This window comes from Acidimicrobiales bacterium, from assembly GCA_035536915.1.
In the GTDB taxonomy this organism is placed as follows: Bacteria; Actinomycetota; Acidimicrobiia; order Acidimicrobiales; family JAHWLA01; genus JAHWLA01.
Window position 1 is genome coordinate 1 of the sequence record DATLNE010000032.1, and the last position, 113417, is coordinate 113417.

The following is a 113417-nucleotide window of genomic DNA, read 5'->3' on the forward strand; positions in this document are numbered from 1 at the left end:
GACGCCTTCTGGCGCGGCAAACGACGGGGGCGCAGCGGGACAGTGGGGCATGCGCATCATCGGCGCTGAGGCCGCGTGGACCGTCGGCTTGGGGGCGAACTCCACGATTGCCATCGTCGACAGTGGCGTCGACCCCAACCACGAGGACCTGCGGGGCAAGGTCCTTCCCGGGCGGAACTTCGTGGATCCCAGCAAGCCGCCGCACGACGACAACGGGCACGGCACCCACGTAGCCGGTATCGCTGCCGCGCTCACCGACAACGGCCTCGGGGTGACGGGTGTGGCGCCCGAGGCAAGCATCCTGCCGGTGAAGGTGCTTGCCGCGAACGGCACCGGCACCGGTCGCCATGTTGTCGACGGCATTCGGTGGGCAGCAGAAAACGGGGCGACGGTCATAAACGTGTCGCTCGGTGCGGGCTACGAGATCGACAACGCCTACATATCGACCACGGCAACCGACCTGCGAACCGCGGTGAACTACGCCTGGAACAAAGGGGCTGTCGTCGTTGTGGCAGCCGGCAACGACCCCTCTGCTGTGAACGTGTTCGCGGAACAGCCCGTGATCGTCGTGACCGCCACTGACGACGGCGATCAGAAATCGCCTTACGCCACCGGCGTCGGCATATCCCGGTGGGGCCTGGCCGCGCCCGGCGGCACGGGCAAGGGCCCTGCTACTCGGAACATCCTCTCGACGTACTGGGTTGCCGGCGCTTCCGACAGGTACGCCTGGGCGGCGGGAACCTCGATGGCCGCACCCCACGTGGCCGGCGCCGCGGCCATCCTGCGCGAGCGCGGGCTCGACAAGGAACAAACCGTGGCCCGGCTGCGGGGCACGGCCAAGGACTTGGGCGACCCCGGGCGCGACAACGTGTATGGCGACGGACGCCTCGATGTGGCCAGGGCGGTGCAAGGCCTCCGACCCGCGGCCCGCACAATTCGTGCCGCCGGGCCCACCAACACGCCGACCACCACGCGGCGTGGCGGTTCGAACGGGACCACGGTCACGACCACAAAGCCTGCCGCTCCCGCCCCGCCTGAAGGCCCCCTCGTTGGCGCCACCCCCGGGCTCAACGTGGAGCCGTTTGATGCCAACGGCCCGGCGCCGGGAGGCACACTCGACCCGGTCGACGACACCGAGGAGGCGGCACGCAAGGGTGGCGGCGAGGGTGGTCGCCAAAGCGACGACGAGCGCCCATGGGCACCGGCGGCGCTCGGGGCCGGGCTCCTGGCCGCCGCTGCCGCGGGTATCGTCCGCGCCGGGCGCGCCTGACCAGGCGGCCGCACGAGGAGGACATATGCCGGTACGTTCCGCGGACGCCCGTTGGGAAGGCTCGCTGCAAGCGGGCAAGGGCAGCATGCGCTTGGCAGGCGGTGCCTACGAAGGCCCCTACTCCTTCAGCTCCCGCTTCGAGGACGGCACGGGCACCAACCCCGAGGAGCTCATCGCCGCCGCCCACGCCGGCTGCTTCTCCATGGCGTTGTCGGGCGGCCTGGGCCGGGCGGGCCACGAGCCGGTGAGCGTGCAGACCACAGCCAAGGTCCACTTGGAGAAGGGCGAGGCGGGCTTCGGCATCCCCCGCATCGAGCTCGTCACCGAGGCCGAGGTTCCCGGCATCAGCGAGGAAGAGTTCCAGCAGGCGGCAGAGACGGCCAAGCAGAACTGCCCCGTCTCCAAGCTCCTGGCCGCCGCCGAGATCACCTTGGAGGCCAAGCTCATCGGCTGAGCCGGAGCTACGCGCCGTCGGCCAGCACTCCCTGCAACACGGCGAAGGCGGCGTCGAGCTCCCGGCGCTCGACCCGCTCGTCGGCGGTGTGCGCCAGCGTGGGGTCGCCCGGCCCGAAGTTGGTGGCGGGCATCCCACGTCCGGCGAAGAACGACACGTCGGTCCACCCCAGCTTGGCCCGCGGCGCGGCGTCGCTGCGGGCCAGCACGGCCGCCAGCAGCGGGTGGTCCAGCGACGGCGCGGCGCCCGCGGCGGCATCGAGCACCTCGAGGGTGTCGCCGTCGACCACCTCCACCGAGTCGCCCAGCACCTCGTACACATGGGCCACGGCCTCGTCTATCGAGCGGTCGGGGGCGAACCGGTGGTTCAGCTGCAGCACCACCCGGTCGGGCACCACGTTGCCCGCTACGCCGCCCTCGACCCGCACCGCCTGCAGCGCTTCGCGGTACTCACACCCGTCGAGCAGCGGCCGCCGCTCGACATATCCGGCCACCCGCTCCAGCACCGGCACCAGCCGGTGGACGGCATTGCGGCCCATCCACGGCCGAGCCGTGTGCGCCCGCTCCCCCGCCAGCGTCACCTCGATGCGCACCGTCCCCTGGCACCCCGCCTCGACCACGGCGCCGGTGGGCTCGCCCAACACAGCAGCGTCGGCCACCAACAGGTCGGGCCGGACAGCCCCCAGATGGTGCAGCCCGTTGTGGCGCTGGGCCACCTCCTCGCACACGTAGAACACATACGTCACGTCGACGGCGGGCTCGTCGACGGTGCGGGCCAGCTCCAGAAACACCGCCAGGCCGCCCTTCATGTCGGCCGCTCCCAACCCCCACAACACGTCACCCTCGATCCGGGCCCGTTCGTTCCCGTTGGGCGGCACGGTGTCGAGGTGCCCGGCCAGCAGCAACCGCTGCGCCCGCCCCAGCGACGTGCGGGCCACCACGTTGTCGCCCACCCGGTCGACCGTCAGCCACGGCACGTCGCGCAGCCGGGCCTCGACCACGTCGGCCAAGGGCCCCTCGGCGTGGCTCACCGACGGGATGTCGACAAGCTCGGCGCAGGCGTGCAGCAGGTCGGTCACGTCGTGGCGCCGTGCTCGCGCAGGATCGACTCCAGCTTCAGCTTGTCGTGCTCCTCGCCTTCGCCGAGCCGCCGGATGACCAACACGCACGGCATGCCGAACTCCCCACCCGCAAACCGCTTCGTGCGGGTGCCGGCGATGGCGATGGCCCGCTCGGGCACGTCGCCCCGGCTGATCTCCTCGCCCGTCTCCACGTCGATGACCGGGATCGACGACGACAGGATCACCCCGGCGCCCAGCTTGGCCCCCCGCCGTACCCGTGCCCCCTCGACCACGATGCAGCGCGACCCGATGAACGCATCGTCTTCCACCACCACCGGCGCCGCCTGCGGGGGCTCCAGCACGCCCCCGATGCCGACCCCGCCCGACAGGTGCACGTTGGCCCCGATCTGGGCGCACGACCCCACCGTCGCCCACGTGTCGACCATGGTGTTGGCCCCCACCCGCGCACCGATGTTCACGTAGCTCGGCATCATCGTCACGCCCCGCTCCAGGAACGACCCCCACCGCGCCGACGCACCCGGCACCACCCGCACGCCTGCGGCTGCATACCCACGCTTCAGCGGGATCTTGTCGGCGTACTCGAACGGCCCCAACTCGGTCGTCTCCATGGCCGACAACCGGAACAGCAGCAGCACCGCCTGCTTGAGCCACTGGTGGACGACCACCTCACCCGAAGCGGCGTCGACCTCGGCGATGCGGGCCTCGCCGGTGTCGAGCAGGGTGATCGCCTGGTGGACGATCGCCGTCGCCTCACCGTCGTCGGCGGCCAGCTCGGCGCGGCGGTCCCAAAGTTCTTCGATCTGCGATTGGAGGTCGGCCATGGACGGCGAGGCTACGTCAGACGCCGAGGCGTGACGCCACCAGTTCGAGCCGTTCCAGAGGCTGAACCAGCGCCACCCGCACGTGCCCCCGGCCCGCCTCGCCGTAGAACTCGCCGGGGCTGACCAGGCACCCGCCCTCGCTCGCCAAGCGCTGGGCGAAGCCCCACTCGTCGCCGTCGGGCACCGGCGCCCACAGGTAGAAGCCCCCCGCAGGCAACGGCGCGTAGGCGCCGAACTTGGCCAGCACGGCGGCGAAGAACTCCAGCCGTTCGAGGTACCGCGCCCGCTGCGCCTCGACGTGGGCGTCGTCGGCCCACGCCGCCACCGCGGCCGCCTGCACCGGCCCGGGCACCATGAGCCCGACGTGCTTGCGGACCTCCGACAAGTACGTCACCAACTCGGCGTCGCCCGCGTAGAACCCCGCCCGCGCCCCGGCCAAGTTCGACCGCTTCGACAGCGAGTGCACCGCCACCACCCCGTCGAACCCCGACGACAGGATCGTGCGGGGCGGCCCTGCCCACGTGAACTCCACGTAGCACTCGTCACTGAACACCGGCACGTCGTGCGCCCGGCCCCACGATGCCGCCGCCGCCAGGTCGTCGACCTGGCCTGCCGGGTTGCCCGGCGTGTTCACCCACAAGCACAGCGCCCGGGCCGCGTCGTCCTCGGAGATCGACGACAGGTCGAGCCGCCACACGTCGTCGACCGCCACCGGCACCGCCCGGCAGCCCGCCAGCACCGCGCCCATCTCGTAGGTCGGGTACGCCACAGCCGGGTACAGCACCGTGTCGCGGGCGGGCGTGCGCAGACGCAGCCACTGCGGCAGCGTGGCCACGAACTCCTTGGTGCCCACACAGGCGGCCACCGCCGACGCCGGAACACTCACACCCAGCCGCCGTTCCATCCAGCCCGCGGCGGCCTCACGGTAGGCGGCCGTGCCCACCGAGGGCGGGTAGCCCCGCTCCGCCCCCGACCCGCCCAGCGCCGCCACCACCGCCGGCGGCGGCGCGTCGTTGGGCGTGCCCACCGACAGGTCGACGACGCCGCCTTCATGCCCTTCGGCCGCCGCCTTGGCCGACGCCAGCCGGTCGTACGGGTACGGCGGCGGCTGGAAGCCGGGCTCGCTCATGACGGGACGAGGAACTCCTTGAACCGGGCGCTGCCCGCGGCGTCGAGCCGAGCCCGCAGCCGGGTGCCGCCTTCTTCGTGCTGCTCGGTGAGCACCTCGCCCTCCCGGTGCAGGGCGGCCACTACGTCGCCCCGTTCGAACGGCACCACCAGTTCGATGACGTTGCCCAGCGCCCGCAGCCGGTCGCCGATGGCCGACAGCAACCCGTCGATGCCGTCGCCGGTCACGGCCGAGACGACCACGGAGCCCGGATGGCTCTCGGCCAGGCGCTTGGCCTCCACCGACATGTCGGCCTTGTTGAAGGCCAGCAACTCCAGCACGTCACGGGCGCCGATCTCGGTGAGCACGGCGTGCACCGCTTCGATCTGGGCTTCGGGGTCGGGGGCGGCGGAGTCGACCACGTGCACCAGCAGGTCGGACTCGGCCACCACCTCCAAGGTCGACTTGAAGGCCTCCACCAACCCGTGCGGCAGCTTCTTGATGAAGCCCACGGTGTCGGACAGCAGCACCGACTCGCCGCCCGGCAACTGCAGGCGACGGGTGCGGGGGTCCAAGGTGGCGAACAGCCGGTCTTCCACCAGCACGCCCGCGTCGGTCAGCCGGTTGAGCAGCGTCGACTTGCCTGCGTTGGTGTAGCCCACCAGCGACACCGTCTGCAGTCGGCCCCGAGCCCGGGCCTTGCGCTGCGTGCGCCGGGTGGCGGTGAGCTCGCGCAGGTTCTGCTCCAGCCGCTGCACCCGCCGCAACAGGCGCCGGCGGTCGACTTCCAGCTTGGTCTCACCGCCACCCATCCGGGTGCCCACGCCACCGCCCTGGCGGCTGAGCGCCGTGCCTCGGCCCCGCAGGCGGGGCAGGCGGTAGCGGATCATGGCCAGCTCGACCTGGTCCTTGCCCTCTTGGGTGCGGGCGTTCTGGGCGAAGATGTCGAGGATCACCGCGGTGCGGTCGATGGCCGTGCGCCCCAGGATCTTCTCGAGGTTGCGCTGCTGGGCGGGCGACAGTTCGTCGTCGAACACGACGGTGTCGGAGTCGACGGCCTCGGAGATCTCGTGCAGCTCCTGGGCCTTGCCCTTGCCCACGTAGGTGGCGGGGTCGGGCGCGTCGCGACGCTGCACCACCCGGGCGGCCACGTCGGCGCCTGCGGTGTCGACCAACAACGCCAACTCGTCGAGGGATGCCTCCACCTCCTCGAGCGTGGCGGGAGGGATGACGACGCCGACGAGCACGATGCGCTCTCGAAACGACCGTTCGATAAGGGTCACAGCTCGACCTCGATCCGGGCGACCCGTTCGGTCGGCCCGCTCAGCACCACGCCGTCGGGCCGGAGCTCGACCTCAGCATCGCCACCGGGCTGGTGCACGACAACCCGTTCCCCCACCAACCCCCACGCATGGGCCGCAGCCGCCGCCGCGCACGCGCCCGTGCCGCACGCCTGGGTCTCGCCCACGCCCCGCTCCCACACCCGCATGGTCACAGCGTCGGGCTCCGGCCCCACCATCACGAACTCCACGTTCATGCCGCCCGCGAACCCGGACTCGATGCGGGGGCCGAGGCCGGGCACGTCGATCGACGCCGGGTCGGGGCCCACGAGCACCAGGTGGGGGTTGCCCATGTCGACGGTGCGGGCCTTGCGGTCGGGGAAGTCCTGGGGCTGGTCGGCACCGACCTCGGCCTTGCCCATCTCCACGCTCACCCACGCCGTTCGCGGCCCGGTCGGGCGAACCACCAACTGCCGCACCCCGGCCAGGGTGGCCACCGACACCGCAGGGCCGGGCACGACGCCTGCGTCGACTACCGCTTGGCCCAGGCACCGCAGCCCGTTGCCGCTGAGCTCGGCCACGCTGCCGTCGGCGTTGCGCAGGTCCATGCGCACGTCGGCCGCCGTGTCGCGCACGACCCGGATGACTCCATCGGCGCCCACGCCCCGGTGCCGGTCGCACAGGGCGCGTGCCGTCGCCGCATCGACTGGCGATGCGTCGTCGAGGTCGAGCAGGACGAGGAAGTCGTTGCCCAGGCCGTGGTGCTTGGTGAGGGAGAGGACAGGCATGTCAGGCCCATTCTCTCAACAGGGCGGGGAGCACAGCGAACGGGTTCTCGGCGGCGCCGTACCAGGTGATGCGGGGGTCGCGGCGGAACCACATGCGCTGGCGCCGGGCGAAGTCGCGGGTGCGCGCCACCGCCTCGGCCAGGCAGTCGGCCAGCGGCACGCCGTGCTCGACATGGGCCAGCACCTCGCGGTAGCCGAGCGCTTGGCGGGCGGTGCGCGACAGCCCGTCGGGCCGGGCCGACAGCGCCCGCACCTCGTCGACCAGCCCGGCGCCGATCATGGCGTCGATGCGCTGGGCGATGCGCGCCGCGTTGGCCTTGCGCGGCAGCCACAGCCCGACCATGTCGAAGCGGGCGGGCGGGTGGGCGTCGAGCCCCGGGCCGAACGACGAGAAGGGCCGCCCGCTGCCCATCGTCACCTCCAAGGCCCGCACCACCCGGCGGCGGTTGGTGGGTTCCATGCGGGCCGCCGCCACCGGGTCGAGCTCGCTCAGCCGCCGGTAGAGGGCGTCGGTGTCGGGCTCGGCCTCCAGCTCGTCGCGCACCTCCGGGAACTGTCCTGGCACCTCGAAGGCGTCGATGACGGCCCGCAGGTACAGCCCCGTCCCCCCGACCAACAGCGCTCGGCGTCCCCGGCCTTCGATGTCGGCCAGCACGCGAGCCGCCGCCTCTTGGAAGCGGGCCACGGAGAAGTCCTCCGACGGCTCGGCCAGGTCGACCAGGTGATGGGGCACCTCGGCCCGCTCGGCGGCCGACGGCTTGGCCGTGCCGATGTCCATGCCCCGGTACACCTGCATGGAGTCGACGCTGACCAGCTCGATGTCGGGCACCCGGCGGGCCACTTCCAAGGCCAAGGCCGACTTGCCCGACGCCGTGGTGCCCACCAGGGCCACATGGCGGACGGTCACAACGACACCCCCCACCGCCCGGCCAACGACACCAAGGCGGCGGCCACCCCGTCGGGGTCGACCACCGGAGAGAGGTGGGAGCCGGGCAGCGAGGCCACCGCCCAGCCCTGGCGGGCGGCTTCGGCTTCCTCGCCGTCGTAGGCCCGGCTCAGGCGGAGGAAGCCGCAGGGGGCATCGGGCCAGCCCGCCACTTCCGGCAGGGGCTCGCGCAGCAGGTCGGCCGGCACAGGGTCGAGCTCGGCCCGGAAGCGGGTGCGCAGTTCCTCGTCGGGCAGCAGGGCGTCGAGGGCGTGGGGGTCGAACCACTCGCTCCACGGCGGCAGGAACTCCCCGTCGAGTAACTCGGCCAGCCGGGCCTGGAACGAGGGGTGGACCGACGCCAGGCGGCTTCGCCCAGGGTGCGGGAGGGCAGCGTCGACGAACAGATAGGCAGCGCAGCGGCCGACCCGCCGGCCCGCCGCCGGCAGCAGCGGCCCCGCCCCGCTGTGGCCCACCAGGACGACATCGTCGTCACCCGACGCCCGCGCCGCGGCGGCCACCGCCTCGGCCATGGGCTCGGCGTAGGGCGGCCCGTCGGCGGCCAGTTGCCGCAACGAGGGCACGGCGACCGACGCACCCCGCTGCCGGAGTCGGTCCGCCACCGCCTCCCACGTCATCGGCCCCACGAAGGGGCTGTGGACGAGGACGACCCCGGTCAGACGACCGCCACCGGGATGCGGGTGCGGTGCCGGGGACGGGCCGTGACCTCGACCAACTCTCCGGCCAGGTAGTGCGGCGCCGCCCGCGTCACCCGAACCTGGGCGAAGGAACCGCCAGGCAGCGGCTGCGGCGACGGGAAGTGCACGAGCTTGTTCTGGCGGCTGCGCCCGGTGAGCACGGCCGGATCGCGTTTGCTCGGCCCTTCGACCAGCACTTCTTCGACCCGCCCCACCCGGGCTTCGTGCTTGGCCAGGGCCGAGCGCTCCACCACGACCTTGAGCCGCTCGAAGCGCTCGGCGACGACCTCGGCGGGCACGAACCGATCGACCAGCTCGGCCGCCTCGGTGCCGGGGCGGGGCGAGAAGATGAAGGTGTAGGCGCTGTCGTACTCGGCGGCGGCCACCACCTCCAGCGTGCGTTCGAAGTCGTCGTCGGTCTCGCCCGGGAAGCCCACGATCAAGTCGGTGGTCACGGCCAGGTCGGGCACCGCCGCCCGGGCCGCCGCCAGCTTCTCCAGGTAGCGCTCGGCCCGGTAGCCGCGGTGCATGGCGGCCAGCACCCGGTCGCTGCCCGACTGCAGGGGCAGGTGCAGGTGCTCGCACACCGCAGGCACCGAAGCCATCGCTTCGATGGTCTCGGGGCGCAGGTCCTTGGGGTGGGGGCTGGTGTAGCGGACCCGGCGGATGCCGTCGACGGCGCCCACGGCGGCCAGCAGCTCGGCGAACAGCGGCCGGCGTTTGGTCAGGTCGCGGCCGTAGGAGTTGACGTTCTGGCCCAGCAGGGTGACCTCGACCACGCCTGCGTCGGCCAACGCCGAAGCCTCGGCCACGATCTCGCCGAACGGGCGGCTGATCTCGACACCCCGCACCGACGGCACGATGCAGAAGGCGCAGGCGTTGTCGCAGCCGATCTGGATGGTCAGCCACGCCGCATAACCCACGTCTCGCCGGGCAGGCAGGGCGGACGGGAAGGCCTCGGACTCCTCGAGGATCTCCATGATCGGGCCCTCGACGGCGGCCCGGCGCAGCAAGTCGGCGGCCGAGGCCACGTTGTGGGTGCCGAACACCACGTCGGTGTGCGGTGCCTTCTGCTGGATGAGGTCGCGGTCTTTCTGGGCCAGGCAGCCCGCCACGGCGATCTGGAGCCCGGGGCGACGGTCCTTCAGCGCCTTGAGGTGGCCGAGGTTGCCGTACAGCTTGTTGTCGGCATTCTCCCGGATGCAGCACGTGTTGAGCACGACGACGTCGGCCTGCTCCAGGTCGTCGGTCGCCTCCATGCCGTCGGACTCCAGCAAGCCCGCGATGCGCTCAGAGTCGTGTTCGTTCATCTGGCACCCGAAGGTGCGGATGACAAACCGACGGGGCGCCTCGCTCATGCCTGCCAGCGTACGCGGCGCACGCCGGTCACTCCGGCGGGCGACTAGAGGACAGCGGCGCCGTCGACGGCCGCGGCAGCAGCCATCGGCACGGCCAACGGCATCGGCACGCTCTCACGCATGTCGAGTGTCGTCGGCATGCGGCGCTCTCGGTCCTCGATGAGCAGGCGGATGGCCGTACGGCTCTCACCGTCGATCTCGATGTCCTTGAACGCAGGCACGCAGATCAAGTCGACGCCCGAGGGCGCCAAGTAGCCGCGGGCGATGGCGATCGCCTTCACAGCCTGGTTCAGCGCGCCCGCGCCGACCACCTGCACCTCGACGGCGCCCGTCTGCCGAATCACTCCGGCCATCGCCCCGGCACACGAGTTCGGGTTGGACTTGCTCGACACCTTGAGAACTTCCATGGACTGCCCCCCAACTCCAGAATGCCGCGCGACTACTGGTCGATTGCACAGTTCGACGGGAGCGGACAATCCTCCTTTATTTCCCTCAAGGTGATTTCCGCTCCCGCCGAATGATGTGCTAGAGGCCGCGCGCCTTGGTTCGACGCGCTTCCCCGAAGTGCTACTTCCTTACTTCAAAAGGATCGGCTCGTCGTCGCTTTCGCCCTCGCCCAAGGGGACATCGTCGCCCCCGACGAGCCCGACCTGCTTGCGGATGCGCTCGTTGATCTCGACCATCACCTCGGGGTTGTCGGTGAGGAACTGCTTGGCGTTCTCACGACCCTGGCCGAGCTGCTCGCCCTCGTAGGTGTACCAGGCACCGGACTTCTTCACGAGGCCCAAGTCGACGCCCACGTCGATGAGCGAGCCCTCGCGGCTGATGCCCCGCCCGTACATGATGTCGAACTCGGCCTGCTTGAACGGCGGGGCCACCTTGTTCTTGACGACCTTGACACGGGTGCGGTTGCCCACCACCTCGACGCCGTCCTTGATCGACTCGATGCGTCGGATGTCCAATCGAACCGACGAATAGAACTTCAATGCACGACCACCCGGAGTGGTTTCCGGGCTCCCGAACATAACGCCGATCTTTTCCCGCAATTGGTTGATGAACAGCGCAATGGTGTCGGTCTTGTTGAGCGTGCCGGTCAGCTTGCGCAGGGCCTGCGACATGAGCCGGGCCTGGAGGCCGACGTGGCTGTCGCCCATCTCGCCCTCGATCTCGGCCCGGGGCGTCAGCGCCGCCACCGAGTCGATGACCACGACGTCGAGGGCACCGGAGCGGATCAGGGTGTCGGCGATCTCCAACGCCTGCTCCCCCGTGTCGGGCTGGGAGATGAGCAGCTCGTCGATGTCGACGCCGATGGCCGAGGCGTAGACCGGGTCCATGGCGTGCTCGGCGTCGATGTAGGCGCAGATGCCCCCGTTGCGCTGCGCTTCGGCGACCACGTGCATGGCGAGGGTGGACTTACCGGACGATTCAGGCCCGTAGACCTCCACCACCCGGCCCCGGGGCAGGCCGCCCACGCCTAACGCCAGGTCGAGCGACATCGCGCCGGTCGAGATGGACTCGATGCCCATGTGGGTGGTCTCGCCCATCCGCATGATCGAGCCCTTGCCGTGCGTCTTCTCGATCTGGCCGAGCGCCATCTCTAGTGCCTTGTCTTTTTCCACCGCTGGTCCCCTCTGCTCGTAGGTCAGGTACGAGTTCCACCCTACGGAGAGGGTGAGACAGTTAATCCGGCCTGTGTACTTCCCGCAGTGTAATTACGAACGGGTGTTCGGTTCAAGCACCCACCGTTCCACGACCTCGCAACGGGCGCCGCCGCCGTGCAGCAGGCGGGGCAGCGAGCGCACGCGGTCGACGACCGAGGTGGGCGGCCGCAAAGCGACGAAGAGGCGCACGGTCGACCAGAATGCCCCGGTGCCGAGCATCGTGGACCGCATCGATCCTTCGACCCTGCCGCCCTCCGTCCGGCGCATCGGCAAACGGGGCCTGCGCCTCGGCCGGTCCGCCCGGCAGCGGGCCAAGCTCCTGCGCCAGGTCGTGAGCCCCGCCGCCGGCGTCGGCTTCGACGACCTGCCCACCCCCATGGCCATCCGCATGGCCTACGAGACCGTGCTCGACCGCTCGCCCGAGCCCCAGGACTACGTCCACTACACGGCCGAGCTGGAGACGACCACCCGCGCCCGGATGCTGGAGATCATGCGGGGCTCGGAAGAGGCCTACATGAACGTGCGGGTCACAGACCTGCTGAACTCGCTCCACCTCAGCCGGTGCGACTTCGTGCGCAGCCTCCCCCGGGCCCGGCGCATCCTCGACCTCGGCGGCAGCCACCAGTCGAACCGCGAGGGCGCCTTCGTGCACCTCGGCTACCCCTACCCGTTCGAGCGGCTGATCCTGGTCGACCTGCCCATCGACGAGCGCCACGAGATCTACCAGCTCAGCGAGAAGGCCGAGGTGGTCGAGACCGCCCTGGGGCCGGTGGAGTACGCCTACCACTCGATGGCCGACCTCTCCCGTTACGACGACGAGTCGTTCGACCTGGTCTACAGCGGCCAGACCATCGAGCACGTCACCCCCGAGGAGTGCGACGACACCCTGGCCGAGACGTTCCGGGTGCTGCAGCCGGGCGGCTACTTCGCCGTCGACACGCCCAACGACACGGTGTGCCGGCTGCAGCGCCCCGACTTCATCAACGACGACCACAAGGTCGAGTACAGCCACGAGGAGTTCACGGCCAAGCTGCGCAAGGCGGGCTTCGAGATCGTCGACGCCAAGGGCCTCAACTACCTGGGGCACCCGGCCTCGGAGGGCGGCTTCGACGAGATCGAGGTGGCCCGCAACAACGGCCTCTACGGCGAGCCGCAGGACTGCTACCTGCTGGCCTACATCTGCCGGAAGCCCGGGTAGTTGCGTAGGGATCGCGCTGCAAAACGGCGCGATCCCTACGCAACTTCGGAAGGGGGGGCGGCGGAGCTAGGCCCGGTCGAGCAACCGCCGGCGCAGCATGTCGAGCAGCGAGATGGCGGCGAACTGACGGATGCGGTCGCGGTCGCCGGGCAGCCGCACGTGCACGACTTGGGTGTCGTCGTCGAGGGCCATGCCGAAGAACGCCGTGCCCACCGGTTGGTCGTCCTGGCGGGCCGGGCCTGCCACCCCGGTGACCGACAGGCCCACGTCGGCGCCCAGCACCTTGCGGGCGCCTTCGGCCATGGCCCGGGCCGACTCCTCCGACACCACCGGTCCTTCGGGCACGCCGAGCAGGTCGAACTTCACCTCCGAGGCGTACGACACCACGCAGCCGCGGAACCAGGCGCTCGAGCCCTCGACGTTCACCAACCGCGACGCCACCAGGCCGCCGGTCATCGACTCGGCCAACCCCAGCGACAGCCCCTGCTCCTCCAGCAGCACGCCGACGGCGGTCTCCATGGTGTCGTCGTCGACCCCGAACACGTAGGTGCCGAGCAGCGCCCGCAGTTCGGCGTCTTCGGCTTCGACCAAGGCCATGGCGGCGTCGTGGTCGTCGGCCTTGGCCGTGATGCGCAGCTTGATGCCTTCGATGCCACTGGCCAGGAAGGCGATGGTGGGGTTGCCGCCCGCGGCGTCGAGGGCGTCGAGCCGGGGGGCGACGATCTCGGCCAGCGTCGACTCGGCCAAGCCCCACGTCCGCACCACCCGCGACACGATGGTGGAACGGGTGCCGGCCCGGGCCTGGAGGTCGGGCAGCACGGCGCGCTCCAACATGTCCTGCATCTCGTGGGGCACGCCGGGCACGGCGTACACGACCTTCTTGCCCACCGGGCAGATGAGGCCCGGGGCCGTGCCTCGCGTCTGCGGGATGACGACTGCGCCCCGGGGCACGTCGGCTTGGCGGGCGTTGTTCTCGGCCATGGTGCGGCCCCGCGACTCGAACATGCGCCGGATGAGGTCGACCACCGCTTCGTCGCGCTCCAACCCGACGTTCATCACCTCGGCGATGGCCTCGCGGGTGATGTCGTCCTGGGTGGGGCCGAGGCCGCCGCAGACGATCACCGCCTCGCTGCGAGACAGGGCGATGCGCAACGCCTGCACGATGCGGTCGAGGTTGTCGCCCACCTTGACCTGGTAGTGCGAGTCGATGCCCGCCAGCGCCAGTTGCTCGCCGATCCACGAGGAGTTGGTGTCGACGATCTGGCCCAGCAACAGCTCGGTGCCGACGGCCACCACCTCACACCGCATCGCGCAGCCTCCGGCCGTCGAGCAGGTACTGCGCACCGGTCACCAGGGCCAGCACCACGCCGGCCCACAGCACCACGTTGGCGGGCGTGGGGTTGTCCTCGGTGAGGGGCAGCAGGGCGAAGCCGACGGCCACCTCCTGCACCACCGTCTTCACCTTGGCCCACCACCGCGCCGGCACCGAGATGCCGCGGCGGCTGACCCACGTGCGGTACAGGCTGATGCCGATCTCGCGCACGGCGATGAGGGCGACGGGCAACCACCAGAAGACGTCCTTGGCCACCAGCGCGGCCATGGCCCCGAGCACCAGGAACTTGTCGGCCAGCGGGTCGAGGAACGCACCCGAGCGGGTGGTGCCGTGGCGGCGGGCCAGGTAGCCGTCGACGCCGTCGGTGCCCGCCAGCACGATCCAGAAGGCGAGGGCGGGCCAGGTGGCGCCGTCGCGCACGATGATGGCCAGCAGCACCGGCGTGATGAACAGGCGCGCCAGGGTGATGGCGTTGGCCGGCGTGGCCAACGCCGACGGCCCGAACGTCCCGCTGCGCACGGCCATCGCCGCTACGCGCTCTCGGCTTCGAGGTCGGGACCGGTGGCGCCGGTGACGACCACCTTGGCGAACTGGCCGACCGGCAGCGTGTCGGGAACGTGGACGATGCCGTCGATCTCCGGCGCTTCACGGTGGGTGCGGCCCACGCCCGGAGCGTCGACGAGCACTTCGACGGTCTCGCCGAGAAGGGCTTGGCGGCGGCGGGCGGTGATGGCGTCTTGCAGCATGGAGAGCTCGACCAGCCGTTCGGCCATCAAGTGGGCGGACACCTCGCCGTCCAAGTCCGCCGCGTACGTGCCGCCCTCCTTGGAGTAGGAGAAGAACCCGCACCAGTCGAGCTGCGCCGCTTCCACGAAGGCCAGCAACTGGTCGTGGTCGGCCTCGGTCTCGCCCGGGTAGCCGACGATGAAGTTGGAACGGAAGGCGGCGTCGGGGCAGCGCTGCCGAATGGCGTCGATGCGGGCCAGGAAGCGCCCGCCGTCGCCCCATCGGCGCATGCGGCGCAGCAGCGGCTTCGATACGTGCTGCAACGACAAGTCGAAGTACGGCACCCCGGTGGCCACCACGGCGTCGATGAGCGCGTCGCTCAGGTCGGACGGATAGAGGTAGAGCAGTCGGGTGCGTGCGACTCGGGCGGCCACCTGCTCGACCAGGTCGACGATGGCACCCGCGTGGCCGAGGTCGCGGCCGTACGACGCCAGGTCCTGGGCCACCAGCACGATCTCTTGGGCTTCGAGCGCGTCGACCTCGCCGAGGATGGCGTCGAGCGATCGCGACCGCTGCTTGCCGCGGAACGACGGGATGGCGCAGAACCCGCACGAGCGGTCGCAGCCCTCGGCGATCTTCACGTAGGCCCACGGCGCCGACGACTTGGGGCGGGGCAGGTTCAGCAGGTCGAGGGCAGGCACGTCGGGCTTGCGGCCCAGGGTGACGGGCACGCCGAAGCCCGCTACCAGGTCGGCTTCCGGCAACGCGTCGGCCAGCTCGTCGCCGTAGCGCTCGGCCATGCAGCCGGTGACGACGATGCGGGCGCCGTCCCGTTTGGCGTCGGCCAGGGCCAAGACGGTCTCGACCGACTCCTGTCGGGCCGATTCGATGAAGGCGCACGTGTTGACCACCACCAGGTCGGCTTCGTCGGCCGAGCCCGCGCGCGTCATCCCGTCGGCTTCGAGGGTGCCGACGAGCTTGTCGGAGTCGACCTGGTTCTTCGGACAGCCCAAGGTCTCGACCCAATACGACGGCTGCGCCACAACGCTCAACGCTACAGGGCGAGGTCCTCGTAGAGCGCAGTGAGGACCGGCTGCGTGCGGCGGTGGTTGCCCTTCTCGCCGGGCATGCCGTTGGTGAGCAGCACCACCACCAAGCCGTGCTCGGGGTCGACGAAGCCGATGGACGACTGGCTGCCGCCGTGGCCGAAGGCGCGGGGCGAGGCCCGGTCGCCGTAGCCGTAGGGCGTGGGCCGTTGCTGGTACTGCCACGAGTTCACCATCAGCCCCAGGCCCCAGTCGATGACCGGGCCGAAGGTTTCGTCGCGCAGGCCGACGCGGTGGCGCGCCGTCATGGCCTCCACCGCCTGGGGCGACAACACGGGGCGCCCCCCGCGGCACAAGGCCTCCCAGAAGCGCAGCAGGTCGGAGGCGGGGCCGACGCCGCTGCTGCTGGGGCGCACGTCGGGCGGCGGTCCGCCCAGGGCCCGGGGCGACTCCCCCGACGTGTCGTAAACGACGCCCGATTCCGTCGCCCGCAACGACGACCGCTCCATGTCCAAGGGCCGGAACACCTCGTCGCGCACGTACTCGTCGAAGGAGCGCCCGTCGATCAGCCGCACGATCTCGCCGAGCAACTGGAAGGCGCCTTTGGGGTTGTAGCCCGCCCGGCGCCCGGGCACCCAGTCGTCGTGCACGCCCGCTTCGCAGGCCCGTTGCACGGATGCGTCCCAGTCGGCGCCGTCGGTCTCGGTGGCGGCCAGTTCGGCATTACGCAGGCCCGCCGTGTGCGTCAACAGGTGGCGCACGGTGATGTGTTCTTTGGCGAACTCCGGGATGTGGGCGGCCACCGGGTCGTCGAGGGCGACCTCGCCCCGTTCCCACTGCTGGGCCAAGGCCACTGCCGTCAAGGCCTTGGTCTGGGAGAACCACGGGAACGGCGTGTCGACGTCGACGTTGCCCACGGCCAGGTCGGCGCTGTCTCCCCTGTGCGACACCGACAGTTGGGCACCGAGGTGGAACCCGTCGGTGATGCCTTGTTCGAGGAGGGCCACGGCGGACGGCAACGAGAGCACGGAGACCGAGCCTAGAGTCGCCTGCCATGGCCACCGCAGACCCGCAGCCGTCCCCCAATCCCAACGCCTTGCGCTTCCAGCTCGACATCGAGTTGCCCGCGGCCATGAACTTCAACAGCGCCGAGGAGGCCGCCGGCCACCCCTTTGGCGAGGCGGTGTTCGCGGCCGAGGGCGTGGCGTCGATCTTCGGGGTCAACGACTTCGTGACGGTGACCCGCCGGCCCGGCGCCGAGTGGGAGCCGATCGTGGCGACGGTCCAAGCCGCCGCGGCCGAGCACCTGTCCAGCTAGTACTTCAACCGCAGCCCGGGCCGGGGCCAGCGGCACGCCATCACCCGGCCGGTGGCCGACAACGTGATGTAGGCGGTGCGCATGTCGTCGCCACCGAAGGCGATGTTGGTCGGCACCGGGTCGTAGAACTCGCCGGGCAACGGCATGTGCTCGACCTCGCCCGCAGGGCTGACGACGGTGATGCCCACGTTGTAGATGGTGGCGATGCAGACGTTGCCGCCCGCTTCGACGGCGAGCGAGTCGAAGAACTGGTGCCCGTCGAGCCCCGCCACTAACGAGCCGCCGTGCGGGTGGGGCAGGGCCGTCTCGACCTCACCGGGGCCGGTCACCGTCCAGCGCCACAGCCTGCCGGTCGGCGTCTCGGCCACGTACAACGTGGCGCCGTCGGGCGACAACGCTATGCCGTTGGGCCGCACCAGCGGGGCGACGACGCGCCGTAGCTCGGCGCCGTCGGGGCGGCCGTAACAGACGACCCCGCGGTCCTCGTCGGTCTCGCGCTGCTTGCCGTAGTCGGTGAACCAAAAGCCGCCGTCGGCGTCGAACACGATGTCGTTGGGGCTGCGCAGGCCGTCGTAGATCGTCTCCACCGCGCCGGTGGCGAGGTCGACGCGTTGGATGGAACCGCCGATGTAGCGGTCGTCCTGGTTGACGTCGGCGGGCACGAGCAGGGAGCCGTAGTCGTGCATGGGCCAGCCGCCGTTGTTGCAGACGTAGACCGCCCCGTCAGGTCCCACCGCCGCGCCGTTGGGGCCGCCGCCGACCTCGATGCGCTCGATGCCGCCCTGGGGGTCGATGACGGCGAGGCGGCCTGTCGCCATCTCGCAGACGAGCAGGGAGCCATCAGCCAGCACGATCGGGCCTTCGGGGAACCGCAACCCCTCGACGACGACTCGCGCGTCGATCACGGCGCGCTCGCCTCGACCACGGTGTGAATGCCGCCGCGCACCAACCAGTCGGTGCGCACCGTCATGCGGCGCGGCGACACGGCCGCGACCAAATCGTCGAGGATGCGGTTGGTGACGTCCTCGTGGAACGCGCCCTCCTGCCGAAAGCTCCAGAGGTAGAGCTTCAGCGACTTGAGCTCCACGATCGACTCGCCCGGCACGTAACTGATGGTGACGGTGGCGAAGTCGGGCTGCCCGGTCATCGGGCAGACGCAGGTGAACTCAGGCGTCTCGCAACGGACTTCGTAGTCGCGGCCGGGGTGCGGGTTGGGGATCGCGACGAGGTCGCGGGAGGGGCTGCTCGGCACCCTCCGAACCTAGCCCGGCCGGCGCGTCAAGCGTCCTTGCCGAGCATCCGGTTCATCTTGGTGCCGCACGTGGGGCAGGTGCCCTGCGCAGCGCGACGGCCGTTAGCCATTTCCTTGACCTCGCCATCGAACTCGCGCTTCTCGCGGCACTTGACGCAGTAACCCTCGTAGGTTGCCATGGGCTCGACGGTAGTCGCGCTTCGACGCCTAGCCGGGGATGGTCAGCCCGTCGGTGTCGGGCGACAGCAGGACGGCGGTGCCGGGCACCCCCGCTTCGGCCAACAGCTCGTCGCCTGCGGCCCGCACCTGGGCGGCCGTGGCGCGGTGGCAGACGGCCAACAGGCTGGGGCCCGCACCCGACCAGCACGTGGCCAGGGCGCCGGCGTCGACCAGCTCGGCCAGCAAGTGGCCGGCCTCGGGGAACAGCGACGCCCGGGCGCTCTGGTGAAGCTTGTCTTCCGTGGCTTCGTGCACGAGCAGGCGGTGGTCGGCCAGGCCTGCAAGGAGGAGGCCCATGCGGCCGAGGTTGAACGACGCGTCGGTGTGCGGGACCTGCGCGGGCAGGGCGGCACGAGCCCGCTTGGTCGCCAAGGAGCGGGACGGCACGAGCACCACGAACGCCAACTGTTCGTCGAGCGGCATGCGGGCGGCCACGGGCCGGTCGTTGACGGTGGTGGCGGTGACGAGGCCGCCGAGCACCGAGGCCGCGGCGTTCTCGGGGTGGCCGTCGACTTCGGCGGCGACGGCGAGGGGGTCGTCGGCGCCCGCCGCGGCTGCGGCGGCGACAGCCAGCGCGGCCGAGGAGCCGAGGCCCCGTCCGACGGGGATCTCGGAGCGCACGGTGATGTGTACGTTGTCGTGGCCGAGCACGCGGCGGGCGACCTGGGCGGCCAGGTGGGTGTCGTCGCCGGGCAGCTCGGAGCCCTCGCCCTCGGCGTGGATGGTGAGGAGGTCGGCGGGCTCGATGTCGACCTCGACGTAGACCGACAAGGCGACGGCCAACGTGTCGAAGCCGGGGCCGAGGTTGGCCGACGATCCGGGAGCCCGTGCGCGCACGGCCGCACACCCTAGAAGGTTGTTACCAATGGGACTGGTGTGCGGTCCGATCTGTTGACGGGCCACCCACGACCGGCCCCGTCAGGAGGCAGAGACCATGTACCACTTCGCAGCCATCGCACTTCTGGCACTTGCGCTGTTCAAGGTGGTCGACGTGCTCGAAGACTTGGCCCCGGGGCTTACCAAGTGGCACACCCTGGCGACCATCGTCCTCGGCATCGGCGGCGCCTTCGCCCTCGACTACCGGGCGTTCGACGGTTACGGCATCGCATTCCGTGAGGAGTGGATGGGCACCGTGGCCACCGGCCTGGTGATCGCAGGCTTCACCAGCGTGTGGCGTGCGGCCTTCCACTGGCTCGGCTCGTCCGAGGGCGAAGAGCCCGAGGTGCGCCACCCCATGCACGGCCCCCGCAGCATGGCGGCCTAGCAACCAGAACGGCGACAGCAAGAAGGGGCGCTCACAGCGTGGTGAGCGCCCCTTCTTCGCGTCTGTGGCCGTCTTCGCGTCTGTGGCGGCGCCCCTCAGGGGACTCTCAAAGGAACGTCGCTTTGAACTGGCGCGATCCGCCGATGCACGGGTCGCCGGCGGCAGGCTTCAGCAGGATCTGCCTCCCTCCGACTGTTGCGGTGGTGCAGTCGCCTGTCAGGACACCTGACGCGACACACCATCCTTTGATGGTCGGCACGAAGTACGCCGTGAAATTGGCAGTCGTCCGAGTGGGCGGAGGATACAAATCGGTCGAGGTTGTCAGGTCCGCCTCGCCCCTGCATAAGCCAGGTTCTTCTGCAGCCTCACCGGCTCCTGGCATGAGCACGACCGACAACAACGCAACCGCCGCTATTCCTGCACGTCGCTTCATAATCCCCCCTACTTGTCGCTCGAGTGGCCCACGGTACAGCAATCACGACGATGATGAAGAACACGGAGAGCGAACCGCGAAGTTCGCCTCAGACCTTGGTCGACTGGTGGGCTTCGAGCTCTTCGACGGTCATGAGGACGGCTCGGGCCTTTGAGCCCTCGGACGGGCCAACCACCCCGCGCTGCTCCAACAGGTCCATGATGCGGCCGGCGCGGGCGAAGCCGACGCGGAGTTTGCGCTGGAGCATGGAGGTCGAGCCCAGCTGCGAGCGCACGATCAGCTCCATGGCTGCTTCGAGCATGTCGTCGTCATCGTCGCCGCTCCCGCCGCCCGACCCGCTGGGCGAGCCGGAGAAGCCGGTGAGCGAGTCGTCAGACCCTTCAACGCCGTCGACGTATTCGGGCTGGGCCTGGCGGCGCCAGTGGGCGACGACCTTGCGCACCTCTTCCTCCGACACCCACGGCCCCTGGATGCGGCGGGGCACGTTCGAGGACGCGGTGAGCAGCAGCATGTCGCCCTTGCCCACCAACTTCTCGGCGCCGGGCTGGTCGAGGATGACCCGGCTGTCGGCCAACGACGACACCGCGAAGGCCAGTCGCGACGGCACGTTGGCCTTGATGACACCGGTGATGACGTCGACCGACGGCCGCTGGGTGGCGATGACCAGGTGGATGCCGAAAGCCCGGCCCATCTGGGCGATGCGGCAGATCGACTCCTCGACGTCGCGGGCCGCCACCATCATCAAGTCGTTGAGCTCGTCGACCACCACGAGGATGTACGACAGCCGCTGGTAGTCCTTGCCCGTGGCCGGGTCGGCAGCCAGGTCGCCCCGGTCGAACGCGGCGTTGTAGCCGCCGATGTCGCGCACGCCGACCTCGGCCAGCAGGTCGGTGCGCCGCTCCATCTCGTGCACCGCCCACGCCAGCGCGTTGGCCGCCTTCTTGGGGTTGACCACCACCTGGGTGAGCAGGTGGGGCAGGCCGTTGTACTGGCCCAGCTCGACCCGCTTGGGGTCGACCAGGATCATGCGCACCTGGTCGGGCGTGGCCCGCAGCAGGATCGACGTGAGCAACGAGTTGATGCACGACGACTTGCCCGCGCCGGTGGCGCCCGCGATGAGCACGTGGGGCATGGCCGCCAACGACTCCATGACCGGCCGCCCGGCGATGTCCTTGCCCATGCCCACCTCGAGCGGGTGGGTGGCCCGCCGGGCCTCCTCGGAGCAGAGGATGTCGCCCAGCGCCACCAACTGCCGGGTTACGTTGGGCACTTCTACGCCGATGGCCGAGCGCCCGGGGATGGGGGCCAGCAGCCGGATGTCGGGCGCCGCCATGGCGTAGGCGATGTCCTTCTGCAGGCTGGTGACGCGGGCCACCTTCACGCCCGGGCCGAGCTCCAACTCGAAGCGGGTCACGGTCGGCCCCGGCGTCATGCCCACCAAGCGGGTCTCCACGCCGTGGGCGGCCAGCGCCTCTTCCAGGCGGCGGCCCCGCAGCTCGAGTGTGCGCTTGTCGACCTCTTGGGCCTTCGACCGCTTGAGCAACGACAAGGGCGGCAGCTTCCAGTTGCCCGGCTCGGCGGCGGGGCCGAGGTCGATGGCCAGTTGGTCGCCCGCGGGCACCGGCTCGTCGGGCACGTGGACCTTGATCTCCACGGGCTCGGCCTCGTCGGCGACGGCGACCACCGGCTCGGCCTCGGCCTTCGCTTTCTTGGCCTTGGGCACCTTGGGCGCCTCGTCGGCGCCGGCCTCGGCCTCGTCGGACGACGACAGCGAGCCCAGCCACCGCACGCCCGTTCGCACCCCAGATGAGATGAGGTCGACGGCGGCGCGCACCGAGGTCTTGGTCAGCACCAGCACGGCGATCACCAACAGCGTCACCAGGACGATCGCTGCGCCCCACGTGGCCAGGATCGACGTCAGCGGGCCGGCGATGCCTGCACCCACAAACCCACCGGCGTCCCGCGGCTCGTCGGCGCCGTTGCGCGTCAGGTGCAGCAGGCCGGTGGCAGCCACCACCAGGAACCCGAAGCCGATGGCGGCTCGCCCCGGCTCGGCGTTGCGCAACCGCCCCCGCACCAAGACTGCGCCGATCCCACACAGGACCACGGGCACCAGCAGGCGGCCCCATCCGAAGACCGCGGCGGCGCCGTCGCGCAGCATGCGCCCCACAGGGCCCGTCAGGTCGGCGTAGATGCCCAAGGCGGCGAGCACGCCCACCACCAGGAGGATGAGCCCCCACACGTCGTCGGCTTGGCGGCCCAGGTACGTGGCCAGCGACTGGCGCAGCCCCGCAGGCTTCTTCTTCTTGGCGTGCTTCTTAGCGGCCGGGGCGCGACGCGTGGTCTTCGTCACAATGTCAACAACGGTAACACCAGCAACAGCGAAAGTTGCCGGATTCAGACCTCCATGACGATCGGCACGATCATCGGCCGTCGTCGGGTCCGTTCGTTGACGAACTGGCCGGTGGCCCGGCGTACGTGGCGCTTGAGCGTCTCGAAGTCGCGGGCGCCGTCGTCGGTGGCCTTCTCCAGCGCCTTGAGGATGGCTTGGCGGGCGTCGTCGAGCAGCCCTTCGGCCTCCTGCTCGTATACCCAGCCCCGGGTGATGATCTCCGGGCCGGTGAGCACCTCGCCGGAGCGGGCGTCGACCGTCACCACCACCACGACCACGCCTTCCTCAGCCAGCACCCGCCGGTCGCGCAGCACGCCGTGGCCGATGCCGCCGACCACCCCGTCGACGTAGAGGTAGCCCGCGGGGATCTCACCGGCGAAATCGATGCCCTTGTCGGTGAGCTCGACCACGTCGCCGTCCTCGCACAGGAGGATGTTCGACTCGGGCACGCCCATGCGCACCGCCAGGCGGGTGTGGTGCGTCATGTGGCGGTACTCGCCGTGCACCGGGATGAAGAACTCGGGCCGGGCCACCGACAGCAGCGTCATCAGCTCGCCCTGCATGGCGTGGCCGGTCACGTGGACGTTGGCCACCACCTCGGCGCCTCGGCGGTGCAACCCGTCCATGACCTTGCTGACCGCCGACTCGTTGCCGGGGATGGCATGCGACGACATGATCACCACGTCGCCCTTGCCGACCTGCAACCACTTGTTGTCGCCCGCCGCCATCAGCGACAGCGCCGACATGGGTTCACCCTGCGACCCGGTCGAGATGATGCAGGTGCGTTCGGGCGGGAGGTCGCCGACCTTCTCGATGTCGACCAAGGCCGAGTCGGGGATGTGCAGCAGGCCCATCTCACGGGTCAGCGCCACGTTCTTGCCCATCGACCGTCCGAGGGTGGCGATGGTGCGGCCGTGGGCCAGCGCCGCCTCGGCGATCTGCTGCACTCGGTGGATGTGGCTGGCGAAGCAGGTGACGATGATCCGCTTGTCGGCATGAGCGGCGAACAGGTCGCGTAGCTGCTCGCCGATCGACGACTCGCTCGGCGTGTAGCCCGGCTCGACCGCGTTGGTGGAGTCGGACAGCAGCAGGCGGATGCCGTACTCCTTGGCGATGGCGCCGATGCGGGCCAGGTCGGTGAGGCGGCCGTCGACCGGCGTGAGGTCGAGCTTGAAGTCGCCCGAGTGGAGGATGACGCCCTGCGGCGTGTGGAAGGCGGTGGCGAAGCCGTTGGGCACCGAGTGGGTGACGGGGATGAACTCCACGTCGAAGGGGCCGATGCGGCGGCGCTCGCCGTCCTGCACCTCGATGAGCTCGGTGCGCCCGAGCAGGCCCGCTTCTTCGATGCGATTGCGGGCCAGGCCCAGCGTCAGCTTGGACCCGTAGATGGGGAACGACAGCTCGCGCAGCAGGAACGACAAGCCGCCCGCGTGGTCCTCGTGGCCGTGGGTGAGGATGCAGCCTTCGATGCGATCGGCGTTCTCGCGCAGCCAGGTGAAGTCGGGCAGCACCAAGTCGATGCCGGGCATCTCGGTGTCGGGGAACATGAGCCCGCAGTCGAGGAGCATGATGCGCCCCTCCACCTCGAACGCCGCGCAGTTGCGGCCGATCTCGCCCAGGCCCCCCAGGAAGGCGATGCGAACGGCTGAGGGATCAGGCAACGGGATGGGGGGCGTCGTCGCCGAGGTCGGCCAGGATGGCCCGGGCCCGGTCTTCGAGGCCGTCGGGAGTGGGCCCCATGGGCAGGCGGCACTCCCCCACCCGATGGCCGAGCACCCGCATCATGGCCTTCGACGGCACGGGGTTGGGGTTGGCGTCGCCGGTCTCGAACTCGAACGACGGCAGCAGCCGGGCGTTGATGCGCCGTGCGGCCTCCACGTCGCCCTTGAAGAACGAAGCGAGCATCTCCTGCTGCAGGGCAGCGGTCCAGTGGGTCGCCACCCCGACGGTGCCGACGGCGCCGACGGCCAGCAACGGCAACGTCATGCCGTCGTCGCCGCTGTAGAGCTCGAACCCGCTGGGGGCCTGGGCCATGAGCCGGGCCGCCGAGTACGGGTCGCCTGTGGCGTCCTTGACCGCCACCACGGACGGGACCTCGCGGGCCAGCCGCAGCATGGTGTCGTTGTCGATCTTTCGGCCGGTGCGGAAGGGGATGTCGTAGGCCATGAGCGGCAGCGACGTGGCCTCGGCAATGGCCCGGAAGTGGCCCTCGATGCCCGCCTGCGAGGGGCGGCTGTAGTACGGCGTCACCACCAGCACGGCCGCTGCGCCCGCGGCCTCGGCTATGCGGGCGCCGACGACGGAGTGTGCCGTGTCGTTGGAGCCCGCGCCGGCGATGACGGGCACGGTCACCGCCTCGGCCACCGCACGCCACAGGTCGGCCTTCTCGTCGTTGGTGAGGACGGGGGCCTCGCCGGTGGTGCCGGCGAGCACCAAGCCGTCGTTGCCGTTGTCGACGAGCCACTTGGCCAGCTTCACCGCGGCGTCGAGATCGAGGCGGCCCTCGTCGTCGAACGGGGTGACCATGGCAGTGAGGACAGCGCCGAAACGGGCGGTCATGAAGGTTCCTCCTTGGAGCGCTCGATACCGAGCGTAGACAGAAGGTCCTCGTGCAGTTCGAACCAAATCGTGTGATAGGAGTCGAGGACCGGCGTCGTGAACCAGTCGAAGTCGCCTTCTCGCACCCGCTCCCGCGCGTGTGCCAGCCGAGGTCCGTAGTGCCCGAAACGGGGTCGGATGGCGGCCAACTCGGCGCACAAGGGCTGCATGGCCTCGTCGACGGCGTCGAGGCGGGCCAGCACGTCCCGTTCGTAGTCGGCGTCGCTGTGGTCGTTGAGCACGCCCTCGCGCACCTGCCAGTCGGTGCAGACCTGCAAGAGCTCGCGGTTGGTGGGGAGGAAGCGTCGGTAGACGTCGTCGATGAGCGGCCGCACGCCGTCGGACTCGGCGGCCAGCAGCTCGGCGTGGCGGACCCGACCGGCGGCGCTCAACGACCACCCGGTGAGCCGGCCGTCGCGCCGGATGAGCAGTTCGTCGGCCGCCAGCTTCTCAAGGACGCGTGCAACGTCATCGACGGGAAGCTGGAGGGCAGCCGCCATGGCGGCGCCCTCCGCCAGCCCTTTCAAGCGAAGCGCGTGCAGCACGGCGAAGTCGGTCCCGGCCGCATGCTGCATGCGGGCAGGGTACTCGCCTGCTGCTTACGCGGAGCGCTGATCGCCCTCTGCGAGGGCGAACGCCTCGTACTCCTCGCCGGTGTCGGCCCAGTCCTCGAACTGGATGACACCGAGCTCCTCGAACCGTGTGCGCAGCCAGCCGTCGCCTGCGTCGAGCAGCCCGAGCTTCTTGCAGTTCGGCACGATCTTGGAGAACAGCATCTGCTGGAAGACGGGGCGCTCGGGCGACTGCTGCACGATCTCGACCGCTTCCTTGACCGGCAGGCCCATGCGGTCCCACACCTCCTGCTGGAGGAAGCGGTCGCGCATGCGCACGGCGGCCTCGAAGGCGAACTCCTGGCGCTCGCGCAGCTCGGCCTGGGTGAGCTCTGTGTAGTAGTCCTGCAGCGACAGCACGCCGAAGGCGACATGGCGGGCCTCGTCGCTCATGACGTAGCGCAGGAGCTGCTTGAGCAGGGGCTCGGTGGTGAGCTGGTGGATGAAGCCGAAGGCGGCCAGGGCCAGGCCCTCGACCATGATCTGCATGCCCAGGTAGGTCATGTCCCAGCGGCTGTCGGCGATGATGTCGTCGAGCAACAACTTGAGGTGGGCGTTGATCGGATAGTGGCCCGACAGCTTGGTGTCGAGGTATTTGGCGAACACCTCGACGTGGCGGGCCTCGTCCATCACCTGGGTCGACGCGTAGTACTTGGCGTCGATCCACGGCACGGTCTCGACGATCTTGGCCGTGCACAGGAGTGCCCCCTGCTCGCCGTGCATGAACTGCGACAGCGTCCAGTTCTGGCTCTCGCAGCCGAGCTGGATCCACTCCTTCTCGGTCCACTTCTCGAAGCACGTGCCCGACAGGTCCATGCCGTAGCCGAGGCCGCCCATCTGCATGGCGTTGGCCATGACGACGGCTTCCTGGTCGACCTCGGTCTCCCAGGGCAGGTCCTTCTCGCCGTCCCACATGGAGTGCTTGGCCTTCTCGTAGAGACGGTTCAGCTTGGGCTTGGCGCCCTTCTCGTAGTCCCAGGTGAAGATGGCGTCGGCGTTGTCCTTGACGGCGTGGATGGCCTCGTCGACGTCGGTGTTGCTGACCGAGAGGATGGCCTCCAGGTCGTCGATCTCGGCGCGGCCGATCATCTCTTCGTGGGTCTTGGCCATCAGGTGGTCCCCCTTGACGGTTGGGTGAGCCCAGGGAGGACGAACGTCCTCACCAAGCGACGGACGGATGCAATGTCGGCGATGTCGAGCTGGGAGTCGGCCGGCTGGCAGACGTAGGAGAGGACGAGGCGGGCGGCCCATTCGCCGGCCCGGCGGGCCTCGTCGGGGCTGAGCCAGCTCTCGAGGTAGGGGGCGCCGACGGCGGCGCCTGCGGCCAGCACCTCGTCGAGCTTGCCGAAGGCCAGGCGGGGCAGGACGACCTCGGGCTCATGGGCCAGGAGGAACTGCAGCGGCTCATGCGTGGTGATGCGACGGCCCGCCTCGGCCATGCCGTGCACGAGGGTGTCTTCCAGGGAATCGGCTGTGGCCATGGCGGCGGCTACGCCGGCGAAGAAGCGGCGGGTTTCGCTCTTGGCCACGGTCTCCATGAGGCCGTCCTTGCCGCCCGGGAAGACCCGGTAGACGGTGGCCCGGGACAGGCCGGCCTCGCGGGCGATGTCTTCCAGCGTGGTCTTGGCTCCGCCCCAGCGGGCGATGCAGCGCAGGGCGGCGTCGGTGATGCGCGCCTCATGGGTGACGACGGGAGGCTCGACCAGGAGCGCCACACTCATTGATGAGACAGTAACACCGATTTCGTCTCAGCGTCTATGTGTCTTTTTGTGTCGCATGTCACAATCGCAAGCCGCCGATGAGCTCGGTGCGCACCAGTTCCCGCACCTGGTCCCGGTCGGTGAGGTCCCAGCGGCCTTGGGCCCCGATGAACGACAGGAGCATGCGTGACACGTAGTCGGCCGCTTCCAGGCTGGTGGTGCCCGGCGGCAGGGCGTCGTCGGGGATGTGGGGGACCAGGAACGCCCGGATGAAGCCCCGGATGCGGTCGCTGTCGACGTTGAGTTGGGGCAGCAGGCGCTCGGGCTCGGTCTCCAACACCTTCTGGAGGACCTCATGCTCCTCGACAGCCCGGTGGGCGAACAGGAGGGCCTCGACCAGGAGGTCGCCGAAGTCGGTGACGCCCTCGACCGCTGTGGCCAGGCGGGTGAAGAAGCGAGCCACCTCCCACGAGATGGTGTCGCGGATGAGCTCGTCCTTGCCGCCGGGGAAGTAGCGGTAGACGCTGGCCCGTGACAGGCGGGCCTCGCGGGCCACGTCTTCCACGGTCGTCTTGCCCAGCCCGTAGCGGGCCACGCAGGTGAAGGTTGCTTCCAGGATGCGGTCCCGCATGGCGCCGTTGTACCAGGCTGCTGCCGTGCAGATCCGCCCCGGCGACCGGTGGCAGTGCGACGGGTGCGGGCAACTGCTGGCCTTCGACGAGCGAGGGCGGGTGCCGCAAGCCCAGTTGGACGCCTGCCGGGGCCTGTGCGACTGGGCCTTGGTGGAACGCGACGGCCGTGCCGTGGAGGACGGCCCGTCGCTCTAGAGCGCCACGATCCTCGGTCGTACTGCGAGGGCGTCGGCGATGCGGCCCATGTCGTCAGCGTCGCTGGTGATCACGGCGTGCGGAGCGGCGGTCACATCCAACACGGCGGCAAGGTGGGCGTCGGCCACCGAGACGCCGAGCTTGGTACGGACGGCGGCGGCACGGTCCGCCGTCGCACTGTCGAGAGGCAACTCGTCGATGCGAAGGCGGTTGACAGCAGCGGCCCGAGGCGTGCGCCTGTCCCAGCCCGCCTCTACCCGGACGGCAGTGGGCACCACCAGTCGCACCGAGCCCGCACGACGCAGGTTCCTGGCGGCGACCGCCTCGACGACGGCCAGCACCCGCCGGTGCTTCCGGTGGGCAGGGTCGGCCAAGGCCTGCACGGCCTCGTTGTCGAGCACCACCGTGCGCGCCTGCTTCACGCCACCGCTGCTCCGAGCCCGGCGGCGTAGAGGAGGACGTCGTCGGGAGTGGGGTCGTCCTTCAACGCGTGCACCTCGACGACCGCTCGCCGCACGAGGTCGGGGCGGTCGGCCAACGGGCTCCCGTCGATGGCCGCGGTGGCCAACGCCACCTCTTCGAGGTCGGGTCGCGCGTCGGGGTGGGCCCGGTAGTGGGCATCGAGCACGGCGCGCTGGGCGAACGCCTCCAAGGCGTCACGCAGGCCGCGAACAGTGAGCTCGGTGGTCGAGGCGGCCAACCCCATGTCGGCGGCAAGGGCAGCGGCGTCCCGCAGGTTGGCGGGCAAGCGCACCGAGGTGCCGACGGACTCGGTTCCGTCGTCGTCGAGCAGGGCGAGCAGCCGCTTCAGGTTGCGGTCCACGGGCAGAAATGTACCACGGGGTGTACCACAATCAGAAGTGGCTGGGCGGCACTGCGCTCTTGTTGACCTTTGTGCTGGCCACGATGCGCCAGGCGTTGTCGACGAAACGCACGGTGAGGTGGTCGTACTGGGTGCCCGCCGCCTCCCAGAGGTCGAGTTGGCCCGGCGAGACGCGGGCGCTGCCGTCGGGCGACTCGCGGTGCACCACGACGTTGCCGGGGAACTGCACGACGTCGACGGCCAGCATGCGTGTGCTGCCCGTGCGGCGGAAGCCGAAGATGGCCTCCTGGGCGGCGTCGCCGCCGATGTCCTCGCCCCGGAAGCGGATCTCGGTGAAGCGGGACCCGTCGTCGTCGCGGGCCTCCGCCGCGGCGATCCACGTCTCCCCTGTCTCCTGCCGGTAGGTGTAGGCCCGCCGTGCCGTGGCGCCGCCTGCCGCCGCCTTCGACTCGATCACCAGGTACCAGTCGCTGCGGATGCCGACGCACTCGGCCGTCCAGCCCGGGGTGGCGAACTGGGTGCAGCCCCCGCCTTGGCGGATTGTGCGGCGGATGGGCGACGCCGGTGTGCGCAGGACGGCGCCTTGGCCGTTCAGGACGGGCCGAGCCGCCGTCGTGGTGGTGGCGAGCGCGGTGGTGGAGGTCGGCGCCGCCGTGGTCGTCGTCGGCTCCTCCACGCCGGTACTGGTCGTGGTCTCCTCGACCACGCTGGACGCCGTCGTGGTGGTGGCGTCGGCTACCAGTTCGTCGTCACCGTCGTCGCCCACCAAGGCGGCGATGAGCAAGGCGAGCACGAAGAGGGCGGCCATGCCGCCGGCCACTGCGGCGGCGATGCGTTGCTTGGGGGTCACTCGGCCTCAGTCGGGAAGCGGTAGTCGGCGAAACGGTCGCGCAGCGTCTTCTTGGAGAACTTGCCCACGCTGGTCTTGGGCACCTCGTCGATGAACACCACGTCGTCAGGCAACCACCATTTGGCCACCCGCGGGCGGAGGTGCTCGACAATCTCGTCCTTAGTGGCCTCGGCGCCGGGCTTGAGCACGACGCACGCCAACGGCCGCTCGTCCCACTTGGGGTGCGGGATGCCGATGACAGCGGCCTCGGCCACGGCCGGGTGGGCCATGATCTCGTTCTCCAACTCGACCGAGCTGATCCACTCCCCGCCCGACTTCACCAGGTCCTTGGTGCGGTCGACCAAGCGGATGTAGCCCTCGGGGTCGACCACGGCGACGTCGCCGGTGCGCAGGAACCCGTCGGCCGTGAACGACTCCTGCGATCCCGGGTGGTTGTAGTAGTCCTTGGCGATCCACGGGCCCGCCACCTGGAGCTCGCCGCTGGTCTTGCCGTCCCACGGGAGCGGGTCGGTGGTGCCCGGCTCCACGACGCGGAACTCGACACCAGGCACCACGAGCCCCTGGGTGGCACGCAGGTCGGCCAGCTCGTCGTCGGGCCGGTCGCGCAACGTCGACTTCACATGGCACACCGAGGCGATGGGGCTCGTCTCGGTCATGCCCCACGCCTGGGTGATGGGCAGGCCGATGGCGGCCCGGAAGCCCTCCGACAACGCCTTGGGCACGGCCGAGCCGCCGCACACCACGCTGCGCAGGCTGGAGAGCTCGCGGCCTTCCAGTAGCGGCAGCACGCCCATCCAGATGGTGGGCACGCCCGCGGCGAGGGTGACCCGCTCCGACTCCATGAGGCCCACAAGCGCTGGAGGCGACAGGTCGGCACCGGGCATGACCAGGTTCGCCCCTGTGGACACGCAGGCATGGGCGATGCCCCAACAGTTGGCGTGGAACATGGGCACGATCGGCAGCACGGTGTCGGCCTCGCGGACGGCGAGGTTGTCGACCATCAGCACGCCCATGGTGTGGAGGAACATCGAGCGGTGCGTGTAGACGACGCCCTTGGGGTTCCCGGTGGTGCCGCTCGTGTACATCATCGAGCCCGCCCGGTGCTCGTCGTCGACCCGGAACTCGGCCATCGGCGCGTCGGCTGTCAGCGCGTCGTAGTCGATGATGCGGGGGTCGGCGGGCACGTCGCCCTTGCCGTCGTCCATGACCACGACGTGCTTGACCGTGGTGAACGTATCGAGCAGCGGCGCCAGCACGGCCAGCAACGACCGGTCGGCGAAGATCACCTCGTCCTCGGCGTGGTTGACGATGTAGGTGAGCTGCTCGGCGAACAGGCGGATGTTCAGGGTGTGCAGCACCCGGCCCGTACACGGCACCGCGTAGTAGAGCTCGAGGTGGCGGGCGGTGTTCCAGGCGAAGCTGCCGACCCGGCCGTCGGCCGAGATGCCGAGGGCGTCGAGGGCGCCGCCCAGGCGCCGGGTGCGGGCCGCCCATTCGCCGTAGGTGGTGCGCTCGACGCCGGTCGGCGTGGCGGTGGCGACGGTCTTGGCGGGGAACAGTCGCTCGGCGCGCTGGAAGAAGTGCGGCAGCGTGAGCGGATAGTCCTGCATGAGGCCCTGCATCACGTCCCCCTTGTCGACGGCTGCGGTCAGGTTATCGGCGGGTAGGGTTTCCGCCTTGGCATCGACCGACCCTTCCGAGCCGCGGCCGAAGCCGAGCCGGCGGACACTGGTCCTGATCCTCACGCCCATCATCATCGTGTGGGTGGCGGGGATCGTCGGCAACGCGCTCACGCCGACCCTGCTGGCCAAGCACCCGCTGTGGCTCGTCTTTCTCGAACCCCGTAACCGCAACCTCATCCTGGTGTCGCAGCAGGTCGACCAGGTGCCGTTCATGCTCGTCGGGTTCTTCCGCCGGGTGCTGACCGACCCGCTCTACTACCTGCTCGGCTACATGTACGGCGATTCGGCGGTGCGGTGGGCCGAGCGACGGGCGGGCGAGGCGGGCTCGTTGGTGCGCGGCGTGGAGAAGGCTTTCGCCAAAGCCGGGCCGGTCGTCGTCTTCGTGTCGCCGGGGGCGCTGGTGTGCGTGTTGGCCGGAGCCACCCGCATGAAGCCGGTCGTGTTCGCGGCCATGAACGTGTTGGGCACCGTCGCCATCCTGTTCGTGCTCTACGCGTTCGGCGACGTGTTCGACGGCCCGGTGGGTGCGTTGAACCGGTTCATCACCGGCAACTTCAAGTGGCTGACCGCTTTCTCGATCCTGGCCACCATGTGGTGGCTCTGGGACCAGCGCAAGCGGGGGAAGCTGGAGTTGGAGTCGGTCTCGGAGATCGCCGACCAACTGGAGGACGGCGAGGAGCCGGGCAAGGCGTGAAGTTGTGTAGAAATCGCGCCGGAAAACGCGCCGTTGCCTACGCAACTTCGGGGCGGGGGCGATGAAGACGGCGGTCGTGACGGGGGCGAGCAGCGGGATCGGTGCCGCCACCGCTCGTCGGCTGGCGGCCGAGGGTTTCTCTGTCGTGGTAGGCGCCCGTCGGTTCGACCGGTGCGAGGCGCTGGCGGCCGAGATCGGTGGACGGGCGCTGCCCCTCGACGTGACCGACCGGGCGTCGGTGGCGGCGTTCGCCGAGGCGATCGAGTCGTGCCACGTGCTCGTCAACAACGCAGGCGGGGCGTTGGGCCTGGCACCGGTGGAGGAGGCCGACGAGGAGCAGTGGCGCTCGATGTTCGACGCCAACGTGCTCGGCGTCCTGCGGGTGACCAAGGCGCTGCTCCCCCGCCTTGTTGCGAGCGGCGACGGGCACATCGTGGTCATCGGCTCGGTGGCCGGGCTGTGGGCGTACCCGGGCGGTGCGGGCTACACGGCGGCCAAGCACGGCGCCCGGATGGTGCGCGAGACGTTGCGGCGCGAGCTCTTGGGCCGTCCCGTGCGGGTCACCGAGGTCGACCCCGGGCTGGTGGAGACGGAGTTCTCCCTGGTGCGCTTCGGCGGCGACGCCGAGCGGGCGGCCAAGGTCTACGAGGGCGTCGACGCCCTCACCGCCGACGACATCGCCGACTGCGTGGCGTGGGCGGTCACCCGGCCGAGCCACGTGAACATCGACCAACTCGTCGTCATGCCTCGCGACCAAGCCGGACCGGAGCACGTCCACCGCCACTGAGTTGCCGATGACCGAGTGACACGACGGGACCGTCCGGTCGTACTACCGAGTAAGGGCGACAGAGGGGGCTCCTAATGCGACGTGCTGTGCTCGTGGCGGCACTTGTGGCGGCGATCGTGGGCCTGCCGGCAACGGGGCCTGCGACTGCGCACACCGGCGTGTGCACCTTCGACGGAGTGATGCATCTCAGCGCGGGGCTCTGGCACGCCGACCCGTTCGCCCCGAGCGTGACGACGAGCTTCAACTTCGTTTACACCACCGGCCTTTGCACTGCGAACAAGAACGTGAACACAAGCGGCACCATCACAGGTTGGTGCGGCATGGCCACAGGGACAGGCGCAACGGCATCCGGCCATGCCTTCTCCTTGGCGTGGAATGGCGCCACCATGACGTTCTCAGGAGCGTTCGCGGGCGCCTTCCACGTCACAGACATCCCCTTCGACACGGGCGATTGCGCGCAGGGGACCGCCCGCAATTTCACGGCGCGGGGAACAGTCCTGAAGTCCCACACGACGCTGCCGAACGATGTGTGCACGGGCAGGTTCCGCATGACGCTGTCGGTGCCGTTCGCCGGCAGGCTCGTTCCGCCGCGGTCGGCGAGCTTCACCATCCAGCACGTGAGCGGCACATGCTCGGGCTCGACACCCATCAGCGTGACAGGCACGATCACAGGCGATTGCTACCTCGCCAACGGCTCCGGCACCAGCAACAGCGGTGCTACTGCGACGGTCGACTGGTACGGCCATCTGATCGGGCTCACAGGGCAACTCATCGGCAGTGCCTTCAGCACCGAGGATCCGAACACGCCTGGTACCTGCCTCTCCGGGACCGAGACGCAGTTCATGCTGGTAGGCACGTTGGCCCGCATCTGACCCGGCTCAGAGGCCGAGGAGGACGTCCAGGCCGATGGTGAGGCCGGGGTGGTCGGCCACGTTCTTCACGGCCAACAGCACGCCCGGCATGAACGAGGTGCGGTCGTAGGAGTCGTGGCGGATCGACAGGCTCTGGCCCGTGGTGCCCAACAGGACCTCCTGGTGCGCCACCAGCCCCCGCAGGCGCACCGAGTGCACGCGGATGCCGGCCGGCCCGACGCCGCCGCGGGCGCCCGCCACCACCTCGGTGCGGGTGGGGTCGTCGCCCCAGTCCTGCGACGCCGCCGCCATGCGCTCCAGCGTCAGCATGGCCGTGCCCGAGGGGGCGTCGAGCTTGGCGTCGTGGTGCAACTCGATGACCTCGGCGCTGTCGAACCACGGCGCCGCCAACTCGGCGAAGCGCATCATCAGCACGGCGCCGATGGCGAAGTTAGGAGCCACGAAGCAGTTGGCCGACGACTCGTCGAACAAGCGCCGTAGTTCGTCGAAGTCGCCGTCGGTGAAGCCGGTGGTGCCGACCACCGCGTGCACGCCGTTGGCCGCGCACCACCGCAGGTTCTGGCGAGCAGCGTCGAGGTGGGTGAAGTCGACCACCACCTCCACATCAGCCCGGGCCAATGCCGAGGGGTCGCCGGCGATCTGCAGCCCGGCATCGACGCCGGTGGCCTGGCGCAGGTCGATGCCCTCGTGGTGGGGGTCGACGGCCGCCGCCAGGGTCAGGTCGGGGTCGGCCGCCACCGCCCGGCACACCTCCGAGCCCACTCGCCCACCGGCTCCGAACACACCCACACGCATGGGCTCGGAGCGTAGGCGGTCAGGCGTCAGGCGAAGGCGCCGTCGTCAAACGGCCCGACCACGGCGAGCACTCGCTCCCGGCCGAGCACCCGCTGCGCCACCTCGCCCACCTGGTCGAGGGTGACGGCGTCGACGGCGGCCACGATGTCTTCCACCGTGTGCACGCAGCCGTGCACGAGCTGGCTGCGCCCGATGCGGTGCATGCGGGCCGCCGAGTCCTCCAACGACAGGGCCAGCTCGCCCTTGAGGTGGCCCTTGGCCACCTGCAGTTCGCGTTCGGTCACGCCCGCCGTCGCCATGCGGTCGAACTCGGCATGCATGAGGGCGACGACCTCGTGCACGTGCGTGGTCGCGGTGCCCGCGTAGACCGACAGCGCCCCGGCGTCCTCGTAGGCGGCTCGGTAGGAGTACACCGAATACGCCAGGCCCCGGTCTTCGCGGATCGTCTGGAACATGCGCGACGACAGCCCGCCGCCGAGCACCTGGTCGAGCACCGACAACGCATAGCGGTCGGGATCGTCGCGGTCGACGCCGCGCACCCCGACGACCACGTGGGCCTGTTCGGTGTCCTGAGTGTCGACCAGCAGGGGCTCGACCTCGGGACCGGGCGCCGTGCGTTGCGGCTGCACGCCGCCCAGCGCACCGGTGAAGCGTCGCTCCACCCCTTCGACGATGGCGTCGTGCTCCAGTCGTCCGGCCGCGGAGAACACCATGTTCTCGGGCCGGTAGTGGTGCGCCCAGAACGAGCGGATGGCCTCGGGCGTCATGGCCCGGATGCGGTCCTCGTCGCCCAGCACCTCACGACCCAACGGGTGGCCGGGGAACAGCGCTTCGGCGAAGACCTCGTGCACCAGGTCGGCGGGCTCGTCGGCCCGCATGAGGATCTCTTCGAGGATGACGTGGCGCTCGGAGTCGACTTCCTCGGGCCGGAAGGCCGGGTCCCACAAGATGTCGCTGAGGATGTCGAGGCCGAGCTCCAGGCTCTCGTCGAGCACCCGCAGGTAGAACGCCGTGTACTCCTTGGTGGTGAAGGCGTTCATGTCGCCGCCCACGGCGTCGATGTCCTCGGCGATGCGCCGGGCCGACCGGGTGGGCGTGCCCTTGAACAGCAGGTGTTCGAGGAAGTGCGACGCACCGGCCAGCGCCGGCTCCTCGTCACGGGAGCCGGTGCCGACCCAGAAGCCGGCCGACACCGAGCGCACGTCTGGCATGCGCTCGGTGACGACCTTCAGTCCATTGTCGAGGGTGGTGGTGCGTATCAGCGCCGGCCGCCGCCACCGCCGCGACGCGGGTTGCGACGCGGGCCGCGGTCACCGCCGCGCGACGGGCCTGCGCCGGCTGCTTCGCCCGGGCCGAGGTCACCGAACTCCTTGGCGGCCTCTTCCTCCCAGGCCTCCTCGAACGACACCACTTCGCCACCGGCGACCGACGACTCCGACGAGGCGGGCGCGGAGGACTCCGACGGCGAACCGCCGCCACCGTTGCCGCCTTCACGAGCCGCCACCTCGCCCACCGGCGACAGCGACACCTTGCCCTGCGGGTCGATGTCGTCGACGCGCACGTCGATCTCGTGGCCCAGGTCGACCACGTCTTCCACCCGCTCGACCCGCTTGCCCTGGCCCAGCTTGGAGATGTGGACCAGGCCGTCGCGGCCCGGGAGGATGTTCACGAACGCACCGAACTTGGTGATGTTGACGACGCGGCCTGTGTAGACGGCGCCGACCTCGGCCTTGGGCGGGTCGAGGATCATCTCGATGCGGCGACGGGCTTCCTCGACCGCAGCGCCGTCCTTGGCGCCGATGGTCACTGTGCCCACGCTGCCGTCGTCGTCGACGGCGATGTCGGCACCGGTCTCCTGCTGCATGGTGTTGATGACCTTGCCCTTGGGACCGATGACCTCGCCGATCTTGTCCATGGGGATTGTGAAGCTGACGATCTTGGGAGCGGTCTCGCGCACCTCGGACCGGGGCTCGGCGATGGCCGCCTGCATGACCTCGAGGATCTGGAGGCGGGCGTCACGCGCTTGCTGCAGGGCGTTGGCCAGGACCTCGGCGGGCAGGCCGTCGATCTTGGTGTCGAGCTGCAGGGCGGTCACGAACTCCGCCGTGCCGGCCACCTTGAAGTCCATGTCGCCGAAGGCATCTTCGGCACCGAGGATGTCGGTCAGGGTCGTGTAGCGCCCTTCGGCGAACACCAGGCCCATGGCGATGCCGGCAACGGGCGCCTTGATCGGCACGCCGGCGTCCATGAGCGACAAACTCGACCCGCACACCGAGGCCATCGAGGTGGAGCCGTTGGACGACAGCACCTCGGAGACCAGGCGCAGGGTGTAGGGGAAGTCGTCCTGGCTGGGCACCACGGGCACCAACGCCCGCTCGGCCAGCAAGCCGTGGCCGATCTCACGGCGCTTCGGACCGCGCATGAAGCCGGTCTCGCCGGTGGAGAAGGGCGGGAAGTTGTAGTGGTGCATGTACTTCTTGCGGTCGTCGATGCCGATGGTGTCGAGCATCTGGTCCATCCGCGGCATGCCGAGGGTGGTGACGTTGAGCACCTGGGTCTCGCCCCGCTGGAACAGGCCGGAGCCGTGCGCCGTGGGGATGATGCCGACTTCGGCCGACAGGGGCCGCAGGTCGGCCGGGCCGCGGCCGTCGATGCGGACGCCTTCCTCGACGATCTTCTTGCGCACGAGCTTCTTGGTCAGCGACCGGATGGCGGCCTTGACTTCCTTCTCGCGGCCCTCGAACTCGGTGGCCAACGCCGTCATGATGTCGGCGCCTGCCTGCTCCAAGGCGGCGTTGCGCTCGGCCTTGACGAAGATGGTGTTGGCCTGGCTGATGGGCTCGGTGCCCAGTTCACTCACCCGGGCGAACACGTCGTCGCCGTAGTCGACCTGGGTCTGGAAGGCGACGGTGGGCTTGGCGCCCGCCTGCGCCACCAGTTGGCGCTGCAGCTCGATCGACTCGTTGATCCACTTCTTCGACTCTTCGAGCCCTTGGGCGATGACCTCTTCGGTCACCTTGGGGGCGCCGGCTTCGAAGGCGGCCCAGGCCGCTTCGGTGCCGCCCGCTTCGACCATCATGATGGCCACGTCGCCGCCGTCAAGGCCCCGGCCTGCGACGACCAGCTCGAAGGTCGACGCGTCGCCCTCCTGATAGGTCGCCCACGGGACCCAGGTTCCCTGGGCGGTCCACGCCATGCGCACGGCGCCGATGGGGCCGTCGAAGGGGATGCCGCTCAGCATCAGGGCCGCGCTGGCGGCGTTGATGCAGAGGACGTCGTGGGGGTTCTCCTGGTCGGCGCCCAGGATGGTGCCCACGACGTGGACCTCGTTGCGGAAGCCCTCGGGGAACGACGGGCGCAGCGGGCGGTCGATCAGGCGGCAGGTGAGGATGGCCTGGTCGGTGGCCCGGCCCTCACGCCGGAAGAACGAGCCGGGGATCTTCCCGGCCGCGTACATGCGCTCCTCGATGTCGACCGTCAGCGGGAAGAAGTCGATGCCCTCCCGGACGGACTTGGCCGCCGTGGCGGTCACCAGGACCATGGTGTCGCCGATCCGGGCCACAACGGCTCCGTCGGCTTGGAATGCGTACTTCCCCGTCTCGAACGACAGGGTCTTGTCGGTCCCGGATACGGGACCGGAAACGGCGATGGCGTCAGCCACGTTCGCTCCCTTTCTGTAAGGGGCGGCGGGCGGGCCAGTTGCCAGTTGTCGGGCGCCCGATCGTTTCCGACCGAGAACCCGGCAACTGGTAGCTGACCTCTCGCCGCCAGTCTCGGAATGCGACACGAGCGGCCCCCTGGCCGCTCGTGTGGTGCTACGTCCTTATCGGCGAAGGCCGAGGCGGCCGATGATCTCGCGGTAGCGCTCGACGTTGTTGGACTTCACGTAGTCGAGCAGACGCCGCCGCTTGCCGATCAGCTTCATCAGGCCCCGACGGGTGTGGTGGTCGCCCTTGTGCATCTTGAGATGCTCCGTGAGGTGGTTGATGCGCTCCGTAAGGATGGCGATCTGGACCTCAGGCGACCCCGTGTCGGAGTCGTGGAGCCGATGCTCGGCGATCGTTGCGGCTTTGTCGGGCATGCAGCAGCTTCCTCTTTGCTTCCCCAGGGGACGGTCCAGAGTAGCAGCGGCCGTCGGCCCACGTGCATTTCAGCGGGATTGGAGCGCGCTCACTCGCTGCCACAACGGGCGAGGGAGGTGGCGCAGCACTGCCATCACCCAGCGCAGGACGGACGGCGCATAGACGACGGCCGCCCCGCGGGCGATCCCCGCCACCACGGCATCGGCCACCGCGTCGGCGGTGGTGCTGAACGGGGCCGGGCGCATCCCCGTCGTCATCTTGGTGGCCACGAAGCCGGGGCGGACGATCACCACTCGGACGCCGGTGCCCGCCAGCGACAGGTCGAGCCCTTGGGCGAAGGCGTCAAGCCCGGCCTTGCTCGACCCGTACACGACGTTGTCGGCCCGCACCCGCTCCCCCGCCACCGACGAGAGGAACACAAGCGTCCCATGGCCCTGCTCTTCCAGCATCCGGGCCACCCGCAGGCCCATGGAGACAGCTCCCGTGTAGTTCGCCTGCGCCGCTTGCACCGCGTCTGCCGGGCAATCGGCGAAGTGCGCCTGGTCACCGAGGACACCGAAGGCCACCATGACCACGTCGAAGTCACCGAAGCGGCGCCACAGCCCGGCAACGAGCTCGTCGTGGCTGTCGAAGGCGGTGGCATCGAAGGCAACCGCCTCCACCGTGTCGGCTCCGGCGTCCCGCAACCGGGTGATGTCGTCATCGAGCGCCTCGGGTCGGCGGGCGGCCAGCACCACCGTGCGGCAGCGTCGGGCCACCAGCTTGTGCACGGTCGCGAGGGCGATGTCGCTCCCCCCGCCGAGCACAAGGATCGACTGCACTGCCCCGAGGGCGTCCTTCACGAGCAGCTCCTTGTCACAGTCCGAGCCGACGGGCCAGGTCGGACATGAGGATGCCGGCCGGGTCGACCTCGGCCCGAATCTGGCGCCATCGCTCCAACCGCGGATACATCACCGGCATGAGCTCTGGTGCCAGCCGAGCATCCTTGGCCAGGTAGACACGTCCGCCCGCATCGGCCACCACGCCGTCGAGCTGGTCGAGCAGGGCGTCGAGCCCGCTCCCCCCTGCGGGGACGTCGAGAGCCAGCGTCCACCCCTTCATCGGGAACGACAGCAGCCCCGCGTTGCCGTCACCGAATCGCTTCAGGACGGCGAGGAAAGACGCCACGCGCTCGCAGGCCAGCCGCTCGACAATGGCCCGCAGCGTCGCCTCCTCGCCGGGGGGCAGCACGAACTGGTATTGGAGGAACCCCTGGGGCCCGTAGAGCCGATTCCAGGCCGCCACCCCGTCAAGGGGATGGAAGAAGGCGCCGATGGTCTCGAGCCCTTCGGGCCGATCATTGCCCTTGCGGAACCACAGCTCGTTGAAGGCCTTGATCGACCACCGGTTGAGCAAGTGCGGGGGCACCACAGGGGGCGTAGGCAACGGTGAGCGCGGCGAAAACGCCAGAGGATGTCGCGCCGCACGGGCCGGAAGGTCGGAGGGCTCGGCGTGGTCGCCGCGGGTCAACACCGCTCGTCCGAGGGCACGACCGGAGGCGAGCAAGTCGATCCAGGCCACCGAGTACCGGTAGCGATGGTCGCCCCCCGCCATGCGAGCCATGAGGTCGTCGAGGTCGGATGCTCGCTCACGGTCGACACGCACGAGCGAGGTGCGGACCGGCAGCAGGCGCAAGGTGACCTCCACGATCAGCCCGGTCAGGCCCAGCCCCCCCACGGTGGCCCAGTACAGGTCAGGCCGACGTTCGGGCCCGATCTCGACCACTTCGCCGTCGGGCAGTTGGAGCAGCAGCGAGACGACGTGGTCGGCGAAGGAGCCGTCGACGTGGTGGTTCTTGCCGTGCACGTCGTTGGCCACGCACCCGGCCACGGTGACGTACCGGGTGCCGGGGGTCACGGGCACGAACCACCCCAGCGGGACGAACGTGCGAAGCAAGGTGTCGATCGAGGCCCCGCCTTCCACGGTGACGACACCGGACTCGCCGTCGAAGCCGACCACGCGATCGAGGGCGGTGCAGTCGGCCACGACGCCCCCTGCGTTCTGCGCCACGTCACCGTAGGAGCGGCCCAAGCCTCGGGCGATCAGCCCACGCCGCGGTGGCGTGACGAGCAGGTCCGCCAGCTCTCGCCGGGATTGTGGAGCCACGACATCGGCAGCCGTCGGCGCCGTGTTCCCCCACCCCGCCACCAGCCGGCGGCCGCGCTCAGCCGGCATGGACGCCCGTTAGGACGAGGGTGGCCCACACACCGCCGGCGACGAGGAGCGTGCGGTCGCGCAGGAGCAGTTCCTCGGGCGCGGCGCCGCCGCCCCGCTCAAGCAGAAGGGCATAGCGCAGGATGGCCACCACGAAGGGGAGGACCGATGCCTCGAACCACACGCCGTTGGTCGCGGCCGCCGACTTCTCGAACGCCCACAGGCAGTACGACAGCAGGGTGACGCCCGCCGCTGTGGAGCGCACGAAGACGAGGAACGTGACCGGGTAGCTGCCGAGGATCGGCCGCACGGCGTCGGCATCGACGCCGAGCGCCAACTGTTCTGACGACCGCTTGCCCGCTACGACGAACAACGAGCCGAAGCAGGCGACGATGAAGAACCATCGGGAGACAGGCACCCCGACGGCGACTGCCCCGGCGATCGCCCGCAGCACGAACCCCGACGCGACGGCGACCAAGTCGAGCACGTCCATGTGCTTGAGCCACACCGTGTAAGCGGTGGTCAGCAGCAAGTAGGCGGCGACCACGGCGCCGAATTTCAGGCCGAGCACGCCGGCGCCCACGGCGAGTGCGGACACGACGAGCACCACGCCGACGACGCGGGCTGTGCGGACCGAAACGACACCCGCTGCTATCGGCCGCGCCCGCTTGACCGGGTGCATGCGGTCGCGATCGACGTCGGCCGCGTCGTTGAGCAGGTAGGTGGCGCCCGCGGCCATCGACAACACCACGAACGCGACCAAAGCCCGGGCTGCATCACCGGGTGTGTCGAGCACGCCTGCGGCGGCCGGAGCGGCCAGCACAAGTGCGTTCTTGGTCCACTGGCGAGGGCGGAGGGCGCGCAGGAGGCCGGTGGCGAGCGAAGGTCGTGCCACGCTCAAGGTCACCGCCCGCCGCCGGCCGGGAGTTCGGGGATTGCCCGCTTCGTCACTCGCTGGGCGATGTCGGCGGCCGCCAGTAGCTCCCTGTCGCCGGCGGAGTCGCCGTAAACCCAGAGTCGCCCCTGTTCACGGGAGCCCAGCCAGGCGCGGAGGCGGTCGAGCTTCTCGGCGCCTCGACAGTTGCGCCCGTCGATGCTCCCCGTGAAGCGGCCGTCCCCGATCACCAGTTCCGTCGCCATGACGCCGTCGACACCGAGCGCAGCGCCCACCGGACGAACGTAGACACCGGGCGAGGCCGACACGATCACCGTGCGGTGGCCGGCCGACTGGTGCCATCGCAACCGGGCGAGGACGTCAGGCCGCAGCCGCCCTACCAACGCGGCCGAGAACCGCCGCGCCGCCTCCTCGACATCGGCCACCGCGCGCCCGCCGACGAGGTCCGTCAACAAGCGGCGCTTGGCCTCTCCGCGGTCGCTCATCCCCGCCATGGCGGCGGCGATGCGGGGCCCCCGGCGCACGAGGGCGCCGACCAGCGCCCTCCGGCCTGCGACCAAGGCCAGGAACGGGAGCAGCGAATCCCCCGGTAGCAACGTGCCGTCGAAGTCGAAGACCGCGGTGTCGGTCATCGCTGCGGTTGGGGCCTCATGCATCGAGGCTTCGAAGGTAGACGCGCCGAGCGTGCTCGAGCCGCTTTTGGACGTTGCCGTCGGTGGGGTCGACCATCGCTGCGGCTACTAGCAACTCGTACGCAGCGGCCGAGTCCCCACCCTCCGCCGCTGCACGCAGGACGCGGGCGAAGCGGTGCTCTGCCTGGGTGATCGGCAGGCGGCGGCGCAGGTCGGCGGCCACCCGCACGGCGTCGAGCAACTCGGCCCTGTCCTTCGAGCGCCAGCCCGTCTCGGCGGCGGCGAACGCAGCACCTGCCGCTGCGGCGCGGGCCCTGTCGACCTCGGCCTTCGCTGCCGCGTCGGACCCCGCCGCGAAGGAGCCGAGCCGCAGTAGCCGGGACGCCTCCGCCATGTCGGCCCGGCGGGCAGCTGCCACTGCACGGTCAGCTCTGTCGGCCGCTTCAGCCGAGGCCTGCGGGCGACCGACCTGCAAGTGCCTGCGGGCAACCATCCGACCGGGCGCGCCGACCTCCGCGCGGAACAGGATTTCAACGGTGTAGGCGCCCCGGAGCACCGGCGCAGGTAGCACCACGTGGGTGCGCAAGGCCTCGCCGGGCGAGGTCCGCGACATCGGGAACCAGGGGTACCCAACGGTCCCCGCCTCGTGCCGCACCGCTACCCCTGCGGCATCGATAATCGACACGTCGTACGTCGCCTTGTCGGAGGGAACGGTGCCGTGTCCCCAATACAGGTCGAGGGCGTACTCCTCATCGGGCCCGGCCGAGTCGGCACCCGACCAGCCCACCAACGGCGAGCGGGCGACAACGCCGGGGTCCGATGACACGTCGAGGCTGGGCGAGACGATCACGTCGCGACGCACGAACTGCGCGTGGGACTCGCTCGGCAGACGCACGTAGTCCTGTTGCACCGAGCTCATCTCGGGGATGCCGGTAAGGCTGGTCCAGGGCTCATGTGTCGAGACCAGTTCCGACCGACGCTCCACGAAGAAGTACTGCTCGAGGATGGCGCGGTCCCAATGGCTGCGAGCTACATGCAGGTCGGCCAGCCCGAGTGAGTCGACTATCCGCATGCGCCCGAGGTACGTGGAGCCGCCGACATCAGGCAGTACGTAGAAGGGGTCATCGAGCCCGAACGTCCGTGCGACCTCTCGCAGCGGGGCGTAGCTCTCGTTGGCAAAACGCATCGGTAGGAAGTGCGGGTAGTCATGTCCGACGTGGTCGCTGGTGACGCGTAGGTTCTCGGCCGCGAACAGTACGAGGGCGAGGAGGGGCAGCGTCGCCAGGCCTGCTGCCGCCGGGTAGAGCGACGTGGTCCGAAAACCTCGTGCCCACGCCAGCAGGGCATCGATCCCCAGCACGGCCAGTACGACGAGCAGCGTGGGGAAGGCGAACATGAAGCGGAGCTGGGGCATCCAGTCGGGCGAGTACAGCGGGAGCACGAGCGACACCACAGCGAGGACGACGACGACGACGGCTCGCGAACGGGCCGCCACCACCGCCCCGACGACAGCGGCGGGCAGGATGAACAGGCCACCGTGGCTGCGGAAGAGCTCGGTGGCATACCACCAGCCTTCCGACCCGAAGTCGACCAGGTTGCCGAAGTCGCCCTTCATCGTCGGCGTGACGGACTTGGCGATCACGGTGCTGGGAACAAGCTCGTGGTAGGTCGAGTAGTGCCACAGGTGGTAGGCGCCGACGCCGAACAACAAGACAAGCGACCACATGACGAGGTCGCTGATGCCTCGTCGCAGGTCGTGGCGACGCCGCCAGAGCGAGAACAGCTTGCACAACCCGACGGCGCCGCCGTACATGAACCCTTCAGGTCGCGTCATGGCCACCAACACCAGGAGAGCGGCCGAACCGGGCAGCGGTTGGCGTCCTTCCTCGAGGGCCGCCTCCTCCCGCACGAACAGGAGCGCAGAGGCGGAGACGAGAAAGACGTACAGGCCGTTCTCCAAGCCCGCGGCCGCCCACATCGCGGTCGGGGCGACAAGGCCCGACGCCACCACGCCCCAGACAACCCGCCGGTCGCGGGCAAGGTGCCATACCAACCGGTGAACCACGAACACGGTGCCCACGCCAAAGGCAAGGCCCAGCGCCTTCGACGCCGTCTCCATCGTCGTGAGCGCCCCCAACGGCGCCATGGCGACCAGCCACAAGAAGTTCGAATAGCCCTCAGCCTTGGGCGCGTTCTCGAATATGTGGCCGAGGCCGTGGCCGTCGGCGAACGTTCGGGCGTAGGAATAGGTAATGCCCGCGTCCTCCACGGTGAGGCCGAAATGCACGAGCACGTGGACAGCAGCGGCAAGCACGGCAACCGTGAGCGACACGCGCATCAGGCGCCGGGACTGCCGGAGGGACAGCCGTGCCGGCTTTGCATCGGGATGCACCGCCGGATCCGCCGCGAGTGCGTATGGACCGCGTGAGTACATGAGGCTGGGGGATCACCGTTCGGGGGGGATGACGTCGGGCAGAGCTGCCCGACGGCGACATTCCAGCACGATCGGTCGGGCACCTGCCTCTTTGCCCGTACGGCCTACGAACGACGAGAACGGGTTGTTCGTCGGCGAGTCGGGCCGCCCACATATCGTGGCGACTATGGAGGTCCTGCGGGTGACCAAGTCGTGCGCCATCCCGCTCGACGAGCTCACGTGGAAGTTCACCGGCAGCGGTGGCCCGGGGGGCCAGCACGCCAACACCTCCAACACCCGGGCGGAGGTGCGCTTCGACGTGGAGGGTTCGCCGTCGCTCGGGCCGCGTCAGCGGGCCCGGCTGTTACAGCGGCTGGGGCCGACAGTGCGGGTGGCGGCGTCCGACGAGCGCTCGCAGGCCCGCAACCGCCAGTTGGCGTTGGAGCGACTGCGCAGCCGGCTGGCCGATGCGCTGAAGGTGGAGCGGGAGCGGCGGCCGACGGCGCCCACCCGGGCCAGCAAGGTGCGGCGGGTCGACGCCAAGCGCCGCCGCAGCGACGTCAAACGCTTGCGAGGCCGTCCCGCGCCGGACGAATAGCGGCCACGCCCGCGGGGGCGAAGCGGTAGCCGACGCCGCGGACCGTCTCGATCCAGCGGTCGCCGATCTTCTGGCGCAGCCGTCGCACGTGTTCGGCCACGGTGTGCTTGTCCTGCCAGTCCACCGACGAGCCCCACACCCGCTCGAGCAGCTCACCGATGGTCAGCGCCCGGTTGGGATGGGTGGCCAGGAAGGCCAGCAGTTCGAACTCCCGGCGGGGCAGTTCCACGACTTCACCGTCGACGAGCACCCGTCGAGCGGCAATCTCGATCTGCAGGCCCTCGGCCCCCACCACGGCAGGCACCTCGGTGCGAACAGTCCGGCGGAGCACGGAGCGCACCCGGGCCACGAGCTCGGCCACCGAGAACGGCTTTCCCAGGTAGTCGTCGGCGCCCATGTCGAGGCCGTGGATGCGGGCGCTCTCGCCTTGGTCGGCGGTGAGCATGATGACGGGGAGCTCGCCCCGCCTGCGGATCTCCGTCAGTACGTCCCACCCGCCCAGCTTCGGCATCACGACGTCGAGAACCACCAGGTCAGGCTCCTCATCGAGCCGCTGGATGGCTTCTTCACCGTCGCCTGCTTCGAGGACCTCGTACCCCTCCGCCGTCAGGCCGCGTGCGACCAGGAAGCGAATGGACGGCTCGTCGTCGACCAGGAGGATCTTGTGCCCCACCCCGTGTCTATCGGCCGCTACCCACCGAAAATGGAGCGAATCGGCTGCGAAACCTGTGCACCAGCACAGCGGCCACGCCGAGCAGGGCGAGCACAGCGGCGGCGGCGAGGGCGCCTACGGGGCTGCCGTCGGGCGAAGCGGGGACGCCCAGGGGGGCGGCGGCCAGCAGCTCAGGCCCGGCAGTCGGCTCCGGCACCTCGACCACGGGAGGGGCGGTCGGGGTGCTCGGTGCCGCTGCGGGGGCGGGGGCTGCGGAAGGGGCGGGGGCGGCGGCAGGCGCCTTGGCGGCGGCAGTGCCACGGGTCTTTTCAGCCCGAGGAGCGGCGGCCGTCGCCCGGGCGACGGGCTGGACGAAGTTCTGGGTGACGTAGAGCGAGCCCGTGCTGCTGCGGTAGACGCCCAGGCCGACCACGGTGAAGCGGGCGTCGAGCAGGTTGGCCCGGTGGCCGGGGCTGTTCATCAGGCGCCGGTGGGCGTCGTCGATGTCGGTGTTGCGGGCCACGTTCTCACCGAGCAGGGCGGCGTCGAGCTTCCGCTTGGTCGACTCGGTGAAGTAGGCGTCGTTGTGCCAGATGGTGCCCGCCGCCGCCATGGCCTTGCTGTGGTCCCGGGAGATGGCGCTGACGTCGCCCCGCTGGCTGAACTGCGGGAGGCCCCGGCTGCGGCGCTCGTTGTTCATCAGCACCAGGAGGCGGCTGACGGCCTCGGGCGCGTGGCCCGGCTGCGCCGACGGCTGGTTCGGCTGCGGCTGGGGCTCGGGCTGGGGCTGGGGCTCGGGCTGCGGTGCGGGCTGCTCGCACTCGTTGAGCGTCTTGTTGGTGAGGGTGCACTCCTCGGCGAGGGCCGGGGAAATAGCTAGACACATCCCGAAGGCGAGGGCGGCGGCGGTGACGATTCGGGCGGGCATGTCCCAATAACTCGTACCGATGGGCGTTTGGGTTCAGGCAACGTTCGATCAACGAATAGCCCGAACTGACTAGGCACTCCTCAACGCCGTGCGCGTGGCCACCACATCGGCGTCGATCTGGCGGACCAAGGCGTCGACCGAATCGAAGCGCTCCTCCCCCCGCAACCGGGCTACGAACTGCACGGCGGCGTGCTCGCCGTAGAGGTCGCCGTCGAAGTCGAGCAGGTACGCCTCCAGCAGCGACGACTCGGCGTGCTCGTAGAACGTGGGGCGGCGGCCCAGCGACAGGGCGGCCATGTGGGTGGTGCCGTCAGGGCGCCGGCACCAGCCCGCGTAGATGCCGTCGGCGGGCAGGAGGATCTCGGCGGGCACCTCGACGTTGGCGGTGGGGAACCCCAGCTCGCGGCCCCGGGCGTCGCCACGGGCCACGGTGCCCCGCACCTCGTGGGGGCGGCCGAGCAGGGTCGCCGCGGTGGCGACGTCGCCCTGCTGGAGCAGGCCCCGGATGCGGGTCGACGAGTAGGCCTCGCTGTCGTCGCGCACGAGGCGGAGGCCGAGGACGTCGAAGCCCAGCTCGCCGCCCATCTGGGTGAGGAGGGCGACGTTGCCCCGCCTGCCGTGGCCGAAGTGGAAGTCGTGCCCCACGACGACGGCCTTGGCGTTGAGGCAGCCGACCAGGACCTCGTGCACGAACTCCTCGGCCGACTCGTGGCTGCGCTCGTCGTCGAAGTGGACGACCAGCGTGTAGTCGACTCCCACCTCGGCCAACAGTTCGAGCTTCTGGTCGAGGTCGGTGAGCAGCTTGGGGGCCGACTCGGGGCGCACGACCATGGCGGGATGGCGGTCGAAGGTGACCACTGCGGTGTCGCAGCCCAGGCGATCGGCCCGCTGGCGGGCCTCGGCGATCAGCGCCCGGTGGCCCAGGTGGACGCCGTCGTAGGCGCCGATGGTGACGACGGTGCCCCGCGGCGGTCTCGGGCAAGCAGCCAGGTCGCGGAGCACCTCCATCGCCGGCCGAGGCTACGTCCCGAGTACATAGGGTGCGGAATCCGCACCCTATGTACTCGGGACGACGACGGCGGTGCGGCCGGCTTCGGCGATGGCGACGAGGTCGCCGTCGCCGTCGAGCACGCGCACGGTCTCCTCGGGGAGCTCCACTCGCTTGCCGTGGCGGATGTCGACCACCTGCTCGGCGGTCAGCACCACGGACGGGTAGTCGCGCAACGCTTCCGCGGGCGAGAGCACGGGCAACTCGGTATCGAGCCAAGCGGCCTCGGCCACCGTGAACGAGCCGATGGCGGTGCGGCGCAGGTTGCGCAGGTGCGCTCCCCCGCCCAGCGCCTCGCCCAAGTCGGCCGCCAGCGTGCGGATGTAGGTGCCCGACGAGCAGTCGACCTCGATGCGGTACACCAGCGGGTCGTCGGTGGGCGCAGTGTCGAACCGCGACACGTGCACTGGCCGCGCCGCCCGCTCGACCTCCTCCCCCGCCCGGGCCAGTTCGTGCAGCCGCTTCCCGCCGATCTTCACGGCCGACACCATGGGCGGCACCTGCTCGATGTCGCCTACGAACCGCACAGCGGCCGCCGCCACCTCGTCGGCCGTCACCGACATGTCGAACGACGCCAGCACCTCGCCGGACGAGTCGAGCGTGGAGGTGGCCGTGCCCAGGACCACCTCGCCCACGTACGACTTGGGCAGGGCGGTCAGGAAGCGCAGCAGCCGGGTGACCCGGCCCAGCCCCACCAGCAGCACGCCGGTGGCGTCGGGGTCGAGGGTGCCGGAATGGCCGATCTTCTTCTGGCCGAAGATGCCGCGGCACTTGGCCACCACGTCGTGCGACGTCCAGCCCGCCGCCTTGTCGACGACGACTAAGCCGTCGACAACTGCAGAGCCGTCAACCACGCAACTGGCGCAGGACCGCCTTGATGTTGCCCAGTACGTCGACCACGGGATAGGGGGCCACGAAGCCCGCGGCGAAGCGGTGCCCGCCCCCGCCGAAGCGGGCCGCCACCGCAGAGACGTCGATGTCGTCGGACACCGAGCGCAGCGACACCCGGATGCCCTCGTCGGTCTCCTTGCACACGCAGGCCACATCGGCTTCGGCCGTGCGCCGCACCAGGTCGATGAGCCCCTCGGTCTCTTCGATGTCGACGTCGAAGCCGTCGAGGTCGAAGTTGGTGACCCACGTGGCCACGAAGCTCAGCTCGCGGTCGAGCTCGGCCCGAGCCAGGCACGCTCCCACCATCTGCAGGTAGGCGAAACGGTGCTCCTCGAACAACTGGCGGGTCATCGACTCGATGGGCAGGTCGAAGGCCGCCAACTCCTCGGCCAGGTGGAACACCTCGGGCGTGGTGTTGGCGTACTGGAACCGCCCGGTGTCGGTGACCAGCCCGGTGTAGAGGCAGATGGCGGCGTCTCGGGTCAGGCACCAGTCGAGGCGGCGGGCCAACTCGCGCACCAGCACGGCGGTGGCGGCGGCCGACGTGTCGATCACGTTGATGGTGCCGTAGCGGTCGTTGGAGGCATGGTGGTCGACCACCACCAGCTCCCGGGCCGCCGAGGCGGGACGGGCCAGCTCGCACAGCCGGTCGAGCGACCCGCAGTCGAAGGTCAGCATGACCTCGGGTGCCGCCGGAAAGTCCTCCGGCTTCACCGCCAGGTCGAGCCCCGGCATGTAGCGATAGTGAGGCGCCACCACGAAGGGGGCGGGCCACGACGCCACCGAGGGCTTTCCGTAGGCGAGGCACAGGTGGTGCAACGCCAGCATGGAGCCGAGGGCATCGCCGTCGGGCCCTACATGGCACGCCAGCGCCAGCGAGTCGGCGCCTCGGATCACGTCCGCCGCCTGGTCCAGCTCAGTTCCCAGCATCGTCCTGCAATCCCCGAAGGATGTCTTCCACCCGTTGCCCACTTGCTATCGCGGGGTCGGCTTCGAATGCCAACTTGGGCGTGCGCTTCAGCCGTACCTGCCTGCCGATGGCCGCCTGGAGGGCGATGCGGTTCTCCTCCAGGGCCACCGCGGCGTCCTCGGAGATGGAGGCCAGCAGCACCGTCGCCTGGCGAAGGTCGGGGTCGGCCTGCACGGCGGTGACGGTGGCCAGGTAGAGGCGGTCGTCCTCACCCCCGATGCGTTCGAGCTCCTCGGCCACGATCTCGCGCAGCACCTCGTTGACCCGCGCCGTACGCGGGTAACGCCTGCTGTTGCCCACGCGTCCTCTGCGATCAACCATCGAGCCCCCAGTGTGCCGCGATGAGCTCCACTTCGGGAAACGACAGGACGAAGCGCTCGACCTTGGCCAGGACGTCGTCGGCCACGCCGGCCCGACCGGAGACCACGGCAAAGCCCAGCGAGGCCCGCTGCCACTTGTCCTGGTAGTCGACCTCCGCCACGGAGACGCCGAAGCGGTTCTGCGCTCCGTGGAGGATGGTCTTGACCACTGCCCGCTTGTCCTTCAACGAATGACAGTGCGGGAGGTGAAGCTCGAGTTCCAAGGCACTTACGTGCGTGGGATCTCACGCTCCTCGTAGGTCTCGATGATGTCGCCCGGCTTGAGGTCCTGGAAGTCGGACAGGCCGATGCCGCACTCGAAGCCGGTAGCAACCTCGCGGACGTCGTCCTTGAACCGCTTGAGCGACGTGATGCTGCCGTTCCAGATGACCACGCCTTCCCGGAGGAAGCGGACCTTGGAGCCGCGGGCAATGGCGCCGTTGCGGACGTAGCAGCCCGCCACCTTGCCGATGCGCGGCACCGAGAAGACCTCGCGGACCTCGGCGTCGCCGGTGACGACCTCTTCGAACTCGGGGGCGAGCATGCCCACCATGGCGGATTCGATGTCCTCGATGAGCTTGTAGATGATCTCGTAGGTACGGATCTCCACGTGCTCGGCCTCGGCCATGTTGCGGGCCTTGCGGTCGGGGCGGACGTTGAAGCCGATGATGGTGGCGTTGGACGCGGCGGCCAACTGCACGTCGTTCTCGGTGATGCCGCCCACGGCGCGGTGGACGAAGCTCAGCTTCACCTCGTCGCGCTCACGCTTCTTGAGCGACTCGGTGACCGCTTCCAGCGAGCCCTGCACGTCGGCCTTGAGGATCAGGTTCAACGTGGCCGTCTCGCCCCGCTGGATCTGCTCGAAGATGTCTTCCAGCTTGGCGCTGCCTGCCGCCATGCCCGCCATCGACGGCGTCTTGCGCATGTCGGCCGTGCGGTAGCGGTGCTCGCGCTGCTCGGCGATGTCGCGCGCCACCTTGTCGGAGACGGTGACGCGGAACTCGTCGCCCGCGGTGGGCACGTCGGAGAACCCGAGCACCTGCACCGGCGTGGACGGCGGCGCTTCCTTGATGTTGTCGCCCTTGTCGTCGATCAGCGCCCGCACGCGGCCCCAGGCCGCGCCTGCCACCACGGGGTCGCCCACCCGCAGGATGCCCGACTCCACGATGACGGTGGCCACCGGGCCCCGGCCGGTATCGAGGTTGGCCTCGAGGACCGTGCCCCGCGCCCGCCCCTCGGGGTTGGCCGTGAGCTCCTCGATGTCGGCCACGACGATGAGCTGTTCGAGCAGGTCGTCGATGCCCAGGTTCTGCAGGGCCGACAGCTCGACGGTGATGGTGTCGCCGCCCCACGACTCGGGCACCAGGCCGTGCTCGGAGAGCTGCTGGAGCACCCGGTTGGGGTCGGCGTCCTCGCGGTCGATCTTGTTGACCGCCACCACGATCGGCACGTCGGCCGCCTTGGCGTGGTTGAGGGCCTCGATCGTCTGGGGCATCACGCCGTCGTCGGCCGCCACCACCAGGATGACGATGTCGGTCACCTGCGCGCCTCGGGCCCGCATGGCGGTGAACGCCTCGTGGCCCGGGGTGTCGATGAAGGTGATCAGGCGGCCGTCTTTTTCGACTTGGTAGGCACCGATGTGCTGGGTGATGCCGCCCGCCTCGCCCGCCACCACGTTGGCCTCGCGGATGCGGTCGAGCAGGAGGGTCTTGCCGTGGTCGACGTGACCCATGACGGTGATGACCGGCGGTCGGGGCCGCTGGCCTTCTTCGTCCTCGTCGTCCTCGTCGTCGTCGAAGTACTTGGCCTGGAGGAGGGCTTCTTTCTCTTCGCCCGCGTCGACCAGGCGCACGGTGGCGCCGATCTCGGCCGCGAACAACTCGATGGAGTCGTCGCCCAACGACATGGTGGCGGTGACCATCTCGCCCTGCTCCAGCAGGAAGCGCACGACGTCGGCCGCGCTGCGGTTCAGGCGGGGGCCGAGCTCCTGGGCCGTCGAGCCGCGTTCGATGATGACCTCGCCCTCAGGGACGGGCGCGTCGGACGGCGTGTAACGGGTGAGCTCCTGGGCTTCGAGCTCTTCGAACGAACGACGACGCTTGCGCCGGCGCTGGCCGGGAGGACGGCCGCGGCCGCCGAAGCCGCCACGCCCGCCACCGGGACCACCAGGGCCGCCGCCGGGACCACCGGGTCGGCCGCCGAAGCCGCCGCCGGGTGCGCCACCAGGGCCACCAGGACGACCGCCGAAGCCGCCGCCGGGACCGCCTGCACCGCCGCCAGGACGGCCGCCGAAGCCGCCGCCGCCACCGGCCGTGCCGGGACGAGGACCGCCGAAGCCACCGGTTCGAGGACCGCCGGGACCGCCCGTGCGCGGGCCGCCGGGGCCGCTGCTGCGACCGCCGGGAGGCGCGGGACGGCCACCCATGCCGGGCGGGGGCGGAATGGGCTTGCCCGTGCGAGACATGGGAGGAGCGCCGGGAGGCGGCGGGATGGGCTTGCCGGTACGTGAGACCGGAGGTGCGCCGGGCGGCGGGGCCGGGCGGGTGCCGGGAGCGCCGGGCGGGCGCGGGGCGCCTGCGGGAGGACCGGGCGGACGAGGCGGCGCCGGAGGCGCAGCGCCCTCGGCTGCTGCCGGGCGGGGCGCCGGGGCGGCGGGTCGCGGTGCGGGAGCTTCAGCGGCCGGACGCGGCGCAGGCGCGGGGGCCTCGGGCGTGGGCCGGCTGGTGATGAGGCGGGGGTCGCGACCCGACGGCAGGGGTGCGGGCTCGGTCGCCTCGGCGGGCGCGGCCGGAGCGGGGGCAGGAACAGGCGCGGCCGGTGCGGGCGCAGCGGCTGCCGGGCGCTCGGCTTCGACCTCGGGTGCCGGGGCGGGAGCGGGTGCCGGCGCAGGTGCAGGTGCCTCAGCAGCAGGGGCGGCGGCCTTCTTGGCCGCCTTCTTGACGGGCTCGGGCTCGGGGGGCGACACCTCGCGGCGAAGTCCCTCCCGGTCGGCCTTTCTCCGGGCGCGGTCGGCCTGCGCATCCTCGATGCTCGACGAATGCGATTTCACCCCGATGCCGAGGTCGAGGCACAGGTCGAGCGCCTCTTTGTTGGTCAAACCGAGCTCTCGTGCGAGCTCGTACACCCGGATCTTCTTCGGCAAGTGCTGCTGATTCCTTCCTAGGCCCCGACGTGGCGGCGACCTACCATCCTCGCACGTCCGCGAGTTCCGCACGAAGTGCGGCTATGTCTGCTTCGTCCACTCGGGCTCGCAACGCCCGTCCGAACGACTTCTGCTTTGCTGCGATGTCGATGCAGGCCGGGGCGCCGGCACACAGCCACGCCCCTCGCCCCGGCAGCCCCCGGCCGATGGCCAAGGAACCGTCGGAGCGACGAGTCACCCGCACCAGCTCGTCGGCCGGCGCAGTGCGCCGGCAGCCGATGCAGGTGCGTACCGGCGCTATGCCGGAGCCTCCTCGCCCGTGGGCTCGGGCTCGGTCTCCGTCTCGCTCTCGGTCTCCGTCTCGGCCTCGGCCTCGGCCTCCTCGACGGCGGCCACCACTTCCACGGCGTCGGCTGCAGGCGACGGCTCGTCCGCAGTGTCGGCCTCGGAGGCGGCGCCGTTGTCGGACGCCGAAGCGGGGGCATCGCCGTCGGCCTCGGCCTTGGCGGGCGTCTCGCCGCCTTCGGCCTCGTCACCGCCGTGCGACCACGCCTCGGCCGACATGGCTTCGCCGCCCTCGGCGGGCTGCCACACCATCTCGCCGGTGGCGGCGTCGGTCACCCACTCGCCCTCGGCCCACTCTTCGCCGGTGTAGCCGGCTTCCTCTTCCGCCAACTGGCCTTCGCTCTTGATGTCGATGCGCCAGCCGGTGAGCCGGGCGGCCAGGCGGGCGTTCTGCCCTTCCTTGCCGATGGCCAGCGACAGTTGGTAGTCGTGCACGACGACGGTGGCCGTGCCGGTCTCCTCGTCGAGGCGCACTTCCTTGACCTTGGCGGGCTGGAGGGCGCGCATGACGAACTCTGTCGGCTCCTCCGAGTAGGGGACGATGTCGACCTTCTCGCCCCGCAACTCGTTGGTGACCATGCGCACGCGGGCGCCCCGGGCGCCGACGCAGGCGCCGACGGGGTCGACGTTGTTGTCGTTGGACCACACGGCGATCTTGGTGCGGTGCCCTGGCTCGCGGGCACAGGCCTTGATCTCGACGACGCCGCTGGCGATCTCGGGGACCTCCAGCTCGAACAGCCGCTTGATCAGGCCCGGGTGGGTGCGGCTGACCACGATCTGCGGGCCCTTGGTGGTCTTGCGGACCTCGACGATGTAGGCCTTGAGGCGGGCGCCGTGGTCGTAGTGCTCGTAGGGCACCTGCTCGGCCTGGGGCAGCAACGCCTCGACCTTGCCCAGGTCGAGCAGCGTGTAGCGGTTGTCGCTCTGCTGGATGATGCCGGTGACGATGTCGCCCTCGCGGCCCGCGTACTCCTCGTACTTCTGGTCGCGCTCGACCTCGCGGATGCGCTGGAGGATCACTTGCTTGGCGGTCTGCGCGGCGATGCGCCCGAAGTTCTCGGGGGTGTCGTCCCACTCGCGCACGACGTTGCCGTCCTCGTCGAGCTCCTGGGCGTAGACGGTGATCTCCATCGTGTCGGGGTCGATGGTGACGACGGCCTCTTCGGCGGCCTTGGGCATGCGCTTGTAGGCAGCGACCAGTGCGTTGGCGAGGGCGTCGAGGAGGACCTCGACGGAGATGTTCTTCTCGCGGGCGACGAGCTGGAGTGCCTCGAGGAACTCGAAGTTGCCCTTCATGACGTAGCGGCCTTCTTCTTGGTCGTTGGCTTGGGGGCGGGGCCCCACTCGAACACGGTGCGGGCCCTGTCGATCTCGCCGTAGGCGAGGGTGCGGCCGGCGACGGTGATGCCGTCGTCGTCGGCGGCTTCGAGGGTGCCCTGGATGCGACGCTCGCCTTCGACGGCGGGCTTCGTCTTCACCGCGACGGTGGTGCCGAGGTAACGGCGGAAGTGATCGGGGGTGCGCAGCGGGCGCTCGACGCCGGGGCTGCTCACTTCCAGTGTGTAGCGCTGACCGGGGACGAGGTCTTCCTCGTCGAGGAGGTCGGACACGTGGCGGGTGGCCTCGGCCACGCCTTCGAGGTCGATGCCGCCCGGACGGTCGACGCTGACGCGGAGGACGCCGCCGGTGAACTCCACGTCGAACAGCTCGAAGCCTCGGTCGGCCAGGAGCGGGGCGACTCGTTGCGATACTCGTGCTGCAGGGTCCACCACGCACCTCCTTCCAAGGACCGGCCAAACAAAAGCGTGGGCGACCGCCCACGCAGGAAGGACAGTATAGCGGGTCGGGTTTCTGACGCCCTTGTCAGTAGGCCCGGGCGATATAGGCCACGGTGTCCGATTCGTCCTCGCCTGCGGGGAGCCCGCCGTCGGCCGTCTGGAGGCAGCGCACGGTCACGCCGCCTTGGGCCAACTGCGTCTCGCCGTCGTCGCCCAGGGCCTGCCACGGGACGCGGGCGAAGCCGTTCTGGGCCGCTTCCCGGGCCTCGTCGACGGTGGTGGCGTCGGCCGTGCGGCTGTCGCGCAGGGCCGTGGCTTCGGCCAACAAGTTGGCCTGCACGGCGTCGAGCGCGTCGGCTGCCGCAGCGACGGCGCCGTCGGCCGGGATCGTCGTCTTGTCGCCCGTGTCGCGCCGCACCAGCGTGACGTTGCCCTCGGCCAGGTCGCGGGGGCCGACCTCGATGCGCACGGGCACGCCCTTGAGCTCCCAGTCGACGGCCCGGCGGCCGAAGCTGGTGTCGACCCGGCTGTCGAGGTGGACGCGCACGCCCTTGGCCTTGAGCTCGGCGGCGATGGCGGCGGCTTTGTCGCCCGCGCCGTTCTCGTCGCGGACCAGCAGGACGACGACCTGGGTGGGCGCCACGGCCGGGGGCAGGCGCAGGCCGTTGTCGTCGCCGTGGGTCATGATCAGCGCGCCGATGAGGCGGGTCGACACGCCCCAACTGGTCTGCCACACGTACTGCTGGGCACCGGCTTCGTCGAGGTACTGGGTGTCGAAGACCTTGGCGAAGTTCTGGCCCAACTCGTGGCTGGTGCCCATCTGCAGGGCCTTGCCGTCGCCCATGACGCCTTCGCACGTCCAGGAGTTGATGGCGCCTGCGAAGCGCTCACGAGCGGTCTTGCGGCCTACGCGCACGGGGATGCCGAGCACGTTCACCATGGTGTCCTCGTAGACCTCGCGCAGGATGCGCACCGAGTAGTCGCGGGCGTCTTCCTGGCTGACGTGGCAGGTGTGGCCTTCCTGCCAGAGGAACTCGGTGGTGCGCAGGAACAGGCGGGGGCGCAGCTCCCAGCGCACGACGTTGGCCCACTGGTTGATGAGCAGCGGCAGGTCGCGGTAGCTCTGCACCCACTTGGAGAAGTAGGAGTTGATGATCGTCTCGCTGGTGGGGCGTACGACGACGGGTTCTTCGAGCTCCTTGCCGCCGCCATGGGTGACGACGGCCAGTTCGGGGCTGAAGCCCTCGACGTGGTCGGCCTCGCGGCGCAGGTACTCCTCGGGGATGAACAGGGGGAAGTAGGCGTTCTCGGCGCCCGCTTCCTTGATGCGGCTGTCGAGGGCGGCCTGCACGTGCTCCCACACGGCGTAGGCCCACGGCCGGATGACCATGGTGCCGCGCACCGGGCCGTTCTCGGCCAGGCCCGCCTTGGCCACCACGTCCTGGTACCACTTCGGGAAATCGGTGGCGCGCGGGGTGAGGATCGACTTCTGGGCCATGGCGCCGGAGGTTAGCCGGCGATCAGAAGTGGGTCTGGCTGAACGGGGCTGTGGGGCTGGGGAACATGGCGTCGGCCACGGCCAGGGCGCCCGGCTTCAGTTCGGTGATGCGACCGGCGGCGGCCAGCGCCGACGGGAGCACGCCGCCCAGGTAGATCGAGCCCAACGCGTCGACGGGCAGGTGGAGGTCGGGCTCGGCGTCGGTGCGGGTGCAGCGGCCGCCGTCGAGCAGGAAGCACCCGCCCGCCTGCGGTCGGAACTCGTCGACCACCTCCAGCACCAACCGCCCGTCGGCGGCGTACCCCCGCGTCGACAGCGCCGCTTCCACGTCGAGCACCCGGCACCAGATGTCGTCGACCATGGCGTTGACCTCGATGGCCCGGGCATCGGCCAACAGCCAGCGCAGCGGCTCGTCGAGGGGGATGTGGGCCTGCACCCGGTCTGTGAGGTCGACCCCGAACAGGTACTGCCACAGGGCGGCGCGGCTTGTGGGCGTGGTGGTGGCCAGGTCGCCGACCACGACCTCGCCGTTGGGCACGCCGTGGTCGCTCCAGCCTTGCTTGACCCGGTAGGCGACGTAGCCATCGGCCTCCCCCGCGGCCGTCTCGTGGACGGCGTAGAAGCGGGCGCTGGCACCCTCGCGCCACCGCTCCCGGTCGGTGAACCAGTAGTTCCAGAACGAGTCGGCCCGCTGGTGGTCGGCGGGCAACAGGCGCCGCGAGCGGTCGAACACCGGCGGCAGCACCTTGCGGGCCGTCTCGGCGTCGATGATGCGCACCCGGCCGTCGTCGGCCACCGGCGAGCGGAGGGCGGAGCGGGCCCGCTGCACCTTGACGTCGTACGTCCAGGTGGCGCAGCCGTAGCCGAACCGGCCGTAGATGGTGGCCTCGCTGGCGGTGAGGATGGCCACGGCCTCGCCGCGGGCAGCCACGTCGTCGAGTTGGTGGGCCATCATTCGGCGCAACAGGCCACGGCGGCGATGGGTCGGCAGCACCGACACCCAGGTGATGCCCGCGGCGGGTGTGACGGTGAGGCCGGGCACGGTGAGCTCGAAGGAGAAGGCGGCGGCCGTGGCCGCGATGTCGTCGCCGTCGAACACCGCCACCGTGCGGTCGAGCTCGAGGTAGCCACGAGCGTCGTCGAGGTGCTCGTCGAGGGTGGTGACGCCGAAGCCGATGTGGTCGGTACGGATGAACGCGGCGAGCTCTTCGTCGGTGACGGCGCGGACGTCCATCAGCCCACCGTCTTGCGGATCAGGTCGACCCGCACCTCAGAAGCGTTGGCGTCGGCGCCCTGCTCGTCGAGCAACGCGGCCCGGTCCTTCTCCGCTTCCCGCCGGGCCTTGTCGAGGTCGGCCTCGGCCAGCACTGCCTCGGCACCCCGTTCGAGGATGGCCTCGGCGTAGCGCACCAACGACTCGACCATCTCGTCCTCAGGCACCACGGCCACGTTCTGGCCTTTGATGAACAGGTGGCCCTTCTTGCGCCCCGCGGCGATGCCGATGTCGGCGTCGCGCGCTTCGCCGGGGCCGTTCACCACGCAGCCCATGACGGCCACCTGCAACGGGATCTCGCGGTCGCCGAAGGCTGTCATGGCCTCGTTGGCCACCTTGATGACGTCGATCTCGGCCCGGCCGCACGAGGGGCAGGCGATGAGGTCGACGTTCTTGCGCTCGCGCAGGCCCATGGCTTCGAGCAGTGTGCGGCCCGCCCGCGCCTCTTCGACAGGGTCGGCGGTGAGCGAGTAGCGGATGGTGTCGCCGATGCCCTCGGCCAAGAGGGTGGCCATCCCCGCGGTGGCCTTGATGAGGCCGGCGGGCGGCGGGCCTGCTTCGGTGACGCCGAGGTGCAGGGGGTGGTCGGTGACGTCGGCGAGCATGCGGTACGACTCGATCATCAGCGGCACGTTCGAGGCCTTCACGCTGATCTTCACGTCGTCGAAGCCCACCTCTGCGAAGTACGCCAGCTCTGTCTGGGCCGATTCCACCAGAGCTTCGGGCGTGGCGCCTCCGTATTTCTCGTAGAGGCGGGAGTCGAGCGAGCCCGCGTTGACCCCGATGCGGATGGGGACGCCCCGGTCCTTGCACTCGGCGGCCACCGCCTTGATGTGCTCGGGCTTGCGGATGTTGCCGGGGTTGAGGCGCAGGCCGTGCACCCCGGCCTCCAGCGCGGCGAGGGCCATGCGGTATTGGTGGTGGATGTCGGCGATGACCGGCACCGGCGAACGGGGCACGATGCGGGCCAGGCCTTCGGCCGCTTCGGCTTCGTTGCAGGTGCAGCGCACGATGTCGGCGCCCGCGCCGGCCAAGGCGTAGATCTGCTGCAGGGTGCCCTCGACGTCGGCCGTCTTGGTGATCGTCATCGACTGGACGGTGATGGGGGCGTCGCCGCCCACCGCCACGGTGCCGACCCGAATCTGGCGGGTCTTGCGACGCGGCGCGGCGGTGGCGTTGGGCCCTTGCACGCCGTCCAGCCTACGGCGCCACTACTGGAAGGGGTTTTCGGGCGGCGCCACGATGTCGAGGTACAACGACGTGACGCCGAGGGTGACCAGCATGAGGAACACCACGTAGGCGACCGGCATGACCTTGGCCATGTCGACCCGGTACGGCCGGCCCGGGCGCGACCGCAGCTTCTCGTAGGTGGCAATGGCGACGTGGCCGCCGTCGAAGGGCGGCAGGGGGACCATGTTGAAGATGCCCACGAAGATGTTGAGCAGGAACAGCAGCACGAGCACGTCGCGCCAGCCGCTCTCGGCCGCCTGGCCTGCGACCCGCACGAAGCCGACGGGCGAAAGGAACCGCGGCGTCTCGGGATCGGGCTCGGCCGTTGTGGAACGGCCGGTCAACTGCTTGAAGTACGACGTGGCGCCGCTGGGCGAGACCAGGTTGCCCAGCACCTTGACCGTCTGCGTGCTCGCCTCCCAGATGCCCGAGGCCGTCTTGCCGACGGCTTCGACCGGGCCCCACTTCTCGATGGGGAAGGCGGGGCCGATGCCGATGAAGCCGTAGGGCTTGTTGTCCTCGATGACCGGCCCGCCGCCCTCCAGCTTGATGTCGGCCAGGTTGGCGGGCGTGGCTGTCAGCGTCTGGCGTTGCCCCTTGCGCTCGACCTCGAAGGTGATCGCCTGGCCCGGGCGCGGCCGGATGTGGTCGCGCAGGCCGTCCCAGCCGGCGAAGGGCTGGCCGTCGTAGGCCACCAGGCGGTCACCCACCTGGAAGCCCGCCTGCTGGGCCGGGCTGGGGCCGGCCTCCAGGGCGCTGATGGTGCCGACCTCGGGCAGTTCGGTGTCGCCGTCGACGGTGCCCACCACGGTGAGGGTCACGAACAGCAGGAGGAAGGCGAGGATGAAGTGCACGGTGGAGCCCGCCACCGCCACCGACATGCGCCGCCAGTACGGCTTGGCCCGGTAGGTGCGTTGTTCGTCTTCGGGGTCGACCTCCTCGAGGTTCGACATGCCGATGATCTTCACGTAGCCGCCCGCGGGGATGGCCTTGATGCCGTACTCGGTCTCGCCCTTGCGCACCGACCACAGGCGCGGGCCGAAGCCGAGGAAGTACTCGGTCACCTTCATGCCCGCCCACTTGGCGGTCAGGAAGTGCCCCAGCTCGTGGAGCATGATGATCACGATGATGGCGAAGACGACCAGGACCACCTTGGTCACGCCCGTCACCATGGCCGCCACCACGCCGGCGGCGATGATCAGCAGCAGCCGGGCCAAGGCGCCGCGCTGCTCGTCGACGGCGGTGTCTTCTGTCATGCGGCTGCTCCTAGTGCGTTCGTTGCGTGACGGCGGGCGTCGTGGTCTGCCTGCAGGACAACGTCGAGGTCGGTGGCGCGCGTTCCCGGCCAGCGCTCCAGCGTCGATTCGATGACGCCGGCGATGTCGGCCCAGCGGATGCGCTTGTCGAGGAAGGCCTGCACGGCCACCTCGTTGGCGGCGTTGAGCCACGCCGGTGCGGTCTCGCCGTGGCGGCCCGCCTCGTAGGCCAGGGCCAGGCAGCGGAAAGTGCCGAGGTCGGGGGGCTCGAAGTCGAGCTGTGTGAGCGTGGCCCAGTCGATGGCGCCGAAGGGCGCGGCCAGTCGTTCGGGGTAGGCCAAGGCGTAGCCGATGGGCAGCCGCATGTCGGGCAGCGAGAGCTGGGCGACGGTGGCGCCATCGCTGAACTCCACCATCGAATGCACGATCGACTGCGGGTGCACGATCACGTCGATCTGGTCGTACCCCACGCCGAACAGTTCGTGCGCCTCGATGACCTCCAAGCCCTTGTTCATGAGGGTCGAGGAGTCCACCGTGATCTTCGGTCCCATGGCCCAGGTCGGATGGGCCAGCGCTTCGTCGACCGTCACTTCGGCCAGGTCGGTGCGGCCGCGGAAGGGGCCGCCGCTGGCGGTCAGGACGATGCGCGTCACCTCGGTGCCGGCGCGGAGGCACTGGTGGACGGCGCAGTGCTCGGAGTCGACGGGGAGGATCTCGGCGCCGGGGGTACGGCGGGCGCGCTGCACCACGGGACCCGCGGCGATGAGGGATTCCTTGTTGGCCAGGGCCAGGCGCTTGCCCGCCTGCAGGGCGGCCAGGGTGACGGGCAGCCCGGCGAAGCCGACCACGCCGTTGACGGTCACGTCCGCGGTTGTGGCGATGTGCGCCAGGGCGTCGGGACCGACGAGCAGCTCCGTGCCCGCGGGCAGGCGGTCCTTGAGGTCGGGGGCGGCCGCCTCGTCGGCCACGGCCACGTACTGCGGCCGCAGTTCTGCCGCTTGGGCGGCCAAGGCGTCGACCGAGCGGGCGGCGGCGAGGGCCACGACGTCGTAGCGCTCGGGCGCTGTTCGGATGACCTCGATCGCCTGTGTGCCCACCGACCCGGTTGAGCCGACCAGGCTGACCGTCGTCACGCGATCTTCAGCAGCTGCACCAAGTAGTAGACGGCGGGCAGCACGAACAGCATGGCGTCGAAGCGGTCGAGCACGCCGCCGTGGCCCGGCAGCACCGAGCCCATGTCCTTGACGCCGACATCGCGCTTGACCATCGACTCGCACAGGTCGCCGAGCGGGGCGACGACGGCGACGACGAGGCCGAGCACCAAGCCCTTGCCCGGGGTCCAGGGGTGGATGACGAAGCCCATGAAGACGCCCGCCACCAAGGCGATGAACATGCCGCCGAAGAGGCCTTCCCACGTCTTGTTGGGGCTGACCTCGGGCATCAGTGGGCGGGTGCCCATCTGGCTGCCGAAGAACAGGCCGCCCACGTCGTAGGCCACGGTGCACACCACTGCGCCGAGCAGCACGGCGATGCCGCGGCGGTCGGGCAGCGTGAGCATCAAGGTGGCGAACGAACCCAGTCCGCCGACCCACAGGAAGGCCATCAGGGTGACGGCCACGTTGATCGTGGGCCTGGCCCGCACCACTTCGGCCAGGTACCAAAGGAAGGTGAAGACGACGGTGAGCGCCACGACGAGGGGGAAGGCGGCCACTCCCTTGGAGTAGGTGGCCAGCAGCAACGAGACGGTGGCGCTGAGGCCGAGCAGGGTGGCGGGCTGGTAGCCCGCCTTGCGCAGCACGGCGAAGGCCTCGGCGGCGGCCAGGGTGACGGCCACCGTCACCAAGGCGAGGGTGGGGGCGTTGCCGAGCTTGAAGCACAGCAGGGCCACCGCGGCGATGGCGACGCCGACGCCGACGGCTGTGCCGATGTCGCGGCCGCCGCCACGGGGGCTGGGCGCGTGGTAGTCGGCCAACGGCGGGGGCTGCGTGCGGCTGTGGATGCGGGTGGGCTGGCGGGGGCCGGGCGCCGGCTCGGGCGCGGGCTCGTCGTAGACGGCGTAGGTCGGGTCGGGCTCAGCGCTCGCCGGTGCCACGGGGTCGCCGAACTCGAAGAGGTCGGAGTGCTCGGTGCGGTTCACGTCGAGGGCGCCCATGCGGGTGTCGTCGTCGCCCAGGGCCGCGAGTTCGGCGAAGTCGTCCTCTTCCCAGTCGGAGCCGCTGTCGCGCCAACGGGGCGCCAGGCCCGACCAGGCGCCGAGGTCGTCGTCGCCTTCTTCGGCGTCGGCGTCGCCCATCAAGACTTTGGGGACCTCGCCGGTAGGCGGCTCGGTCCAGTGCGGCATGTCGGGCGGCTCCCCGCCGACCACGGGCGGACGGGGGACGGTGGTGGGGTCGACGGATTCAGGCAAGGGGAAGCGGATCTCCGGGCTCGGGCCCTGAGGGCGCTGGGGAACGTCGCCGAAGCGAGGGGCGTCTTCCGGGCGCCGGCCCGCGGCCTGTCCCGCTTCGAGGGCGGCCTGGGCCTCCTCGGCACCGATGATCCGTACTCCCTCGGCGGGGGCACGAGTCCTCGACTGCTGCTCGGCGTCGTCGTCGTAGTCGCTCAACCCGGCGGCCTCCGTGCCTCAGACTTCGAGGAGCTCTTGCTCCTTGTGGGCGAGTAGGCGGTCGATCTCGGCCACGTACTCGTGGGTGATCTTCTCCATCTCCTTCTCGGCTCGCTCGAGCTCGTCGGAGGAGATGTCGCCGTCCTTTTCCAGCGCCTCAAGATCGTGGCGCGCGGCGCGGCGCAGGTTGCGGATGGCCACCCGGGCCTCCTCTGCCTTGTGCTTGACGACCTTGACCATCTCCTTGCGCCGCTCCTCGGTGAGGGGCGGGAAGGAGAGGCGGATGACGACCCCGTCGTTGCTCGGGTTGATCCCGAGGTCGGAGTTCTGGATCGCCTTCTCGATGCTCTTGAGGGCGGTCTTGTCGTAGGGGGTGATGACCAGCAGGCGGGCTTCGGGGACGTTGATGCCGGCGATCTGCTGGAGGGGCACCTCGGAGCCGTAGTACTCGACCCGCAGCTTTTCCACGAGGGCGGGCGAGGCCCGGCCGGTGCGCACGGACGCGAAGTCGACCTGGGCGTGGGCGACGGCCTTGGCCATCTTCTCCCGGGTGTCCGACATCACCGCGGCGATGTAGTCGTCGTCGCTACTCATTATCGAACCAGCGTACCTATGCGGTCCCCCACCAGGGCGCGACGCACGTTGCCCGGGGTCATCACGTCGAAGACGAGGATGGGCAGCTTGTTGTCCTGGCAGAAGGTGATGGCGGTGAGGTCCATGACCCGGAGGTCCTGGTCGAGGACCTCTTTGAACGTGAGGTTGTCGTAGCGGGTGGCGTCCGGGTGCTTGCGGGGATCGGCGGTGTAGACGCCGTCGACGCCGCCGTGCGTGCCCTTCAGGAGGACGTCGGCTTCGATCTCCACGGCCCGGAGAGCGGCGGGCGTGTCGGTGGTGAAGAACGGGTTGCCCATGCCCGCGGCGAACACGACGACGCGGTCCTTCTCCAGGTGGCGGATGGCCCGGCGCCGGATGTAGGGCTCGCACACCTCGGCCATCTGGATGGCCGAGAGCACCCGGGTGGGCTGGTCGTGGCGCTCGAGGGCGTCCTGCAGGGCCAGCGCGTTGATGACGGTGGCCAGCATGCCCATGTAGTCGGCCGTGGCCCGGTCCATGCCCGCGCCCGCGCCGGTGGTGCCTCGCCAGATGTTGCCGCCGCCGACGACGACGGCGATCTGGATGCCGAGCTCGCGGCGGGCGAGAGCGATCTCCTCGGCGATGCGATCGACGACGGTGCCGTCGATCGTCTCGTCGGACGCCGAGGAGGCGAAGGCCTCACCCGAGAGCTTGAGGACGACCCTTCCCCAGCGGGGCTCGGTCACAGGCTCAACCGCCGATGACGACCTGGGCGAAGCGGACCACGGAGGCGCCGCCGAGCACCTGCTGCACCGTCTGCTTGTCGTCCTTGGCGTAGGGCTGCTCCAGGAGGACGCCGCCGGGCACCCGCTTGAACCAGCCACCGAGCTTGCCCTCGACGATCTTGGGCAGCGCTTGTTCGGGCTTGCCCTCGTTGCGGGTCTCGGACTCCAGCGCGGCCCGCTCCTTCTCCACCTCGTCGGTGGCGACGTCGTCGCGGGTGAGGTAGCCGGGCTTGCCGAAGGCGATGTGCACGGCGATGTCGTGGGCCAGCGACTCGTCGCCGCCGGTGACCTCGACCACGATGCCGTTGACGCCACGGCCGCTCTGCACGTGGAGGTAGGTGTCGAGGGCGTTGCCCTCGCCCGCCTCGAAGCGCACGACGCGGCCCAGCTCGATGTTCTCCTTGAGCGTGACCTTGAGGTCGTCGATGGCGTCCTGGCGCTTGGCCACAGCGTCTTCGCCCTCGTCGGCCACCAACTGGGCCAGCTCGTCGGCCAGCTTCACGAAATCGGGCGACTTGGCCACGAAGTCGGTCTCGGACTTGAGCTGGACGAGGGCGGCCACGTTGCCCGTGCGGGCCACGGCGACGGCGCCTTGGGCGTTCTCGCGGTCGGAGCGCTCGGCGGCCTTGCCGAGGCCTCGCTCGCGCAGCCAGGTCTTGGCCTCCTCGAAGTCGCCGTCGTTTTCGACCAGCGCCTTCTTGGCGTCCATCATCCCGGCGCCGGTCATGTCACGAAGCCGCTTGACGTCGGCGGCACCAAATTCGGGCATTGCCTACTGCTCCTCTGCGGGGGTGTCGGTGGCGGGCGTGGCCTCAGCTTCGGCCTCAGCCTCGGGGGCCTCGGCCTCGGCCTCGGGGGCCGAGGCTTCCGGCTCGGGCGTGGCCTCGTCGGCGGGCGCCGTGGTGGGTGCCGGGGTGTCCTGGGTCACCGTGGCGGGCGCGGCGGCCTCGTCGACGGGGCTGGGGACTTCCGCCTCGGTGGCGTCGTCCGCCTCGGCTGCGGGGGTGGCGGCGGGCTGGGCCGCTTCGGCTGCTTCGACCGGGGCGTCGCGGGTGGTGCGGAGGCGGGCCTCGCGCTCCTGGGCCTGGAGGGCGGCCTGGCGGCGGGCCTCGGCCTGCTGCTGGGCCACTCGGGCCTCGTCCTCGGCGGTGCGCTCGGCGGGGCCGCCGGCGGCGGCGCTGGCCTTGGCGGCACGGCGGGAGGCGATGAAGCGGCCTTCCTCCACGGCATCGGCGATCACCCGGCACAGGAGGGAGCCGGAGCGGATGGCGTCGTCGTTGCCCGGGATCACGTAGTCGATGACGTCGGGGTCGCAGTTGGTGTCGACCACGGCGACGATCGGGATGCCGAGCTTGTTGGCCTCGGTGACGGCGATGTGCTCCTTCTTCGTGTCGATCACGAAGATGGCCTCGGGCAGGCGCGACATGCCGCGGATGCCGCCCAGGTTGCGCTGGAGCTTCTCGAGCTCACGGCTGAGGATGAGCGCTTCCTTCTTGGGCATGGCCTCGAAGTCGCCCGCCGTCTTCATGCGCTCGTACTCGGTCATCTTCTTCACGCGGCCGCTGATCGTGGAGAAGTTGGTGAGCATGCCGCCCAGCCACCGCTCGTTGATGTAGGGCATGCCGCACTGGGCGGCGAAACGGGCCACGGGGTCCTGCGTCTGCTTCTTGGTGCCGACGAACAGGACGCTGCCCCCGTCGGCGACCAGGTCGCGGACGAAGGTGTAGGACTTCTCGATGCCCCGCATCGTCTGATGCAGGTCGATGATGTAGATGCCGTTGCGCTCGCCGAAGATGAAGCGCCGCATCTTCGGGTTCCAGCGCCGGGTCTGGTGGCCGAAGTGAACCCCGGCTTCCAGCAGTTGCTTCATGGTGACGACAGCCATCGTCTGTTCTCCCATCGGTTCTCTGGCCCGGGTGCCGCGCCGCTTCCTTGGAAGCGACGACCGTGGGTGCAGCCGGGTGCGGATTCGGTGACGTGGACGGCTCGGCGGGTTCGCCGGGCCGAGGGGTCAGTGTAGTCGGCGCGCTGCGTCGAGCCCCACTGCGGCGAGGGCCAGAGCGGCCGCCGCGGCGAGGGCGAGGAACCCGGGCGACCGTGGTGCCGCCGGGCCGTTCGGGAGGGTGGCGGCGGCGGGAGCGGCGGCCGAGGCGTCGGTCGGCGGGTGGACCTCGAACTCGACCGTGGCAGTCGCTCGCCGTCCCCCGCCTGCGTCGGCGGTGATGGTGACGGTGTAGCGGCCCGGCGTCGACAGGGGCGGGAGGGACTGCGTGACGGGGCCGGCCGCCACCAGCCGGGCGGCGCCGAGCACCGTCGGTGCCGTGGCGCCGGGGGCGACGACGGCAACTTCGACTGCGGCGGGCGTCGACACGTCGAAGGTCAGTTCGGGGGCGGAACCGGGCTGAAGGGCGGCGACGGCGTGGGGGTGGACGGCGGGCACGGCGTCCTGGCCGGGCGGCGGGACGATGCGCAGCTTGCCCTTGCCCGCGGGCACCACTTCCCACGGCCCGCCGGTGAACACGGCCAGCGGGGCGCCGGACTGGTCGAGGACGCGGAAGGCGCCGGAGCCCACGACGGCAGCGGTGGGTCGACCGAGGTCGACGGCCACCTTGATGGTCGGTGGCAACGACTGGGCGGGCACGGCGACGGGACGAAGGCCGCCGTAGTAGGAGGCGAGGATGTCCTCGGCCCGCATGCCCCGCAGGGCCTTGCCCAGGGCGCCGTACTGGCTCATGCCGATGCCATGGCCCCACCCCCGGCCGTCGACCACGACGGCGTCGGCTCCATTGTCGTAGGCCACGCTGAACCGGTTCGAGGGCACGGCCAACGGCAGGTCCGCCGGCGCAGGCACGGCGGCGTTGAGGCGGGCTCGGAAGTCGACGGCCGGGATTGTGAACGCGGGCGCGACTGAGCCGTCGTGCTCGATCCGTTCGAGCACGACCGTGCTGTCCGCCATGCGGCTGACGCGGGTGATGCGGGTGTCGGCCGGGAGGCCGACGACGGCGGCGACCGTGGACGCGGGGATGCTGGAGCGCCAGCGGTGCAGCGGGCTGTGGGCGTCGTCGGGGTCGGGCGCGGCACGCAGGTAGGGGCGGCCGCCCGAGACCGTCTGGCCCCCGTTGGACGAGGAGTACTTGGCCAGGATGGGCGCGTCCCGATAGAGCAGGGCTTGGCCGCTGGTGGCCTCGACGGCCGCGGCCCACGCGGGGCCGTTCGGCCCCCGCTCCTTGGCCAGGCCGGTGTAGACCTGGCAGGCATCGGTCGCGCAGATGTCGGCGCCCAGGGCGCGGGCCGCGGTGGCGACCGTGACCGACCGCTCGTGCAGGGCGTAGGTGCGAGCGGCGATGGCCTGGGCCTTCAGCGCCTCGGCGGGCCACGTGCTGGGCACTTCGGACAGGCCCTTGAGGTAGTCGTCGAGGCCGAGGTCGTTGACCACGCCGACGCCTCCGTTGCCTGCCGCCACGAGTTCGAGGGCACCTCGATAGTCGCCCACACCATGCACGCCGAGGATGCTGTCGCCCACCGGCTCCACCCGAACGCGGTCGACCAGCCAGCCGCGCGGTGCAGGCGCCGGCTTCGGCTTGGCTCGCGGCGCAGCCGCAGCAGGAGCACCGACAACCAGCCCGGTGACCACCAGCGCGAGCGCGGCGCGCCAGGCCACGCGCAACCGCCGCGAAGCCGACCATCCGCCGGGTCGGGGTGCTCCAAGCACGAAGCGTGAGGATAGAGGAGCGGTCGCCGCCTCTCGTACACGATCAACCTCGCCGCCGCGACGGGGGCCGCCGCGCTGCCAACGCCAGCCTCGGTGCCTGCTCGGCCGCCACCAGTAGGCGCGCCGTGATGGCGTCGAGCACCGAGTCGCGGCTCGATCGACACGTGGGCGGCATCCCTGCGGTGGCCAAGCGGATCTCACGTGCTGCTGCGGCCGACGCAGGAAGGGTGTCGTGGTGGTGCAGCCCGTGGGGCGTCACCGTCACCGTATGACCCCCCGGGACCCGGCTACGAGGGGGCGGCACCACGATGTCGGCCCGGCCTGCCACCGAGACGACGTGCACGCCCGCGGGGGGCGGACGCCGGTTGAGGTCGGCCAGCATCGACGAACCACGGGCCAACTGCCGGACCGCAGGCGCCGAACCGTCGATGGGCGAGACGTTGGCGGCGAAGACGGCGTCTTGCAGTGCCCGGCCACCCAACGTCCGCCGGTGTTCGGCCGCCAGTTGCGCGATGTCGGCACCGTGGTGCGGGGAGCCGAGCGTGACGAGGGAGGCGACTCCCGGCGGCGCACCGTCGGCCAGGGCCAGGCGGGCCACGATCCCGCCCTGGGAGTGGGCGATGACGTCGACGGGGACGCCCGGGTGGGCCTCGACCAGGCCGTGCAGAAGGTCCCGGAGGCGCTGCCCCGCCGTCGGGATGTCGCCCTGGGTGTCGCGGCCCTCGTAGGGCCGTTCGGCCGCTGTGCCTCCTCGATAGGAGAACTGGTGGACGTCACCGCCCGCGTAGCCGAGGGCGGCCGTGTCGACGGTTGTGACAGCCGCCGATGCCGACGACGAGCCCAACCCGCCCACGAGGAGGGCGATGCGTCGCTCGGCTCGCGGTGGCGGTGCCACCGACCGTGCCGTGCACGGCTCGGCAGCCGTGGCTGTCTCCTTGAGTTGGGCGGCCACCGCCGTCCAGTCGCTGCTCGACAGGTTCGTGGTGTCGACCCAGACCCGCAGCACCGGGTCTCGGGCGGCCATGCGACCCAGTTCGTTGAGCAGGAGGTCGAGCGGCCGGTCCCGAGCCCAGGCCAACGTGGCCGACGCGCTGCGAGCCACCGTGGCTCCGGTGCGCACCACCGTGCGCAGCAGGCCGGCCAGGAGACTGCGTTCTTGGGCTTCCGAGCGAGGGCGGCCGTCACGTTCCCCGTCGGGCACGAGCTTGGCCCGGAGGGTGCCGCCGGCGTCGCCGACCAGCAGCGTGGGATCCACGTAGGCGTCGCCCGCCCTCGCCCCCCAATGCAGGCGGGGCCCGGCGCGGCCCACCTCCTGGCCCGCCGCCACCCGAGCGCCTCGGCGGACGCTCGTCGACGCCAGGAACGAGTAGCTCGTGCGGATGCCGTCGGCGTGGAGGATCGTGACGTGGAGGGAGCCGCCCACTTGGCCGGCGAAGGCCACGACCCCCGGGGCGGCGGCGTGGACCGCTTGGCCCGGTTCGGTCTCGTAGTCGACGCCCCGGTTCCCCGCGCCGTAAGCAGACTGGGGCGGCCGGAAGCGCTCGACGGGCTGCTCCGGCACTGGCGCCTGATAGGCGACGGCCTCGGCCGCCGCTGCGGGTAGCGGCTCGGCCAGGAGGCAGCAGACGATGATGGCGGCGATCGCAGCCGCACGGGCGCGACGGACGGACATGGTTCTCCCCTTCGACGGTCAAACGGAAGGGGGAAGTGGGGGGGGTCGGCCAGGGACCGACGGTTCAGTGGCCGGGGGTGGCGGTCAGGCGGGCTCGCGCTCGGGCTCGGCCATCTTCGACCGGAGCTGCAGCACTGCCTTGGTGTGGATCTGGCACACCCGGCTCTCGGTCACCCCGAGGACTTCGCCGATCTCGGCCAGCGTGAGACCTTCGTAGTAGTAGAGGGTGAGCACGATTTTCTCGCGGTCGCCCAGCCGGTTGATGGCCGAGGCGAGGATCTGCTTCATCTCCTCGACCTCGAAGGCGGCCACGGGCCCCTCGCCCTTGTCGGGGATGGTGTCGCCCAGGGTCGTCGACTCCCCCCGGTCGCCGCCGACGGAGAGCATCTCGTCGAGGGCGATCAGGCCCACGAAGGAGATCTGGTTGAACACGTTGTGCAGGTCCTGCTCGCTGATGCCCATCTCGGCCGCCACTTCGGCGTCGGTGGGCGTGCGCAACAGCGTGGCCTCGAGTTTGGCGTAGGCCTTCTCCACCGAGCGGGCCTTGGCCCGCACCGAGCGGGGCACCCAGTCGATCGAGCGCAGCTCGTCGATGATCGCCCCCTTGATACGGGCGATCGCGTAGGTCTCGAACTTGATGGCCCGCCCCGGGTCGAACTTGTCGATGGCGTCGATCAGCCCGAAGATCCCGTAGCTGACCAGGTCGGCCTGCTCGATGTTCTGGGGGAGGCCGACGGAGACGCGGCCCGCCACGTACTTCACCAACGGTGAGTAGTGGACAATCAACCTGTCTCTGGCCTCGCGCAAACCGCTGGCCTTGTAGTCGGCCCACAGTTGATCGATCGCCCTGAGGTCCTCTTCGTCCACGCCTGTCCTCGGCCCGGCAATAGGGGCACCTGCTTGCGTCGAGTGTAGACAACTAGTCGCCCATTCCTACGCGTTCCCACCACGCGCCGTCGCCGCGCACCCACGAATCGTGTTCAAGACGGCTCAGCGCCAAGGCCACAGCGGCCGGTGAGAGCCCGGTTCGCACCAGGATCTGCTCCAGGCTGGTCGGCTCCCATCCAACGACTTCCAGCACGGCCCCCTCCACCCCGCCGGGCGCCGCCCGCCTGTCGCGCACCGCCGGCATCGGCCGAGCCAGCCCGAGCGCGGCGAGCACGTCGTCGACGTCGCGCGCAGGCCCGTTGCCCTCGTAGAGGAGTCGGTTGGTGCCCGCGCTGGCCGGGCTGCGCACCGGGCCGGGCACCGCCAGGATCGTGCGTCCGCGGGCGTCGGCGGCCTCGACGGTGTGCATCGACCCGCCCACGGCGTGGGACTCGACCACGACGAGCACGTCGGCCAAGGCGGCGATGATCCGGTTGCGGGCGGGGAAGCGCCACGGCTCAGGGCGCGTGCCGCACGGCCACTCCGACAGGATCACTCCCTCATCAGCGATCGCACGCCACAACTGGGCGTGGCGCTTCGGGTAGACGACGTCGAGCCCGCATCCGACCACCGCCACCGGTGGCCTGCCGTCAGGACGAGCGGCCAGGGAACCGCAGTGGGCCGCACCGTCGATCCCCAACGCCAAGCCTGATACGACGCCCACGCCCGCAGCGGCGAGGTCGCGGCCGAACTGGCGAGCGGTCTCACGCCCCCCGTGCGTGCTCCGTCGAGTGCCGACGATGCCGACAAGCGGTCGCCGCACCGCCTCGATGTCGCCCATGGAGAACAACACCGCGGGCGCCGCGGGGTCTTCGGCAAGGACCGTCGGGTAGTTGGAGCCGTCGAGGAGGTGGATCCCCACGCCCGCGGCGGCGTGGGCGGCGGCCACGGCGCCGACGTCGACGCGCGACGCCGCCCGCTGCAAGTCCTCCCCATCCTCCCCGGCTAACACGTCGGCCCAGCACCGATCAGGGGGACGGTCTTGCAGCAGCGCACGAAGGCGGCTCGGCCCCATGCCCGGCAGTCCGGCCAGCGCAGCGGCACATCCCTCCAGCGTCATGACGCCAGCCCTAGTTCTGCGTGGTCGACGCGCAGGCTGACCGCGGCAGCGACATGTTCTTCACCGACGAGCTCGTCACCGCCGTCGAGGTCGGCGAGCGTGCGCGCCACCCGTCGCACCCGGTGCAGCCCACGGGCGCTCAGGGCGCCCGCCCGCAGTCGACGGTCGAGGAACGACCACGCTCCCGGCGCCAGCGGCGCCACCACGTCGAGCTGTTGGGCAGGTAGTTCGGCGTTGCTCCGCACGCCCCGCTCCCGGGCCAGGGTGCGCACAGCCGCAACCCGCGCCGCCACCGAGGCCGACGATTCGGCCGGGTCGCCGCCCAAGAGCTCGCCCGGGTCGGCCCGGGCCACTGGCACGCGCAGGTCGAAACGGTCGAGCAACGGTGACGACAACCGGCGCACGTAGCGCGCCCGCTCGGCGTCGCTGCAACGACAGTGCCCCGGCGGTCCGGCCCGGCCACAGGGGCACGGGTTCATGGCGGCGACAAGCAGGAAGCGGGCAGGAAAGGTGACGGTGGCGCGGGCGCGCGACACCCGCACCACCGCTTCCTCCAGCGGCTGGCGCAACATGTCGAGCACGCCTGCCGGGAACTCGCCGAGCTCGTCGAGGAAGAGCACGCCGTTGGCGGCGAGGGAGATCTCCCCCGGGCGCATGAGGGCGGTCCCGCCACCGATGAGCGAGACGGGTGAGGCGCTGTGATGCGGCGCTCGGTACGGCGGGCGGTCGACCAGTCCCCGCGGCGACAACGGCAACCCGGCCGCCGAGTGGACCCGCGTCGTCTCCAGCGCTTCGTCCTGCGTGAGGCGAGGCAACAGCCCAGGAAGCCGACGGGCCAGCAAGGTCTTGCCCGCGCCCGGCGGACCGGTGAGCAACAGGTGATGGCCCCCCGCTGCTGCCACCTCCAGCGCCCATCGGCCGACCTGCTGCCCGCGCACGTCGGCCAAGTCGGGCTCGTCGATCCGTGCGTCGCCATCGTCGGGCGCAGGCGGCGACGGCTCCGGCCACGGCGCCTCGCCGCGGACGGCGGCAACCAGTTCTCCGAGCGTCGCCACCCCGTGCACCTCGTGGCGGCCCACTAGGGTTGCCTCGTTGCGACAGTCCGCCGGCACGACCACCGCCGGCGCGGTGATGGCGTCGACGAGCGGAACGACGCCGGGCACCCGCCGCACCGACCCGTCGAGCCCGAGTTCGCCGAGGCAGGCAACGCCGGCAAGGCGGTCGACGGGCAGCTCCCCTGCCGCCGCCAGCAGCGCGATGGCGATGGGAAGGTCGAGCCCGGCCCCTCCTTTGCGCAGCCCTGAGGGGGCGAGGTTGATCGTGACCCGCCGCATGGGGAACGGCAACGAACTCGACAGCAGGGCGGCGCGCACGCGGTCGCGTGACTCCCGGCAGGCGGCGTCGGGCAGCCCCACGACGTGGAAGCCGGGCAGGCCGGTGGACACGTGGGCCTCGACGGCCACAGCGCGTCCTTCGACGCCCAGGAGGGTGGCTGACGGGATGCTTGCGATCACGGTGATGCTCCGAGTCCGAGGTGGATCGTGCGAAGCAGGGCCGTGACGCAGGCCGCAGGCGGCGGTCGCCGGAGCGACGTTGTCCACCCTAGCGAGGGGGTGTGACAACAACCAGACCTCATTACTGTCTCACCCCCCGAGCAGAATGTTCGGCGTGGGCAAGCGATCGACGATTCCGGCAGTCGGAGCAGCGGCATTGCTGGTGCTGGCCGCGGGTGCGGTGTTCGTCCTGCGCGGGCCGAACGAGAGCGGGGCGCAGCGCCAGGTGAAGGCCTACCTCCAGCGCTGGGAACGGGGCGAATGGGCCGCTATGCGGGAACTCGCCCACGAACCGCCCGCGGAGTTCCAGGAGACGCACGAAGCCATGACCCGGGCGCTGCGGGTGACCTCGCGCCGGCTGACGGCTGGGCCGGTCCGCACCGACGGCGGCGGGGGACGGGCGTCGTTCACGGCCAGGCTGGAACTCGGTGGCCTCGGGACCTGGGAGTACGACGGGGCGCTTGACCTGGTGCATTCCGACGGCACGTGGCTGGTGCAGTGGAGCCGTGCCGCCCTGCACCCCAAGCTCGCCGCCGGACAGCACTTCGAGCGGACTCGGCAATGGCCGGAGCGGGCCGCCATCCTGGCCGCCGACGGCACACCGATCACCACGGCTGCGCCCGTGGTGCGGGTGGGCATCGAACCGCGCCGGGTGCGCGACCGCACCGCGTTGAAGGTTGCGTTGCAACAGCATGCGGGCGTCGACCCGGCCCGGGTGGACGCGCTGCTCGATCGACCAGGGCTGCGGCCCGACGTGTTCGTGCCCGTGATCGACCTCAGGGAGGAGCGCTACGCCGCCGTGCGAGGGCAGTTGCAGCCTGTTCCGGGGCTCGTGTTCCGTCGAGAGACAGCCCGGCTCACGCCGTCCGAGGGGTTTGCCCGCCACACCGTCGGACGCATCGGCGACGTCACCGCGGAGCGCCTCAAGGAACTCGGCGAGCCGTACCTCACGGGCGACGAAGTGGGCCTGTCAGGGCTCGAAGCGGCACGAGAGCGCGAGCTGGCGGGGCGGCCGTCGGGCGAGGTACGCATCGAAGCGGACGGCACCGACCAACTTGTGGAAACCCTGATGCGCTTCGAGGGCGCTCCAGGGGCAGCGTTGCCCACCACCCTCGACAGCCGCGTGCAGACGGCGGCCGAACGGGCACTCGACGGCGTCACCAAGCCTGCGGCCGTGGTCGCCGTCGACATCACCACGGGGGCCGTCCGTGCCGTGGCGAGCCGGCCGCTCGACGAAGCCTTCAACCGGGCGCTCGCCGGTCGTTACCCACCTGGGTCGACGTTCAAGATGGTGACGACCACGGCGCTGCTCGCCAACGGGACCACGCCGGCCTCTCCGGTCACGTGCCCGCCCCAGGCCACGGTGGGAGGCAAGCCGTTCCGGAACTTCGAGGGTGAGTCGGCGGACACGATCCCCTTCCGCCAGGCCTTCGCCCACTCCTGCAACACGGCCTTCGTGCAACTGGCCGACCGCCTGCCCGACGACCAACTGGGCGCCGCGGCCAAGGCCTACGGCTTCGACCGCGAATTGCGGCTGCCGGTGGCGGCGGTCGGTGGCTCGTTCCCGGCGCCGAGCGACGACGCCGAACGGGCGGCGGCCGCCATCGGCCAGGGCCGGGTGACGGCCAGCCCGCTGCACATGGCCACGGTGGCCGCGGCCGCAGCCGGCGGCACATGGCGGGCGCCCTCCCTGGTGCCGAACCAGGGCGAGCAGGAGACATCGCAGGCGATGGAGCCGTCTGCGGTGACGGCCGTGCGGGCGATGATGCGCGAGGTCGTGACGGCGGGGATTGGCACGTCGGCCGCCGTGCCTCGGCGCGAGGTCGCAGGCAAGACGGGCACGGCGGAGTTCGGCACCGACGTACCCCCGAAGACGCACGCGTGGTTCGCAGGCTTCGAAGGCAACCTTGCCTTCGCCGTGCTCATCGAAGGGGGCGGGGTCGGGGGGCGTGACGCCGCTCCTGTAGCCGCTCGCTTCGTCAGCGCGCTCCCGCGCTGAGCCCTCGCATCACCAGGTCGTCACCGGCCTGTGAACACCGGTGGCCGTTTCTCGACGAACGCCCGAAAGGCCTCGGCGGCGTCTGCGCTGGCGAAGTTGACGCTCTGCGCGTACGCCTCGGTCTCGATGGCCTGTTCGAAGGAAGGGCCCATGGAGTTGTTGAGCATCGACTTGGTCATGGCAAGGGCGAGGGGCGGGCCGGCGGCGAGGCGCGCCGCCCAGTCGGCCACGAACCCGTCGACCTCGTCGGCAGGCAGCACCCGGTTGACCACGCCGATCCGCTCGGCGTCGGCGGCACTGACGATGTCGGCGAAGAAGGCCAGCTCCTTCGCCTTGTGGAGGCCGATCAGGCGGGGCAGCAGCCACGAGCCACCGAAGTCGATCGACAAGCCGCGCAGCGAGAAGATCTCGGAGAACCGCGCCTGGTCGGAAGCCACCACGAGGTCGCACCCGAAGGCCATGTTGCAGCCAGCGCCCGCAGCCACGCCGGTCACCTTGGCAATCGTCGGCTGGGGCAGGCGGTGGAGGGCGATGGCCACGGAGTCGATCAGGCGCATCCTGGGCAGGCCGTGCATTGTCGCCGTCTCCGGGTCTCCGAGGTCGGCGCCGGAACAGAAGGCCCCGCCCGCGCCGGTGAGGATCACCACTCGGTCGTCGCTGCGGTCGGCGATCTCGCGGAAGGTGTCCTGGAGGTGTCGCCACAGGGCCATGTCGACTGCGTTCTTCTTCTCCGGTCGGTTCAGGGTGACGGTCACGACGCCCTCCGACCGCTCGACGATGAGCGTGTCCATGCCGGCAGACGATACTGACAGGCATGGGTTTCAACCCGTACCGCAAGCAGAAGCGCCGAGCGTCCGACTATCTGCTCGTCGCTGCCGCACTGGCCGTGGTGGCCGTGCTCCTCCTGTGGGCCCTGATCCCGAGGTGAGCGAGGGGCCCGCCGAGGTCCGCCGCATCCAGCCCTACCAGGCGCGAAAGGCGTACCTGTGCCCGGGCTGCAACCAGGACATCCCTGCCGGCGTCGGCCACCTGGTGGTCGTGCCGGAGGAGTCTCCGGACCTGCGTCGCCATTGGCACCACGCCTGCTGGGCCAATCGCCACCGCCGTCGGCCTGGGCGCTGAGCGGCCCGTCAAAACGCGCCTTCGAGCACCTCGATCTCGTCGCCGAGCACGGCGGCCACGTCGAAGCGGATCTCGCGCGGCCTGAGTGGCGCGTCGTCCTCCAGCCACCGGGCAGCCAGCCGCCGTAGTCGCATCTGCTTGGCGCGGGTCACGGCTTCTGCGGGCACGCCGAAGGCGTCGGTGGTGCGCGTCTTCACCTCGCAGAACACGAACACCCGCCCGTTGCGCACGATCAGGTCGAGCTCGCCGTCACGGCAGCTCCAGTTCCGAGCCAGCACCTCGTAGCCGCGCGCTTCGTACCAGGAGGCGACGGCGTCTTCGCCGCGGGCGCCGAGCGCCCGCCGCTGGTCCGTCAACTACAGCTCCTTCTCAGGCAGTTCTTCGACGTTGACGTCCTTGAACGTGACGACGCGCACGGAGGACACGAAGCGGGCGGGCCGATACATGTCCCACACCCAGGCGTCGCCGAGCTCGATCTCGAAGTAGGTGCGCCCGTCCTGGTTCCGCGCCTCCATCTTGACCTCGTTGGCCAGGTAGAAGCGCCGCTCGGTTTCCACCACGTAGCGGAACATCGGCAGCACCGCCCGGTACTCCTGGTACAGCTGGAGCTCGATCTCGGTTTCGTACCGTTCGAGGTCCTCGGCGCTCATGAGCCCATCGTAGGGCTACAGGAAAGATGCGTCGGCCAACGGCCAGACACGGACAACGGCCCGTCCGACGACGGTGTCCTGGTCGATGGTGCCGAAGAACCGGCTGTCGGCCGAGTTTCCCCGGTTGTCGCCCATCACCCACAACTCCCCTTGCGGCACCGTGACCGGCGTGAAGTTGCTGGTTGTCAGGCCCGGAGCCAGGTAGGGCTCGACCAGTTGGCGGCCGTTGACGAAGACGTGTCCGTCCTTGCCTTCGACGGTGTCGCCCGGCAGGCCCACCACCCGCTTGATGAACTCCTCGGTGGAGGGCTGTACGACGCCGACCCGCTCGAGGACCCAACGCACGGGGTTGGAGTTGGTGGCGGGTGCGGGCCCGAAGCCGCGGCTGGGGCGGTCGAACACCACGATGTCGCCGCGCCGGGGTTCGTGGAACTTGTAGGCCAACTTCGACACGACCACCCGGTCGTCGATCTGCAACTGCGGCAGCATCGACCCCGACGGGATGTAGAACGCCTGGGCCAGGAACGTCTTGACCACGAAAGCGATGCAGAGAGCAACGACGAACAGGACCGGCAGTTCCCGCAGTGTGCGCGCCGCGCTGGTCGGCCGCTCCTGTGCGTGTGGCCGAGCGAGTGCCGGGTCCGAAGCCTCCGCCGTGGTTCCCCCCCGAGGCGATGACGCCTCCGGTGTCACCGAGCTGCCCGCTTCTCCTTGATCTTGGCAGCCTTCCCCTGCAGGTCACGCAGGTAGTACAGCTTCGCCCGCCGGACGTCGCCGTGCCGCACGACCTCGATCTTGGCGATGATCGGCGAGTGCACGGGGAACGTGCGCTCCACGCCGACGCCGAAGCTCACCTTGCGGACGGTGAACGTCTCACGGACGCCCGAGCCCTGTCGGCGGATGACGTCGCCCTGGAACACCTGGACGCGCTCGCGGTTGCCCTCGACCACGCGTACGTGGACCTTGAGGTGGTCGCCCGGCGAGAAGGCGGGCACGTCGTCGCGCAAACTGCTGCGGTCGACCAGATCGGTGGGGTTCATGGCGCGGGAGACTCCTCGGTGATGTTCCCGGGGGACGTCACAGAATAGCCATGCTCCTGCAGCAGGCGCACCTCGTCGTCGGAAAGGCCGCCTCGGGCCTCGATGAGATCCGGTCGTCGCTCGATGGTGCGGCGCAGCGCTTGGGCCCGCCGCCACCGGGCGATGCGGCCGTGATCACCCGACCGGAGCACCTCGGGTACGGGTGCGCCCCGGAACTCCGCAGGCCTCGTGTAGTGCGGGTATTCGAGCAAGCCGTCGCTGAACGACTCGTCGTCGGCAGAGGTCTCGTTGCCCATGACCCCGGGCACCAGGCGGGCCACCGCTTCGATCACGACCAGCGACGCCGCCTCCCCACCCGCCAGCACGTAGTCGCCGATCGACAGCTCCCCGTCGACCAGGTGGTCGACGACGCGCTGGTCCACGCCCTCGTACCGGCCGCACAGCAGCGAGAACCCGGGCCGGGCGCCGGCCAGGTCTCGGGCAACCTCCTGGCTGAAGCGGCGACCGCCCGGCCCCAGCAGCAACAGCGGCCGGGGCGGCCCCACCAGCTCGACCGCCCTGAAGATGGGCTCAGGGGCCAGCACCATGCCTGCACCGCCGCCGAAGGGGGCGTCGTCGACCGAGCGGTGGGAGTCGACAGCCGTCGAGCGCAGGTCGTGGACCCGCAGGTCGAGCAACCCCGCCCGCCGGGCCTTGCCGATGAGGCTCTCCCACAGGAAGCCCTCGACCATCGCCGGGAAGATGGTGAAGACGTCGATGCGCAGCGGCTCGCTCATCCGGAGGCGACGTCGACGACGACCTTGCCGTAGGTGCCGCGCCCGCCGAGCGACACCAGCGCAGCAGGCGCCTGGTCAAACGGCACGACCTGCGACACCAACGGGTCGATCAAGCCGTCCGCATAGAGCCGGGTCAATGCCTCGTGCGCCTGGCGGGGCACCTCGGGGCGCCTGCGGTTGTAGAGGCCCCAGTGCACGCCGACAACCGAGTAGTTCTTGACGAGCACGTGGTTGGCCCGTGCCTGGGGAATGCGGCCGCTGGTGAAGCCGATCACCAACAGCCTGCCCTCGAAGGCGATGCACTTGGTCGACTTGTCGAACACGTCGCCGCCCACCGGGTCGTAGACGACATCGGCACCGCGGCCGTCGGTGAACTCCTTGACCGCCTCCACGAAATCGTCGGCCCGGTAGTCGACGGCCAAGTCGACGCCCAGCTCGTGCAGCACCTTCACCTTGTCGGCGCCGCCGGCGGTGGCCACCACCCGCGCACCGGCCGCCTGGCCGAGCTGGATGGCAGCCGAACCCACTCCCCCGGCCCCGGCGTGTACCAGCAGGGTCTCGCCCGGCTGGATGTGGGCGCGCGTGTGCAGCGCCACCCACCCCGTCTGGTACGTGACATGCAGCGCGGCGGCCGATGTCCACGACATGCCTGCGGGCACCGGGTAGAGGGCCGCCGCTGGCGCCACCGTGCGTTCCGCCAAGCCGCCAGGTCCCATGGTGGGCGCCCCCAGCACCCGGTCCCCGGGCGCCAGTCCGTCGACGCCCTCGCCCACCTCGACCACGGTTCCCGCCATCTCGACGCCCGGTGTGAACGGCAGCGCAGGCTTCTCCTGGTACTCCCCCTTGCAGAGCAGGATGTCGGGGAAGTTGAGCGCGGCGGCGGCGACCTCGACCACGACGTGGCCGGGCGGCGGCACAGGCGGGTCGACCTCGTCCAGCCGGAGCACGTCGATCGGCTCGCCCAGCTCGTGCACACGCCACGCTTGCATGGCGCTAGACCGTACTGGCATGGCCGAGGCGTTCTGCTACCTCACGACGACCGGCCGCCGCACCGGCCGAGCGCACACCATCGAGATCTGGTTCGGCCAGGACGGCGACGCTGGCACCCTCTACCTGCTGTCAGGCGGCGGCGACGGGGCGGACTGGGTGCGCAACGGCCGAGCCACACCCGAGGTCACCGTTCGGATCGGCTCGACGAGCTACGACGCCCGCTTCCGGCTGGTCGACGACCCCGACGAAGACGCGCTGGCGCGGCGCCTGCTGCTCGAAAAGTACGACGACAAGGGCGAGCTGGCCGACTGGGGCCGCCGCTCCCTCGCCGTCGCCCTCGACCTGCGCTGAGTCAGTCGAGCCGATAGGCGAGCGACCAATGAGCACAGTGCCTGTCTCGGCGGCCGCAGGCCGTCGAGAACGACCTACGGCGCGTGGCGGGTGACCTGTCCGCGCAACTCCGGCGTCAGTCGAGCAAGCCGGCGGGCGGATCGACCACCACGCGCCCGTCACCCGACGACACCACGAAGCGCAGCGGCACCAAGCCGCTGCTGTCGAGGACCAGCAGGTCGCTGGCCGGGTTGGCCTCTACGGCCGTGACCACGCCGTAGCGGGTGCCGTCGACGCCGACCACCTCGGCGTCGATCAACTCGTGGACCCAGAGCTCGTCGGGGTCGTCGAGGGGCTCAGCCGACAAGATCGTGCCTCGAAGGGCGTCGGCGTCCTCGCGTGAGTGAACGCCGCTGAACGTCACGATCCACCGACCGAGGTGGGGCGACGAGCGTTCGATGGTGAGCGGGCCGTTTTCCGTCGCCAAGACGGTGCCCGGCTCCATGCGTTCGTCGCGGTTGGTGAACAAGGCGACGACGACCTCGCCGCGCAAGCCGTGGGGCTTCACGACCTGCCCGACTTCGAGCATGGTGTCGCTCAGTCGACGATGTCGACGGCCGCCTCGACGCCCTCCCGGGCGCCTGCGGCACGCACGACCGTGCGGATGGCTTGGGCCACGCGGCCCCGCTTGCCGATGATCTTGCCCATGTCGTCGGGCGCCACGTGCAGCCGCAGGTTCACGCCGCGGCGGTCGGGCTCTTGTTCGACGACCACCGAGTCGGGGTCGTCGACCATCTGGCGGGCGACGTACTCCAGCACCCGCTTGGCGGTGCCACCCTCCACCTGGTTGGCGTCGCCCGGTTCGTACTCGACCTGGTTGACGTCGCCCTCTTCGTACTCGACGTCGTCGCCGACCTCAGGCTGGTCGTCGCTCACGACTTGAACTGCTCCCAGGCGCCGGAGATCTTCAACAGCTTCTCGACGGTCTCGGTGGGCTGGGCGCCCTTCTGGAGCCAGCCGACGGCCTTGTCGTTGTCGATCTTGATACCGGAGGGCTCCAAGCGGGGCTCGTAGGTACCGATGATCTCGATGAACCGGCCATCGCGAGGCGAGCGGCTGTCGGCCGCCACCACCCGGTAGGTCGGCTGCTTTTTCTTCCCCATCCGCATGAGGCGGAGCTTCACTGCCACGGTGGCGTCTCTTCCTGTCTATCGAGAGGGCGGGGTCACGCGCCCGCCCTTCTTGCCCTTTTTGTTCTTGCGCATCGCCATCCCGCCGAAGCCCTTCATCATGCGCTGCATCTCCTTGAACTGCTTGAGCAACAGGTTGACCTCCGAGGTGGTCACCCCGCTGCCGTTGGCGACGCGCAGCCGCCGCGACCCGTTGATCAACTCGGGGTTGCGGCGTTCCTCCAGGGTCATCGAGTGGATGATGGCCTCCACTCGAGCAAGCTCACGATCGTCGATCTGAGCCTGCTTCATCTCCTTCGGGATCCCCGGCATCATACCGATGATGTTCTGGAGGGGCCCCATCTTCTTGATCTGCTGCATCTGCTCGAGGAAGTCCTCGAGGGTGAAGCGGCCCTCCATGAGGGCGGCCGCCGCCTTCTCCGCCTCGTCCTTGTCGTAGGCCTGCTCGGCCTTTTCGATGAGGGTGAGGACGTCGCCCATGCCCAGGATGCGGCTGGCCATGCGGTCGGGATGGAAGGTGTCGAAGTCCTCGAGCTTCTCCCCCGTGGAGGCGAAGGCGATGGGACGGCCCACCACTTCCTTGACCGACAGCGCAGCACCGCCGCGGGCGTCGCCGTCGAGCTTGGTGAGGATGACGCCGTCGAGCTCGAGCGTCTGGTGGAAGGCCTCGGCCGTCGTCACCGACTCCTGGCCGATCATGGCGTCGATGACCAGGAAGGTGTAGTGCGGCGACACCTTCTCGGAGATCTGGCGCACCTGCTCCATCATCTCGGCGTCGATGGTCAAGCGACCGGCGGTGTCGACGATGAGCACGTCCTTGCCCAGGCGCTGGGCTTCGGCCAAGCCGTTGGCAGCCACGTCGACCGGGTCGGACGGCTCGCTGAACACGGGCACGCCCACCTGGCCACCCAGCACCCGCAGCTGTTCGACAGCGGCCGGGCGCTGGAGGTCGGCCCCGACCAGGAGCGGGTTGCGCCCCTGCTGCTTGAACCAGCGGGCCAGCTTGCCCGCTGCGGTGGTCTTGCCCGAGCCCTGGAGGCCGGCCAGGAGGACGACGGTCGGCGGCTTCGAGGCATACGCCAGCCGCAGCGTCTCCCCGCCGAGGATCCCGATGAGCTCCTCGTGCACGATCTTGATGACCTGCTGCGCGGGCGAGAGGCTCTTCGACAGCTCGATGCCGATGGTGCGGTCGCGGATGCGCCCGACCAGCTTCTTGACGACGAGGAAGTTGACGTCGGCCTCGAGGAGGGCGACGCGGATCTCGCGCAGGACCTCGTCGACGTCCGCCTCGTTGAGGCGGCCGCGACTGCGAAGGCGCGTGAAGATGCCGTCGAAGCGGTCGGAAAGTGACTCGAACATGCGGGGAGCCAGGGTACTTGACCGCCCCCGACCAGCCGAAAGCGGCGGGCTCAGCCCACCACGATGACGGTGGCCGTGCCCTCACCCTGGCTCGACCAGTGGTTGCACGCCCCCGACTGGAAGGTGAACTTGGCTGTGTAGGTGCCGGGCTTGTCGTACGTGTGTGTGTAGACCTTGGTCAGCTCGCCCCGTTCCTTTGGCGTCTTCTCCGGGTGGAGAGGCAGGGACATTGTGCAGGCGATGCCGCAGTCTTCTTGCGGCGTCGGCACGCCGAAGAACACCGACGGATTGCCGCACTGGTCGACGATCTTGGCGTCGGGGTCTGTGGCTGTGACCTTGAACGTCACCGGCTGGCCCACCTTCACCCGGTCGGGCTCAACGCAGACGTCGACGGTCAGCGGCTGGTTGGCCGGCTCTTGGCCCGCACCGACGCCCGAGGCGGAGCCGCTGCACGAACCGCTGCTGCCTGTCGGCCCCGGCTCAGGCTCGGGCCGCCCCTCTTTGGGACGGGGCTGCTCCAGGTAGCGGTCGGTCACCGCGGGCACCGGTAGCTCGCCGCCACCCTTGACCTCGAAGGCGTAGACGGGCACGAGCACCTCGCCGACCTGCTGGAGGGCCAGGTGCACGGCGGTCAGCGTCACCACGTGGGTGGCGCCCGCCGGATGGCGGTCGTCGTAGAGCGGCATTGGGCCGACAGCCGGACCGCGGCGCAGCCGGTCGAGGCCGCCCTGCACGCCCACCAGCGGGTAGTCGCCGATGGCGCGGGGCGAGGCGAGGAAGCCGTTGCCGCCGACGACCTCGCCCTTGGGCCCGATGGTGATGCTGTGGCCGAAGCCGAGCACGGGCAGCCCACCGACCGAAGGCGACACCGTGGCCTGCCACGACCAGCCGCCGCCCTCCACGCGGAGCGTGTCGAGGGGCACGCCCAATCGCCCGAACACGTCTCGGGCGATGCGCTCGGCGCCCGCCTTGTCGGGCACGTCGGCGGGCGGGTTGGGCGGCGGGGCCGCCTTCGTGGGCGGCGTGGCCGCGCCAGGATCGGGCTCGGGGGCGCCGCACCCGCAGTCGGCGTCGGGCGGGCAGGGCGGGCACGGGCGGACCGACGACGAGCCGCCGCTGCTCGGCGTCGAGCCGGCGCCCGCGTCGGAGGCGACGGAGCACGACGCCGACGATGTCGTCGCCCCCTCCGGGCTGTCACTCGTGGCCGAGTTGCAGGAGGTGACCGGGACCGACGCACAGCCCATGGCTTTCACCGAGTCTTCAGGGGACGACGACACCGGAGCATCGGCACACCCCGACGACAGGTACCACGGTCGCCCTGCGCTGGTCTCCACGTTGAGGTACCGAGTGGCGCCCTTCACCGTGTAGACGCTGCCCTGCTTGCGGGCCTCGCCGTCGAGGCCGAGTGCTCGGGCCAAGCGCTCCACGGCGTCGCGGTCGTCGCCGTCGGGCAGGCGGAAGGCGGGCGCCTCCACCGGCAGCTCGGGCAGGGTGCCCTCCACGACGTAGTCGACGCCGCCGCCCATCGGTGCGCTCATGGCGGCCATGTCGGCGCTTCGTTCGGCACCAGCCGCAAGCGTGGGGAGGCGTTCCAACGATGAGCCCGAGCGGGCAGCCACCACAGCAATGCCTGCCACGGCGACGACGAACGCCGACATGGCGGCGAGAGCGACGATCCGGTTACGCATGCCGGTTGGACGCATCGTCTCGGCCCTCGGTTCCCGCGCTCGCTCCATCAGGCGAACAGGGCGTCGACGAACTCGTCCGGGTCGAAGTCGACCAGGTCGTCGGCCGTCTCCCCCAGCCCTACCAACTTGATGGGCACGCCCAACTCGGTGCGGATGGCCACGGCGATGCCGCCCTTGGCGGTGCCATCGAGCTTGGTCAGCACGATGCCGGTCACGCCCACGGCCTCGGTGAACTGCTTGGCCTGCACCAAGCCGTTCTGGCCGGTGGTGGCGTCGATCACCAGGAGCACCTCGGTGAGGTTGCCCGGCGGCCGCTCGGCGATGCGCCGCACCTTCTTGAGCTCCTCCATGAGGTTGACCTTGGTGTGGAGCCGCCCGGCGGTGTCGGCCAGCACCAGGTCGGCCCCGCGCGCCGCAGCCCGCTCCACGGCGTCGAACACCACCGAACCGGGGTCGCCGCCCTCGGCCCCACGCACGAGATCGGCGTTGACCCGCTTGGCCCACAGTTCCAACTGCTCGGCCGCCGCCGCCCGGAAGGTGTCGCCCGCGGCCATGACCACGGACCGCCCCGCGCTCACCTCACGCAGCCCCAGCTTGCCGATGGTCGTGGTCTTGCCCACGCCGTTGACACCCACGAACAGCCACACGTTGGGGCCGCCCGGCTCCAAGCGCAGCGACCGGTCGCCCTCGCCCAGCCGGTCCTTGAGGTCGGCCTTGAGGGCGTCGACCAGCTCCTGCGGACTGGTCATGCCCTCGGCCTTGACCTGAGCCCGCAGGTCGTCGAGCAGCGCTGTGGTGGTGGCCACGCCGACGTCGGCCCGGATCAGCGCCTCTTCCAACTCGTCCCACGTCTCGTCGTCGATCTTGGACCGCGACAGCACCGATCCGACGTAGCCGGCCAACAAGCTGCGGGCTTTGCCCAACCGGTCGCGGAACCGTGGTCGGACCGGGGCGACGACCTCCGGCTCCGGCTCAGCCTCCGCAGGCTCGGGTTCGGCCTCGACCACGACCGGCTGCGCCCCCAATGGGAACTCGGGCGCCTCCTCGGCCACGTCGACGGCGGCTGCCGCCAAGGCCGCTTCGATCTCGGCCACCTGCTCAGGCGTGAGGTCGGTGCCCTCGGCGGCCTCGACGGCAGGTCCGGAGGCGGGCGGCTCCAGCTCGGGTCGGCGGCCGCGACGGCGGCTCACGACCACGCCGCCCACCGAGGCGAGCAGCACGACGACGATCAGGACGAGGACGATCTCCATGGCGGCGGCCAGCCTACAGAGGGGGTGTGACAGCTATGGCCGCCGACCCGACGGGTCAGGCGCCCGCGGCGACCTTTTCGCTGACCACCTTGGTGGACCCGCCCGGCGCCATCGTCACGCCGTAGAGGCAGTCGGCCGCTTCCATGGTGCGCTTCTGGTGCGACACCACCAAGAGCTGCGCCTCTTGGCGGAACTCGTTGATGAGGTCGATGAAGCGGTGCAGGTTCACGTCGTCGAGGGCGGCTTCCACTTCGTCCATCAGGTAGAAGGGCGACGGCCGGCTGCGGAACACGGCGAACAGGAAGGCCAGCGCGGTCAAGGAGCGCTCGCCGCCCGAGAGCAACGACAGCTTCTTTACGTTCTTGCCCGACGGCCGGGCCTCGACCTCGATGCCGGTGTCGAGCAGGTTGTCGGGCTCGGTCAGCTTGAGCTTGCCGGTGCCGCCCGGGAACAGCGTGGAGAACAGCTTGGTGAAGTTCTCGGCCACGTCCGCATAGGCCGCCGCGAACACCTCGACGATCTCGTTGTCGATGGCCTTGATGACCTTCGACAGCTCCCGACGGCCCGAACGCACGTCCTCCAACTGGGCCTCGAGGAAGGTGTGGCGTTCCTGCAGCGCAGTGAACTCCTCCAGCGCCAGCGGGTTGATCGGCCCCATGAGGCGCAGTTCTCGATCGAGCTCGCGAGCCCGGGCCGACGCCGACACGCCCTCGGGCAGCACCGGGCACTCGGCCTTGGTGGCGGTCTCGGGCTCGCAGTCGAACTCCCGCCGCAGCGTCTCGACGGCAGCTTCCAGCCGCAATCGAACCTCGGCCTCTTCCAACTCGCCCCGCTGCGCCCGTTCCCGCAGCTCGGACAGTTGGCGCTCGGCGGTGGAACGCTCGCGGCGCAGCTGCTCCAAACGGTCGATGGCGGCGCGCATCTTGTCGGTGTGGCGACGGCGTTGTTCGTGCAGGGCGGCCAGCGCCGCTTCCACCGCAGCCAACCGTTCGCCGACCATGGCCGACAGGCGGGCCGTGGCCACCGCCCGGGCCTCGAGGGCCACTCGTCGCGACGCCGCAGCCTCGCGTTCCGACACGTTGCGGTGAAGGCGGTCTTCCACCTCGGCCAAACGGCGGGTCAACAGCGTGCGCCGTTCGTCGAGCCCGGCTGCCCGCACTTCCAGGTCGCGGCGCAGCGCGGCGACGGCGGCCACCCGTTCCTCCAAGCGGCTGCGGGCCGACCGCATGGCCATGACCCGCTCGGCACCGGCGGCCTCCTCGGCCTCCAAGGCGGGGAGCATCGATTCCAACTCGGCAACCCGAGCCTCTTCCCGCTCGACCCGCTCGCGCAGTTCGTCGAGATGCGAACCCACGGTCTCCTGTTCGACAGCCACGTCGCGCCGCTCGGTCTCCAGCCGCTGCAAGGCATCGCCCGCCGCCGTGAGCCGGGAGTCGTTGGCGTCGAGTTGCGTGGCCAGGTCGGCCTCGGCGGACCGAGCGGCCGACAACGACGACCGCGCCCCCGCCAGCGCCTCGCGGGCTGCGGCCACCCGGGCCGTGCCGTCGTCGGCCCGGGACCGGGCCTCCTCCAGCGCCGCGCCGGTGGCGCCGGTGCCGCCTGCGCCCGCCCGCCAACCGGTGGCGGCGAAACGGTCGCCCTCGCGGGTGACGGCCACCACGCCGGGGTGCAGCAGGGCCAAGTCGAGAGCCCGCTCCCAGCCGCCGTCGACTGCCACGGCATGGCCCAGCAACGTGTCGAGCAAGCGGTCGACCGACGGCAGCCGCGACCGCACGTGCGAGCGCACCGGCTCGCCGCCGACCGCCGCCGCGTCCAAGGCCAACGACGCCGGGAAACCCACGGCATCGAGCGCCAACACGGCGCCGCCTGCATCGCCCGCTCGCAACGACGACAACGCGGCCCGCGCCGTCTCCACCCCGTCGACCACGACGGCGGCGATGGCCTCGCCCGCGGCGGCCTCGAAGGCGGCTTCCCATCCCTCGTCGACCTCGACCAGTTCCAGCAAGGTGCCGACCACGCCGGGCACGTCGGCCAGTCGTTCGGCGCCCGCTCGGGCGCGGGCCTCGTCGAGGGCCAAGGCCAAGGCGTCGGCTCGCGCCGTCCACGTCTGGCGTTCCTGGTCGACCGTGCGCAGCGTCTCTTCGGCGTCGGCCAGCACCGCTTCCGCCGCCGCCCGGGCCGACTCGGCTGCTTCGAGCGCCTCGACCAAGGGCTTCTCGGCGGCGTCGGCTTCGGCCACCTCGGTGCGCCGCCGTTCGATGTCGGCATCGAGCCGTTCGCCCTTCTGCTGCAAGGCCGCCAGCCGGGCCTCGCCCTTGGAGACCTCGCCCCGGCCCCGCTGCGCAGCCGAGCGCAGCGCCGAAAGCTCGCCCCGCACCTCGGCCGCTTCCCCGCCGACCGCGGGCACGGCCGAGTCGTCGCCCCATTCGGCCTCGAAGGCGGCCCGCTCGGCGGCCAACGACTGCTCGGCGGCGCCCAGCTCGTCGTGCTGGGGCACCAGCCCCTCGGCCTCGGCGGAGACGGCCTGCAACTGGGCGGCCAGCGACGAGGCATCGGACTCCAACGAGGCGATGACGCCTTCGTCGACCGATGCCGCCAGCTCGCGCTCGATGGAGCGGCGCCGTTCGGCCAACACGGCCGCCACGCCTCGAGCCCGTTCCCGCAAGCCTTCGAAGCGCAACAGCGAGTCGCCCAAGTCGTCTGTGCCCTGGGCGGAGACGCCCGCTTCGGCCACGGCCACGTCGGCGTCGAGCCGGGCCAACGCCTGGCGCACCTCGGCCTCGGCCTTGGCCAACTCGACCTTGGACCGGGCACCTGACTCCAGCCGGGCCTGCAACGTGGAGATCTCGCGCCCGGCCAGGAACAGGCGGATGCCCTGTGACTCCTCGACCAGCGAGCCGTGGCGGCGGGCGGCGTCGGCCTGGCGCTCCAGCGGCCGCAGTTGGCGCCGCACCTCCCGCAACAGGTCCTGCAACCGCAACAGGTTGCCTTCGGTGGCTTCCAGGCGGCGCTGGGCCTTCTCCCGCCGGCGCCGGTACTTCAGCACCCCCGCCGCTTCCTCGATGATCAGCCGGCGGTCCTCGGGCCGGGCGTCGAGGATGGCGGCCAACTGGCCCTGCGACACGATGACGTGCTGCTGGCGCCCCACACCCGAGTCGGACAGCAGTTCTTGGATGTCGAGCAGCCGGCACGGCACGCCGTTGATGGCGTACTCGCTGTCGCCGTTGCGGAACAGCGTGCGGGTGATCGTCACCTCGGAGAACTCGATGGGCAGCAGTCCGTTGGCGTTGTCGATGGTGAGGCTGACCTCGGCCCGGCCCAAGGCGGGGCGCTTGGCCGAGCCCGCGAAGATGACGTCTTCCATCTTCTGCGACCGCACGGTGCGCGGGCCTTGGGCGCCCAGCACCCAGGCGACAGCGTCGACGATGTTGGACTTGCCGCTCCCGTTGGGCCCGACGACCACGGTGATCCCGGGCTCGAACTCCAGCGACGTGGCGTCCGCGAAGGACTTGAACCCCTTGAGGGTGAGCGACTTCAGGAACACGCGAAGGTCAGGTTACCGACGGGTCGAGGGGCGCGCGCGCATGGTTCAGACCTGGCACTGACCGCAGAAGAAGGTGGACCGGCCGGCCGCTTTCGTGCGCACGATCGGGGTGCGGCAGCGGCGGCACGGCTTGCCCTCCAGGTCGTAGACCTTGTGCTCGCCCTGGTAGCCGCCGACCTCGCCGAACAGGTCGCGGTACTGCTCGTCGGCCAGCGACGAACCCCGGTGCTTGATGGCGTCCTGCAGGGTTTCGACCATGGCCCGGTAGAGGCGGCGGACCTCCTGCGACGACAGCGTCTCCGAGCCCCGATCGGGGCGCAGGCCTGCGGCCCAGAGGATCTCGTCGGCGTACATGTTGCCGATGCCGGCGATGAACTTCTGGTCCATCAGCAGGGCCTTGAGCTTGGCCTTCTTTGCCGTCAGCCGAGCCCCGAAGGCGTTCCACGACATCACGTCGTCGAGGGGGTCGAAGCCGAGGTGGGCCAGCTCGGGGCAGGCCTCCTCTACGCCGTCGATCGAGGTCACGAACAGCTCGCCGAACGTGCGGGGGTCGACGTAGCGCAGCTGGCCGCCCTGGGTGAAGGTGATGACGACGTGGGTGTGCTTGGCCAGGGGGTCCTTGGGCCCCTTGGCCCGCAGCAGCTGGCCGCTCATGCCCAGGTGGATGACGAGCACGTCGCCGCCCTCCAGCTTGACCAGGAGGTACTTGCCCTTGCGGACGACGCCGGTGATCTTGCGGCCCTCCAGCTTGGCCACGAAGTCCTTCTTGGACTTGTGGCGCCGGATGGAGCGCACGCCGGTGGCCTCTACGGCCTTGATCCGTTTGCCCACCACCTCACGATCGAGGTCGCGTCGAATCGTTTCGACTTCGGGAAGCTCAGGCACCTGCGGCCACCTCACCCTGCTCGTCGCGGGCCTCGGCCTGCAGTCGTTCCCACGCCACTCGGGCGGCGGCCTGTTCGGCCTGTTTCTTGGAGCGGCCCTCCCCCTCGCCACACGCCCGGTCGCCCACGTGGACGGTGGCGAAGAAGCACTTGGCGTGGTCGGGGCCTTCGTCGAGGACCTCGTAGCGCGGCAGCTGGTCGTAGCGCCGGGCGCCCAGCTCCTGCAGGCGGGTCTTGTAGTCCTGCCCGCCGGGGCCCACGGCTGCTTCGGCGATGCGCTCGCCCACCAGCCGCATCACGAGGTCGGCGGCAGCGTCCCAGCCGCCGTCGATGTAGGTGGCGCCGATGACGGCCTCCATGGCGTCGGCCAGGATCGAGGGCTTCTCCCGCCCGCCGCTCAGGTCTTCGCCCTTGCCCAACAACAGGGCGGCGCCCAGGTCGAGCTCGGCGGCGACTTCGGCCAGCGAGGCGGAGTTGACGACCGAGGCCCGCACCTTGGCCAGCTCGCCTTCGGGCAGTTCGGTGTAGGTGCGGAAGACGTGGTCGGTCACCACGAGGCCGAGCACGGCGTCACCGAGGAACTCCAGGCGTTCGTTGGGGTCGGTGTTGGTCGTCTCCGCGCACCACGAACGATGGGCCATGGCGCGCGCCAAGAGGGCCGGGTCGCTGAACTCGTAGCCCAACCGCTTGGCGAGCGCGTCGAGCTCCGTTCGCTCGCGGGGCTCCGACACGTCCGGCTCCAGGGCTCAGGCCTCGAGCTTGGCGACCACGTAGTCGACGGCGTCGCGCACCGTCTTCAGGTCCTCGAGATCTTCGTCGTCGATGCGGAAGCCGACACTGCGCTCGCTGAGCTCCTCTTCCAGCGCCTCGACCAGTTCGATCAGGGCCAGGGAATCGGCGGACAGATCGTCGGCGAAGGACGCGCCTTCGGAGATCTTGCCGGGCTCGATTTCGAGGATGTCGGCGAGGCGGTCACGGATGAGCTCGAAGACCTGGGTGCGGTCCATCGGGCCTCGTTCCACGTGGGTTTCTGCGGGCACTCCTGCTCCTCCGGGGGACGTCGCAGCACGTCATCCTACCGGCAAGTGGACTTTGTGCGCTTGTGACCGTTTTAGTCGGGCAGCTCGAGGTGGCGCACCTGATCAGGCGGCGGCACCTCCACGGGGGCTGCCGTGCCGAAGTCGAAGAACTCGATGGTCATCGAGCTCGACATGATGGTGCCCTCCGCCACCGTGCTGACGCGGCGCAGCACGCTGTCGGTGCCGACCCACATCGAGTAGCGCATCTCCTTCAGGCCGATGGCCTCCAGGAACTGCCGGTTGCGCCCGCTCGCAGCGCTGAGGGCGGCCGGATCGATATCGGCCACCCATCGGGTGGTGGGCACCCCTCGAACGTCCTCGGTGCCGTCGGCCCGCACGTCTCGGGCAAAGCCGGCCCGACGGAGTTGGTCGAGCGCCGCCAGCGGGTCGTCGGCGGTCAGGCCGAGGCCGAAAGGCGACGCTGCAGTCTGCCTGGGCCGGTTGTCGACCACCAGCCACCGCTGCGGAGCTGCCGCCTCCAAGCTCGTGTACGTGACGCCGTCGGCAACGAGGAGCTCGGACCGCGGTGTCTCACGAACGAGGGTGAAGCGCTTGCGCTCGAAGTCGATGCGGCCTGTCGCGGCGATCGCCGTCGGCTCGTCGCCCATACGCATCGAGGCGTGGAGGGAAAAGGCGGCCGTGCCCGTACGGGCCGTTGCTTCCGCGGCGGCCACGAGCACGCCGTGGGGCTTGTCCTCGTCGACCGTGACCAGGCCTACGGCGGCGGCGACGAACAGGGCTGCATTCGCCAGCGCCGTCAGTCGGACCCGATCCCCCATGGGCCGAGTGTACGGGCCTACGTGGCGGCGACGGCGGCGGCCAGCCGGTCGGCCAGCCCCTGCTCGACCATGTCGCGAGCGACCCGCACGGCGTTGACGATGGCCTTGGCCGACGACGAGCCGTGGCTGATGATGCACACGCCGTCGACGCCGAGCAGGGCGGCGCCGCCCTGGCTGTCGGGGTCCATCTCCTCGGCGAGCGGCAGCAGGAGCGGGATGAGGACCTCGGACGCCTTGATCGCCTCTTCCGTCGAGACCATGGCGCCGAACACGGCGTCGCGCATGAACTTCACGGCGCCTTCCAGGGTCTTGAGGGTGACGTTGCCGGTGAAGCCGTCGGTGACGACCACATCGACGGCTTCGGTGAGGATGTCGCGGCCCTCGACGTTGCCCACGAAGTGGACGCCGGGGGCGCCGCCTGCGAGCAGGGCGTGGGCTTCTTTCACCAAGGCGTTGCCCTTGGTGTCCTCTTCGCCGATCGACAGGAGCCCGACCCGGGGCTTGTCGATGCCGTAGCGCTCGGCGGCGAAGACGGCGCCCATCTGGGCGAACTGCACGAGCCACGCGGGCTTGCAGTCGGCGTTGGCACCCGCGTCGAGCAGGACGGTGGGGGTCGAGCCGGGGACGGGGATAGGCGTGGCGATGGCGGGGCGGGCCACGCCGGGCAGGCGGCCCATGCGCAGGAGGGCGCTGCCCATGGTGGCGCCGGTGTTGCCCGCGCTGATCATGGCCGATGCCTTGCCGTCGCGCACCGCCTCGGCGGCGCGGACGAGCGAGCTGTCCTTCTTGCGGCGGACGCCCGCCGCCGGGTCGTCGTGCATGCCGATGACCTCCGACGCCGGGATGACGTCGAGGCCGTGGGTGTCGCCGATGGCGGCGGGGTCGCCCACGAGGACGACGGGCACGCCGAGTTCGTGCGCTGCCTGCGCGGCGCCGGCGACGATCTCACCGGGTGCACGGTCGCCGCCCATGGCGTCGACCGCGATGGGCAGCACCGGCCGGCTAGCCGACGTCGATGGCCTGGCGGCCGCCGTACCAGCCGCAGTTGGGGCAGACGACGTGCGGGAGCTTGGCGTGGCGGCACTGCGGGCAGACGCTGCGGGCGGGGACGGCCAAGGTCCAGTTGCTGGCCCGACGGCTGCGGCTCTTGGCCTTGGAGGTCTTCTTCTTGGGGACGGCCATCTCGGTCGCTCTCTCTTATGTCTCGTGGCGAAGCGCGTCGAGCGCCGCCCACCGCGGGTCGGTTGCCTGCGCCCGGCACGAGCACCCGCCCTCGTTGAGGTTGGCGCCGCACGTGGGGCACAGCCCCTGGCACGCCTCCGCGCAGAGGGGCGCCTGGGGAAGTTCCAGCAGGACAGCGTCGCGCGCCAGCGGGGCCAAGTCGAGTTGCTCGCCCATGAGGGGGTAGGTCTCGTCGGCGTCGCTGCCCGGCTCGAACAGTTCCCGGACCTCGGCGTGCACCGTGCCGGCGGCGGGGCCGAGGCAGCGGCGGCACTCGCCTTCCCAGGTGGTGGTGACGGTGCCGTGGGCCATGATCCCGCCGTGCACCGACTCCAGGTCGACGTCGACGCACACCTCGATGCCGTCGGGGACGTGGGCGCTGGTGACGGCCAGCCCGGCGAGGACGCCGCACCGGCGCTCGCTCTGCACGGTGCCGCCGGGGCCGCGCTTGAGCGCGGTGACACTCACGAGAAACGGGTTGGGGGCCACGCCGTCCAGTGTAGAAACCCGACCTCGGTCCGCAGAACGCCCTCTGTCCCGAGTACATAGCGTGCCTTTTCCGCACCCTATGTACTCGGGAGTGCGACCTACGATTTGCGGCTGGAGGAGACGCGATGACGGCCTACCGGATCGAAGTGTTCTGGAGCGACGAAGACCAGGCCTGGGTCGCCGATGTCCCCGACCTTGCGTACTGCAGCGCCCACGGAGCCACCCCGCACGAAGCGGTTGCCGAAGTCGAGGTCGCCATGCAGGCATGGGTGGAAGCCGCCCGGGCCACGGGGCGACCGGTGCCGGAACCGACCCCGCGAGCCGTCCGAGCCTGACGCCCCGCTGTCCCGAGTACATAAGCGTGCCTTTTCCGCACGCTATGTACTCGGGAGTGCGACCTACGATTTGCGGCTGGACAAGACGCGATGACGGCACTCAGGTGGGAAGGAGTCTCGCCGCCGCTTCGGCAGGGACCAGCACCTCGAGGTGCTCCACCTGCACGCTCAGGAGGTCTTTGTCGCCGGAAACCAGCAGCGAACCCGTGGCGAGCGCAAGGGCGACGAGGTAGTCGTCGTCGGGATCTCGGCACACCTGTGCAGGAGGCCCGTCGCTCTCCATGACCGCCGCCTCACGCAGGAGCCGCAGCATGTCGCTGACGACGGTGTTGTCGAGGCGCGAGGCGAGCTTGGGCCGCAACAGCACGTCGCTGAGCTCTTCAAGCAGATGGGGGCTCACGACGAGGTTGAACTCGCCGTCCACCCAGGCGTCGAGGAGGTGGCCGGGCGGCCCGTCTGGATTCAGCAGGCCTGAAACGATCACGCCCGGGTCGAGCACGACCCGGGCCACCTACGACGCCGCTCGCTTCGACCGAGTGCGGCGGGCGGCCCGAAGCTCGGCATAGGCGAGGTCCGTCGCTTCGTCGTCGCTTAGACGGGGGCCTCTCGCCGTGGCACGCAACTGCTGCAACTTCAACCCGGTGAGCTGCCTGGCCAGCGTCCGCTCGACGACGCGGGAGCGAGTCTCGCCCGACCCCCGGGCGGCCTCGTCCAGCGCACGAAGCACGTCGTCGCCAAGGCTCACGGTTACCCGTCGTCTCGCCATCCCAGCATTGTGCCAGGGGTCGACAGTCCGTTCAGGGCGTTTGACGATTCCCAGCCGCTCGGTGGCTCTGCGCAACCGACGCTGCCATTTGGTGAGCTAATTACTCCGGACGGGGGTTACTCGGTGTCTTGGTCGAAGAAGGCTTCGTCGACGCCGGGTTGGGCGTCGTCGACGAAGCCGGTGCTGCGGCCCTGCTCGGGGCTGAGGGGGGCGGGGGTGACGCGGAGCTTGTCGCGGCCCGCCTGCACGGTCTTCGTCGTGCGCTCCAACACGATCTCGAACGCCGCGAGCTTCTGGTCGCAGTAGTCCTCGGCCTCGAGCTTGAGCCTGCGGGCCTCGTCGTCGGCCAGCTCGACCGTGCGCTTGGCCGTCTGCTGGGCCGAACGGACGATTTCGGTGCGCTGCACCATGCGTTCGGCCCGCACCCGTGCGGCCTCGAGGATCTCGTCGGCGTCGCGCTGGGTCTTGGCCAGGAACTCCTCACGCTCCTTGAGCATCCACCGGGCCTCCCGCAGCTCCTCGGGCAGCCGGTTCAACGCCTCTTCGAGCAGTTCGACGACCTCGTCCTTGCTGATGAGCACCGACGCCGACAACGGCATCGACTTGGCGTTGCCGATGATCTCGACAACCCGCCGCAGCAGGGTCTCGGCGTCGATGTCGGCGGGCAACGCGGGTTGGCGGTCGAGGCTGTCGTAGTCACTCATGAAGAGGTGAACTTCTCCTGGAGGCGCTTGGCCACCGGTTCGGGGACCATCGAGCTGATGCGATCGGCCCCGCCGTAGCGGGCGATCTGGCGCACCAGGTTCGAGGCGATGAACGAGTGCGACGACGCGCACGGGATGAACAGCGTGTCGATGCCGGAGATGGCGTGGTTCATCTGCGCCTGCTGGAGCTCGTGCTCGAAGTCGGACGCCACCCGCAGCCCCTTGATGAGGACGTCGGCCCCCACCTGTCGGGCCAGGTCGACGACCAGGCTGCCGAACTGCTCCACCCGCACGTTGGGCAGGTGCGAGATCGAGTCCTCGATCATCTGCTTGCGCTCCTCGTAGGAGAAGAGCGGTTCGCCCTTCTGCGGGTTGCGCATGGCGGCCACGACGACGTGGTCGAAGTGCAGGGCAGCCGTCTCGATGATCTCCAGATGGCCGTTGTGGATGGGGTCGAAGGAACCCGGGAACAGGGCCGTCCTCACCGGAGGTCGCCCGGGCTGTCGAGTGCAGTGTGTGCCACGTGGACCACGGTACTGCCGTACCGCTTACACCTGAGAAGTTCCCACCGCCCCCCGAGGTCGAGTTCCCGGTTCGACTCCGCCACCAACAACTGCGCCCGCACCCGCTCGAACACCACCGGCCACTGCTCGAAGGCGTACGGCGGGTCGGCGAAGGCAACCTCGAACGGCCCCGCCGTCTCCAGCCACCGCACCACGTCGAGGCGCACGACCTTGCCCCGCTCGGCCAGTCCGAGGGCGTCGAGGTTCTCCTGCACCAAGGCCGCGGCCGACCGGTCGCGCTCCACGAACACGGCCGACGCCGCCCCCCGCGAGAGCGCCTCGATCCCCAGCGCACCGGTGCCTGCGAACAGGTCGACCACGGTGGCGTCGTCGACCCCGCCCAGGGTGTCGACCATGTTGAACACCGCCTCGCGCACCCGGTCGCTGGTGGGCCGGATGTCGTGGCCCTTGGGGGACCGCAGGGCACGACCCCGCTCCGAACCGCCAACCACGCGCATGGGGGCACGGTAGTTTCGCCCGTCGTGTCGTTCGAAGACGTAGCCGGCGAAGGCATCACCGGCGAGGACCCGCTCGGGCTGGGGCTGCGCTTCTGGCGCGTCGGTGACCGCCTCGTGGCCCGCTTCCAGCCGAGGGCCGAGCACCGCGGCCCGCCCGGCTTCGTGCACGGAGGCATGGCCGCCGCCGTGCTCGACGAGGTCATGGCCTCGCTCGGCTGGGCCCTCGACAAGACGCCGTGCGTGACGGCCAAGCTCGAGCTCCGGTACCGCAAGGGCGTGCCCCTCGACGGCGGCCCGGTGCGCGTGGAGGCATGGCGGGAGCGGCTCGAATCGCGCCGCACCCAGAAGGTCAGCGGCCGCATCCTGCTGGCCGACGGCTCGGTGGCGGTCGAAGCCACCGGCCTGTTCGTGCAGGTACGCCCGTGACCGACAACGGAAACGAGCACGAGGCGCCCGAGGTCATCGACTGCGTCGACTGCGGCGGCCGCTGCCACCTCCTCAACTTCTACGACGGCCTGGCCACCTACCGGTGCGAGGACTGCCGCGACCGCTGGGATGTGCTGTTCGAGGCAGAACGGGAATAGACGGCCCGTGCCTGCCGCCACCTCCACTGCCTCCGAAGCCGACGCCGACGCCGACGCCGGCCCGTGGCGCCAGGAGGCCACCGACCTGGTGCGCGCCGTCTCCGGCGGCATGCTCTTCGGCATCCCGCTCCTCTACACGATGGAGGTGTGGTGGATCGGGAGCGAGACGCAGACGCCCCGCATGGTCGGCGTCCTGCTGTTCATGTTCGTGCCGGTCTTCCTGCTCACCCGCACCGCCGGGTTCCGCACCACCAAGGACATCCGCTGGCGCGACGCCGTGATCGACTCCGTGGAGACGGTGGCCATCGCCGTGGTCAGCGTCTTCCTGCTGCTCGTCCTGCTGCGGGAGATCACCATGGCCACGCCGCTTGAAGAGGCCCTGGGCAAGATCGTCTACGAAGCCACGCCGTTCGCCATCGGCAGCGCTATCGCCCAGCACGTGCTGCGCCGGGGCCGGGCCGAGGGCGACGACGACAGCGGCGGCAACGACACGGCCGACGACGAAGGGCTGCACGCCACCGTGGTCGACGTGGGGGCCACCACCATCGGCGCCGTGTTCGTGGCCTTCAACGTGGCGCCCACCGACGAGATCCCCATGCTGGCCGCAGCTATGCCCGCTGCCTGGCTCATCGCCATGATGGGAGCCTCGCTGGTGATCTCGTACTGCATCGTGTTCGTGGCCGGCTTCTCCGACCAGAAACGGCGCCACAGCCAACCGGGCATCCTCCAGCACCCCATCACCGAGACGGTGGCGTCGTACCTCATCTCGCTGGTGGTGGCGGGCGGGATGCTGTGGTTCTTCCAGCGCCTCGCCACCGAGAACCCGACCTCGGTGACGCTCTCCCACGTGATCGTGCTCGGGCTCCCGGCCGCGGTAGGCGGCGCAGCAGGAAGGTTGGCGGCATGAGCGGCAAGAAGAGCGACAAGAAGCAGGAAGAGGGGCGCAGCGCCGCCGAGTGGGCGACGTTCGCCGTCTCCGTCCTCATCCTGCTGGTGCTCGTGGGGCTCATCGCCAAAGAAGCGGGAGAACCTGATCGGCCTGCGTTGCCCGAGGTGGTCGAGACAGGGCCGGTCGAGCGCCACGGCGAGCGCTTCCTCGTGCCCGTAGTGATCCGCAACACAGGCGGCGCAACGGCCGAGAGCGTGCAGATCGTGGCCGAGCTCACCATCGGCGCCGAGGTGACCGAGGCCGACCAGACAGTGGAGTTCCTGGCCCGCGACGAATCGGCGGAGGTGGCCTTCGTGTTCGACGAGGACCCGGCGGGTGGCACATTGGACGTCCGCGTCGTCGGCTTTACGGTGCCTTGACGCAACACTCGCAGCACCGGCAGCACCGGCAGCACCGGCAGCACCCGCACCCGCAGCACCCGCACTCGATCAGGAGGCGACGCACCGGCAGCGGCCGGCGTCGCACCACGATGAACTCCTCGCGGGCAAAGAGGCGCACGTCGTCGCCGACGGTGTCCCAACCGAGGTCTGGGGCGTCAACCGTCTCGACCACGACTTCGCCGCCATGATGCGGCAGGAGCCACGCTTGTCCGACGGTGAGGTGCGACAGGGGGATGATCGCACCGCCGTTGAGGGCCTCCTTTACCTTCTTGCCAACCGACCCGACCAGTCGCGACAGCGTCGCCGGACTCACCACCAAGTCGAGCGTCAATCGGCGGAGGTGTTGCCGCGCATTTCCGATCACATCGGGGAGCGTGGCAAGCGTGGCCGATGTCTCAGGCGCGGCAGGGTCGAAGGCGGCCTCGACGTCCCGGGCCAGCACCAGCGCCGCCGCTTGCGCTGAACGAATGGCCCACTCCTCGACCTGCGGAGAGGTTTGCGGGTCGAGCGTGTCGAGCGTGTCGCGGTCGAGCAGTACCTCGGTCTCGACCGTTCTCGATCCGACGACGGCGGCTGTGACCTCCTTGACAGACACCCCGCTGGGCAGGCCCGGGACGTGCAGGTCGGATAGCGCCAGGTCACCCACCCGTACGCGACCCGCCGACGGATCCGCCGTGACCCCCTCGAACACGTCGAAAAGCGAACGCCACCGCGGCTCCAGCTTCGCCACATCCTCGAGTCGCTTCCTGATCTCAGGCAGGGCCTGGTCCATCTTCCGATCGCGGTCAGTCGGCATCAGTCTCCTGCTCCCTTGGTAGCGCTTCTACGAATGCTGTAAACCGGAGCAAGCGGTGCAGCGGCTCGAGGTCGGGGTCCTTCTCGACCCACGCCCTGGTGAGCTGGTGGCTTCCGGGACGCTCGAGTGCCATCTCGAGGTGCTTCAGGGCATCCTCTGCCGCCTTCATCCCCTCGACGTCGGCCCTGATGGCGTCGTCGCAGGCCAGGTTGTAGGCCACCTGCCAGAACGTCCAAGGGTCTTTGAGGAGCGAGCGCTGGTCGCCTTTTGGGAAGTCGCCTTTTGGGAAGTCGCCTTTTGAGAGGACGCCTCGTCGTACTATGGCGGGCCGCGACGAAGCGATGGCCCGCATGAACTGCCGTCGGGCCGACACGCCCCCCGCTTCGGCGCGGAAGAAGGCCAGCCAGTACGACCGCTCGCTCCTGCACAAGGCGCTGAAGCACACGCGGAACAGGCCCAGCCGCTGATCGATGTCGCGCAACTCGGCCAGGGCGAACGTGCACAGCGCCTTCTTCGCGTCGGGGGCGTCCAACGCCGCGGCCAGCTTCTCCCCGTGCGATAGGTAGCGCCTCAACATTGCCGTCACACGCTGGCGCTGGTGCGCTGGCCGTTCGACCCAGTTGGCATCCACATCGGACGCGAGCAGGCTGGCGGCCATGGCCAGCCGGTAGCGGGCGGCGACGTAGTGGCGGTTGACGGTCGCCGCTCGCAGGGCGAGCTCGAAAGCGTCCAGGTGTTGCCCTTCGAGCGCATAGGCATTCGACAGCCAAAGGCAAAGCAGGCCGTTGCCGGGAGCCTTGGCCACCGCCTGCTCCATGAGCTTCACCGGGGGCTTTTCGCCCTTGTCGTCGTCGGCGTGATAGGCGGCCAGGGCATCGGAGCTGTCGGCGGGCCACTGAGCCCAATGGGGCACGCGATCCGAGCGTGCCAGCACGACGGTTGCCGCCCAGTAGGCCGCCTTGCGCAGGGCTTCGGCGGGCGCGTTGTCGTGCACCAGGCGCTGGTGGACGACCTCCTTGGTGCGGCGGTCGGTGACGCGCACGGCGATGGTGGTGGGCGTCGCGCCGGGGACGGTGGGCGGTGTCTCGGCGGCGGCCGGGGTAGGCGTCGCGGCAGGGGCGGTAGCCGGCGTACCGGTGGGCACGGTGCGGTAGGTGACCGTGTAGCCACGCTTCTCCCCGAGCGCGACAGCGACAGCAGCGACAAGCTTGCCGATCGCGTTCCCGGCCGGGACCTTGGTGGCATCGAGCAATTCGGCGACGGGCACGAGAGCGGCCGCACCGGGCACGGCGCCGGGAGCAGGGACGTTGCGGAGCACGTAGGTCCTGAACAGTTCGTCCTCGGGTCCGGGCTCGTTTTCCTTGATCGGCTGTACCACGACCGGGCCCAACGCCTTTCGCGCCGCCCGGCGTTCGAGCGCCACGTAAGTGAGCACGGAGAGCGCGGCCAGGAGGAGCCACCCGACCACGCCGGGATCGACGGGCACCTGATCCGCCTCTTCGCCGTCGCCGCCGATCCACGGGAGCTCGCCGAGAAGGACACCGCCGCCCGCACGGACGGCGGCGACGGCGTCCACGTCCTCGACGCCCCGGCCGCGCCGCCCGGCCGCCGCGGCTCGCTTGTCGAGCTTCTCCTCGAGGTCCTTCTCCGCCGCCTCTTTCGCCTTGTCGGTGGCGAGGGCGTGCTCGTAGCGAGCAACTTCGACCTCGGCGCCGGCGCCGAGGAGTTCGAGCTCGGCGAGGAGGACCGAGCATGTCGAGTCGGCCAGGCAGCGCGGTGCTGCCCCGTCGAGGTGCATCGCTCCGCCCGCCGCCTTGCACAGCTGGTCGACAGCTTCTTCGGCCTCCTTCGGTGAGGCAGGCGCAGGGGCGGGTTTCGGCAACACGGCGGCCTCGACGGCTGCCACCGCAGCCTCGGCAGCGCCACGGAGCGCACCGAGGTCGAGGGCCTTCACCCGCCGGCGCTGCTCCGCCAACCGCGCCGACGCCGACGGGCCTGCCAGGAGGGCGCGAAGGTCGGCCTCCAAGGAACGGAGGCTGTCGATGGCCGGCCCCGGCGGGGCAACGGCAAGCAGCCGGCCCAGTTCGGCGAGGGCGTCGGGAGCTGGTGCGGCCCCTCCCCCCGTGGCCCGCGCGGGGTCGGCCGCCTTCGAGGCGGCGAGCAGCTTCGTCCGCAACTCACCGGCCGTCTCACGCGCCGAGGCCGCACGCTCACGGCCGATCGCCCCGCGGCCCACGTCGATCAGCCCCACGGCCACGACTACCAAGCTGGCCACGAGGAAGATGCGCACAAGCCCGACGGCGTATCTCGTGGAAGCCAGGAGGGCGACGATCGCCACCCCCAGTACCAGCAAGCCCAGGCCCCGCCCGTCGGGCTCGCCGCAGAGGACATAGGCCGTTCCCCCGGCCACCAGGCCGGCCATGCCGGCCAGCACGGCGGCGTTCAGGAGGCGCCCGTCGGACGAGACCGCTCGCCGAGCCGCGGCAACTGCGCCCCCTTGGCTCTGGAACCACGCCTCAACGCTCACGAGAACACGCCTTGCGCGTTACACACCATCCGCCCCCCCTGTTGCACTGCAGACGATACGTGCCGCCTGCCCGACCGTCTCTAGCGCGTGCGGGCCATTCTCAGGCCACCGATGTGCCTAGTCCGTAGGATGCGAAGGTGCCGTTGAGCCCTGACGCCCAAGTCGTGTTCGACCGGCTGGCGCAGGCCGGCAACCTCACGATCGAAGACCTCGGCCTCGACGTGTTGCGCACACTGTTGGCCAACTTCAACCGCATCGACAGCGACGGGCCCGAGGTCCCCACCGAGGACGCCACCGCAGACGGCGTGCCCGTGCGGCTGTACCGGCCCGACGACGCGGTCGGCACGCTGGTGTGGTTCCACGGCGGCGGGTGGTGCCTGGGGAGCATGGACGAGCACGACGCCTTCTGCCGCCGCTTTGCCGTGGCGGCAGGCACGACGATCGTCAACGTCGACTACCGCCTCGCCCCGGAACATCCTTTCCCTGCCGGGTTCGACGACTGCTACGCGGCCACCAAGTGGGCGGCCGCCACATTGCCGGGGCCCACCGCCGTCGGGGGCGACAGCGCGGGCGGCAACCTGGCCGCGGCCGTGACCTTCAAAGCGCGAGACGACGGCCCTCCCCTGGCCTTCCAACTGCTCGTCTATCCCGCGGTCGACGCCGAGATGAGCTACCCCTCGATGAAGGAGAACGGGGAGGGGTACTTTCTCTACGAAGCAGACACCCGCTGGTTCTGGGACCACTACCTGGCGGGCCACGACCGCCGCGACCCGTTGGCATCGCCGATCTACGCGGACGACCTCGGTGGCCTGCCGCCCGCCTACGTGGTCACTACCGAGTACGACCCCCTGCGCGACGAAGGCGAGGCCTACGCCTTGCGGCTGGAGCAGGCGGGCGTTCCCACGTTGCGTCGTCGCTGGGACGGCGAACTGCACGCCTTCTTCACCGCGGGCAAGGTCTACGCAGCGGCGCAACCCGCCACAGAGGAGGCCGCCGCCGCCCTCCGGGCTGCACTGCGCGGCACCGGTTAGGCCCGGCGACCCTCGGCGGCCACCGTGGCCAGGTCTTCGACGCCGGCCACGTCCATGGCCCCTGCGTTGTAGCGGCGGCGCTGGCGCACTTCCAAGCGACGGGCGACCTGGCTCAGGGCGAAGTTCACCACGACATAGAAGGCGGCCACGAAGACCAGCGACTGCAGCATGTTCCCGTAGAACTCGCCGCTGAGCCGGCCCCGGCGCAACAGTTCCTCGTAGGTGATCACGTAGCCCAACGAGGTGTCCTTCAGCAGGGTCACCAACTGGCTCACGATGGCGGGCACCATGCGGCGTACGGCTTGGGGCACGATCACGGTGAACATGGCCTGCCAGTACGACAGGCCGATGGCGTAGGCGGCTTCGGACTGGCCCCGGTCGAGCGACAGGATGCCCGCCCGGAAGATCTCGGCCACCACGGCGCCGTTGTAGGCCACCAGGGCCAGCACCAGGTACCAGAACACCGGGAGCTGGATGCCGTACTTGGGCAGGCCCAGCCCCGAGAAGTAGATGAGCAGCAGCAGGGGCATGGCCCGGAAGAACTCGACCCACGCGCCCGCCGCCCATCGCACCGGCTTGTTGCGGGCCAGGCGCCCGAGGGCCAGGAAGGTGGCCAGGACCAAGGCCAACCCCATGGCCACCATCGCCGCCTTCATGGTGTTGGCCAGCCCTGTGAGGAAGAAGCGGATGACCGAGCGCTGGGTCAGCGGCTTCCACAGCGCTTCGTCGAACTGGTTGCGGTCGGCGAGGCGCTGAACGGCGACGCCGATGACGGCGGCCACCAGCACGGCGGCGACGATCGAGGCGATCCACACCCGGCGGCGGGCCTTGGGGCCGAGGGCGTCGGCCAGCACGGTGGCGGTCATCGTTTGATCGCCACCCGGCGCTCGACGATGCCGATGCCCCACCCCAGCGGCAGGGTCAACGTGAGATAGGCAGCGGCCGCTCCCAAGAACACCGGGATGGGCCGGGCGGTAGCGGTGTTGAGGCGGTCGGCTACCTCGGTGAGCTCCAACACGGAGATGACTGAGGCCACCGACGAGTTGCGCACCAAGGCGCTGAGCAGGCTGCCCAGCGGCGCCACCACGGTGCGAAAGGCCTGCGGCAGCACCACGATGGTGAGCACCTGCGGGAAGGTGAGCCCGAGGGAACGGGCCGCTTCGGCCTGGCCCGTCGACACCGCGTTGATGCCGGAGCGAATGGTCTCGGCCACGAACGAACTCGTGTACATGCTGAGCACGATCACCGCGGTGACGAACGCCTCGTAGCGGATGCCGACCTTGGTGAGGCCGAAGTAGAAGAGGATGAAGTGGACGGCCAGCGGCGTGTTGCGCACCAGCTCCACATACGTCGCCCCCGCCCATCGCAGCGGGGGAACGGGCCCGACCCGGAACGCGGCGACCACGGTGCCGATCACCACTGCCGCCGCGAACGACAGCAGGGTAAGCGACACCGTGGTCCGCATCCCCTCGACGTAGGTGCCGAGGTTGTCGAAGACGATGTTCAGGGCGTTACCGCGTGGTACTGGTGGTCGACGACGACGCGGACGACGAGCTCGTCGACGAGGACGTACCGCCCGAGCCGCCCGCCGTGGTCGACGTGCTGCTGCCGGTCGAGCCACCCGTGGTGGCGTAGCGGTCGATGCTCGGCGGCCGCGGCGTGTCGAGCCCCAGCTTGCCCAGCGTCCGCTCGAAAGCGGCAGCCCACTGGCCGTTGCGGAAGATCTCCTCCAACCGGTCGTTGAGGAAGTCGCGGAAGGCCTGGTCGCCCTTCTTGAGGCCCACGCCGTAGGGCTCGTCGCTGAACGGCGCCTTGACCAGCTTGTAGGCGTTGTTCGACTGCGAGACCAAGCCGGCCAGGATGGTGTTGTCGGTGGTCACCGCCACCACTCGCCCGTCGCCGAGGGCTTCGGCGCACTGCGAGTAGGTGTCGAACAGCGTGACCTCGGCGGTGGGCGCCTTGGCCCGCACGTTCTTCTCCGAGGTCGAGCCCTTGACCGTGCAGACCTTCTTGCCCGCCAGGTCGGTGACGCTCTTGATGGCATTGTCGCCGGCCTTGACCATCAGGTCCTGCTGGGCCACGAAGTACGGCCCGGCGAAGTCGACCACCTGCTTGCGGGTGTCGTTGATGGTGTAGGTGGCGATCACCAGGTCGACGCGGCCTTCTTGGATGAAGGGCTCACGGTTCTTCGACACCGCTTCGACGAACTCGATGTTCGCTTCCTGCCCGTCGAGGCGGCCGCCGTAGATGCCCTGGGCGATCAGCTTGCCGATCTCGACGTCGAAGCCCTCGATCTTGCCGGTGGTCGGGTTCTTCTGGCCGAACCCGGGCTGGTCGAACTTCACGCCGATTGTGATCTTGCCGTCGGACTGCAAGCTCGCCATGGTGCTGCCCGAGGCAAAGCTCGGACGGGCGACCTCGTCGCCGCCCTTGTCGTCTGTCGGGTTTGTAACCGCACCGCCGTCGTCGTCGTCACCGCATGCTGCACCGGTGAGGGCGACGACGAGCAACAGGGCGATGGTCCACCAACGCCGTCTCGTCATACCTGTATCTCCTTTGTCAATGGCTGAGGATCTTCGAGAGGAAGTCGCGAGCCCGTTCCGTCTTGGCCTGCGCGAAGAACTCTTCGGGCGGCGACATTTCAAGTACCTGTCCGCCGTCCATGAACACCACTTGTTGGGCCGCCGACCGGGCGAAGCCCATCTCGTGGCTGACCACGATCATCGTCTTGCCCTCTGACGCCAGCTCCAACATGACGTCGAGGACCTCCTTGATCATCTCGGGGTCGAGGGCCGAGGTGGGCTCGTCGAACATGAGGACCTTGGGCTCCATGGCCAGCGCCCGGGCGATGGCCGCCCGCTGCTGCTGCCCGCCGGAGAGCTCGGCCGGGTAGCGGTCGGCCTTGTCGGCGATGCCGACCCGCTCCAGCAGTTGCATGGCCCGTTCCTTGGCCTCTTTCTTCGACAACCCCCGCACCTTTGTGGGGCCGAGGGTGACGTTGGCGAGCACGCTCTTGTGGGCGAAGAGGTTGAACGACTGGAACACCATGCCCACGTCGGCCCGCAGCTTGGCCAGGGCCTTGCCTTCCTCGGGCAGGGCAACGCCGTCGATGGTGATGGTGCCGCTGTCGATGGGCTCCAGCCGGTTGATGCACCGGCACAGCGTCGACTTGCCCGAGCCCGACGGGCCGACCACGACGACGACGTCGCCACGGTTGACGACGAGGTCGACGTCCTTCAGGACGTGGAGGTCACCAAAGGACTTGTTGACTTTCTCGACGACGACAAGCGGGCTCCCCATTCGCCGCGGACCCTACCCCGTTCGAGGGCCGTCGCATCGTCAGGACTTGAAGAGGAAGTCTTCTTCGTCGGCGTCCACCAGGGCGCGCACCTCCTCGGCCAGCACCGGGTGCTGCTCCAAGAAGGGGTCGCCGTCGACCACCCGGAAGGCCAGTTCGCGGGCCTGGACCACCATCTGCTTGTCGCGCCGGAGCGACGCCAGCTTGAGGTCGGAACGGCCTTTCTGGCGAGCGCCCCGAATCGTGCCCGCCCCTCGTAGGTCGAGGTCGACCTCCGCCAGCTCGAAGCCGTCGGTGGTGCGTTCGACGGCGGCCAGGCGCTCGCTCTCGGCGTCGCCCAGGAGGTAGCACCAACTGCGGGCCGACCCCCGGCCGACCCGGCCCCGGAGCTGGTGGAGCTGGGCGATGCCGAAGCGGTCGGCGTCCTCGATGACCATGACGGTGGCGTTGGGCACGTCGACGCCGACCTCGATGACGGTGGTGGCCACCAGCACGTCGACCTCGCCTCGGCGGAAGGCGGCCATCACCGGTTCCTTGTCGGCCGGGCGCATCTGCCCGTGCAGCAGGCCGAGGCGCAGGTCGGCCAGCACCTCGGTGCGCAGCCGCTCGTATTCCTCGATGGCCGACTTGGCCTGCACCCGCTCGGACTCATCGACCAATGGGCACACCACGTACGCCTGGCGGCCCGCGGCCACCTCCTCCTTGACCCGGCTCCAGGCCTCGGCCTCCTCCAGCGGCCCCCGGGCCCACACGGTGGTGATCGCGGTGCGGCCGGGCGGGAGCTCGTCGAGCACGGTCATGTCGAGGTCGCCGTAGACGGTCATGGCCGCCGTGCGCGGGATCGGCGTGGCCGTCATCACCAGCACGTCGGGGTCGTCGCCCTTGCCCCGCAAGGCGGCCCGCTGCTCCACGCCGAAACGGTGCTGCTCGTCGATGACCACCAGGCCGAGGCGCTTGAAGGCGACCTGTTCGGTGAGCAGGGCATGGGTGCCGATGAGGATGTCGACCTGCCCGGCTGTCAACGCCGCGTGCAGCTTGGTGCGTTCCGACGCCGTAGTGCGGTTGGTGAGGAGCTCGACCCGCAGCGGCCGTTCCTCGAACAACGACCCGCCCGCGTCGGGCACGGTGAGGTCGGCCAGCAGGGCGCGCACGGCGACGTGGTGCTGTTCGGCCAGCACTTCGGTGGGGGCCATGAAGGCGCCTTGGTGGCCGCCCTGCACGGCGGTGAGCAGCGCGCTTACCGCCACCACGGTCTTGCCAGAACCCACGTCGCCTTGGAGGAGGCGGTGCATGGGGTGCGGCCCCGCCATGTCGGCTTCGACCTCTGCGATGGCCCGCCGCTGGGCGTTGGTGAGCGGGAACGGGAGGCGCTGGTGGAAGCGGGGCACCAGTTCGCCTTCGACGGTGTGGCGGATGCCCTTCGACTCCCGCTCCAAGGCCCGCTTGCGCAGCACGAGGGTCATCTGCAGGCGGAACAGTTCGTCGAAAGCCAGGCGGCGGCGCGCGGCGTAGGCGGCGTCGAGCGACTCGGGCTGATGGATTTGGGAGAAGGCCCAGGTGCGATCGGCCAGGTCGAACTCGTCATTGGCCGCGGCGGGGAGCGGGTCGGCGAAGTCGCCCGCCCGGGCCAAGGCCTCCTCCACCCACGCCGCGACCTCCCACGTGACCAGGCCCGCCTTCTCCGACTGCGGGTACATGGGCACGATGCGGCCGGTACGGTCGCCGATGAGGTCGACGAGCGGGTTGGCCATCTGGCGGCGGCCCTTGTAGACGTCGAGCTTGCCGAAGAAGACCGCGGTGGTGCCGACCGGCAGTTGCTTGGCCCGCCACGACTGGTTGAAGAACGTGCAGCGCAGGTAGGCGGTGCCGTCGTAGACCTCGACCTCGGCGATGGCCCGGCCCTGGCGGCTGCGGCGGGCGCTGCTGCGCTTGACCTCGGCCACGACCATGGCCTCCTCCCCCACGGCCAGCTCGCCGATGGCCACCTGCGCGGTGCGGTCGACGTAGCGCCGCGGGTAGTGGGTGAGCAGGTCGTAGACCGTCTCGATGCCCACCTCTTTGAGGGCGTCGGCCCGCTTGGCTCCCACCCCGCGCAACTCGGTGACAGCGATGTTGGCCAGCTGCTGCAGGCTCCTCGCCACGGCCGGCTACCCGGTTCTGGTCCGGGAATCCGGCGCCACCGCGCCGGATTCCCGGACCAGAACGGTCAGGTGGGGCTCACTCAATGCTGAACAGGTAGGGGTAGAGCGGCTGGCCGCCGTGGTGCACCTCGAAGGTCACGTCGGGGCGGTGCTCACGGAGCCACTCGGTGATGCGCCGGGTGTCGGCGGCCGACGACCCCTCGCCTTCGATCACGGAGACGATCTCGTGGTCGTCGCCGATGAGGTGGTCGAGCAGGCTGGTGGCGGCCTCGGCCAACGTCGGTGCCACCGACTCGATGCGCTTGCTCGACAACCCCAGCCAGTCGCCTTCTGTGATCTCGCCGGAGTCGCGCACGGCCCGGGTGACCTCGCCGCTGACCACCCGTCCGGCGGCCTCGCCCATCGACGTGGCGTTGGCCTCGGCGGTGGCCTCGGGGTCGTACTCCAGCAAGGCGGCGAAGCCCTGGGCGATCCCCGTGGTGGGCACCACCGACACCGGCTTGGAGGCCAGGGGGGCCACCTGCTCGGCCACCGGGATGATGTTCTTGTTGTTGGGCAGGATCACCACCTGCTCCCCCGGTGCCGCCTCGACCGCTTCGAGGATCTGGGCCGTCGAGGGGTTCATCGACTGGCCGCCCGCCACCACCTTCTGCACCCCGAGCGAGTGGAAGATGCGCCGGATCCCCTCGCCCGTGCCGACCGCCACCACTGCGGTGGGCACCGGATCGTGCGCGGGTTCTTCGACGGGCACGGCCGCGGCCTCGCGCACCCAGCGCTCCTCCTCCACCTGCTCGTGGAGGTCGGTGACCCGAATGTTGCGGGGCCGCCCGCAGTCCATGGCCGCTTCGATGGAAGCGCCGATGTCGTCGGTGTGGATGTGGCAGTTCCAGATGCCGTCGCCGCCGACCACCACGATGGAGTCGCCGATGCCCGCCCACACGTCCTTGAACGCCGGGATCGTCTCGTCGGGCGCTTCGAGGAAATACATGACCTCGTAGCGCAGGTCGCTGTCGCCGTCGTGCATCGGCGCCGCCGGCGCCGACGAGTCGACGAGGCCGGTGACGGCGGGCGCCTCGGGCAGCGGGCGGCCCGCCACCACGTGGAGGAAGGCGTCGAGCAGGAGCAGGAAGCCCGCGCCGCCTGCGTCGACCACGCCAGCCTGCTTCAGCACGGGCAGCAGTTCCGGCGTGTTGTCGAGCGCGACCTGCCCCCCCTTCTTGGCGGCGTCGAGCACGTCGACCAAGGCGGCCCCGCCGTCGGCCGCGGCATGGGCGGCAGCGGCCGCTTCCTTGACGACGGTGAGGATGGTGCCCTCGACCGGGCGCATCACCGCCTCGTAGGCCGCGGTCGAGGCGTTGCCCAGGGCGGCGGCCACGTCGGCGGCGCCCGCGGCGTCGACCCCCTTGCACCCGTCAGCCAGCGCCCGCAGGATCTGCGACAGGATCACCCCGGAGTTGCCCCGGGCGCCCATCAGTGCCCCGTGGCTGATGGCCTTGCAGGTCGACACCATGTCGTCGGCCGCCGCGCACTCCTTGACGACCTCCTCCAAGGTGAGGGCCATGTTGGTGCCGGTGTCGCCGTCGGGGACGGGGTAGACGTTGAGCCGGTTGACGGCGTCCTGGTGGGCCCGCAAGGCGTCGCGGTAGCCGGTCACCACATCGCGCAGGTGCCCCGCTGCCAGCCGCTCGAGCGTCTCCATGTGGGGGGATGCTAACCTGCACCGGTTCCCCGGCAGTCCCCCTACAGGAGCGTGCGCGTCATGGCAGCGGTGTGCGAGGTATGCGGCAAGCATCCCTCATTCGGCATGAGCATCAGCCACTCGCACCGGCGCACCAAGCGTCGGTGGAATCCCAACATCCAGCGGGTGCGCGCCATCGTCAACGGCGCCCCCAAGCGCATGCACGTCTGCACCTCGTGCATCCGGGCGGGCAAGATCCAGAAGGCGGCGCACTAACTCCGCTTCAGCTCCGGGAGTCGAACTCTTGAAGGCGGCGGGCCATGCCCACCATGACCTTGTTCGACAACGAGGGGATCGTCGCCAGGAGGCCGTGAAACGACGGCTGCGTCAGCACGAACACCCGCATGGCGGTCGACGCCGTGACCGTGGCGTTGCGCGGTGACTTGTCGAGCAGCGCCAGTTCGCCGAAGAAATTGCCCGCGCCGACTGTGCCCACGTCCTTGCCGTCCCGGGTGACGGCGGCCTTGCCCTCGACCACCACGAAGAAGTCGCGGCCCGAAGCGCCCTGCTTGATGAGCGTCTCGCCCGCCGGGACGTCGAGCTCCTCGGCCTGACGAGCGATCATCTCCAGCTCCTTCTTGGAGCAAGCGCTGAACATGGGGACGCGGGCCAGGTGCTCCAGGTAGTCCTTCTTGCGAGCCACGACGGGCCTCCTTGCGAGGGGAAAAGCGCATGCTCCCCGCAATTGCCGGTTCTTGGCAATAGTGTGACTTTCGTCACACATCCCAGTTGAAACTGGAAAGTTCTGAGCGAACAGTCCACCCTTACCCAGGGGATTGCTGGGTGCTCCGCTGGGGAGCCAAGAGGGGCAGGGGTATCCGAATGTCTCGACTGGGGCGTCTTCGTCTCGTTGTCGCGTGTGCCGTACTCGGCGCGTCCGTGCTCACCGCAGGCCCGCCGGGCTCCGCTGCGGTGTGCGACACGGCACCGGTGGTGCGAGCCACGACCATCAGCCAAGGCGTGGGCGAGTACGCCCGCCTCGTGCGTGGCAAGGAGACGCTGGTGCGTGTGGCCGTGTCCCGGCCCTCGTGCTCGTCGACCACGACCACGCTGATCGCGGCGTCGACGTCGCTGGCCGGTTCGTTGTCGGTGGGCGGTGTGCCTGTGGGCTCACCGTTTACCGCCGCCCGTTGGTCGCCCGTGGCCGACACGGCAGTGCCGGGCTGGACCGACGCGCTGCCCACGCCGCCGCCTGCCGCCTGGCCTCTCTTCGTGGTGCCCGCGGCGGCGCTGGCCCCCACGGTGCCCGGCGACTTCACGTTGAACGTCACGGTCACCATTGCCTACCGCGTCGGTTCGGGCCCGGTGCTGACTCGCACCTATGCAGGGGCGTCGAAGCCGGTCACCACCTCGAACCCGCTGTCGGTGCTGCTGGTCCCCATGGGCAACGCCGCCAACCCCGGCGGCATGGCGGCCGAGTTCACCCCCCGCGATGCCGCAGTCGTCGAGGACGGCATGCGGGCGCTGTCGCGGGTCACCCCCACGGCCACCGAGCAGGGCGACCTGTGCGAGGTCGTCACCCCGCCGGGCGGCACGTGCGTGGCCGACGCCGCCGCCGGCGTGCGCTGGAAGCTCAGCCCGGCCATGTTGAACCTGGGGCCGAGCACGGCCACCGACCCGGGCTTGAACGTGATCCCCCCGGGCGAGAAGTTCTGCGGCACGAGCCTGCTGGGCAACATGCCGCAGGTCTCCGCGGGCCTGGCCTCGGTGCTGGCCTCGTGGAACGCCCGCAACCCGGGCGGACGGGCCGACGTGGTCGTCGGCGTGGTGGGCGAGGCGGCCAGCTACGGCCTGTTCAACCCGCCGCCTCCCGGCAAGTCGTGCTTCGAGGGCTACGCCCTGTTGGGCGGCCCCGTGGCCTGGGCCCGCGCCGTCGGCGCCCGGCCCGCGTCGAGCGGCAAGGCAGCCAGCCCGGCCATGGCCGGCGCCCTGCTGGCCCAGGAGTTCGGCCACACCCTCGGGCTGGTGCCCGAGTCGCGTGACGACGACCGCGACCCCTCGCACAGCCCGTTCGACACGCCCGGCGTGCCCGTGGCGTCCGCCGACCTGGGCAGCGGCACGGCGTACAACACGTCGCTGCGCCAATGGCTGGCCGACGACCGCTCGGCCCTGAAGTACAGCAACACCGGCTGGGGCGACGACAACGTCCTCTACCAGCCCAAGGACTGGTCGTGGGCGGCCTGCGCGCTGGGCGCCACCGTCGACAACCCCACCGAAGAGGCATGCCGGGCGCGCCTGCTGGGCGCGGCGGCGGCCGCTGGTCCGCACCTCCGGGTGACGGGGCGCACCGACGGCACTGCGGCAGGCACCATGGTCACCGAATCGGAGCGCACCTCGTCGGGCGGCAACGGCCTCGACGAGGCCAGCGACTTCCGCTTCGTGCAGTTGGTGCGGCGCGGCGCCGAGCTGGCTGATCGCCAGGAAGTCGGCATCGCCGTCCACGACGACGCCGCCCATGCCCACGACGGCACCGAAGCGGGGTCGTGCCACCACTGCGGCACCTTCGAGTTCTCCGCGCCCGACGCCGGCCCCGCCGAGTCGGGCGCCACACGGGTGTACCGCCTGGAGCACGACGGCGTGGTGCTGGCGGAGTGGGAGGACACCGAGTTCAACCCGGTCGTCGGCAGCGTCGAGCTGGCGCCCGAGCCCGCCGGTGCGCCCGCCAACGTCACCGCCTCGCCTGGGGCCGACGACAGCGACGCCTACCTCAGCCCCGACGGCCGGGTGCTGGCGTGGACGGAGGCGACCGACGCCGCCTGCCCGGGCGTCAAGGTCGCCGTGCTCGGTGCCGACGGCGCCGCGCTGTCGACGTCGACGCTCGAC

At 70.3% G+C, this 113417-nt stretch carries 119 protein-coding genes and 1 pseudogene (1 of these 120 running past the window's edge); 21 read left to right on the forward strand and 99 right to left on the reverse strand.

The features are described from left to right. Positions 1 to 1270, forward strand: a 1270-nt coding sequence (locus VM938_08460) for a S8 family serine peptidase (GenBank protein ID HVF75068.1), incomplete at its 5' end; no start/stop codon positions are given. Positions 1271 to 1295: 25 nt separating this feature from the next. Continuing rightward, positions 1296 to 1724 (forward strand): OsmC family protein, encoded by a 429-nt coding sequence (locus VM938_08465; GenBank protein HVF75069.1) that lies wholly within the window; start codon positions 1296 to 1298, stop codon positions 1722 to 1724. Positions 1725 to 1731: 7 nt separating this feature from the next. Here the strand turns inward: VM938_08465 and dapE are convergent, their stop codons facing one another. From dapE to VM938_08520, 11 genes and pseudogenes are all read right to left on the reverse strand, one after another. Then, positions 1732 to 2802, reverse strand: a complete 1071-nt coding sequence (gene dapE / locus VM938_08470) for a succinyl-diaminopimelate desuccinylase (GenBank protein HVF75070.1) — start codon at positions 2800 to 2802, stop codon at positions 1732 to 1734. Continuing rightward, positions 2799 to 3626, reverse strand: coding sequence for a 2,3,4,5-tetrahydropyridine-2,6-dicarboxylate N-succinyltransferase (locus VM938_08475; GenBank protein ID HVF75071.1), 828 nt, complete (start codon positions 3624 to 3626; stop codon positions 2799 to 2801). The genes dapE and VM938_08475 overlap by 4 nt, the downstream gene beginning before the upstream one ends. A gap of 16 nt (positions 3627 to 3642) precedes the next feature. Continuing rightward, positions 3643 to 4755 (reverse strand): aminotransferase class I/II-fold pyridoxal phosphate-dependent enzyme, encoded by a 1113-nt coding sequence (locus VM938_08480; GenBank protein ID HVF75072.1) that lies wholly within the window; start codon positions 4753 to 4755, stop codon positions 3643 to 3645. Further along, the gene (hflX, locus tag VM938_08485; protein ID HVF75073.1) at positions 4752 to 6017 is read right to left on the reverse strand and encodes a GTPase HflX; all 1266 of its coding nucleotides are present in this window, start codon (positions 6015 to 6017) and stop codon (positions 4752 to 4754) included. Before hflX ends, VM938_08480 begins: the two co-directional genes overlap by 4 nt. Continuing rightward, positions 6014 to 6802 carry a diaminopimelate epimerase gene (gene dapF / locus VM938_08490; GenBank protein HVF75074.1) on the reverse strand — a complete coding sequence of 263 codons (789 nt, stop codon included), beginning with the start codon at positions 6800 to 6802 and terminating at the stop codon, positions 6014 to 6016. The genes hflX and dapF overlap by 4 nt, the downstream gene beginning before the upstream one ends. A 1-nt stretch (position 6803) precedes the next feature. Next, complete coding sequence (gene miaA / locus VM938_08495) at positions 6804 to 7709, reverse strand: tRNA (adenosine(37)-N6)-dimethylallyltransferase MiaA (GenBank protein HVF75075.1); 906 nt, start codon at positions 7707 to 7709, stop codon at positions 6804 to 6806. Then, the gene (locus tag VM938_08500) at positions 7706 to 8350 is read right to left on the reverse strand and encodes a hypothetical protein (protein HVF75076.1); all 645 of its coding nucleotides are present in this window, start codon (positions 8348 to 8350) and stop codon (positions 7706 to 7708) included. The genes miaA and VM938_08500 overlap by 4 nt, the downstream gene beginning before the upstream one ends. A 53-nt stretch (positions 8351 to 8403) precedes the next feature. Further along, positions 8404 to 9783, reverse strand: a complete 1380-nt coding sequence (miaB, locus tag VM938_08505) for a tRNA (N6-isopentenyl adenosine(37)-C2)-methylthiotransferase MiaB (GenBank protein ID HVF75077.1) — start codon at positions 9781 to 9783, stop codon at positions 8404 to 8406. A 149-nt stretch (positions 9784 to 9932) separates the two neighbouring features. After that, positions 9933 to 10190 (reverse strand): annotated as a pseudogene (locus VM938_08510) (stage V sporulation protein S). A 168-nt stretch (positions 10191 to 10358) separates the two neighbouring features. Further along, entirely contained in the window at positions 10359 to 11402 is a 1044-nt protein-coding gene (gene recA, locus VM938_08515) for a recombinase RecA (protein HVF75078.1), read from the reverse strand. A gap of 93 nt (positions 11403 to 11495) precedes the next feature. Beyond that, complete coding sequence (locus tag VM938_08520) at positions 11496 to 11663, reverse strand: hypothetical protein (GenBank protein HVF75079.1); 168 nt, start codon at positions 11661 to 11663, stop codon at positions 11496 to 11498. Here VM938_08520 and VM938_08525 point away from each other — a divergent pair. Beyond that, positions 11653 to 12642: a methyltransferase domain-containing protein gene (locus VM938_08525; GenBank protein HVF75080.1), complete on the forward strand. Its 990-nt coding sequence runs from the start codon at positions 11653 to 11655 to the stop codon at positions 12640 to 12642. The two genes, VM938_08520 and VM938_08525, sit on opposite strands and share 11 nt — an antisense overlap. Before the next feature lie 66 nt (positions 12643 to 12708). On the opposite strand, the gene VM938_08530 is transcribed toward VM938_08525, so the two are convergent. Genes VM938_08530 through VM938_08545 form a run of 4 tightly spaced genes read right to left on the reverse strand, consistent with a single transcriptional unit; the run spans position 12709 to position 16775 of the window. Next, a complete protein-coding gene (locus VM938_08530; protein HVF75081.1) occupies positions 12709 to 13950 on the reverse strand; it encodes a competence/damage-inducible protein A in 1242 nt (413 codons plus the stop codon). Continuing rightward, positions 13940 to 14500 (reverse strand): CDP-alcohol phosphatidyltransferase family protein, encoded by a 561-nt coding sequence (locus VM938_08535; protein HVF75082.1) that lies wholly within the window; start codon positions 14498 to 14500, stop codon positions 13940 to 13942. The genes VM938_08530 and VM938_08535 overlap by 11 nt, the downstream gene beginning before the upstream one ends. 5 nt (positions 14501 to 14505) lie before the next feature. Continuing rightward, entirely contained in the window at positions 14506 to 15744 is a 1239-nt protein-coding gene (rimO, locus tag VM938_08540; GenBank protein HVF75083.1) for a 30S ribosomal protein S12 methylthiotransferase RimO, read from the reverse strand. 11 nt (positions 15745 to 15755) lie between these two features. Then, positions 15756 to 16775: a serine hydrolase domain-containing protein gene (locus VM938_08545; protein ID HVF75084.1), complete on the reverse strand. Its 1020-nt coding sequence runs from the start codon at positions 16773 to 16775 to the stop codon at positions 15756 to 15758. Positions 16776 to 16801: 26 nt separating this feature from the next. On the opposite strand from VM938_08545, the gene VM938_08550 reads away from it, so the two are divergent. Beyond that, positions 16802 to 17065, forward strand: a complete 264-nt coding sequence (locus VM938_08550; GenBank protein HVF75085.1) for a NifU N-terminal domain-containing protein — start codon at positions 16802 to 16804, stop codon at positions 17063 to 17065. On the opposite strand, the gene VM938_08555 is transcribed toward VM938_08550, so the two are convergent. Genes VM938_08555 through thrB form a run of 4 tightly spaced genes read right to left on the reverse strand, consistent with a single transcriptional unit; the run spans position 17062 to position 19373 of the window. Next, positions 17062 to 17970 (reverse strand): SMP-30/gluconolactonase/LRE family protein, encoded by a 909-nt coding sequence (locus VM938_08555; protein HVF75086.1) that lies wholly within the window; start codon positions 17968 to 17970, stop codon positions 17062 to 17064. The two genes, VM938_08550 and VM938_08555, sit on opposite strands and share 4 nt — an antisense overlap. Next, entirely contained in the window at positions 17967 to 18317 is a 351-nt protein-coding gene (gene queF / locus VM938_08560; GenBank protein HVF75087.1) for a preQ(1) synthase, read from the reverse strand. The genes VM938_08555 and queF overlap by 4 nt, the downstream gene beginning before the upstream one ends. A gap of 26 nt (positions 18318 to 18343) precedes the next feature. Continuing rightward, positions 18344 to 18496 (reverse strand): DUF5679 domain-containing protein, encoded by a 153-nt coding sequence (locus VM938_08565; GenBank protein HVF75088.1) that lies wholly within the window; start codon positions 18494 to 18496, stop codon positions 18344 to 18346. Positions 18497 to 18524: 28 nt separating this feature from the next. Then, positions 18525 to 19373 (reverse strand): homoserine kinase, encoded by an 849-nt coding sequence (thrB, locus tag VM938_08570; GenBank protein ID HVF75089.1) that lies wholly within the window; start codon positions 19371 to 19373, stop codon positions 18525 to 18527. Positions 19374 to 19470: 97 nt separating this feature from the next. Here thrB and VM938_08575 point away from each other — a divergent pair, with 97 nt between their 5' ends. Beyond that, positions 19471 to 19800, forward strand: a complete 330-nt coding sequence (locus VM938_08575; GenBank protein ID HVF75090.1) for a hypothetical protein — start codon at positions 19471 to 19473, stop codon at positions 19798 to 19800. Between the two features lie 521 nt (positions 19801 to 20321). Here VM938_08575 and VM938_08580 read toward each other — a convergent pair. The 7 genes from VM938_08580 to VM938_08610 are packed head-to-tail and all read right to left on the reverse strand — an operon-like array spanning position 20322 to position 28165. Beyond that, a complete protein-coding gene (locus VM938_08580) occupies positions 20322 to 22586 on the reverse strand; it encodes a DNA translocase FtsK 4TM domain-containing protein (GenBank protein HVF75091.1) in 2265 nt (754 codons plus the stop codon). 44 nt (positions 22587 to 22630) lie between these two features. Continuing rightward, positions 22631 to 24286, reverse strand: a complete 1656-nt coding sequence (locus tag VM938_08585) for a ribonuclease J (GenBank protein HVF75092.1) — start codon at positions 24284 to 24286, stop codon at positions 22631 to 22633. After that, positions 24279 to 25184 (reverse strand): 4-hydroxy-tetrahydrodipicolinate synthase, encoded by a 906-nt coding sequence (dapA, locus tag VM938_08590; protein HVF75093.1) that lies wholly within the window; start codon positions 25182 to 25184, stop codon positions 24279 to 24281. The genes VM938_08585 and dapA overlap by 8 nt, the downstream gene beginning before the upstream one ends. Continuing rightward, positions 25181 to 25798: a hypothetical protein gene (locus tag VM938_08595; protein ID HVF75094.1), complete on the reverse strand. Its 618-nt coding sequence runs from the start codon at positions 25796 to 25798 to the stop codon at positions 25181 to 25183. Before VM938_08595 ends, dapA begins: the two co-directional genes overlap by 4 nt. 24 nt (positions 25799 to 25822) lie before the next feature. Continuing rightward, a complete protein-coding gene (locus tag VM938_08600; GenBank protein ID HVF75095.1) occupies positions 25823 to 26944 on the reverse strand; it encodes a ferritin-like domain-containing protein in 1122 nt (373 codons plus the stop codon). Beyond that, the gene (locus tag VM938_08605; protein HVF75096.1) at positions 26944 to 27555 is read right to left on the reverse strand and encodes a helix-turn-helix domain-containing protein; all 612 of its coding nucleotides are present in this window, start codon (positions 27553 to 27555) and stop codon (positions 26944 to 26946) included. Before VM938_08605 ends, VM938_08600 begins: the two co-directional genes overlap by 1 nt. A 58-nt stretch (positions 27556 to 27613) precedes the next feature. Then, entirely contained in the window at positions 27614 to 28165 is a 552-nt protein-coding gene (locus VM938_08610; protein ID HVF75097.1) for a TetR/AcrR family transcriptional regulator, read from the reverse strand. Between VM938_08610 and VM938_08615 the strand changes: the two genes are divergently transcribed. Beyond that, positions 28152 to 28361, forward strand: a complete 210-nt coding sequence (locus VM938_08615) for a hypothetical protein (protein HVF75098.1) — start codon at positions 28152 to 28154, stop codon at positions 28359 to 28361. The two genes, VM938_08610 and VM938_08615, sit on opposite strands and share 14 nt — an antisense overlap. On the opposite strand, the gene VM938_08620 is transcribed toward VM938_08615, so the two are convergent. The 4 genes from VM938_08620 to VM938_08635 are packed head-to-tail and all read right to left on the reverse strand — an operon-like array spanning position 28358 to position 31656. Further along, the gene (locus VM938_08620) at positions 28358 to 28783 is read right to left on the reverse strand and encodes a hypothetical protein (GenBank protein ID HVF75099.1); all 426 of its coding nucleotides are present in this window, start codon (positions 28781 to 28783) and stop codon (positions 28358 to 28360) included. The two genes, VM938_08615 and VM938_08620, sit on opposite strands and share 4 nt — an antisense overlap. After that, positions 28780 to 29184: a hypothetical protein gene (locus VM938_08625; protein ID HVF75100.1), complete on the reverse strand. Its 405-nt coding sequence runs from the start codon at positions 29182 to 29184 to the stop codon at positions 28780 to 28782. The genes VM938_08620 and VM938_08625 overlap by 4 nt, the downstream gene beginning before the upstream one ends. A gap of 31 nt (positions 29185 to 29215) precedes the next feature. Continuing rightward, entirely contained in the window at positions 29216 to 30034 is an 819-nt protein-coding gene (locus tag VM938_08630; protein ID HVF75101.1) for a hypothetical protein, read from the reverse strand. Beyond that, positions 30031 to 31656, reverse strand: a complete 1626-nt coding sequence (locus VM938_08635; protein ID HVF75102.1) for a long-chain fatty acid--CoA ligase — start codon at positions 31654 to 31656, stop codon at positions 30031 to 30033. Before VM938_08635 ends, VM938_08630 begins: the two co-directional genes overlap by 4 nt. 55 nt (positions 31657 to 31711) lie before the next feature. On the opposite strand from VM938_08635, the gene VM938_08640 reads away from it, so the two are divergent. The 3 genes from VM938_08640 to VM938_08650 all read left to right on the forward strand — a co-directional run bounded on the left by VM938_08640 (position 31712) and on the right by VM938_08650 (position 34069). After that, positions 31712 to 32410, forward strand: coding sequence for a hypothetical protein (locus VM938_08640; GenBank protein HVF75103.1), 699 nt, complete (start codon positions 31712 to 31714; stop codon positions 32408 to 32410). Between the two features lie 61 nt (positions 32411 to 32471). Next, positions 32472 to 33197 carry an SDR family NAD(P)-dependent oxidoreductase gene (locus VM938_08645; GenBank protein HVF75104.1) on the forward strand — a complete coding sequence of 242 codons (726 nt, stop codon included), beginning with the start codon at positions 32472 to 32474 and terminating at the stop codon, positions 33195 to 33197. Positions 33198 to 33301: 104 nt separating this feature from the next. Continuing rightward, positions 33302 to 34069, forward strand: coding sequence for a hypothetical protein (locus VM938_08650; protein HVF75105.1), 768 nt, complete (start codon positions 33302 to 33304; stop codon positions 34067 to 34069). A gap of 6 nt (positions 34070 to 34075) precedes the next feature. Here VM938_08650 and dapB read toward each other — a convergent pair whose 3' ends face one another. The 9 genes from dapB to VM938_08695 all read right to left on the reverse strand — a co-directional run bounded on the left by dapB (position 34076) and on the right by VM938_08695 (position 45004). Continuing rightward, the gene (dapB, locus tag VM938_08655; GenBank protein HVF75106.1) at positions 34076 to 34864 is read right to left on the reverse strand and encodes a 4-hydroxy-tetrahydrodipicolinate reductase; all 789 of its coding nucleotides are present in this window, start codon (positions 34862 to 34864) and stop codon (positions 34076 to 34078) included. Positions 34865 to 34890: 26 nt separating this feature from the next. Continuing rightward, a complete protein-coding gene (locus tag VM938_08660; protein ID HVF75107.1) occupies positions 34891 to 36126 on the reverse strand; it encodes a pitrilysin family protein in 1236 nt (411 codons plus the stop codon). Next, positions 36123 to 38525, reverse strand: a complete 2403-nt coding sequence (locus VM938_08665; protein ID HVF75108.1) for a polyribonucleotide nucleotidyltransferase — start codon at positions 38523 to 38525, stop codon at positions 36123 to 36125. Before VM938_08665 ends, VM938_08660 begins: the two co-directional genes overlap by 4 nt. Before the next feature lie 162 nt (positions 38526 to 38687). Then, on the reverse strand, positions 38688 to 38945 hold the full coding sequence (rpsO, locus tag VM938_08670) for a 30S ribosomal protein S15 (protein HVF75109.1): 258 nt from the start codon (positions 38943 to 38945) through the stop codon (positions 38688 to 38690). Between the two features lie 69 nt (positions 38946 to 39014). After that, positions 39015 to 39788 (reverse strand): decaprenylphospho-beta-D-erythro-pentofuranosid-2-ulose 2-reductase, encoded by a 774-nt coding sequence (locus tag VM938_08675; protein HVF75110.1) that lies wholly within the window; start codon positions 39786 to 39788, stop codon positions 39015 to 39017. Between the two features lie 13 nt (positions 39789 to 39801). Continuing rightward, positions 39802 to 41160 (reverse strand): FAD-binding oxidoreductase, encoded by a 1359-nt coding sequence (locus VM938_08680; protein ID HVF75111.1) that lies wholly within the window; start codon positions 41158 to 41160, stop codon positions 39802 to 39804. Then, positions 41150 to 42034, reverse strand: a complete 885-nt coding sequence (locus tag VM938_08685; protein ID HVF75112.1) for a decaprenyl-phosphate phosphoribosyltransferase — start codon at positions 42032 to 42034, stop codon at positions 41150 to 41152. The genes VM938_08680 and VM938_08685 overlap by 11 nt, the downstream gene beginning before the upstream one ends. 8 nt (positions 42035 to 42042) lie before the next feature. Further along, positions 42043 to 42690, reverse strand: a complete 648-nt coding sequence (locus VM938_08690; protein HVF75113.1) for an HAD family hydrolase — start codon at positions 42688 to 42690, stop codon at positions 42043 to 42045. Next, complete coding sequence (locus VM938_08695; GenBank protein HVF75114.1) at positions 42683 to 45004, reverse strand: hypothetical protein; 2322 nt, start codon at positions 45002 to 45004, stop codon at positions 42683 to 42685. The genes VM938_08690 and VM938_08695 overlap by 8 nt, the downstream gene beginning before the upstream one ends. Positions 45005 to 45266: 262 nt before the next feature. On the opposite strand from VM938_08695, the gene arfB reads away from it, so the two are divergent. Next, complete coding sequence (arfB, locus tag VM938_08700; protein ID HVF75115.1) at positions 45267 to 45677, forward strand: alternative ribosome rescue aminoacyl-tRNA hydrolase ArfB; 411 nt, start codon at positions 45267 to 45269, stop codon at positions 45675 to 45677. Here the strand turns inward: arfB and VM938_08705 are convergent. The 25 genes from VM938_08705 to VM938_08825 form a co-directional block, all read right to left on the reverse strand. Next, the gene (locus VM938_08705) at positions 45640 to 46350 is read right to left on the reverse strand and encodes a response regulator transcription factor (GenBank protein HVF75116.1); all 711 of its coding nucleotides are present in this window, start codon (positions 46348 to 46350) and stop codon (positions 45640 to 45642) included. The two genes, arfB and VM938_08705, sit on opposite strands and share 38 nt — an antisense overlap. A gap of 7 nt (positions 46351 to 46357) precedes the next feature. Then, a complete protein-coding gene (locus VM938_08710) occupies positions 46358 to 47257 on the reverse strand; it encodes a CAP domain-containing protein (protein HVF75117.1) in 900 nt (299 codons plus the stop codon). Between the two features lie 69 nt (positions 47258 to 47326). Continuing rightward, on the reverse strand, positions 47327 to 48265 hold the full coding sequence (locus VM938_08715; protein HVF75118.1) for a bifunctional riboflavin kinase/FAD synthetase: 939 nt from the start codon (positions 48263 to 48265) through the stop codon (positions 47327 to 47329). A 48-nt stretch (positions 48266 to 48313) separates the two neighbouring features. After that, positions 48314 to 49159: a tRNA pseudouridine(55) synthase TruB gene (gene truB, locus VM938_08720; GenBank protein ID HVF75119.1), complete on the reverse strand. Its 846-nt coding sequence runs from the start codon at positions 49157 to 49159 to the stop codon at positions 48314 to 48316. Then, a complete protein-coding gene (locus VM938_08725; GenBank protein ID HVF75120.1) occupies positions 49152 to 50126 on the reverse strand; it encodes a bifunctional oligoribonuclease/PAP phosphatase NrnA in 975 nt (324 codons plus the stop codon). Before VM938_08725 ends, truB begins: the two co-directional genes overlap by 8 nt. Further along, positions 50113 to 50487, reverse strand: a complete 375-nt coding sequence (locus VM938_08730; GenBank protein ID HVF75121.1) for a ribosome-binding factor A — start codon at positions 50485 to 50487, stop codon at positions 50113 to 50115. The genes VM938_08725 and VM938_08730 overlap by 14 nt, the downstream gene beginning before the upstream one ends. Next, the gene (locus VM938_08735) at positions 50480 to 50749 is read right to left on the reverse strand and encodes a DUF503 domain-containing protein (protein ID HVF75122.1); all 270 of its coding nucleotides are present in this window, start codon (positions 50747 to 50749) and stop codon (positions 50480 to 50482) included. Before VM938_08735 ends, VM938_08730 begins: the two co-directional genes overlap by 8 nt. Positions 50750 to 50754: 5 nt before the next feature. Then, positions 50755 to 53667: a translation initiation factor IF-2 gene (gene infB, locus VM938_08740; protein HVF75123.1), complete on the reverse strand. Its 2913-nt coding sequence runs from the start codon at positions 53665 to 53667 to the stop codon at positions 50755 to 50757. 297 nt (positions 53668 to 53964) lie between these two features. After that, entirely contained in the window at positions 53965 to 55356 is a 1392-nt protein-coding gene (gene nusA / locus VM938_08745) for a transcription termination factor NusA (protein ID HVF75124.1), read from the reverse strand. Beyond that, positions 55305 to 55781 carry a ribosome maturation factor RimP gene (gene rimP / locus VM938_08750; GenBank protein HVF75125.1) on the reverse strand — a complete coding sequence of 159 codons (477 nt, stop codon included), beginning with the start codon at positions 55779 to 55781 and terminating at the stop codon, positions 55305 to 55307. Before rimP ends, nusA begins: the two co-directional genes overlap by 52 nt. A 94-nt stretch (positions 55782 to 55875) precedes the next feature. Beyond that, the gene (proS, locus tag VM938_08755) at positions 55876 to 57288 is read right to left on the reverse strand and encodes a proline--tRNA ligase (GenBank protein HVF75126.1); all 1413 of its coding nucleotides are present in this window, start codon (positions 57286 to 57288) and stop codon (positions 55876 to 55878) included. Between the two features lie 22 nt (positions 57289 to 57310). Further along, entirely contained in the window at positions 57311 to 58522 is a 1212-nt protein-coding gene (locus tag VM938_08760) for a GNAT family N-acetyltransferase (GenBank protein HVF75127.1), read from the reverse strand. Continuing rightward, positions 58522 to 59751 carry a flavodoxin-dependent (E)-4-hydroxy-3-methylbut-2-enyl-diphosphate synthase gene (gene ispG, locus VM938_08765; protein ID HVF75128.1) on the reverse strand — a complete coding sequence of 410 codons (1230 nt, stop codon included), beginning with the start codon at positions 59749 to 59751 and terminating at the stop codon, positions 58522 to 58524. The genes VM938_08760 and ispG overlap by 1 nt, the downstream gene beginning before the upstream one ends. A 21-nt stretch (positions 59752 to 59772) precedes the next feature. After that, the gene (locus VM938_08770; protein HVF75129.1) at positions 59773 to 61047 is read right to left on the reverse strand and encodes a M50 family metallopeptidase; all 1275 of its coding nucleotides are present in this window, start codon (positions 61045 to 61047) and stop codon (positions 59773 to 59775) included. After that, positions 61044 to 62180: a 1-deoxy-D-xylulose-5-phosphate reductoisomerase gene (dxr, locus tag VM938_08775; protein HVF75130.1), complete on the reverse strand. Its 1137-nt coding sequence runs from the start codon at positions 62178 to 62180 to the stop codon at positions 61044 to 61046. Before dxr ends, VM938_08770 begins: the two co-directional genes overlap by 4 nt. Further along, positions 62177 to 63652, reverse strand: a complete 1476-nt coding sequence (locus VM938_08780) for a phosphatidate cytidylyltransferase (GenBank protein HVF75131.1) — start codon at positions 63650 to 63652, stop codon at positions 62177 to 62179. The genes dxr and VM938_08780 overlap by 4 nt, the downstream gene beginning before the upstream one ends. Positions 63653 to 63670: 18 nt before the next feature. Then, positions 63671 to 64246 (reverse strand): ribosome recycling factor, encoded by a 576-nt coding sequence (gene frr, locus VM938_08785; protein ID HVF75132.1) that lies wholly within the window; start codon positions 64244 to 64246, stop codon positions 63671 to 63673. Beyond that, positions 64246 to 64971 carry a UMP kinase gene (pyrH, locus tag VM938_08790; GenBank protein HVF75133.1) on the reverse strand — a complete coding sequence of 242 codons (726 nt, stop codon included), beginning with the start codon at positions 64969 to 64971 and terminating at the stop codon, positions 64246 to 64248. Before pyrH ends, frr begins: the two co-directional genes overlap by 1 nt. A gap of 4 nt (positions 64972 to 64975) precedes the next feature. After that, positions 64976 to 65779 carry a translation elongation factor Ts gene (tsf, locus tag VM938_08795; GenBank protein HVF75134.1) on the reverse strand — a complete coding sequence of 268 codons (804 nt, stop codon included), beginning with the start codon at positions 65777 to 65779 and terminating at the stop codon, positions 64976 to 64978. Between the two features lie 3 nt (positions 65780 to 65782). Further along, positions 65783 to 66895 carry a 30S ribosomal protein S2 gene (gene rpsB / locus VM938_08800; GenBank protein ID HVF75135.1) on the reverse strand — a complete coding sequence of 371 codons (1113 nt, stop codon included), beginning with the start codon at positions 66893 to 66895 and terminating at the stop codon, positions 65783 to 65785. 126 nt (positions 66896 to 67021) lie between these two features. After that, positions 67022 to 68671, reverse strand: a complete 1650-nt coding sequence (locus tag VM938_08805; GenBank protein HVF75136.1) for a SpoIID/LytB domain-containing protein — start codon at positions 68669 to 68671, stop codon at positions 67022 to 67024. Between the two features lie 94 nt (positions 68672 to 68765). Further along, complete coding sequence (locus VM938_08810) at positions 68766 to 70394, reverse strand: peptidoglycan DD-metalloendopeptidase family protein (protein HVF75137.1); 1629 nt, start codon at positions 70392 to 70394, stop codon at positions 68766 to 68768. 84 nt (positions 70395 to 70478) lie between these two features. Beyond that, positions 70479 to 71261: an RNA polymerase sigma factor WhiG gene (whiG, locus tag VM938_08815; protein HVF75138.1), complete on the reverse strand. Its 783-nt coding sequence runs from the start codon at positions 71259 to 71261 to the stop codon at positions 70479 to 70481. A 52-nt stretch (positions 71262 to 71313) separates the two neighbouring features. Beyond that, the gene (locus VM938_08820; GenBank protein ID HVF75139.1) at positions 71314 to 72381 is read right to left on the reverse strand and encodes a DNA-processing protein DprA; all 1068 of its coding nucleotides are present in this window, start codon (positions 72379 to 72381) and stop codon (positions 71314 to 71316) included. Beyond that, positions 72378 to 73895: a YifB family Mg chelatase-like AAA ATPase gene (locus VM938_08825; GenBank protein ID HVF75140.1), complete on the reverse strand. Its 1518-nt coding sequence runs from the start codon at positions 73893 to 73895 to the stop codon at positions 72378 to 72380. The genes VM938_08820 and VM938_08825 overlap by 4 nt, the downstream gene beginning before the upstream one ends. A 154-nt stretch (positions 73896 to 74049) precedes the next feature. Here VM938_08825 and VM938_08830 point away from each other — a divergent pair, with 154 nt between their 5' ends. Next, the gene (locus VM938_08830) at positions 74050 to 75933 is read left to right on the forward strand and encodes a penicillin-binding transpeptidase domain-containing protein (protein HVF75141.1); all 1884 of its coding nucleotides are present in this window, start codon (positions 74050 to 74052) and stop codon (positions 75931 to 75933) included. Between the two features lie 20 nt (positions 75934 to 75953). Here VM938_08830 and VM938_08835 read toward each other — a convergent pair whose 3' ends face one another. Continuing rightward, a complete protein-coding gene (locus tag VM938_08835) occupies positions 75954 to 76724 on the reverse strand; it encodes an enoyl-CoA hydratase (GenBank protein ID HVF75142.1) in 771 nt (256 codons plus the stop codon). Between the two features lie 133 nt (positions 76725 to 76857). On the opposite strand from VM938_08835, the gene VM938_08840 reads away from it, so the two are divergent. Next, positions 76858 to 77055 carry a hypothetical protein gene (locus tag VM938_08840; GenBank protein ID HVF75143.1) on the forward strand — a complete coding sequence of 66 codons (198 nt, stop codon included), beginning with the start codon at positions 76858 to 76860 and terminating at the stop codon, positions 77053 to 77055. An 8-nt stretch (positions 77056 to 77063) separates the two neighbouring features. Here the strand turns inward: VM938_08840 and VM938_08845 are convergent, their stop codons facing one another. Genes VM938_08845 through VM938_08870 form a run of 6 tightly spaced genes read right to left on the reverse strand, consistent with a single transcriptional unit; the run spans position 77064 to position 80510 of the window. After that, the gene (locus tag VM938_08845; protein HVF75144.1) at positions 77064 to 77411 is read right to left on the reverse strand and encodes a YraN family protein; all 348 of its coding nucleotides are present in this window, start codon (positions 77409 to 77411) and stop codon (positions 77064 to 77066) included. Next, entirely contained in the window at positions 77412 to 77705 is a 294-nt protein-coding gene (locus tag VM938_08850; GenBank protein HVF75145.1) for a DUF2469 domain-containing protein, read from the reverse strand. 15 nt (positions 77706 to 77720) lie between these two features. Continuing rightward, positions 77721 to 78398, reverse strand: a complete 678-nt coding sequence (gene lepB / locus VM938_08855; protein ID HVF75146.1) for a signal peptidase I — start codon at positions 78396 to 78398, stop codon at positions 77721 to 77723. Next, positions 78395 to 78745 carry a 50S ribosomal protein L19 gene (gene rplS / locus VM938_08860; protein HVF75147.1) on the reverse strand — a complete coding sequence of 117 codons (351 nt, stop codon included), beginning with the start codon at positions 78743 to 78745 and terminating at the stop codon, positions 78395 to 78397. The genes lepB and rplS overlap by 4 nt, the downstream gene beginning before the upstream one ends. Continuing rightward, positions 78742 to 79521: a tRNA (guanosine(37)-N1)-methyltransferase TrmD gene (gene trmD, locus VM938_08865; protein HVF75148.1), complete on the reverse strand. Its 780-nt coding sequence runs from the start codon at positions 79519 to 79521 to the stop codon at positions 78742 to 78744. Before trmD ends, rplS begins: the two co-directional genes overlap by 4 nt. Continuing rightward, positions 79518 to 80510: an NADPH:quinone oxidoreductase family protein gene (locus VM938_08870; protein HVF75149.1), complete on the reverse strand. Its 993-nt coding sequence runs from the start codon at positions 80508 to 80510 to the stop codon at positions 79518 to 79520. Before VM938_08870 ends, trmD begins: the two co-directional genes overlap by 4 nt. 19 nt (positions 80511 to 80529) lie before the next feature. Between VM938_08870 and VM938_08875 the strand changes: the two genes are divergently transcribed. Beyond that, complete coding sequence (locus VM938_08875) at positions 80530 to 80862, forward strand: nitroreductase family deazaflavin-dependent oxidoreductase (protein ID HVF75150.1); 333 nt, start codon at positions 80530 to 80532, stop codon at positions 80860 to 80862. A gap of 115 nt (positions 80863 to 80977) precedes the next feature. Here VM938_08875 and rimM read toward each other — a convergent pair whose 3' ends face one another. The 14 genes from rimM to VM938_08945 form a co-directional block, all read right to left on the reverse strand. Then, positions 80978 to 81430: a ribosome maturation factor RimM gene (rimM, locus tag VM938_08880; protein HVF75151.1), complete on the reverse strand. Its 453-nt coding sequence runs from the start codon at positions 81428 to 81430 to the stop codon at positions 80978 to 80980. Between the two features lie 8 nt (positions 81431 to 81438). Continuing rightward, positions 81439 to 81777 carry a KH domain-containing protein gene (locus VM938_08885; protein HVF75152.1) on the reverse strand — a complete coding sequence of 113 codons (339 nt, stop codon included), beginning with the start codon at positions 81775 to 81777 and terminating at the stop codon, positions 81439 to 81441. Beyond that, positions 81774 to 82031, reverse strand: coding sequence for a 30S ribosomal protein S16 (gene rpsP, locus VM938_08890; GenBank protein HVF75153.1), 258 nt, complete (start codon positions 82029 to 82031; stop codon positions 81774 to 81776). Before rpsP ends, VM938_08885 begins: the two co-directional genes overlap by 4 nt. An 18-nt stretch (positions 82032 to 82049) precedes the next feature. Next, positions 82050 to 83390: a signal recognition particle protein gene (gene ffh, locus VM938_08895; protein ID HVF75154.1), complete on the reverse strand. Its 1341-nt coding sequence runs from the start codon at positions 83388 to 83390 to the stop codon at positions 82050 to 82052. 50 nt (positions 83391 to 83440) lie between these two features. Next, the gene (locus VM938_08900; GenBank protein ID HVF75155.1) at positions 83441 to 85078 is read right to left on the reverse strand and encodes a hypothetical protein; all 1638 of its coding nucleotides are present in this window, start codon (positions 85076 to 85078) and stop codon (positions 83441 to 83443) included. Between the two features lie 47 nt (positions 85079 to 85125). Next, on the reverse strand, positions 85126 to 86328 hold the full coding sequence (gene ftsY / locus VM938_08905; GenBank protein ID HVF75156.1) for a signal recognition particle-docking protein FtsY: 1203 nt from the start codon (positions 86326 to 86328) through the stop codon (positions 85126 to 85128). Between the two features lie 55 nt (positions 86329 to 86383). Beyond that, positions 86384 to 89872 (reverse strand): chromosome segregation protein SMC, encoded by a 3489-nt coding sequence (gene smc / locus VM938_08910; protein HVF75157.1) that lies wholly within the window; start codon positions 89870 to 89872, stop codon positions 86384 to 86386. A gap of 45 nt (positions 89873 to 89917) precedes the next feature. Further along, positions 89918 to 90757 (reverse strand): bifunctional DNA-formamidopyrimidine glycosylase/DNA-(apurinic or apyrimidinic site) lyase, encoded by an 840-nt coding sequence (gene mutM, locus VM938_08915; protein ID HVF75158.1) that lies wholly within the window; start codon positions 90755 to 90757, stop codon positions 89918 to 89920. Further along, positions 90750 to 91487 carry a ribonuclease III gene (gene rnc / locus VM938_08920; protein HVF75159.1) on the reverse strand — a complete coding sequence of 246 codons (738 nt, stop codon included), beginning with the start codon at positions 91485 to 91487 and terminating at the stop codon, positions 90750 to 90752. Before rnc ends, mutM begins: the two co-directional genes overlap by 8 nt. A 15-nt stretch (positions 91488 to 91502) precedes the next feature. Then, on the reverse strand, positions 91503 to 91796 hold the full coding sequence (locus VM938_08925; protein ID HVF75160.1) for a phosphopantetheine-binding protein: 294 nt from the start codon (positions 91794 to 91796) through the stop codon (positions 91503 to 91505). Between the two features lie 71 nt (positions 91797 to 91867). Beyond that, the gene (locus tag VM938_08930; protein HVF75161.1) at positions 91868 to 92614 is read right to left on the reverse strand and encodes a hypothetical protein; all 747 of its coding nucleotides are present in this window, start codon (positions 92612 to 92614) and stop codon (positions 91868 to 91870) included. 17 nt (positions 92615 to 92631) lie between these two features. Next, positions 92632 to 93609, reverse strand: coding sequence for a phosphate acyltransferase PlsX (gene plsX / locus VM938_08935; GenBank protein ID HVF75162.1), 978 nt, complete (start codon positions 93607 to 93609; stop codon positions 92632 to 92634). A gap of 7 nt (positions 93610 to 93616) precedes the next feature. Next, positions 93617 to 93796 (reverse strand): 50S ribosomal protein L32, encoded by a 180-nt coding sequence (rpmF, locus tag VM938_08940; protein HVF75163.1) that lies wholly within the window; start codon positions 93794 to 93796, stop codon positions 93617 to 93619. Positions 93797 to 93811: 15 nt separating this feature from the next. After that, positions 93812 to 94324 carry a DUF177 domain-containing protein gene (locus tag VM938_08945; protein ID HVF75164.1) on the reverse strand — a complete coding sequence of 171 codons (513 nt, stop codon included), beginning with the start codon at positions 94322 to 94324 and terminating at the stop codon, positions 93812 to 93814. A 125-nt stretch (positions 94325 to 94449) separates the two neighbouring features. Between VM938_08945 and VM938_08950 the strand changes: the two genes are divergently transcribed. Next, positions 94450 to 94659: a type II toxin-antitoxin system HicB family antitoxin gene (locus VM938_08950; protein HVF75165.1), complete on the forward strand. Its 210-nt coding sequence runs from the start codon at positions 94450 to 94452 to the stop codon at positions 94657 to 94659. A 100-nt stretch (positions 94660 to 94759) separates the two neighbouring features. Here VM938_08950 and VM938_08955 read toward each other — a convergent pair whose 3' ends face one another. The 5 genes from VM938_08955 to rsmD all read right to left on the reverse strand — a co-directional run bounded on the left by VM938_08955 (position 94760) and on the right by rsmD (position 97150). Further along, on the reverse strand, positions 94760 to 95170 hold the full coding sequence (locus VM938_08955) for a putative toxin-antitoxin system toxin component, PIN family (GenBank protein ID HVF75166.1): 411 nt from the start codon (positions 95168 to 95170) through the stop codon (positions 94760 to 94762). Further along, positions 95171 to 95425, reverse strand: coding sequence for a ribbon-helix-helix protein, CopG family (locus VM938_08960; protein ID HVF75167.1), 255 nt, complete (start codon positions 95423 to 95425; stop codon positions 95171 to 95173). A gap of 116 nt (positions 95426 to 95541) precedes the next feature. After that, on the reverse strand, positions 95542 to 96129 hold the full coding sequence (locus VM938_08965) for a hypothetical protein (protein HVF75168.1): 588 nt from the start codon (positions 96127 to 96129) through the stop codon (positions 95542 to 95544). Then, the gene (gene coaD, locus VM938_08970; protein HVF75169.1) at positions 96126 to 96614 is read right to left on the reverse strand and encodes a pantetheine-phosphate adenylyltransferase; all 489 of its coding nucleotides are present in this window, start codon (positions 96612 to 96614) and stop codon (positions 96126 to 96128) included. Before coaD ends, VM938_08965 begins: the two co-directional genes overlap by 4 nt. Further along, positions 96611 to 97150: a 16S rRNA (guanine(966)-N(2))-methyltransferase RsmD gene (gene rsmD / locus VM938_08975; protein HVF75170.1), complete on the reverse strand. Its 540-nt coding sequence runs from the start codon at positions 97148 to 97150 to the stop codon at positions 96611 to 96613. Before rsmD ends, coaD begins: the two co-directional genes overlap by 4 nt. 24 nt (positions 97151 to 97174) lie before the next feature. Here rsmD and VM938_08980 point away from each other — a divergent pair, with 24 nt between their 5' ends. Genes VM938_08980 through VM938_08995 form a run of 4 tightly spaced genes read left to right on the forward strand, consistent with a single transcriptional unit; the run spans position 97175 to position 99042 of the window. Further along, positions 97175 to 97576: a PaaI family thioesterase gene (locus VM938_08980; protein HVF75171.1), complete on the forward strand. Its 402-nt coding sequence runs from the start codon at positions 97175 to 97177 to the stop codon at positions 97574 to 97576. After that, the gene (locus VM938_08985; GenBank protein HVF75172.1) at positions 97573 to 97734 is read left to right on the forward strand and encodes a hypothetical protein; all 162 of its coding nucleotides are present in this window, start codon (positions 97573 to 97575) and stop codon (positions 97732 to 97734) included. Before VM938_08980 ends, VM938_08985 begins: the two co-directional genes overlap by 4 nt. Positions 97735 to 97741: 7 nt before the next feature. Then, positions 97742 to 98641, forward strand: a complete 900-nt coding sequence (locus tag VM938_08990; protein HVF75173.1) for a TIGR02587 family membrane protein — start codon at positions 97742 to 97744, stop codon at positions 98639 to 98641. Beyond that, on the forward strand, positions 98638 to 99042 hold the full coding sequence (locus tag VM938_08995) for a hypothetical protein (GenBank protein ID HVF75174.1): 405 nt from the start codon (positions 98638 to 98640) through the stop codon (positions 99040 to 99042). Before VM938_08990 ends, VM938_08995 begins: the two co-directional genes overlap by 4 nt. Here the strand turns inward: VM938_08995 and VM938_09000 are convergent. Beyond that, a complete protein-coding gene (locus VM938_09000; GenBank protein HVF75175.1) occupies positions 99029 to 99658 on the reverse strand; it encodes a hypothetical protein in 630 nt (209 codons plus the stop codon). The two genes, VM938_08995 and VM938_09000, sit on opposite strands and share 14 nt — an antisense overlap. A gap of 190 nt (positions 99659 to 99848) precedes the next feature. After that, entirely contained in the window at positions 99849 to 102386 is a 2538-nt protein-coding gene (locus tag VM938_09005) for a hypothetical protein (GenBank protein HVF75176.1), read from the reverse strand. Positions 102387 to 102523: 137 nt separating this feature from the next. Here VM938_09005 and VM938_09010 point away from each other — a divergent pair, with 137 nt between their 5' ends. After that, positions 102524 to 103417, forward strand: a complete 894-nt coding sequence (locus VM938_09010) for an alpha/beta hydrolase (protein HVF75177.1) — start codon at positions 102524 to 102526, stop codon at positions 103415 to 103417. Here VM938_09010 and VM938_09015 read toward each other — a convergent pair. The 6 genes from VM938_09015 to VM938_09040 form a co-directional block, all read right to left on the reverse strand. Beyond that, entirely contained in the window at positions 103414 to 104283 is an 870-nt protein-coding gene (locus VM938_09015; protein ID HVF75178.1) for an amino acid ABC transporter permease, read from the reverse strand. The two genes, VM938_09010 and VM938_09015, sit on opposite strands and share 4 nt — an antisense overlap. Further along, positions 104280 to 105038, reverse strand: coding sequence for an amino acid ABC transporter permease (locus tag VM938_09020; GenBank protein ID HVF75179.1), 759 nt, complete (start codon positions 105036 to 105038; stop codon positions 104280 to 104282). Before VM938_09020 ends, VM938_09015 begins: the two co-directional genes overlap by 4 nt. Next, positions 104929 to 105960, reverse strand: coding sequence for a glutamate ABC transporter substrate-binding protein (locus VM938_09025; GenBank protein HVF75180.1), 1032 nt, complete (start codon positions 105958 to 105960; stop codon positions 104929 to 104931). Before VM938_09025 ends, VM938_09020 begins: the two co-directional genes overlap by 110 nt. A gap of 16 nt (positions 105961 to 105976) precedes the next feature. Continuing rightward, the gene (locus tag VM938_09030; GenBank protein HVF75181.1) at positions 105977 to 106717 is read right to left on the reverse strand and encodes an amino acid ABC transporter ATP-binding protein; all 741 of its coding nucleotides are present in this window, start codon (positions 106715 to 106717) and stop codon (positions 105977 to 105979) included. A 39-nt stretch (positions 106718 to 106756) separates the two neighbouring features. Beyond that, positions 106757 to 108856: an ATP-dependent DNA helicase RecG gene (recG, locus tag VM938_09035; protein ID HVF75182.1), complete on the reverse strand. Its 2100-nt coding sequence runs from the start codon at positions 108854 to 108856 to the stop codon at positions 106757 to 106759. 76 nt (positions 108857 to 108932) lie between these two features. Then, a complete protein-coding gene (locus tag VM938_09040; GenBank protein ID HVF75183.1) occupies positions 108933 to 110555 on the reverse strand; it encodes a DAK2 domain-containing protein in 1623 nt (540 codons plus the stop codon). A gap of 60 nt (positions 110556 to 110615) precedes the next feature. On the opposite strand from VM938_09040, the gene rpmB reads away from it, so the two are divergent. Beyond that, the gene (gene rpmB, locus VM938_09045; protein HVF75184.1) at positions 110616 to 110810 is read left to right on the forward strand and encodes a 50S ribosomal protein L28; all 195 of its coding nucleotides are present in this window, start codon (positions 110616 to 110618) and stop codon (positions 110808 to 110810) included. A gap of 7 nt (positions 110811 to 110817) precedes the next feature. Here rpmB and VM938_09050 read toward each other — a convergent pair whose 3' ends face one another. Beyond that, positions 110818 to 111237, reverse strand: a complete 420-nt coding sequence (locus VM938_09050) for a cyclic nucleotide-binding domain-containing protein (protein HVF75185.1) — start codon at positions 111235 to 111237, stop codon at positions 110818 to 110820. A gap of 236 nt (positions 111238 to 111473) precedes the next feature. On the opposite strand from VM938_09050, the gene VM938_09055 reads away from it, so the two are divergent. Continuing rightward, positions 111474 to 113417 carry the 5' portion of a hypothetical protein gene (locus VM938_09055; GenBank protein ID HVF75186.1) on the forward strand. It continues 1647 nt past the right edge of the window, so the window shows 1944 of its 3591 coding nt (coding positions 1-1944); its start codon is at positions 111474 to 111476; its stop codon lies off the right edge, out of view.

What these genes read in the sequence shown, in the direction of transcription:
- VM938_08465 (HVF75069.1), top strand. Translation starts at nt 1,296, where the DNA reads ATGCCGGTACGTTCCGCGGACGCCCGTTGGGAAGGCTCGCTGCAAGCG.
- VM938_08475 (HVF75071.1), bottom strand. Translation starts at nt 3,626, where the DNA reads ATGGCCGACCTCCAATCGCAGATCGAAGAACTTTGGGACCGCCGCGCC.
- VM938_08480 (HVF75072.1), bottom strand. Translation starts at nt 4,755, where the DNA reads ATGAGCGAGCCCGGCTTCCAGCCGCCGCCGTACCCGTACGACCGGCTG.
- dapF (HVF75074.1), bottom strand. Translation starts at nt 6,802, where the DNA reads ATGCCTGTCCTCTCCCTCACCAAGCACCACGGCCTGGGCAACGACTTC.
- miaB (HVF75077.1), bottom strand. Translation starts at nt 9,783, where the DNA reads ATGAGCGAGGCGCCCCGTCGGTTTGTCATCCGCACCTTCGGGTGCCAG.
- VM938_08520 (HVF75079.1), bottom strand. Translation starts at nt 11,663, where the DNA reads ATGCTCGGCACCGGGGCATTCTGGTCGACCGTGCGCCTCTTCGTCGCT.
- VM938_08530 (HVF75081.1), bottom strand. Translation starts at nt 13,950, where the DNA reads ATGCGGTGTGAGGTGGTGGCCGTCGGCACCGAGCTGTTGCTGGGCCAG.
- VM938_08535 (HVF75082.1), bottom strand. Translation starts at nt 14,500, where the DNA reads ATGGCCGTGCGCAGCGGGACGTTCGGGCCGTCGGCGTTGGCCACGCCG.
- VM938_08550 (HVF75085.1), top strand. Translation starts at nt 16,802, where the DNA reads ATGGCCACCGCAGACCCGCAGCCGTCCCCCAATCCCAACGCCTTGCGC.
- VM938_08565 (HVF75088.1), bottom strand. Translation starts at nt 18,496, where the DNA reads ATGGCAACCTACGAGGGTTACTGCGTCAAGTGCCGCGAGAAGCGCGAG.
- VM938_08575 (HVF75090.1), top strand. Translation starts at nt 19,471, where the DNA reads ATGTACCACTTCGCAGCCATCGCACTTCTGGCACTTGCGCTGTTCAAG.
- dapA (HVF75093.1), bottom strand. Translation starts at nt 25,184, where the DNA reads ATGACCGCCCGTTTCGGCGCTGTCCTCACTGCCATGGTCACCCCGTTC.
- VM938_08595 (HVF75094.1), bottom strand. Translation starts at nt 25,798, where the DNA reads ATGCAGCATGCGGCCGGGACCGACTTCGCCGTGCTGCACGCGCTTCGC.
- VM938_08600 (HVF75095.1), bottom strand. Translation starts at nt 26,944, where the DNA reads ATGGCCAAGACCCACGAAGAGATGATCGGCCGCGCCGAGATCGACGAC.
- VM938_08605 (HVF75096.1), bottom strand. Translation starts at nt 27,555, where the DNA reads ATGAGTGTGGCGCTCCTGGTCGAGCCTCCCGTCGTCACCCATGAGGCG.
- VM938_08615 (HVF75098.1), top strand. Translation starts at nt 28,152, where the DNA reads ATGCGGTCCCGCATGGCGCCGTTGTACCAGGCTGCTGCCGTGCAGATC.
- VM938_08610 (HVF75097.1), bottom strand. Translation starts at nt 28,165, where the DNA reads ATGCGGGACCGCATCCTGGAAGCAACCTTCACCTGCGTGGCCCGCTAC.
- VM938_08635 (HVF75102.1), bottom strand. Translation starts at nt 31,656, where the DNA reads ATGCAGGGCCTCATGCAGGACTATCCGCTCACGCTGCCGCACTTCTTC.
- VM938_08645 (HVF75104.1), top strand. Translation starts at nt 32,472, where the DNA reads ATGAAGACGGCGGTCGTGACGGGGGCGAGCAGCGGGATCGGTGCCGCC.
- dapB (HVF75106.1), bottom strand. Translation starts at nt 34,864, where the DNA reads ATGCGTGTGGGTGTGTTCGGAGCCGGTGGGCGAGTGGGCTCGGAGGTG.
- rpsO (HVF75109.1), bottom strand. Translation starts at nt 38,945, where the DNA reads ATGCCCGACAAAGCCGCAACGATCGCCGAGCATCGGCTCCACGACTCC.
- VM938_08680 (HVF75111.1), bottom strand. Translation starts at nt 41,160, where the DNA reads ATGCCGGCTGAGCGCGGCCGCCGGCTGGTGGCGGGGTGGGGGAACACG.
- VM938_08690 (HVF75113.1), bottom strand. Translation starts at nt 42,690, where the DNA reads ATGCATGAGGCCCCAACCGCAGCGATGACCGACACCGCGGTCTTCGAC.
- VM938_08695 (HVF75114.1), bottom strand. Translation starts at nt 45,004, where the DNA reads ATGCGCGTGTCGCTCACGGTTGCCGTGCTTGCCGCTGCTGTCCACGTG.
- arfB (HVF75115.1), top strand. Translation starts at nt 45,267, where the DNA reads ATGGAGGTCCTGCGGGTGACCAAGTCGTGCGCCATCCCGCTCGACGAG.
- VM938_08710 (HVF75117.1), bottom strand. Translation starts at nt 47,257, where the DNA reads ATGCCCGCCCGAATCGTCACCGCCGCCGCCCTCGCCTTCGGGATGTGT.
- VM938_08715 (HVF75118.1), bottom strand. Translation starts at nt 48,265, where the DNA reads ATGGAGGTGCTCCGCGACCTGGCTGCTTGCCCGAGACCGCCGCGGGGC.
- VM938_08725 (HVF75120.1), bottom strand. Translation starts at nt 50,126, where the DNA reads ATGCTGGGAACTGAGCTGGACCAGGCGGCGGACGTGATCCGAGGCGCC.
- VM938_08730 (HVF75121.1), bottom strand. Translation starts at nt 50,487, where the DNA reads ATGGTTGATCGCAGAGGACGCGTGGGCAACAGCAGGCGTTACCCGCGT.
- proS (HVF75126.1), bottom strand. Translation starts at nt 57,288, where the DNA reads ATGGCCCAGAAGTCGATCCTCACCCCGCGCGCCACCGATTTCCCGAAG.
- VM938_08760 (HVF75127.1), bottom strand. Translation starts at nt 58,522, where the DNA reads ATGGACGTCCGCGCCGTCACCGACGAAGAGCTCGCCGCGTTCATCCGT.
- VM938_08770 (HVF75129.1), bottom strand. Translation starts at nt 61,047, where the DNA reads ATGACAGAAGACACCGCCGTCGACGAGCAGCGCGGCGCCTTGGCCCGG.
- frr (HVF75132.1), bottom strand. Translation starts at nt 64,246, where the DNA reads ATGAGTAGCGACGACGACTACATCGCCGCGGTGATGTCGGACACCCGG.
- tsf (HVF75134.1), bottom strand. Translation starts at nt 65,779, where the DNA reads ATGCCCGAATTTGGTGCCGCCGACGTCAAGCGGCTTCGTGACATGACC.
- rpsB (HVF75135.1), bottom strand. Translation starts at nt 66,895, where the DNA reads ATGGCTGTCGTCACCATGAAGCAACTGCTGGAAGCCGGGGTTCACTTC.
- VM938_08810 (HVF75137.1), bottom strand. Translation starts at nt 70,394, where the DNA reads ATGTCCGTCCGTCGCGCCCGTGCGGCTGCGATCGCCGCCATCATCGTC.
- VM938_08820 (HVF75139.1), bottom strand. Translation starts at nt 72,381, where the DNA reads ATGACGCTGGAGGGATGTGCCGCTGCGCTGGCCGGACTGCCGGGCATG.
- VM938_08835 (HVF75142.1), bottom strand. Translation starts at nt 76,724, where the DNA reads ATGGACACGCTCATCGTCGAGCGGTCGGAGGGCGTCGTGACCGTCACC.
- VM938_08850 (HVF75145.1), bottom strand. Translation starts at nt 77,705, where the DNA reads ATGAGCGCCGAGGACCTCGAACGGTACGAAACCGAGATCGAGCTCCAG.
- rplS (HVF75147.1), bottom strand. Translation starts at nt 78,745, where the DNA reads ATGAACCCCACCGATCTGGTCGACCGCAGCAGTTTGCGCGACGACGTG.
- trmD (HVF75148.1), bottom strand. Translation starts at nt 79,521, where the DNA reads ATGAGCGAGCCGCTGCGCATCGACGTCTTCACCATCTTCCCGGCGATG.
- VM938_08870 (HVF75149.1), bottom strand. Translation starts at nt 80,510, where the DNA reads ATGCAAGCGTGGCGTGTGCACGAGCTGGGCGAGCCGATCGACGTGCTC.
- VM938_08875 (HVF75150.1), top strand. Translation starts at nt 80,530, where the DNA reads ATGGCCGAGGCGTTCTGCTACCTCACGACGACCGGCCGCCGCACCGGC.
- rimM (HVF75151.1), bottom strand. Translation starts at nt 81,430, where the DNA reads ATGCTCGAAGTCGGGCAGGTCGTGAAGCCCCACGGCTTGCGCGGCGAG.
- ffh (HVF75154.1), bottom strand. Translation starts at nt 83,390, where the DNA reads ATGTTCGAGTCACTTTCCGACCGCTTCGACGGCATCTTCACGCGCCTT.
- VM938_08900 (HVF75155.1), bottom strand. Translation starts at nt 85,078, where the DNA reads ATGCGTAACCGGATCGTCGCTCTCGCCGCCATGTCGGCGTTCGTCGTC.
- ftsY (HVF75156.1), bottom strand. Translation starts at nt 86,328, where the DNA reads ATGGAGATCGTCCTCGTCCTGATCGTCGTCGTGCTGCTCGCCTCGGTG.
- VM938_08930 (HVF75161.1), bottom strand. Translation starts at nt 92,614, where the DNA reads ATGGGGGATCGGGTCCGACTGACGGCGCTGGCGAATGCAGCCCTGTTC.
- rpmF (HVF75163.1), bottom strand. Translation starts at nt 93,796, where the DNA reads ATGGCCGTCCCCAAGAAGAAGACCTCCAAGGCCAAGAGCCGCAGCCGT.
- VM938_08950 (HVF75165.1), top strand. Translation starts at nt 94,450, where the DNA reads ATGACGGCCTACCGGATCGAAGTGTTCTGGAGCGACGAAGACCAGGCC.
- VM938_08960 (HVF75167.1), bottom strand. Translation starts at nt 95,425, where the DNA reads ATGGCGAGACGACGGGTAACCGTGAGCCTTGGCGACGACGTGCTTCGT.
- VM938_08965 (HVF75168.1), bottom strand. Translation starts at nt 96,129, where the DNA reads ATGAGTGACTACGACAGCCTCGACCGCCAACCCGCGTTGCCCGCCGAC.
- rsmD (HVF75170.1), bottom strand. Translation starts at nt 97,150, where the DNA reads ATGCGCGTGGTTGGCGGTTCGGAGCGGGGTCGTGCCCTGCGGTCCCCC.
- VM938_08995 (HVF75174.1), top strand. Translation starts at nt 98,638, where the DNA reads ATGAGCGGCAAGAAGAGCGACAAGAAGCAGGAAGAGGGGCGCAGCGCC.
- VM938_09015 (HVF75178.1), bottom strand. Translation starts at nt 104,283, where the DNA reads ATGACCGCCACCGTGCTGGCCGACGCCCTCGGCCCCAAGGCCCGCCGC.
- VM938_09025 (HVF75180.1), bottom strand. Translation starts at nt 105,960, where the DNA reads ATGACGAGACGGCGTTGGTGGACCATCGCCCTGTTGCTCGTCGTCGCC.
- VM938_09030 (HVF75181.1), bottom strand. Translation starts at nt 106,717, where the DNA reads ATGGGGAGCCCGCTTGTCGTCGTCGAGAAAGTCAACAAGTCCTTTGGT.
- VM938_09040 (HVF75183.1), bottom strand. Translation starts at nt 110,555, where the DNA reads ATGGAGACGCTCGAGCGGCTGGCAGCGGGGCACCTGCGCGATGTGGTG.
- rpmB (HVF75184.1), top strand. Translation starts at nt 110,616, where the DNA reads ATGGCAGCGGTGTGCGAGGTATGCGGCAAGCATCCCTCATTCGGCATG.